Consider the following 112,470-nt stretch of genomic DNA (forward strand, 5'->3'; position numbering starts at 1 on the left):
AACGAGGGCCGCCTGGCCGTCGAAGAGGCGTTCGGCGACAAGGTCGAAACCGTGTTTCAGGAAAGCGTGCCCGAGGGCGCGGATGCCGAACGCGTGCTGACCCAGATGGCGCTGTCGGGGGCGGATCTGATCTTTACCACCTCGTTCGGGTACATGGATCCGACGATCAATGTGGCCGCCAAGTTCCCGGATGTGAAATTCGAACATGCCACCGGCTACAAGCGCGCCGACAATGTCAGCACCTATTCCGCCCGCTTCTACGAGGGGCGCGCGGTGCAGGGACACATCGCGGGCAAGATGACGGAATCGAACATCATCGGCTATATCGCGTCCTTCCCGATCCCCGAGGTCATTCGCGGCATCAACTCTGCCTATATCCACGCCAAGAAGGTCAACCCGGATGTCGAATTCAAGATCATCTGGGCCTATACCTGGTTCGACCCGGCGAAAGAGGCCGACGCCGCCAAGGCGCTGATCGAACAGGGCGCCGACGTGATCCTGCAGCACACCGATTCCACCGCGCCGCAGGCCGCCGCCGAACAGGCGGGCAACGTGATCACCTTCGGTCAGGCCTCTGATATGGGCGAATTCGCCCCGATGCCGCGCGTCAGCTCGATCATCGACAACTGGGCGCCCTATTACGTGGCCCGCACCCAGGCGGTGATGGATGGCAGCTGGGAAAGCGTCGACACCTGGGACGGCATCAGCACCGGCATGGTCAAGATCGGCGAGATCTCGGACGCCGTGCCCGCCGATGTAAAGGCCGAGGCGCTGGCCATGGTCGAGGCGATCGGCGCGGGCGAATACCACCCCTTCACCGGGCCGCTGAAAAAACAGGATGGCAGCGACTGGCTGGCCGAGGGCGAAGTGGCCGATGACGGCACGCTGGCGGGCATGAGCTTCTATGTCGAGGGGCTGACAGGCGAAATCCCGCAATAAGCGGTCCCAATCGCATTGAACGAGGGCCCGGGGCGTGAAAACCCCGGGCCTTTGGCCCGACTGGATTGTGCGGGCATCGCTAGAATATCAGCACTTGCCGGCCTCTTTGTTGCCGTATTCAGAATTCAGATTGCAGCAAACATTGATTGAGGCTGCAATGGATTTACTCAAGCAATTCTTTTTGTCCGTGCTCGACACCTTCACAGGGCTGGAGTCACGAATAGCTGTCGTCTATCTTTTGCTCACAGTACTAATCGTCGCTGTGCTGTGGAACATGCGCGGTCGCCCGACAGGCTTTCTAGCCTATCTGCTACCAAAGGAAGTCTATCTCCACAAATCAAACCTAGTGGACATAAAGATATTTCTTTTCAATGCCTTATTGTCAGCTTCAGGATTATTCGCAGCGGTGACAATGACGCCATTGATGACAGCCGCTGTGCTGAACGGTCTGTTAACCGCCACCGGGTCATCAGTCGCGCCGGTTGACCTGACCTTCGCCAAGCTGGCCTTTGCCACGGTCATCATTATCCTGACGTTGGATTTCTGCAAATATTGGGCGCATCGTTTACACCACGAAACCTCCATCTTGTGGCCATTCCATGCACTGCACCACTCTGCCGAGATCATGACGCCACTTACGGCTCATAGAAATCATCCGGTGTTTCTGATCCTGCGCGCGCTGCTCTATACTGTCGTGGTCGGGATCGTACAGGCGCTGATGCTTTTCCTGCTGATGGGAAAAATCGAGATCCTGACCATCGGCACGGTGAACGCCGGTTATTTCCTGTTCAACGCACTCGGATCGAACCTGCGCCACAGCCATGTCTGGCTCAGCTATGGGCCTGTCCTGGAACACGTGTTCATTTCTCCAGCGCAACACCACATTCACCATTCGGCCGAACGCAAACACTATAACAAGAACTATGGCGAGGTCTTCGCGATCTGGGATCTCATGTTCGGAACACTTTATGTGCCGCAGAGCTATGAGAAGATCACCTATGGTCTGTCGGACGAAGACGGCACGTTGATCGAACAGCCCTATCCCAACCTGCGGACTGCGCTCTTGCATCCGTTTGCGGACAGTTGGCGCGCCTTGCTGAAGGGGACGTCATTCGACCCAGACGCTGCGCCGGCCCATGAGGAACGGAAAACCTGATGACACGGGGGCTGTCGATCTGGCTGGACGCGTTGCGGGTCATGGCGACAATCGTCGTCGTGATTTCGCATATCTGCTATCCGCGTTTCACCCGTGGCGACTATATCGTCGTCCGTGAGCTGAACCTTGGAAGCGATGCGGTCATCGTCTTCTTTGTGATATCGGGGCTGGTCATCACCTTTGCCGCCGAACGCGACTGGCGCTTGTCCACCTACGCCTTCAATCGCCTGACGCGCCTGTTGTCCGTGCTGGCGCCCGCGCTGCTGCTAACTTTTGCATTCGACCAAATCGGCAAGAGCATCGGCCCAGAGGCCTATACAAGCTTCTACAACCCCGCGTCTTTTGCCGAACTGATGCTGCGCGGGCTGACCATGTCGAATGAATGGAGCATCCTGCCACGCCTTCGGCTGGGCTCCAACGGCCCCTTGTGGTCCCTCAGCTACGAGGCCGCGTATTACGTGCTTTTCGCCGTCGCCTTCTATCTGTCCGGGGCGCGCCGGGCTGCGCTGCTGATCCTGATGGTCGTGGTCGTGGGCCCACGCGTTCTGTTGCTGATGCCGTCATGGTTGATGGGCGTCTGGCTGTGGAAATGGTTGGCCGCGGGAGGGATTGACCGGCTGTCCAGGCGCATGGCGCATCTCGGCGCATGGGGCGGTCCGGCCCTGTATGTGATGTGCCTATGGGCAGGTGTGCCCGACATGCTCAAGACGCAAACGAGCGCGCTTTTCGATCCCCTAAGCTATCGTTCGATACTGGTCTTTTCGGATGAGTTCATCTGGAATGGTTTGATTGGCGCCATGACCGCGATCCACATCATGGGTATGGCGCGCCTGCTGAGCGCGTACAAACGCCCGCATCCGGGCATTCGCTGGTGGGCAGGCGCCAGTTTCTCGATCTATGTGACCCACTATCCTGCGCTGCATCTGATTGACGCCCTTTTCCCGGCAGAAACGCTGGCGCGCGATGTGCTGTTTCTGGTTGGGTCAATCACGGTCGGCCTGGTCTTTGCGCAGTTCTTCGAGCGCCCCGTCGCCGGCTTCCGCAAAGCGCTGTTGGCACTTCACGGCCGTTTGTTCGACCGATCCGGCGCAAACCCGATAGGCGATCCGGTGATTGATCCCAAAATTTGATGGTGTGATCGCGCCGCAATTGCGGCCGCTCTCGATATCGCAAAGCCGGTCCAGAAGGGGGCGGCCACTGACGCTGCTGTGACGGCCCACCCAAACTGACGCAACGTGACCCACCTCGTTTGGCGCGATCGGCAATAACAACGGCGCGATGGGGCCATGAAAGCGCCGGGATCGGTTGCTATCCTGCCCCACGAAAAGCAGGAGGACCGTCATGAAATTCACCGTGAACGGAACCGCGCGTCAGGTCGATGTCGAAGACGACATGCCGCTTTTGTGGATCCTGCGGGACGCGCTGGGGATCACCGGGCCGAAATACGGCTGCGGGATCGCGCAATGCGGGGCCTGTACGGTGTTGATGGATGGGGACGCCGTGCGGTCGTGTCAGATCACGTCCGACATGCTGGAGGGCGCGGACATCACCACGATCGAGGGGCTAGGAACCCCGCAGGCGCTGCATGCGGTTCAGGCGGCGTGGATCGAACATCAGGTCGCGCAATGCGGCTATTGCCAGTCGGGCCAGATCGTTCAGGCCGCCGCGCTGCTGGCACGTGATCCCGCGCCGTCGGACGCCGCGATTGACGACGAGATGTCGGGCAACCTGTGCCGTTGCGGCACCTATCCCCGCATCCGCGCCGCGATCCGCACCGCATCGCGCACACTGCAGGAGGGGTGATCATGTCCCGTGCCGGAACCATCGCCCGCCGTAGCTTCCTGATCGGTTCGGCCGCGCTGCTGGGCGGTGTGGCCTTTGGCGTTTATGCCGCGAAACGTCCCTTTGCCAATCCCAACCTGACCGGCGTGTCCGACGGGGCGGTCAGCTTCAACCCCTGGGTCATCGTCACGCCGGAAAAGGTCGTGCTGATCGCCCCGCATGGCGACAAGGGTCAGGGCATATTCTCGGCCCAGGCCGCGCTGATCGCCGAAGAGCTGGATATCGACCCCGCCCGGGCCGAGGTCAGCTTTGGCGTGCCGGATCGGGCCTATTACAACCGGGTGATCGCGGATGCGGCCGTGCCGATCAAGTCGATCGACACCGGCGCCACCGCCGAATTGCTGCGCGATGTGATGGGCGGGGTGGCCAAGCTGCTGCTGCCGATGCAGATCACCGGCGGATCGACCGCGATCCCCGACAGCTATGACAAGCTGCGCCGGGCGGGCGCTGTCGCGCGCGAGACGCTGAAACGCGCCGCTGCCAACCGCACGGGCGTCGCCGTCGGCGATCTGCGCTCTGAGAACGGCGCGGTGATCCTGCCCGATGGCAGCACGATACCCTATACCGATCTGGCGTCTGATGCGGCCAGGATCGAGCCGGTGACCGACGTGACCTTGCGCGACCCGTCCGAATGGCGGCTGCTGGGCAAGCCGATGCAACGGCTGGACATCGTGGCCAAATCCACCGGCACGCAGGCCTATGGCCTCGACCACGCGCTGGATGGCATGCTGCACGCCACGGTTCGGACCAACCCACGTCAGGGCGGTGAGCTGCTGGGTTTTGACGCCAGCGCGGCGAAGGCCATGCGCGGCGTGCACAAGGTGCTGGAAATTCCCGGCGGCATTGCGGTGGTCGCCGACAATACCTGGCGCGCGTTTCAAGCGGCCGAGGCCGTGAACTGCGACTGGGGCCTCGCCCCCTATCCCGCCGAGCAGGTCGACCATTGGGCCGAGATCGAACAGTCCTTCACCGATGACCGTCTGAACGCAAAACCGCGCGACGATGGCGATGTGGACACGGCTGAAGGGGCGGAATTGCGCGCCGAATACCGCGCGCCCTATGTCGCCCATGCGCCGCTGGAGCCGCTGAACGCCACGATCCTTGTGACAGACACACGCGCCGATATCTGGACCGGCCACCAGATCCCCGGCTTTGCCGCGCAGTTCGTGGCCGATATCACCGGGATCGACCGCGAAAACGTCCACCTGCACAACCAGTTCATGGGCGGCAGTTTCGGCCACCGGCTGGAATTCGACGTGATCCGGCAGGCCGCCGAGATCGGCCGCCAGATGCGCGGCACGCCCATCAAGCTGACCTATCGCCGGGAAGAGGATGTGGCCCATGACTATCCCCGCCACATCACCATGGGGCGCGGGCGCGGCAAGACCGCGAATGGCCGGGTCGTGGCGCTGGATCTGCAACTGGCGGCACCTTCGGTCATTGCCTCGCAAATGGGGCGGATGGGGCTTTCGGTGCCCGGCCCCGATGCGCAGCTGCACGAGGGCGCGTGGGACAACCCCTATGGCAATCTGGCGCATCAGCGCGTGCGGTCCTACCGCGTGCCGGAACTGGCGCCGGTGTCGTCCTGGCGATCCGTGGGGGCGGCGCCCAACGGGTTCATCTTCGACACGCTGCTGGACGAGCTTATCCACCAGGCAGGCGCCGATCCGCTGGAAGAACGGCTGCGGCTGATGGATCATGACGTATCGCGCAAGGTGCTGGAGGCGGTGGGCGAGATGTCGTCCTGGGGCAGCCCCCTGCCCGCCGGGTCGGGGCGCGGCGTGGCCTTTGTCATCTCGTTCGGGGTGCCCGTGGCCGAGGTGGTCGAGGTCACGCAGACGGAAAGCGGCATCCGCCTGGACAAGGCGTGGATCGCCGCCGATGTGGGCCGCGTGATCGACCCGGTGAACCTGCAGAACCTGGCACAGGGCGGGATGATCTTTGGGCTGGGCCACGCGATGAATTGCGAGATCACATATGCCGACGGGATGGCCGAACAGTCGAACTATGACAGCCACGCGGGGATGCGGCTGTATCAATGCCCGACGATCGAATTCCGCGCGCTGGAAAACGGCCCCAAGATCCGTGGCTTCGGCGAACCGCCCGTGCCGCCCGCCGCGCCCGCGCTGGGCAACGCGATCTTTGCCGCCACCGGCCAGCGCATTCGCGAACTGCCCTTCAACCGGCATATCGATTTCGTGTGACAGGTTTCGGTTGCCCCTGACGGCCAGTGTGCCATCTTCGGCCCAGGAAATCGGGCAAGAGGGCAAGGTGGTCGGCGATGCGGTATGATTTCATTGTGATCGGTGGCGGGATCGCCGGGCTGTCGGCGGGCGCGCGCCTGTCGGAACATGGCACGGTCCTGCTGCTCGAAAGCGAAAGCGCCCTGGGCTATCACGCCTCGGGCCGGTCGGCGGCGCTGTTCGAGGAAAGCTATGGCCTGCCCTCGACGCTGGCGCTGAACCAGGCCAGCCGCGCCTTCTTTCAGGCCGACCCCCACCTGACCGGGCCGCGCGGGCTGATGTTGATCGGCAAGACGGACGAGGATGCGGCGTTCGAAGCCGACCGCGACGCGATGGGTCTGGCCGAACTGACCCGGGACGAGGCGCGCGCCATGGTGCCGATCCTGAACGATGATGCCGCCCGCGCCGCCTGGCGCGAGGATGCGTGGGATATCGACACCGATCTGCTGATGCAGAACTTCGCCCGCGCGATCCGTGGCAATGGCGGCGCCGTCACCACCGGCGCAGCGGTCACCGCCATCAGCCGCGACGCCGGTGGGTGGCAGGTGACGGCGGGCGATGCGTATGAAGCCACCACTTTGGTCAATGCCGCCGGTCCCTGGGCCGACCGGGTGGCGCAGATGGCCGGGATCGCGCCGCTGGGCCTGCAAGCCTATCGCCGGTCGATGGCGCGCATCCCCGCGCCCGGCGGGCTGGATATCCGCAACTGGCCGATGATCTTTGGCACCGGCGAAAGCTGGTATGCCAAACCCGATGCGGGCAAGCTTCTGGTCTCGCCCGCCGAAGAGGACCCGGCCCAGCCGCATGATGCCTGGGCCGACGACATGGTGCTGGCCGAGGGGCTGGCGCGGTACGAGGCGATGGTGACCGAACCCGTCACCCGACTGGAAACCAGCTGGGCGGGGCTGCGCACCTTTGCCCCTGACCGGTCGCTGGTTCTGGGCCCCGACCCCACCGACCGCAGCTTCGTCTGGAGCGCGGGACAGGGCGGCTATGGGTTCCAGACCGCGCCCGCCGCCAGCCGGCTGGTGGCCGATCTGGTCACCGGACAGGCCCCCGAATTGCCGCCCGAGATCGTCGCCGCCCTGAGCCCCGAAAGGTTCCGCTGATGCCGCCGCGCAAGCTGACCCTGCCCGACACCCACGCGCTGGACGGCGCGCCCGATGTGCAGCGCTTCGCGCCGTCGGCGGGGCGCAATGCCGACCCGATCAGCGCGGTTCTGGCCCGGCTTGCCCCACCCCGGGGGCAGGCGCTGGAAATCGCCAGCGGCACCGGGCAGCATATCGCTCGCTGGGCCACGGAGCATCCCGGACTGAGCTGGCAGCCCAGCGATGTGAACCCCGACAATCTGGACAGCATCCGCGCCTGGGCGGCGCAAGCCGACCTGCCGAACCTGCGCGATCCGATCCTGCTGGATGCGGGCCAGCCCGGATGGGGGGCTGGACAGGCGCCCTTGGACCTGATCGTGCTGGTCAACCTGCTGCACCTGATCGCGACGCCCGAGGCCGAGACCGTGATTGCCGAGGCCGCATTGGCGTTGGCCCCGGACGGGGTTCTGGCGATCTATGGCCCGTTTTCGCGCGATGGCGCCTTTACCAGCGATGGCGATGCCGGGTTTCACCGCAGCCTGACCGCGCAGGATCCCGCCATCGGCTACAAGGACACACAGCAGGTGGCCGACTGGATGCAGGCCGCCGGGCTGGTCCCGCAGGCCCCGATCGAGATGCCCGCCAACAACCTGTTCCTGATCGCGCGTCACGCATTCAGCAAACCCGATATGACTTGACCCCGATCAAAGACCGCGTTCCGGCAACCTGATTTCTGTGCCCTGACAGAAACAGGAGACCACGATGAGCTGGAACGAGAAACGCGACGCCACCAAGGATCAATTGCGACGCCTGAACAAGGCCATCCCCGATGCCGCCAAGGCCTTTTCCGGGTTGGGTAAGGCGGTGAAGGAAGGCGGCGTGCTGGACTTCAAGACCAAGGAATTCGTGGCCCTTGGCATCGCCGTCGGCCTGCGCTGCGAGGCCTGCATCGTCCTGCATATGGAGGCGCTGATCCGCGCCGGGGCGACCCGGGACGAGGTCGGCGATGTGCTGGCCATGTCGATCCAGATGGGAGGCGGCCCCGCCATGATGTACGCGGCCAAGGCCATGGAATGCTTCGATGAATTGAGCGCGGACTGACCCCGGGCCCAGCAGGAGATTGATCATGCGAAAACGGATTGTCCTGATCTGCCTTGTGGCGCCGCCGCTTTGGGCGCAGCCGGGGCAGCAGTTCATCGACAACTGGGATCTGGACGGCGACGGCGCCGTGACCCTGACCGAGGCGCAGGAACGGCGCGGCGATGTCTTTGCCAGCTTCGATGCGGACGAGGACGGGTTCCTCAGCGCCGGGGAATATGTGGTTTTCGACGAGGCCCGCGCCAATGACATGGCCGCCAACGGCCCGGGGCCCGGACAAGCCGCGATGCAGCGCGCCGCCGACGGGCTGCGGTTGCAAGCCAACGATACCGATGGCGATGGCCGCGTCAGCCTGGCAGAGTTCATCGGCGCGACACCGGGTTGGATCGCGGCGATGGACCGTGACGGAAACGGGTTGATCACATCGCGGGATTTCGACGGCGGCAGCTGACCGCCGCCCGCCCCGCCCTAGACGTGATGCGGCAGGTATTCGATGCCCGACGCGATCTTGTACTGCGCCGGGGGATAGGATCCCGGCTCGCGCTTCAGCTGCGGATAGCGGCGCATCAGATCGTCGCGCATGTCGGGACCCAGCGTCGCCAGCGCCTCAGCCGTGGGCAGGAAGCTTTCGACCGGCAGGCCATTGGCGGCAAAGACCTGATGGCTGTCGAACACCATCTGATAATAGGCCACGCTGTCATGCGAACGGTCGATGAAGACCGCGTCGCTGGTTCCGGCCAGTTCGCGCGCCTCGGCCAGGACGCATTGGTTGTCGGGCATGCCCAGCACGCGGAAACCGGGGATCAGCAGGCGGTGATCGGGGGCGACCAGCAGATCCTGTTGCGGCATCATCGGCCCGATGGCCCGCCGGGCCAGCCGCACCGGCGCCTGATCGGGGTTCTGGCGCATCTGGTCCTGGGTGACGACCCGCTTCCACACCATGCGCACCGGCTGCAATCCGGCGGTGCGGGTGACGATCATGTCGCCGGGGCGCACCAGCTCGATCCGGCGCGCGCCGCACGGCGTTCGGATATTCGTGCCCGCGGCAAGACCCCCGGTAAAGCAGGTCAGTTGAAATTCCGTTGTATCAATTCGGCCCTGAAAACTCACGAAACCGATTCCCCATATAATCGCCCCTGTGGAAAACTCTTCCCGAACAATAAGGCGGAAATGGGGAAGACTGGTGCCACGAACCTGACAGTTCGATCGGGATTGATCGTCTATTGAAGGATCGGAAACCCTGCGCCGTCACGGGCGCAGGATGGCAAAGGCGATCCGCCGGGTCTGATCCGGGGCAAAGCGGTGGCCGATATCCAGCTGCCCCTGCTGCACGATGTCATGGGTTTCGGCCAGGCGCTGCAATTGCGGCTTCGCCAAAAGCGCCTGTACCTTGCCCGAGGCGATGAACACGACCTCGCGCCCGCCCGCCTGATCCATGGGCGACAGCGGCCAATAGGTCCAGTCGGGGCGGTGAAACCGCAGGTTACCGGCGTAATAGTAATCGGTAACGATCAGGGGTGCGCCGGTGGTGCGGGCGGCAATCTCGTCGGCAAGCTGGTCGACCCGAAGCGAGTCGCTGCCCGCGCCGCGCAGCCGGATATCGGCCATGGCGATCAGCGCCAGCGCGCCCAGAATCGCAACGCCCCCAGCCAGCATCCTGACCGCACGCGGCCCCGCGCGCTCCGCCCCCCACAGCATCAGCATCGGCGCCGCCAGCAGGAATTGCGGCAGCAGCCAGCGCACCTGAAGCGATGTGACACCCGCGGCCAGCACCGCCACCGCACCAATGATCGACGACAGGACAAAGGCCCGGCCCATCAGGCGGGTGAAGTCCCGCGCGACGGGATCCGACAGGGCCGGGCCCGCCTTCGCCCGGCGGCGCAGGATCAGCGCCACCACCACAATCACCAGCAGCCCCGCGACCAGCGACGCGGCATAAAGCTGCGCGCCCTGAACCCAGACCGGCAGCGCGCTGTCGCCGGGCAGATAGAATTTGCGGACCGATCCCAGCGTCTTGTCGGGGTTCTGCTGCATCCACCACAGCGGCAGCCCCGCGATGGCCACGGCGACCCCGCCCGCCAGGCCCATGCCACGGTTCAGGACCGCCGCCCGGAACCGCGGCAGCGACAGCGCCGCAACCAGCAGGCACAGCGCATAAAGCACAAAGGTGTATTTCGACAGCAGGCCAAAGCCGAACGCGGCGCCCAGAAACAGGTAATCCCGCCCCTGCCCCCGGCGGATCACCCGCGCCAGCGCCCACAGAAAGACCACCATCATCAGGCACATCGCCGTGGAATGGGTGTTGGCGCGCTGTGCCTCCCACAGGAAATTCGGCAGCAGCATCGGCGACAGCGCCCCGACCACCGCCAGCCGCACCGGATAGATCACCCGCAAACCCATGAACAGCGCCACATAGGTCGCGGCGATCATGACGTTCTTCGCCCCCGCCACCGCGAATGTATTGACGCCCGCCAGATGGAACCACAGCGCCTGCCACCAGTTGTAAAGCGGCGGCTGCGGGCCATAGCCCAGCCGGAAATCCTGTGCCAGCAGCACCATCTCGGCCTCGTCCATCTCGAACGTGCCGCCCAGAACGCTGCGCAACAGCCAATGTGCCGCGAAATAGAACCCGACCGCCGCCAGAAAGACCCGCGTCAGGCGCCGGTCGTCGGGCCAGAGCGTTTGCATCGCCTCACAGCATGCCCGGCAGAACCAGATCCGGCGGCCGGTGGCCGTCATCGAAGGTCTTGATGTTGATGATCACCTTCTCGCCCATCTCGATCCGGCCCTCGACCGTGGCCGAGCCCATATGCGGCAGCAGCACGACATTGGGCAGCTCGCGCAGGCGGGGGTTGATCTCGTGCCCGTGTTCGAACACGTCCAGGCCCGCGCCCGCGATCTCGCCCGCGCGCAGCATCCGGGTCAGGGCGTTTTCATCGATCACCTCGCCCCGGCTGGTGTTCACGATCACCGCGTCGGGCTTCATCAGTTTCAGCCGCCGTGCGTTCATCAGATGAAAGGTCGACGGGGTGTGCGGGCAGTTGATGGAAATCACATCCATCCGCCGCACCATCTGGTCCAGGCTTTCCCAATAGGTCGCGCCCAGTTCCTCCTCGATCTCGGGGTGCAGGCGGCGGCGGTTGTGGTAATGCACCTGCATGCCGAACACACTGGCCCGGCGCGCCACGGCCTGACCGATCCGGCCCATGCCCAGAATTCCCAGACGCCGCCCGCCGATCCGGCCACCCAGAAGCGCGGTCGGCGACCAGCCCTCCCACCGGCCCGATTGCATCACCGCCAGCCCCTCGGGGATGCGCCGCGTGACCGCCAGCATCAGGGCGATGGTCATGTCGGCGGTGTCATCGGTAACCACGCCGGGGGTGTTGGCCACCAGAATCCCGCGCTGGCGGGCGGTGTGGACATCGATATGGTCCACCCCCGCGCCGTAATTCGCGATCAGCTTCAGCCGATCCCCCGCCTGCGACAGCATCGACTGGTCGAGCGTGTCGGTCACCGTGGGCACCAGCACATCGGCCGATTTCATCGCCGCGACCAGCTCTTGCCGGGTCATCTTGCGGTCATCGGTCGACAGGGTGACATCGAACAGCTCGGCCAGCCGTTTCTCGACCGGCTCCGGCAAGCGTCGCGTGACGACAACACTCGTGCGTTCAGCAGACATTCATTCTCCCCCGGGCTTTCCAATGCCGTTCCATAATGGCAAACTGTCCGAGAACGGGGCAAGGTACAAGACCCCACAATACAGCGACAAAGCGACATATGGTTTGGGCAGTGAAACAAGCCGTTTTCGGAATTTTCATCGCGGTGCTGGCCTGGGCCGGTGCCGCTGCGCATGCGGGCGAGCGCGGGGCGGTGACGAACCTGCCCCTGCCGCGTTTCGTGTCGCTGAAGGCCGGCGAGGGCAATGTCCGGCGCGGACCGGGGCTGAGCCACCGGATCGACTGGGTCTATCAGCGCCGCAACCTCCCGCTGGAGGTGGTGGGCGAATTCGGCCATTGGCGCCGGGTGCGCGACCGTGACGGGATCGGCGGCTGGATCCACTATTCCCTGCTATCGGGCGCACGCACCGTGATCGTGGAAGAGGACATGCTGCCCATGCGCCGCGCCGCCGATCCCGATGCCGATATCGCCGCCCGCGCCGAAAGCGGGGTGATCGCGCGGCTGGGCCCGTGCAAGCAGGACTGGTGCCGGATCGGCGCCGGGGGCATCTGGGGCTGGGTGCCGAAAACCGCTCTGTGGGGCGTGAAACCGGACGAGCTGCGCGACTGATCCGGTCGCAGGGGGACCAAACCGATGTCTGCCGCACATAAGCTGAACCTGTCGGCTGGACTGGCCTCGGTCACCGTTGCGGTGCTGCTGGTGGGGGTCAAGCTGTGGGCGCTGGGGGAAACCCATGCGTTGTCCATCGCGGCCAGCCTGACGGATTCGGCGCTGGACATGATGATGTCGCTGGTCGCGCTGATGGCGATCTTCTATGCCGCCCGCCCCCCGGACGAGGATCACGCTTTTGGCCACAGCTCGGCCGAGGATCTGGCCGGGCTGGGTCAGGCGCTGTTCATCCTGACATCGGCGGGCGTCATCGCCTGGGCCGCGGTGCGGCGGCTTTTGTCCGATGCCCCGGTCGCGCTGGAATTTCAGGGGCGCGGCATGCTGGCAATGGCGGTGTCGATTGCCCTGACACTGGCGCTGGTGCTGTGGCAGCGCCGGGTCGCGGCGCGAACCGGCAACCGCGTGGTGCAGGCGGATTCGCTGCATTACCTGGGCGACCTTCTGCCCAGTGCCGGGGCGCTGGTGGCGCTGGTCGCATCGTCCTGGTGGGGGCTGCAACAGATCGACAGCGTCGTGGCGCTGGGTGCGGCGGCGATGCTGTTTTTCGGCGCGCTGAGCATCGGCAGACAATCCTGGGACGCGCTGATGGATCGCCGCGCCGACCCCGATGTGGTGGCAAAGATCGAATCCATCGTCGATGGCTGGCCCGGCATCCACGGCTATCACGACCTGCGCACGCGGCGCTCGGGCTCGACCATCTTCGTCAACCTGCATATCGAGCTGGATGGCGACCAGACCCTGACCGAGGCGCATGATATCGGCGCGGGCCTGAAACACGCGATCCTGAAAGCCTATCCCGAGGCCGACGTGATCATCCACAAGGACCCGGTGCGCTAGGTCCGGGAAAAGGCCCCCGGTGGCAAAGGAGTATTCATGGCCAAGATTGCCACCCATTTCGACGATCTGGCCACGATACCGGAATTGCTGTCCATGTCGGGGCTGGAATTCATGCAGGCCATGCTGGAGGGCCGCATCCCCGGCCCGCCCATCGCGCAGCAGCTGAACTATCACCTGCACAGCGTCGATCCCGGACGGGTGGCGTTTCGCGGCACGCCGCTCTTCGACCATTGCAACCCGATGGGCACCGTGCATGGCGGCTGGTACGGCACGTTGCTGGACAGTTGCCTGGCCTGCGCGGTCATGACCACGGTGCCCAAGGGGTCGATCTATACGACGATGGAGTACAAGGTGAACATCACCCGCGCGATCCCCTTGGGGACCGAGGTCGAAGCGGTCGGCACGATCCAGCATGCGGGCCGAAAATCCGGTGTCTCGAATGGCGAGATCCGGGGCATTGCCGATGGCAGGCTTTACGCCACCGGCTCGACCACCTGCATGATCATGACACCGGGCTGACCGTCGGCTCGGCGCTGTTTTCCTCGGGATCGGGCAACGGCATTTCGCGGGCGCGGGGATGATCGCGGGCGGTTTCGTGCAGCCGCTCGGAGGCGTCCCAGCCGATCCTGCGGCGGCGGCGATACAGGAACAGCTTCCCCCAGCCCCGCGTCGTGCCGACCGATGGCGCGGTCGCGTCGCAGGGGAACCGGTCACGCCACCCCGGCGGCAGGGACAAGCCGCACCCTTCGGCCTTGTCCAGCATCCAGACCAGCGGGATATTGGCCAGGGGCCGCGCCGGTTCATAGCCGCCCAGCTGCCCGCCCACATCGCCATGGGCGCCACGGAACCAGACCTGTTCGGCCCGGCCCGTCCAATCCGGCGGGCAGCGCCACAGCAGCGGTCGAAAGGCCGCCCGCGTCTCGTCCAGCGCCAGCGCGTGATAGCCATGGCGCACGACATCGGACAGGGCGTGGTTGTGAAAGGCGTGGCGCGGCTCTGTCAGCATCCAGAAAAGCGGCAGCCGGATGCCCAGCGCCTTGACCGTGTCCCAGACACCGACCATCTCGACCGTGACGCGGTCATGGCAGAACTGGCGCGCGAAAACCTCGGCGGTATCGCTGATCGGCGCGTTTTCGTAATGGCGATAGGCCAGCCGCACATTGCGTTCGATGGCGTGTTCCGCCGTCAGCAGGCCCACCCGGTCCATGACCCCCGCCAGCGACCGCACCGCAAAGGCGCCCCGCGAATAGCCGAACAGGAAAATCCGGTCACCCGGATGATAGCGCGACGCAAGATAGCCATAGGCGCGCCGGATCTGCCGGTTGATCCCGCGCCCGAAGGCCACGTCATGGGTGCGCCGCCAGTGCATCCACTGAATGCCCGCATCGTAATAGAGCGACATCTGCGCCGTCGCGGGCATCTCGCACAGCAGCTTGTAAAGCGTTCCGGCATGGGTTTCGGAACCGGGGTCGAGTGATGAATTCGTCCCGTCCAGGATGATCACATGCGTCACCGGCTGGCGCGAGATCCGCGAGGTGCGCGCCGCCACAAGACGGCGTTCGCGGATCCAGTTCCATATGCGCCGGGCGACGCTCATCCTAGCCCTCGTGCAGCAGTTTCCAGACCCGCATCGGGGTAAAGGGCATGTCGACCTGACGGATGCCACGGTCCCAGACCGCATCCTGCACCGCGTTGGCAATCGCCGCCAGCGCGCCGACCGTCCCGGCCTCGCCACAGCCTTTCATGCCCAGCGGGTTGCCGGTGGACGGCACCGGCTCTGTGTCGAACGAGATCATCGGCATATCCGCCGCGCGCGGCATGGCGTAATCCATGAAGCTGGCGGTCAGAAGCTGGCCATCGGCATCGTGAACCACATGTTCCGACAGCGCCTGGCCCAGCCCCTGTGCCACGCCGCCATGCACCTGTCCCGCGACCATTTGCGGGTTCATCAGCACGCCGAAATCATCGGTCACGGTATAGCGGTCGACGGTCACGGTGCCGGTTTCGGGGTCGATCTCGACCTCGGCCACATGGGCGCCATTGGGATAGGACCGGCCATCCAGCGTCGTCTTTTCGCGGTGCCGCAACAGGTCGGTGCGCCCGGCGGCGCGCGCCATCTCGGCGGCTTCCTGCAGGGTCGGGTGGCGGTTGCTGGCCTCGGCCCGGAACTGTCCGTCCTCGAACCGCAGATCGTCCTCGGCCACGCCCAGCTCCTCGGCCAGAAACGGGGTAAACGCGGCGATCATCGCGGTGACGGTCACCAGCGTGGCCGCCGATTGCACGGTCACCGACCGCGACCCGCCGGTGCCGCCGCCAATGGCGATCCGGTCGCTGTCGCCTTGGATGATGCGGATGTCCCCCTCGGGGATGCCGGTCCGTTCCGACAGAAAGCGGGTATAGACCGTCTCGTGCCCCTGCCCGTTCGATTGCGTGCCGACGTAAAGCGACACCGTGCCATCGTCGTTGAATTCGATCGCGGCGTGTTCTGTGGGCGAGCCCAGAATGGATTCCACGTAATAGCACAGCCCGATCCCGCGCAGCCGACCCCGGGCCGCGTCCGCATCGCGCCGCGCCGCGAAACCGGCCACGTCGGCCTGCGCGTCGGATTTGTCCAGCACGCGGGCGAATTCACCCACGTCATAGGTCTCGCCCGATTGCGTCTTGTAAGGGAAGGCCGCCGGCGGAATGAAATTGCGCCGCCGCAGCTCCCACGGGTCGATGCCCAACTCGCGTGCGGCGCGGTCCATGATACGTTCCAGCGCATAGATCGCCTCGGGCCGCCCCGCCCCGCGATAGGCATCGACCTGCGTGGTGTTGGTATAGATCCCGACCGTATTCAGATAGACGGTCTTGATGTCATACGGCCCGGTCAGAACCCGCGCGAACAGGTCCGATTGGATGAACTGGGCATAGCCAGAGTTATAGGCGCCCAGGTTCGACGTCACATTCACCCGATAGGCGGTGATGCGGTAATCGGCGTCGAAGCCGATCTCGGCCTCGGTCACCAGATCGCGGCCCGCGTTGTCGGTCAGCATCGCCTCGGTCCGGTCCGACATCCAGCGCACCGGGCGGCCCAAAGCGCGCGCGGCCTGGGACACGACGAAATATTCCGGGTATGTCATGCCCTTCATCCCGAAGCCGCCCCCCACATCGGGGTTGGTGACGCGCACCGCGTCCTCGGGCAGCGACAGCATCTGGGCCAGCTCGGCTTTCTGGTCCCAGACCCCCTGCCCGTTCACGCACAGATGCAGGCGGCTGTCGTTCCATTCGGCGAAACAGCCGCGCGGCTCCATCGAGTTGACGATGATGCGGTTGTCCTGCGCTGTCAGCGTCACCCGATGCGCCGATGCCGCCAGCGCGGCGTCGCAGGCCGCCGCATCGCCATGCGCCCAGTCAAAGGCGATGTTGTCGGGCGCCTCGGGGTGGATCAGGGTGCCGCCGGGCGCATTGTCGACATGGGCGGGCAGCTCGTCGAAATCGAAGAATATTGCCTCGGCCGCCATGCGCGCCTGATGCAGGGTGTCGGCCACGACCAGCGCCAGCGCCTCACCAACGAAGCGCACCCGGCCCTCGGCCAGCAAGGGGCGCATCGGGGCCGCGCCCTTGCTGCCGTCGCGGTTCCGGATCAGCGAGGCCGCCATGCCCTGGGTGATCCCGGCGGCGCGCAGATCCTGCGCGGTCAGCACCAGATGCACGCCCGGCATCGCGCGCGCGTCGTCAACGTCCAGTGCGGTGATGTCGGCATGCGCCACGGGCGAGCGAAAGACATAGGCCTGCAACGCACCGGCGGGCGCGATATCGTCGACATACCCGCCCGCCCCGGTCACGAACCGCCGATCCTCAAGGCGGCCGCGAGCCTGGCTTTGTCCGAATGTGCTCATACCCGTGCGCTCCTGTTTGCGATGCAGGTCAACTCTAGCGTCCTCAACGCCCCTGTCCAGTCGCGTCGGCGGGCAAGGCCGCACATGGCCCGAACGGCCAAACGGCATTTTAAATTGTTTACTTTCAGATGCTTAAAAGATTTCTCAAATTAATCCCGATGGCGGTCGAATATTTTCCGCCCCTCTTGCGTCTTCGAAATGTGCGGCACGACAAAACACGAAACACACAAGACACCCGAACGGAGACAGAGATGAAATCCTTTCTCAAGATCGCGGCAATTTCCGCCGCCCTGGGCACCGCCGCATGCACCGCTTACGCAGATGGCCATGTGCTGCCCATCAACGCCGCCGAGACCAAGGCCGGCACCGTGCTGATCGACGCCAAGGGCATGAGCCTTTACACCTTCGACAAGGACAGCAGCGGCGCGTCGAACTGCAACGGCGGCTGCGCCAAAAGCTGGCCCCCGGTTCTGGCCAGCGACAAGGCCCATGACGAAGGCGCGTTTTCCGTAATCACCCGTGCCGATGGCAGCCGCCAGTGGGCCTTCAACGGCGCCCCGCTTTATGGCTGGCAGGGCGACCGCAAACCCGGCGACGTGACCGGCGACGGCGTCGGCGGCACCTGGCACCTGGCGCGCCCCTGATCCCGACACCCCCGGACCTGGTTTGAGTGGCAGGTCCGGCGGGTCCACCCGGCAAGGCATTTCCTTATCCCATCGCCTTTCAGCACCGCGGCCCTGACATGCCCCGCGCATGTGGAATTCTTGCCGCTGCCTTGCCGGGTGATCCCAACACCATCGGACCCCATCGTCCCTCGGGGTCCGGCGGTTTCCCCCGGCGGGGTTGTTTCACACATCCCCATTTCCCGTATCCGCGGCGCGTATCTGGTAGCCCATTTTCCTTTTCGCCGTTGCCCCGCCGGGGGTTTTGCCAACCGGACACCCCCTTTCCCTTCCCGGCCCTATTGGGTAATGCATTTGCCAAACCGGGACCGGATGCAGGGCAGAACCCCAATGACGATGGACAAGACTTTCAACGCGGCCGAGGCCGAAGCGCGGATCTATAAGGCGTGGGAGGAATCCGGCGCCTTCAAGGCGGGCGCGAATGCCAGCCGGGACGAGACCTTCTGCATCATGATCCCGCCGCCGAACGTGACCGGCAGCCTGCATATGGGCCATGCGTTCAACAACACGTTGCAGGATATCCTGATCCGCTGGCACCGGATGCGCGGTTTCGACACGCTCTGGCAGCCCGGCACCGACCACGCGGGCATCGCCACCCAGATGGTGACCGAGCGTGAGATGGCCGCGAATGGCGAACCCAGCCGCGCGGAAATGGGGCGCGAGAAATTCATCGAACGCGTCTGGCAGCAAAAGGTCAAATCGCGCGGCACCATCATCGGTCAGCTGAAACGGCTTGGCGCGTCCTGTGACTGGTCGCGCGAGGCGTTCACCATGGGCGGCGCCGATGGCGACCCCGACAAGGGCACCGGCGCACCGGATTTCCACGATGCGGTGATCAAGGTCTTTGTCGACATGTACAACAAGGGCCTGATCTATCGCGGCAAGCGGCTGGTCAACTGGGACCCGCATTTCGAGACCGCGATTTCCGACCTGGAAGTCGAGAATATCGAGGTCGCCGGTCACATGTGGCACTTCAAATACCCGCTCGCCGGGGGCGCCACATATACCTATGTCGAAAAGGACGAAGACGGAAATGTCGTGTTCGAGGAAGAGCGCGACTATATCTCCATCGCCACGACGCGGCCCGAAACCATGCTGGGCGATGGCGCGGTGGCGGTGCACCCGTCCGATGAACGTTACGCGCCCATCGTGGGTCAACTGTGCGAAATCCCGGTGGGCCCCAAGGAACACCGCCGCCTGATCCCGATCATCACCGATGACTACCCCGATCCCACCTTCGGCTCGGGCGCGGTCAAGATCACCGGCGCGCATGATTTTAACGACTATCAGGTCGCCAAGCGCGGCGGCATCCCGATGTACCGTCTGATGGACACACGTGGGAACATGCGCGACGACGGCGAAGCATATGAACAGGCCGCCACCATCGCCATGGCCGTCGCCAAGGGCGAACAGACCCTGACCGAGGCCGAGACCGACGCGATCAACCTGGTCCCCGACCACCTGCGCGGTCTGGACCGGTTCGAGGCCCGCAAGAAGGTCGTGGACGAAATCACCGCCGAAGGGCTGGCCGTCATGACCCGCGCGGACAACCCCGTGCTGGGCAAGGCCGCGCTGAAACCCGATTCCGAGGGCGCCGATGCCCCCGTCCCGCTGGTCGAAAGCAAGCCGATCATGCAGCCCTTCGGCGACCGGTCCAAGGTCGTGATCGAACCGATGCTGACAGACCAGTGGTTCGTCGATGCCGAGAAGATCGTCGGCCCCGCGCTGGATGCGGTTCGCAACGGCGAGGTGAAAATCCTGCCCGAAAGCGGCGAGAAGACCTATTACCACTGGCTCGACAATATCGAACCCTGGTGCATCTCGCGCCAGCTGTGGTGGGGGCACCAGATCCCGGTTTGGTATGGGCCTACCCTTAAAGGCGATCCTGAACTCGATGAGCGTGAACCCGTTGATCGGGACGCTCCCAAGGCTTTTTGTGGCGCCACAGAGTCTGAAGCAATCGCGGAAGCGCAAGCCTATTATGGTGAACATTTCCATATTGAGATTAGTACGACGCGCCCCAAGGGATATGCGCGATCCAATATCTCCGGATTGCCAGAGCATTGGGTAAATCTTGAACGCGACCCCGATGTCCTCGACACCTGGTTCTCCTCGGGCCTCTGGCCCATCGGCACTTTGGGCTGGCCGGATGAGACGCCCGAGCTGGAAAAATACTTCCCCACCAGCGTTCTGGTGACGGGGCAGGACATCCTGTTCTTCTGGGTCGCCCGGATGATGATGATGCAGCTGGCCGTGGTGGACGAAATCCCGTTCCACGAGGTCTACCTGCACGGCCTTGTCCGCGACGCCAAGGGCAAGAAGATGTCGAAATCCGTCGGCAATGTCGTCGACCCGCTCGAGGTGATCGACGAATTCGGCGCCGATGCGCTGCGCTTCTCCTCGGCCGCGATGGCGGCTTTGGGCGGCGTGCTGAAACTGGATATGGAGCGCATCAAGGGCTATCGCAATTTCGGCACGAAACTGTGGAACGCGGCCTCTTACGGCGCGCTCAAGGGCGTCTTCGACGTGCCCCATTCCGATGCGGTGCCCGACACCACCCTGCCCATCAACCGCTGGATCAAGGGCGAGTTGGCCAAGACCCGCGAAACGGTGGACGCCGCGCTGGCGGGATACCGGTTCAACGACGCGGCCAATGCGCTTTACGCCTTTGTCTGGAACACGTTCTGCGACTGGTATCTGGAATTCACCAAACCGGTGTTCGACGGCGACAATCAGGCGGCGATTGCCGAGACCCGCGCCACCTATGCCTGGGCACTGGATCAATGCCTGATCCTGCTGCACCCGATCATGCCCTTCATCACCGAGGAGCTCTGGGGCCAGAAGGACCGCCCCAAGATGCTGGTCCACGCCGATTGGCCGACCTATACCGCCGCCGATCTGGTGGATACCGACGCCGACCGCGATATCAACTGGACCATCGGCCTGATCGACGGCATCCGCTCGGCCCGCGCCCAGGTGCATGTGCCCGCGGGCCTGCGCCTGCCGATGGTGGTGACGGGGATCGATGCGACGGCTCAGGGGGCGTGGGACGCCAATGAAAGCCTGATCAAGCGGCTGGCACGCGTTGACAGCCTGACCAAAGTCGACGCCATGCCCAAGGGCGCCATCACCGTCGCCGCCCCCGGCGCGACCTTCGGCCTGCCGCTTGATGGTGTGATCGACGTGGCCGAGGAAAAGGCGCGGCTGGAAAAGACGCTGGGCAAGCTGGAAAAGGAAATCGGCGGGCTGAATGGCCGGTTGAAGAACCCCAAATTCGCCGAAAGCGCCCCGGAAGAGGTCGTGGCCGAAGCGCGCGAAAACCTGGCCGCGCGTCAGGGCGAGGCCGACAAGCTGCGCGAAGCGCTGGAGCGTCTGGCCGAACTGGGCTGATCATCGACGCTCTTGCCCGGCGGCACCGCCGGGCAGCGCCCGAACCGCCCCCACTGGGCGGGCGCTTCTCGCCCACCCCTCGGTTCGGGGCTGCCCTCTGCTTTTCTGTCAGAGCGCGGTAGGCCAGAAGATTTTAACGCAACTGCCCGATCCGCCGGTCATACGAGGCCCGCAAACAGGGAAGATCCCATTTGCAGGCCTCGCGGTTCTTCAACCATTGCCGCTGGTCCCACTTCACCCGCTCCCACGCGGCAGAGGACACGGCCTTCTTCTTGGCGCTGAACAGCCGTGTCATCTGAATATCCTTCGCCGCCAGATCGGGCGTCTTGCACACCGTCTTCTCCGAAGGCGTCGCCGCGGCCTTGCACCAACCGGGCAGAGCCGCCTGCTTCACGGGCGCGGGTGCGGGTGCGGGTACAGGCTCCGGCACGACGGCTTTCTCGGTCTGCTCCGGCGCCGGCTTTGGCGCCGCTGCCGCACGCAACCCCGCCGCCCGCTCCAACGCCAGCGCGGCATAGGCCGTCCCGGCATGGCGCTTGGCAAACAGCTCCAGCACCTCAATCGAATTCGAATTGCGGAAATCCTGCCACTCGGCGGCGGCATCCAACTGCTGAGGAATGCTCGGCCGTGGCTCGGGCACCGGCTGCACCACCGGCACGGCCGCCGGATCGCACGCCCCGGTCAAACAGGCCGACCCGATCACCTCGTCATAATAGGCCGGGCGCTGCGCATGCCCCACGGTACGCGCCAGTTCATTGACCGATTGCTGCGTCGCCTTGAATGCGGTCTGCAAATCCTGCGGCTTGCCCAGCTCCTGCAGGAAACTGCGGGTAAAGACCGAATAGGGCACGCTGTCGGCGTCCGACAACCGGTCAAGCGCCGTCTGCCCGGCCCCTGCGGAAAACGCGATGAACGTGCCCACCGGGGCCTGCACCGGCACCAGCCCCCGCGCCAGCCCGACAGACCGCGTGCCATCGGCAGCCTGAAAAGGATTGTCACGACAGGCATCAATGATCGCCACCGTCAGCGCCGCACCCCGCCGCGTGATCTCGTCCAAAATCCCGTTCACCCCGTTTTTCAGGACGAAGCTTTCCTTTTCGATCAGCGTCTGCGAGCCGGTGATGCGAATATCCGTGGGCAACAGGAAATTCTCGGTCCCGTTGCTCCACCCATGGCCGGAATAGGCGAACACCACCGTATCCCCGGGCCGGATCGCATCCAGAAACGCCGCCAGCGCCACCACCATGTCGCGCTGCCCCAGATCGGCATGGGCAAAGACCTCGAACCCCTTGTCAGCGAAAAACGTGGCATAGCCGTAGGCATCGGAGCGCGCCTTCAACAGCGGCGCCACGTTCTTATAGCTGTCACTGCCCAGAACAAAGGCCAGATTGCGGGCCTGCGCAGGCAGCGCCAGCATGCACAGCAGACAAAGGGATTTAAGCCAAAACACCATATCGGAAAACCTGATCTTGCAAAATATGCGCCCAGTCTAACAGATCCCGCCGGTTGCCGGTATCCGTATGATGAACGCGCCAACAGCCCCGAATATTCACCGAATCGCCGCGCCCCCTTCTTCTTGGTCCAAATATCCCGGGGTCTGGGGCAGCGCCCCAGCCGGTTCGAATTCCGCGCCGACCGTTGACTTTGGCCGCGCCACCTGCCATGTCCCGTCCCCGAAACCATACCCGCAACCGGGCGTTCCGTGGGCGCCAAACCGACGAGGAGACAAGGCCATGAGCCTCGACCAGTCCCAGATTTCCCTGACCTTTCCCGATGGCAACGCGCGCGCCTATGCTGCGGGCATCACCCCTGCCGAAGTGGCCGCCGACATCTCGAACTCGCTGGCGAAAAAGGCCATTTCGGCCACCGTCAACGGCGCCCATTGGGACCTGCAATGGCCGATCCAGACCGATGCCAGCATCGCTATCCACACGCTCAAGGACGACGCCCAGGCGCTGGAACTGATCCGGCATGACTGCGCCCATATCATGGCCCGCGCGGTGCAAGAGCTGTGGCCCGATGTGAAGGTCACCATCGGCCCGGTGATCGACAATGGCTGGTATTACGATTTCGACCGCGCCGAGCCCTTCACCCCCGAGGATCTGGGCGCCATCGAGAAAAAGATGAAGGACATCATCAACCTGCGCGACGCGGTGCGGACAGAAGTCTGGGATCGCGACGTGGCGGTGAAATATTACGAGGACCGCAACGAGCCCTATAAGGTCGAGCTGATCGAGGCCATTCCGGGCGACGAGCCGCTGCGCATGTACTGGCACGGGCATTGGCAGGATCTGTGCCGTGGCCCGCATCTGCAACATACCGGTCAGGTGCCCGCCGACGCGTTCAAGCTGATGAGCGTCGCCGGTGCCTATTGGCGGGGCGACAGCAACCGCGCGATGCTGCAGCGGATCTATGGCGTGGCCTTCAAGAACAAGGAAGACCTGCGCAAATACCTCAACATGCTGGAAGAGGCCGCCAAGCGCGACCACCGCAAACTGGGCCGCGAGATGGACCTGTTCCACATGCAGGAGGAAGCCCCCGGCCAGGTGTTCTGGCACCCCAATGGCTGGACCATCTATACCACGCTGCAGGATTACATGCGCCGCCGCCAGCGCGCCTATGGCTATGTCGAGGTCAACACCCCCCAGGTCGTCGACCGCAAGCTGTGGGAAGCCTCGGGGCACTGGGACAAGTACCAGGAAAACATGTTCATCGTCGAAGTGGACGAGGAACATGCCCGCGAAAAGGCGATCAATGCGCTGAAGCCGATGAACTGCCCCTGTCACGTGCAAGTCTATAACCAGGGTCTGAAATCCTATCGCGATCTGCCGCTGCGCATGGCCGAGTTTGGCGCGTGCAACCGCTATGAACCGTCGGGCGCGCTGCACGGGCTGATGCGGGTGCGCGGGTTTACCCAGGACGACGCGCATATCTTCTGCACCGAAGACCAGATCGAGGCCGAGACCGCGAAATTCATCGAGATGCTGTCGGGCATCTACAAGGACCTTGGCTTCGAAAGCTTCGACATCAAATTCTCGACCCGCCCCGATGTGCGCGCGGGCTCGGACGAAGTTTGGGACAAGGCCGAGGCCGCGCTGGAGGCCGCGATCCGCACCGTCACGGACGATTTCGAACTCGATCCCGGCGAAGGCGCATTTTACGGCCCCAAGCTGGACTTCAAACTGACCGACGCCATTGGCCGCGAATGGCAGCTGGGCACGTTCCAGGCCGATTTCGTGCTGCCCGAACGGCTGGATGCGACCTATATCGGCGAAGACGGCGCCAAGCACCGGCCCGTCATGCTGCACCGGGCGATCCTGGGCTCGTTCGAACGGTTCCTGGGCATCCTGATCGAGAACTTCGCCGGCAAGCTGCCGTTCTGGCTGGCGCCGCGGCAGGTGGTCGTGGCCTCGATCATCTCGGACGCGGACCCGTTCGTGCACGAGGTCGTGGCCGCCCTGCAAAAGGCGGGCATCCGGGCCGAGGCCGACACCCGCAACGAAAAGATCAACTACAAGGTCCGCGAACACTCTGTCGGAAAGGTGCCGGTGATCCTGGCCATCGGCATGAAAGAGGTCGAAGACCGCACCGTGACCGTCCGGCGGCTGGGTGAAAAGCAGACGAAAATTGTAACATTGGAAGAAATCGTCGCCCAGCTTTCGGCCGAAGGCACACCGCCCGATCTGGCCTGAAATCGCTAAAAGCCTGAAAAAGCGCCGGTTTTCCGGCGCTTTTATATATTTCAAGACACGAATTCGATTTGAAAGATTGTTTCAAACCCTCACGCACGCGTGCAACACCTTCATGTGAATAGCAGTTTACGGACTATCGGGGTTACGTCTGTGGCGTCGCAATCGCGACCCTAACGTGTCAATCGAATTCAGTGGAGAACTCCGAATGTCGAACCAAGTCAAAGCCCTCGCCGTTGCTGGTGCCGTTGCTGCCGCCCTGACCGGTATTGCGTCCGCCCCCGCCCACGCACAGGAAAAAGAGAAGTGCTATGGCGTGTCGCTGGCCGGTGCCAATGACTGCGCCGCAGGCCCCGGCACCACCTGCGCAGGCACCTCGTCCGTCGATTACCAGGGCAACGCCTGGAAATTCGTCGACGCCGGCACCTGCGCCAGCATGGAACTGCCCGACGGCCGCATGGGCTCGCTGGAGCCGCTGGAGCGTGACCTGCCCGCATAAGGCATGTCCGTCCCCGGCGGTCGTCGCCGGGGACTCCCCCCTGTCCAGATCCTGTCCGAGGCTTCGTCATGCTTGATACCCGTCCGAATTACCTGCCCAACCGCCCCGGCGTGGGCTACAAGCCACAGCACTTTTCCGACATTCTGGACCATCCCGGCACCGTCGCATGGCTGGAAATCCATGCCGAAAACTACATGGGCGCCGGTGGCCGCCCCCTGGCGCAGTTGCGCGCGCTGGCCGAACGCTTTCCGATCTCGGTTCACGGCGTGGGCCTGTCGATCGGTGGCGAAGGGTCGCTGGACGACGAGCATCTGGCGCGGCTGAAACACCTGATCGGCTGGCTGGAACCCGCCAGCTTTTCCGAACACCTGGCCTGGTCCACCCATGGTAGCCATTTCCTGAACGACCTGCTGCCCCTGCCCTATACCGAGGAAACGCTGGCCCGCATCTGCGCGCATATCGATCAGGTGCAGGAAACCGTCGGGCGGCAGATGCTGCTGGAAAACCCCTCGACCTATCTGGCCTTCGCCGAAAGCCAGATCCCCGAGGCCGAATTCCTGACCGAGATTTCGACCCGCACCGGATGCGGGCTGCTGTTTGACGTGAACAATGTCTTCATCTCGGCCACCAACCAAAAGACCGACCCCTATTCCTATATCGACGCCTTCCCGCTGGACCGGGTGCAGGAGCTGCATCTGGGCGGCCATGACGAGGATCACGACGAACACGGCGCGCCGCTGCTGATCGACAGCCATGGGCGCGAGGTCGTGGACGCGGTCTGGAAGATGTACGAATACACCATCGCCAAGGGCGGGCCGAAGCCCAGCCTGATCGAATGGGACACCGACGTGCCCGATTGGCCGGTGCTGGAGGCCGAAGCCGCCCGCGCCCAATCCATCCTGCAACAGGTGCTGGTATGAGCGTCGGCCAGACCGATTTCCGCACCGCGATCCTGGATGCACGGGTCGCGGCGCCCGCCGGGCTGGTCGACCCCGAAGGCCGCCCCGCGGGCAAGCGGTTCGATGTTTATCGCAACAATGTCGCCGTCAGCCTGACCGAGGCGCTGAAAACCGCCTTTCCCGTCATTCGCAAGCTGCTGGGCGACGAGAATTTCGCCGGGATCGCCGGGCTTTTCCTGCGCCAGCATCCGCCCACCTCGCCGCTGCTGATGTTCTATGGCGCAGAGTTTCCCGATTTCCTGGCCGGGTTCGAACCGGTGCGGCATCTGGGGTATCTGGCCGATGTCGCGCGGCTGGAACTGGCGCTGCGCCACAGCTATCACGCCGCCGATGCGACCCCCGTCGCGCCGCAGGCGTTTCAGGACATGACGCCGCAAGCGCTGATGGCCGCGCGGCTGCGACTGGCCCCGGCGGTGCAACTGCTGCGCTCCCACTGGCCGATCCATGCGATCTGGCAGTTCAACCAGCCCCAGGGCGGGCCCAAGCCCGAAATGCGGCCTGAATCGATCCTGATCACGCGGCCAGATTACGACCCGGTGCCCCATCTGCTGCCCGCTGGCGGCGGGGCGCTGGTGGCCGCCTTGGGCGACGGCCAGCCGCTGGGCAACGCCGTCGCGACCGCCACGACCAAGGCTCCCGATTTCGACCTGGCCGCGACGCTGGGTCTGTTGATCGGCGGCGGTGCCATCACCGAGATATTGCAGGAGGAAACGCCGTGAACAGTCTGATTTCCCTATACAATACCGCGTTCACACGGATCGAGCACAGCACCGATAGCTGGCTGCTGCCGACGCTGGCGCGCTTTACCTTCGCGGCGACGCTGCTGCTTTATTTCTGGAACTCGGCGATGACCAAGATTGGCGACGGCTTTGCCGGGCTGTTCCAGCCGTCGATTGGCGCCTATGCCCAGATCTATCCCAAGGCGTTCGAGGCCGCAGGCTATGACGCCAGCCAGATGAGCCTGTTTCAATGGCTGGTGGTGATGGGCGGAACCTATGCCGAATTCATCCTGCCGGCGCTGATCGTGCTGGGGCTGCTGACCCGGCTGGCGGCTTTGGGCATGATCGGTTTTGTCGTTATCCAAAGCCTGACCGATATCTATGGCCATGGCGCGACGGAATATGGCGCACTGTTCGACCGGGTGTCGAACGGCACCATTCTGGATCAGCGGCTGTTCTGGGTGACCGTGCTGCTGATTTCGGTGATCAAGGGGGCCGGTCCGCTATCGCTGGACCGGCTGCTACTGGCGCGTCCTGCGGCCATGCCTCAGGCGGTGTCGGGCTGACGCGCGGCCAGCGCCAGGATACCCCCCAGAACGCACATCGCGATGGGGAACATGGTAAAGACACCGAAGCCGAAGCCCCAATACATCCCCAGCGCCGACAGAAGCAGCAAAACGCCCGCGGCGATGTTCTGCGACCGGGCCATGGCGCCACCGGCAATGGCCAGGATCGGCGCGATCAGCGACACCGCGCGGATCAGCCCGGCATTCTCGACCTGCTCGGCCAGATCGGGGAATTCGCCGAACCGGTCGATCGCGATGATATAGGCGCTGCTGAAAAACCCGATCACCAGGCCGATGACCCCCGCAATCACACCCAAGGTCAGCGCGGCATTGCGCATGATACTCTCCTCACTCTTTCCCTGCCCTATCTGGGGACGCGCGGCCCATCAGCCAAGAAGCGCGGCCTGTGTGTCCTTGCCCCAGCCCAGATAAAGCGCCTCGCCCGCCCGGATGACGGGGCGTTTCATCAGGGTCGGATGGCTTTCCAGCAATGCCTCGGGCGCGCGCGCGCGTTCATCCGCGTCCAGCCCGCGCCAGGTGGTCGAGCGCGTGTTGATCAGCGCCGCGCCGAAGGCCGACAGGAATTCCGCCCGCTCTGCGGCGGTGATCCCATCGGCACGCACATCGACGAAGGTGGCCGGTGTGCCTGCCTGCTCCAGCGCTTTCAACGCCTTGCGACAGGTATCGCATGTTTTCAGACCATAGAGTTTCATCTGCCCTCCAATTTGATGGCAGTATACCGCCACACGCACCAGAGGCGAGACTTGGCGCTTGATTTTATTCTGATTCGCCCACCATGATTTTGGCACGTGACGACAGAATTTCTTGGACGACCGCTCCTCTGACGGGGCAGCCGGAAGACTTGGAAGAGCTGGCTGTGACTAAACCCAGGTCCCCTTTAGGGGAAGACGACAGAGGAGAAACGGCATGCCGACCGGCACCGTGAAATGGTTCAATACCACCAAAGGCTATGGCTTCATCGCACCCGATGACGGTGGAAAAGATGTTTTCGTACATATTTCCGCAGTCGAGCGGGCTGGCATGACCGGCTTGGCCGACAACATGAAAATTGCCTATGAGATGATCGAAGGCCGCGACGGCCGCCAGTCTGCGGGCGACCTCAAGGCGCTGTAATCGCGCCCGAAATCGTCTTCGGATGCGCTGCCGGTTCGGCGGCGCATTTATGCACGCGCAGAAAAAGTTACGCTGCGTCGCAGCATTTTTACTTCATGTAAACCCGTTTTCCTGTTAATTTGATTCTGCAAGACAGGATCACATGGGAGGTGCGTATCGCTGAAGCGGGCCTTCCAACTCGGCGCCACGCACGTTCCGAAAGGAAACGGAGGCCGACATGCCGAATTTCTTTTTCATTCTGGACTATTACACGGCGCGTTCGCGTGCCGCGCTCAGCGGTGCGCTGGAAGAAGAGCTGAAGAATTTCAGTGGCAGCGAACTGGGCCGTGTCGCCGCGAATTTCCTGACCGAGGAAGAGCGTACGGCCCTGCCCCGGCTGGGCTTTTTTGACAGGGCGTCGCGGCTGCGCAAGGGCGAACAGCGCTTTCACCGCTGGGAAGAGGCGAACCCCGATATCGTCGATCTGCTGGAACGCCGCGCGCGGTCGAAGCTGGCCTGATCCGGCTTACGCGGGGGGATCGCCCGGCAGGGTTTCCCACCCCTCGCCCATGGCGACGATGCAGGAATTGCCGTCGGCATAGTTCATCACCAGCGTCCAGCGCCCCGAACGGTCGGATTGCCAGACCTCCATCACGCTTTCGGGGCTGCGCACGCCCATCCCGGCCATCCGTTCACCGAACTGGTGCGACAGCTTGTGCACCATCTCGGCCCGCGGGGCGCACACGACATCGGCAATCGGTGACTGCGCCAGAAGTGCGGGCGCGGTGGCCAGGGTGATCAGCGTGGAAACGATGCAGGTTCTGAACATACCCGCATCGTAACAGATTCATGACAGCCTGTGGATAGAGCCGTTCAACAATTTCGCGTGTCCCGCGTTCAGAGCCATTCCCAGGGCCGGGTGAATTCCCCCAGCAGGTGACGCACCGCGTCCTTGTCGACATCGCCCGTGGCCTCAACCCGCGCCACCAGGCCGCGTTTCTTGTCCTCGACCACCTCGGTCACATGGGCGGCCAGACCGGCGTCCTGCAACGCCTTGTCATAGACCCGCGCGATGGCCAGCTTGCGCAGTTCGGGCTTGAACACCTTGCCCACCGCCGTTTTCGGCAGCTCGTCCAGGATCTCGACATATTTGGGATGGGCGGCGCGTTCATGGACGTGACGCTTGGCATAATCCATCAGCTCTGCCTCGGTCACGGTCGCGCCGTCGACCAGTTCGACATAGACGCATGGCAGCTCGCCCGCGAAACTGTCGGGCTGGCCGATGGCCCCGGCAAAGGCGACCTCGGCATGGCCGGCCAGTGCCTCTTCGATCTCGGCCGGGTCGATATTGTGCCCGCCACGGATGATCAGATCCTTGGCCCGCCCGGTGATATACAGGTACCCCTCGGCGTCCTTGCGGCCCAGATCGCCGGTGCGCAGGTATTTGCCTTCGGCGAAAAGACCCAGGTTCTTGGCATCCTCGGTATAGGTGGAACCTTCGAACACGCCGGGGTTCGACACACAGATTTCGCCCACCTCGTCCACGCCGCATTCCCGGTCGATATCGCCATCGGCGTTGCAATGCAGGATCCGCACATCGGTGTAGGGAAGCGGGATCCCGACAGAGCCGATCTTCTTTTCCCCGTCGATCGGGTTGCAGGACACAAGGCAGGTGCATTCGGTCAGGCCATAGCCTTCGACGATGGTGACACCGGTGGCGGCCTCGAACCGGTTGTACAGCTCGACCGGCAAGGGGGCCGAGCCGGAGAACGCGGTTTTCAGGGTCGACACATCGGCATCGACCGGGCGCTGCATCAGCGCGGCAATCGCCGTGGGCACCGTGATCACAAAGGTGATCTGCCACCGCTCGATCAGCTTCCAGAAATTGTCGAACACCCCGTCCCCGCGATAGCCCGCAGGCGTCGGAAAGACCACATGCGCGCCCGATGCGATCATCGCCATCAGGATCACGTGACAGGCAAAGACATGGAACAGCGGCAGCGGGCAGATGATGTTGTGATCGGGATCGAACAGCAGCGTATCCCCGATCCACCCGTTATAGAGCATGCCGGAAAACTTGTGCTGCGCCACCTTGGGCATGCCGGTGGTGCCCCCGGTGTGGAAATAGGCCGCAACGCGGTCCTGGCCTGTTTCCTCGAAGGTCAGCGCATCGGCCGGGTATTTCGCCAGCTCGGCGTTGAAATTCAGCACATCGGCGTGGTGCACCGTCATCCCCCGGGGCCGGACCAGCGGCACGATCCAGCTTTTGGGCGGGGTCAGATAGTGTTTCAGGTCGACCTCCAGCACCGTTGTCACATGCGGGGCATGGTTCACGGCCTCGGCCACCTTCTGGGCGACATCGGTCTTGGGAAAGGATTTCAGCGTCACGACCACCTTGGCGTTGGTCTCGCGCAGGATGGCGGCGATCTGCTCGGGTTCCAGCAGCGGGTTGATCGGGTTCACGATCCCCGCCGTCATGCCCCCCACCAGCGTCACGGCGGTTTCCAGGCAGTTGGGCAGGATATAGGCGATCACGTCGGTTTCGCCCACGCCCAGCTTGCGGAACATGTTGGCCGCCTGGGTGACCTGGCGGTGGAATTGCGACCAGTTCAGGGTTTCGGCCTTGTCATCGGGGCCCGAGGTGATCTGGAACGAAATCGCGTTTCGCCCGCCATGGGTGTCGCGGGTGCGCGTCAGCGACTGATAGATCGTCGCCGGCAGGCCACGTTCCCCCCACGGCATTTCGTTTTCGATGGAATCTCGATCCTCGACACAGGCGAATTTGCCCATGATCTCTCCTCCCCTTGCCAGTTACGGCTTTGTATTCGTTCGACAATGAAAAGAAAAACACCGCCCTGCAAGGGGCAGCCATACCCGCAAACGCAACGTAAAAACGCAACAGGGGCGCGAAATGCGCCCCTGCCCCAAGGTCATTTCCGGACCTCAATCCTGCGGAATGCGCAGCACCTGACCGGGATAGATCTTGTCGGGATCCGACAGCATCGGGCGGTTGGCCTCGAAAATCTCTTTGTAGCGCGCGCCGTTGCCCAGCGCCTTTTCCGAGATGGCCCAGAGCGTGTCGCCCTTTTCCACGGTGTGGAACACCGGGTCGCCGCCGCTCACCTCGTCCTCGACCGCGGCGACGCCTTCGACGTTGCCCACCGCCAGGATGACCTTTTCCTTCATCTCCTGGCTGACCGCGTCGCCGGTCACCTTGACCTTGTCGCCCTCGACCGAGATCTCCAGCCCCGACGCATCCAGGCCCAGATCCGCGACCTCTTTCTGCAGGGTCGCCTCGTCAGGCGCCTCGGCGGCCTCGGCCCGGCCGGTCAGTTTCTTGCCTGCGTTCTTGACGAAATTCCAAAGACCCATAGCGGCCATCCTTCTGTTGCATTCGTGGGTGCAACCTTAACGTGGCCGCGCGCAACCGCTATGGGAAATTTTTGTGACCGATCCCCGTTGGCGGTTATTCAGCAGCGATCCCGTCGGTGAATTGCAGCCGCGCCAGCCGGGCGTAAAGCCCGTCCTGCGCCACCAGATCGTCATGCGTCCCCTCGGCCACGATGCGGCCCTCGTCGAAGACCACGATCCGGTCGGCCTTTTTCACGGTGGCCAGACGGTGCGCGACGATGATGGTGGTGCGGTCGGCGGCCATGGCATCCACGGCCTGCTGCACCGCGCGTTCGCTTTCGGCGTCCAGCGCGCTTGTCGCCTCGTCCAGAAGCAGCACCGGCGCGTCCCGCAGGATGGCGCGGGCAATCGCGATGCGCTGTTTCTGACCGCCCGACAGCATCACCCCCCGTTCGCCGACATAGGAGTCATAGCCATCGGGCAGCTTCATCAGGAAATCATGCGCGGCGGCGGCGCGGGCGGCGGCCTCGACCTCGGCATCGGTGGCGTCCAGCCGGCCGAAGCGGATGTTTTCGCGCGCGGTATCGGCAAAGATCACCGGATCCTGCGGCACCAGCGACATGTATTGGCGGAAATCGCTGCGGCGCATGGCGTTCAACGGCAGACCGTCCAGCGTGACCCGCCCCTGCACGGGATCATAGAACCGCAGCAAAAGCTGGATGACGGTCGATTTGCCCGCCCCCGACGGCCCGACCAGCGCCACGGTTTCACCCGGCTGCACGGTCAGCGTCACATCGTCCAGCGCGGCCTGACCGGGGCGCGTGGGGTAGTGGAAACGCACCCCTTCGAACCGCAGAGCGCCCTGGACCGGCGACGGCACAGGCAGCGGGTCCTCGGGGTCATGCACGCTGTCCGCGGCGCCCAGCAGCTCGACCAGGCGTTCGGTGGCCCCTGCGGCACGCTGCAGTTCGCCCCAGATTTCCGACAGCGCCCCCACGGCGCCCGCAACCATCACCGAATAGATCACGAACTGCACCAGCTCGCCCACGCTCATGCCGCCTGCGCGCACGTCGCGCGCGCCCACCCACAAGATGCCGACGACGCCCGAGAACACCAGGAAGATCACGATCACCGTCATGATCGCCCGCGTGGTGATCCGCTTGCGCGCCACATCAAAGGATTTCTCGGTCACCTCGGCGAAGCTGGCAGCGCTTTGCGCCTCGTGCGTGAAGGCCTGCACGGTCTGGACCGACAACAGCGCCTCGGACGCGTTCCCGGACGACGCCGCGATCCAGTCCTGGTTCTCGCGGCTCAGACCCCGCAGACGCCGCCCCAGCACGATGATCGGGACCACCACCGCCGGCACCAGCAGCACCACCAGACCCGAAAGCTTGCCCGATGTCAGCAGCATCAGGACGAAACCGCCAAGGAAAATCAACAGGTTGCGCAGCGCAATTGAGACAGAGGATCCAATCACCGACAGGATCAGCGTGGTGTCGGTGGTGATCCGGCTCAGCACCTCGCCGGTCATGATCTTTTCGTAGAACGCGGGGCTCATCCCGATCATGCGGTCGAACACCGCCTTGCGGATGTCGGCCACCACACGCTCGCCCAATCGCGTCACCAGGTAATAGCGCAGCCCGGTGCCGATCGCCAAAAGCCCGGCAATGATCAGCGCGGCGGTGAAATAGCTGTCCAGCAGGGTCGCGGCCTCGGTCTCGAACCCGTCGACGACGCGGCGCACCGCAATCGGCAGCACCAGCGACACCGTGGCCGTTAGCACCAGCGCGGCCAGCGCCGCCAGCACCATCAGCTTATAGGGGGCCAGGAAGGGCAACAGCCCACGCAGCGCACCGATGCGCTTCGATTTCTCGCGTTCCTGATCGGGCTGTGTCTTGCCGCGCGCCATCTGGTCCCTTCCCCCGGAAATTCGCCGCGTTTTACGCCGCAGAGCGCTTGGGAACAAGTCCGCAGGGGTCGCACCCGCGTTTTCGCGGTCAAAGCTGGGAAAACAGGCGCCTTGCGCCCCCGGCCCGGCGGGAAACCGGACCCGTTCGGATCAACGCGGCAGGGGTTGGAGCGGGCGGCGGGAATCGAACCCGCTTCATCAGCTTGGAAGGCTGAGGTAATAGCCAGTATACGACGCCCGCTCAGCAGGATATGACCTATGCCATGCCGCCAGCAGCGTCAAGCGCCAAGGCCACCCGCCCCTAGTGCGAGATCATCCAGGGCCGCGCGCTGGGAAAGCTTTTCGATCCGTCGGGCCGGTGCAGGGTGCGGCTGGGTCGCTGTTTCGACCCGCCCGAACAGCACGAACAGCCCGGCCCGTGCTTGCGGGTCGATTTGGGTTCATGGCTGGCACGTTCGTTTGTGGCGAATGCGGTGCGGCGTGTGCCGTCCATATTGGCCAGCAGCGGCGCGCGAAGCAGCGCCCGTTTCGCCGGCGCCGCGCAGGTCGGACAGGCGCAGGGCTTGTCGAAATCCGCCATCGTGGCGAATTCGGTGAACGGGCCGCAATCGTCGCACAGGTAATCGTAATAGGGCATGGAACCTCCGCTAAGGGTGGCGGGCCGCGCGGGCCCGCCTGTGTCGTTTACAGATCGGGCGCCAGAGGCACGTCGATGGACCCGTCCAGCATCTTGGTCGGACCGTCCGCACCGGGCATGATGTCGAACTCGAAAATCTCGTTCGGCAGCCACAGCGTGGCACAGGCGTTCGGGATATCGACCACGCCCGAGATATGCCCCTGCACCGGGGCGGTCCCCAGGATCGCGTAGGCCTGCGCGCCGGTATAGCCGAACTTCTTGAGATACTCGATCGCGTTCAAGCACGCCTGGCGATAGGCGATATGCACATCCAGGTAATGCTGGGTGCCCTCTTCATCGACGGAAATCCCCTCGAAGATCAGGTAATCGTCGTATTTCGGCGTGATGGGCGAGGGTTTGAAGATCGGGTTCTTGATCCCGTATTTCTCCATCCCGCCCTTGATCAGCTCGACCTGGATGTGCAGCCAGCCGGCCATTTCGATCGCGCCGCAGAAGGTGATCTCGCCATCGCCCTGGCTGAAATGCAGATCGCCCATCGAAAGCCCTGCGCCATCGACATAGACAGGGAAGTAACAGGTCGAGCCGCGGCTCAGATCCTTGATGTCACAGTTCCCGCCATGTTCGCGCGGCGGCACGGTGCGGGCGCCCTCCATCGCGGCCTTGTCACGTGCGTCGCCCGTCATCTGGCCCATATGCGCGCTTTGGGTGGTGGGCAGCGCGGCAAGCTGCGGCACGCGGTCGGGCTCGGTATCAAAGAGCGCCTTTTCCCGGGTGTTCCACATATCCAGCATCTTGCGATCCGGCAGGCAGCCGATCAGGCCCGGATGGATGAGCCCTGCGTATTTCACCCCCGGCACGTGGCGGGACGAGGTGAACATGCCATGAAAATCCCAGATGGATTTCTGCGCTTCGGGGAAGTGTTCGGTCAGGAAGCCGCCGCCGTTCTGCTTGGAAAAGAAGCCGTTGAAGCCCCAGTTCATCTCCTCCTTGGCGCCGATGTCCAGGATGTGCACCTTCAGCAAGTCACCCGGCTCGGCGCCTTTGACGCCGATGGGACCGGACAGATAGTGCACCTGTTCCAGCTCCACGTCGCGCACATCGGCCGCGTCGTCGTCATTCTTGATCTGGCCACCGGTCCAGTCATAGGTCTCGATCTTGAAATCGTCGCCCGGCTCGACCCAGACCGCGATGGGAATATCCGGATGCCAGCGGTTGTGCACCTTGTCATTGGTGTGCGGACTTTCGGAAAGATCCACCGAAATGAGCGTGTCAGCCATGTTCTGTCCTCTCTGGCTTGGGATTAAACGGATAGGAATTTCGAGACCCTGGCCTCGTCGATGCCGTCGCGCGGGCTGTCATGGACGAAATTGCCGTTCTCGATCACCACGACGCGGTCGGCGACATCGAGTGCAAAGCTGAGCACCTGTTCCGACACGACAATCGACAGCCCCTTTTCGTCGCGGATGCGGCGCAGGGTGCGGGCCATTTCGCGGATGATCGACGGCTGGATCCCCTCGGTCGGTTCATCCAGCAGCAGCACCTTGGGCTTCGAGGCCAGCGCGCGGGCAATCGCCAATTGCTGTTGCTGCCCACCCGACAGGTTGCCGCCGCGCCGGCCCTTCATCTCCAGCAGCACCGGGAAAAGTTCGTAGATGTCGGACGGCACCGATTTTTCGCCCGTCACGGTCAGGCCGGTTTCGACGTTTTCCTGCACCGTCATCGACGAAAAGATCATCCGCCCCTGCGGAACATAAGCGATGCCATTGGCCACGCGCTGGTACGGTTTCATCCCCGTCACATCGGCGCCTTCGACCGCGACCGCGCCCGACCGGGCAGGCACGATGCCCATCAGCGTCTTCATCAGGGTCGTCTTGCCCATGCCGTTGCGGCCCATGATCGCGATAATCTCGCCCGGCGCGACATTCAGGTCGAGCCCGTGCAGAACCTCGCTTTCGCCATAGGCCGCGCGGAGGTCGGAAATGTTCAACATGGCTCTCTCCTTCAGTGGCCCAGATAGACTTCGATGACCTTGGGATCGTTCTGCACCCGGTCCATCGACCCTTCGGACAGGACCTTGCCCTGGTGCAGGACGGTGACGCGGGTGGCGATGTCTTCGACAAAGCCCATGTCGTGTTCGATCACGATCACCGACCGGTCGGCGATGATGCGGTTCAGAAGCTCGGCGGTTTTCTTGCGCTCGGCCACCGACATGCCCGCCACGGGTTCGTCCAGCATCAAAAGCTCGGGGTCCTGGATCAGCAGCATCCCGATCTCCAACCACTGTTTCTGGCCATGGCTCAGGAACGCGGCCTTTTGCGCCAGGTGATCCTTCAGAAAGATCATCTCGGCGATTTCTTCGATCCGCTCACGCACCGCCTGATCACGGCGGAAGAACAACGCGCCAAAAACGCCGTGGCCCTTGGGATAGCTGAGTTCCAGATTGGCGAAGACGCTCAGATCCTCGTAAACACTGGGGGTCTGGAACTTGCGCCCCACCCCGGCATGTACGATCTGATCCTCGCGCATTTTCAGCAGGTCGTGCCCCTTGAACGCGACGGCCCCGGCGGTGGCCTTGGTCCGGCCACAGATCAGGTCCAGCACCGTGGTCTTGCCCGCCCCGTTCGGTCCGATGATCACGCGGCATTCGTTGGGCTCGACATAAAAGCTCAGGTCATTCACGGCCTTGAACCCGTCGAAGGACACGGTCAGCCCCTCGACCATCAGCACGAAATTCGGGTTGTTGTAATCCAGCATGATCCGTCACTCCGCAGGGGTGTTTTCGGGGGCGGCGGCGTTGCCGGGCCACAGCTTGCGCAGCCGTGGCGCCACCTGTTCGGCCCAGACCCCGGCCAGCCCGTTCGGAAAGGCCATGACAACAGCGATGAACAGCGCGCCCAGACCCAGCAACCAGAGTTCCGGGAAGCTTTCGGAGAATGTCGTCTTGGCCCAGTTCACCAGAAGCGTGCCGTAGACCGCGCCCAGGATCGACAGGCGCCCGCCGACGGCGGCGAAGATCACCATCTCGATCGACGGGACGATGCCGACGAAAGACGGCGACATGAACCCAACCTGAAGCGTGAACATCGCCCCCCCGATGGCCGCGAAGGCCGCGCCCAGGCAGAAGACGAAGATCTTGAAATTCGCCACGTCATAGCCAGAAAACCGCACGCGGTCTTCCTGATCGCGCATGGCGATCAGCAGCCGGCCCAGCTTTGACTTGCGCACGAATTGGGCGGCGAACAGCACCGCGAACAGCAGGACGCCATTGACGAAATAAAGCGTCGTCTTGGCCTCGTCCGTGCGGATGTCCCAGCCATGCAGGGTGCGCAGGTCGGTGATCCCGTTGACCCCGCCGGTAAACCCCTGTTGCCCGATGATCAGGATGGTCAGGATCGCGGCAATCGCCTGAGTGATGATCGCGAAATACACGCCCCCCACCCGGCGGCGGAACATCGCAACCCCGATGACAAAGGCAAAGACCACCGGCACCGCGACCACGGCGAAGATCGTGAAGGCGAAGCTGTTGAACGGCTCCCACCACCAGGGCAGCGCGGTCAGCTGGTTCCAGTCCATGAAATCGGGAATGCCCGGCGTCGACTGGATCGCGGTGTTTTCCGGCGACGAGGCTTCCAGCTTCAGGAACATCGCCATGCAATAGCCGCCCAGGCCAAAGAACACCCCCTGCCCCAGCGACAGGATGCCCCCCACGCCCCAGCACAGCACCAGCCCCACGGCGACGAAGGCATAGGTCAGGTATTTGCCGAACAGGTTCAGCCGGAACGGTTCCAGCACCAGCGGGAACAGGACGAAGATGATGGCGGCGAGGATGGCAAAGCCCAGCGCCTCGCGCCCGTTCATGTATTTATGTGTGAAGGGATTGATCATCGTCTGCTCCGGCTCACTTGCGCAGTTTCATGGCGAACAGGCCCTGGGGCCGCAGCATCAGGATGCCCACCACGGTCAGCAGGGTCAGAACCTTGGCCATCGAGCCCGACAGGAAGAATTCCAGGATCGACTGCGCCTGGCTGATCGAGAATGCGCTGGCGATGGTACCCAACAGGCTGCCCGCGCCGCCGAAGACGACCACAAGGAAGGTGTCGACGATGTAAAGCTGCCCCGCCGTCGGACCGGTCGAGCCGATCATGGTAAAGGCCGAGCCTGCAACGCCCGCGACACCGCAGCCGATGGCAAAGGTCATCCGGTCGGTCCAGGCGGTGTTGATGCCCACCGCATCGGCCATGACGCGGTTGTTGTTGATCGCGCGCACCTGCTGGCCCCAGCGCGAGCGGTACATCATCACGTAAACCGCCACCGAAATGCCCACGGCCAGCACCATGACGAAGATGCCGTTGATCGGGATCTCGATCATGTCGGTCAGCGGAAGCGAGCCGATCATCCAGTCGGGGATGGTCACGCCGACCTCGCGCGCGCCAAAGACCGACCGATAAACCTGTTGCAGGATCAGGCTAAGCCCCCAGGTCGCCAGAAGCGTGTCCAGCGGGCGCTTGTACAGATGCCGGATCATCGCCCATTCGACGAACATCCCCAAAGCGCCCGACACGACAAAGGCCAGCGCCATAGCAATGAAGAAATAGATGCTGAACAGCGCAGGCAGATATGCTTCGAAGAAATTCGACAGCAGATAGGTGACATAGGCCCCCAGGATCATGAACTCGCCATGGGCCATGTTGATCACGCCCATCTGGCCAAAGATGATGGCCAGCCCAAGCGCCATCAGGACGAAAACCGAAAACAGTATCAGACCGGCGAAGCCCTGCATCGCGAAGATCGCGGTCAGCTCGCTCATGGAATAGTCGGAGAACATGGCCACCTTTCCGTTAGCTGGAGAGACCCCATGCCGCACGGGGATGCGTGAACGGCATGGGGGAAAGGGTCGGCCGGGCCGTCTGGCACCGGACCGGCCGACGGGGAGTGCTTATTGGTAGCCTTCGGGGAAGGGATCGGGCTCGACCAGATCGGCGGTCTCGTACACCACTTCGTACTGGCCATCGGCCTGGGCGCGGCCCACGCGGGTCTTGGACCACAGGTGGTGGTTCTCATGCACCTTGACGTAGCCTTCGGGCGCGCTGGTCAGCTCGATCTCGGGGCTGGCGGCGCGCACCTTGTCGACATCGAAGGAACCGGCCTTTTCGACCGCCGCCTTCCACAGCCACGGGCCAAGATAGGCGGCCTGTGTCACGTCGCCGATCACCATGTCGTCGCCCCACATCTCCTTGAAGGCGGACACGAAGGCTTCGTTGTTGGGATTGTCCAGCGACTGGAAGTATTTCATGCAGGCATAGGCGCCCTCGATATTCTCGCCGCCGATGCCGCGGATCTCGTCCTCGGTCACGGAAATGGTCAGCAGGATCGGGCTTTCCTTGGTCATGTCGATGCCCGCGGCCTTGAGCTGCTTGTAGAAGGCCACGTTCGAGCCGCCCACGACGATGGCATAGATCACGTCGGGCTTCTTCAGGCGGATCTTGTTGATGACTGAGTTGAACTGGGTGTGGCCCAGCGGATAGTACTCCTCGCCCACGACCTTGCAGCCGTCCATGAAGTTTTCGATATGCTTGCGGGCGATCTTGTTCGACGTGCGCGGCCAGATGTAATCCGACCCCAGCAGATAGAAGGATTTCGCGCCCTTGGTCTGATTGACCCAGTCCAGGCCCGCAATGATCTGCTGCGTGGCTTCCTGGCCGGTATAGATGACGTTCGGGCTTTCCTCGAGCCCCTCGTAGAAGGTCGGATAATACAGGAACCCGTTATACTGCTCGAAAACCGGCAGAACCGCCTTGCGGCTGGCCGAGGTCCAGCAGCCCATGACCGACGCGACCTTGTCGTTCACCAGAAGCTTCTTGGCCTTCTCGGCGAAGGTCGGCCAGTCGGACGCGCCGTCTTCCTGGATGTATTCGATCTTGCGCCCCAGGATGCCGCCCTGCGCGTTGATCTGTTCGATGGCCAGCTTTTCGGCCTGAACCGAACCGGTTTCGGAAATCGCCATCGTGCCGGTCACCGAATGCAGAATGCCGATTGTCACGGTGTCATCGGTCACCGCCAGCCCGGTTGTGTTGATTTCGGCGGTCGGGAAATCTTGCGCCCGCAGAAACTTCGGCGTGAACAGCGACGCGCTCAGCGCCGCACCCCCGGCCAGCACGGCGCGGCGGCTCATACCTGCGTAATTCTTGGGTTTTTCGTTCTCGGACATCTCGTCTCCTAGTCAGTCAGGTGGGTTTCGGACGGCGTCTGATGCGCCACTGACAAGAAGGCTGGCAGCAATTTCTGCGCCGCAATATACGTAAGATGACGTATTTGGTTGCGCGTTTTTCCTCCTAAGAATGGGTGGAGCGGTTCGGGAAGGGACAGCTGCAACGGCGGGCGCGATCATATCGAACGCCATGGTTCCCTTCGCGGATGGCACTTGTCGGGACCTGTCGCGCGGGCGCGGGTCCGCGCGGCACGGGGAGCATAGTGGAGACCCATGGCTGTTACGTACAGAGCTACTGGGGGTCGCCGGAATTACAATCGGTGGGTCGCCAACGAAACGATGGAAGATTTCGCGCTGCGCTATACCGCGCGCCGGGCGCGACGGTGGAGCTATGGCCGGGTCGCCAATACCGCGCTCGGGTCGATCTCGTTCCTGGCGCTCGAGGCCATCGGCGGCGCGATCACCCTGACCTATGGGTTCGATGCCGCGATCATCGCGATCATGCTGGCGGGGCTGATCCTGTTCCTGACGGGGCTGCCGATCAGCTATTACGCGGCGCGCTATGGCGTCGATATCGACCTGCTGACGCGGGGCGCCGGCTTTGGCTATATCGGGTCGACCATCACGTCGCTGATCTATGCCAGCTTCACATTCATCTTCTTCGCGCTCGAGGCCGCGATCCTGGCCTTTGCCATCGATTTTTGTTTCGGCATCCCGGTCTTTCTGGGCTATCTGCTGTCGGCGCTGGTCGTCATTCCGCTGGTGGTGAACGGGTTTTCCAAGATCTCGTCATTTCAGGCCTGGACCCAGCCGCTGTGGATCGTGCTGCATATCCTGCCCTTCGCGCTGCTGGCCTATAGCGGGGTCGATGTGGCGATCTGGACCGAGTTCACCGGCGAACGCGGCGGCAACGGCCCCACGGTGATGATGATCGGTGCGGCAATGGGGGTGGTGCTGTCGCTGATCGCGCAGATCGGCGAACAGGTGGATTTCCTGCGCTTCCTGCGCGAGCCGAAAACCCCGCAGGAAAAGCGGCGCTGGTGGGTTGCCCTGCTGGCGGCGGGGCCGGGCTGGACCGTGCTGGGCGTGGCCAAGATGCTGGCGGGATCGTTCCTGCTGACCCTGGCGATCACCGCCCTTGTCCCGCCGCGCAACGCGACCGACCCGACACAGATGTATTTCACCGCCTTCGAACGCGCGCTGGCCTCGCCCATGGCCGCGCTGGCGCTGACCGGGGCCTTTGTGATCCTCAGCCAGTTGAAGATCAACGTGACCAACGCCTATGCGGGGTCGATCGCGTGGTCGAACTTCTTCTCGCGGCTGACCCATTCGCATCCGGGGCGGGTGATCTGGCTGGTCTTTAACGTGGCGATTGCCTTGCTGCTGATGGAACTGGGCGTCTTTCACGCCATCGAATCCATCCTGGGGCTTTATTCGCATGTGGCGCTGGCCTGGATCGGGGCGCTGACGGCGGATCTGGTGGTCAACAAGCCCCTGGGCCTGAGCCCCAAGGGCATCGAGTTTCGCCGCGCGCATCTTTACGACATCAACCCGGTCGGCACCGGCGCGATGCTGATGGCGGTGATCGTGTCCATCGTCGCGCTGCTGGGACTGATGGGCGACCTGGCACAGGCGTTCTCGTCGGTCATCGCGCTGGCGGCGGCCTTTGTCACCGCGCCGCTGATCGCCTGGCGCACCAATGGCCGCTATTACATCGCGCGCCCGGTCCCTGCGCCCGCCGCGCCGCAGGACGCGCAGACCGGCACCTGCTGTGTCTGCGAATACCGGTTCGACCCCGAGGACATGACCGATTGCCCGTTCTATGCCGGGCCGATCTGTTCGCTCTGCTGCACGTTGGATGCGTCCTGCCGGGACAGTTGCAAACCACAGGCCCGGCTGGGGGCGATGTTCGTGGCGGCGCTGCAACGCAACCTGCCGCCGCGCATCGCCGACGCGCTGATGTCGCGGCTGTCGGTCTTCTTCATCGCGACGGCCGTGCCCGCGTCGATCTTTGCCGCCGTGCTGCTGGTCATACGCGGCAAGGCGGGGACCGAACAGCTGGACGCGGTTCTGGCGATCATCTTTTCCAGCGTGCTGGTGGTGATCGGGATCATCGTCTGGACCCTGATCCTGACCACCGAAAGCCACCACAAGGCCCGCGACGAGGCCGATGTGCAGACCCAGCGCCTGCTGCGCGAGGTCCGCGCGCATGAACGCACCGATGCCGCGCTGCAGGCCGCCAAGGAAAAGGCCGAGGCCGCGAACTTGGCCAAGACCCGTTACATGGCCGGGATCAGCCATGAATTGCGCACGCCGCTGAACGCGATCTATGGCTATGCGCAGCTTCTGGAACAGGACCATGACCTGCAACCGGCGCAACGCGACGCGGTACTGACGATCCGCCGCAGCTCGGAGCATCTGGCCGGGCTGATCGAGAACCTGCTGGACATCTCGAAGATCGAAGCCGGCCGGCTGGAACTGCATCGCGACCGGATCAACCTGCCCGCCCTGCTGCACCAGATCACCGCGATCTTCGAACGGCAGGCCCGCGAAAAGGGCATCGCCTTCGACATCCAGACCAGCCCGAACCTGCCCGAATGGGTCGATTTCGACGAGAAGCGCCTGCGCCAGATCATCATCAACCTGCTATCGAATGCCATTTCCTATACCGACCGGGGGGCGGTCAGGCTGAAGATCAAGTACCGCAACGAGGTCGCGTTGATCGAGGTTTCGGACACCGGCATCGGCATCGACCCCGACCAGATCGACCGGATCTGGAAACCGTTCGAACGCTTTGCCCCGCATGCGGCGGGCGGCTCGGGCCTGGGGCTGACAATCACCCGGCTGCTGGTCGAGATCCTGGGCGGCGAGATCACCGTCGACAGCACCAAGGGCCAAGGCACGACCTTTGCGGTGCGGCTGATGCTGCCGTCGGTCGTTGGCGCCAATGCGCTGCGTGCGGGCTGGGCACGGCCGGAAAAGATCACCGCGACGGGCTATGCCGGGCCGCGCAAGACGGTGATGGTGGTCGATGACGATCTGGACCACCTGCGGCTGCTGGAAACCGTGCTGAAACCCATGGGGTTCCTGGTGCAATCGGCCCGGGACGCCGAAACCGCCCTGTCGATGCTGGGCGATTTCAGCCCCGACCTGTTCGTGCTGGATATCGACATGCCAGGCATCACCGGCTGGGAATTCGCCGAAACCCTGCGCGCCCAGCCACAGCACCGGTCGAGCCCCATCATCATGGTCACCGGTCACGCGCTCGAGGCGCGCCAGGCGACCCATCACGAGACCTTGTGCGATGCCTTTATCGTCAAACCCTATTCGCTGAACGATTTCGTGATGCGTGCGGCGGGGCTGATGCGGCTGCAACTGTTGTCCGAGGCTGACAGCCCCACCCCCGCCCCCGCCGCGCGCGCGATCCCGGACGAGGCGTTGGCGCGGCTGCTGACCCTGGCCGAGATCGGCCATGCCGCGGGCCTGAAACACGCGCTCGACACGCTGGAACAGGCCGGTCAGATCGCGCCCGACACGCTGGCCACGCTTCGCACGTTCCTTGCGGCCTTCGACCTGCCCGCCGTTGCCCGCCATCTGAGGGAGATGACACGGAATGCTGCCTGATCCGTTCGCAACGACCCGCCGCTCGATCGCCCTGGTCATAGATGACGCGCCCGAAACGCTGGGCCTTGTGTCCCGCGCGCTGGAGGAAAGCGGCATGACCGTGCTGGTCGCGCGCTCGGGGCAGGAAGGCATCGACCTGGCCCAAAGGGTTCAGCCCGACGTCATCCTGCTGGACGCGATCATGCCCGGGATGGATGGGTTCGAAACCTGCCGCCTGCTCAAGGCGCCGCCGGTATCGCAGCACGCGCCGGTGATCTTCATGACCGGCATGTCGGATTCCGAACACATCCTGCGCGGGCTCAAGGCGGGCGGGGTCGATTACATCACCAAGCCCGTCGTGCTGGACGAGCTGATCGCCCGCATCACCACCCATGTGCTGAACGCGCGCGCGATCAATTCGGCCCGTGTCGCACTGGAATATGCCGGACAGAACGTGCTGGCCTTTACCGCGCAGGGGCATCTGACCTGGGGCACCCCGACCGCGCTTGCGCTGCTGGACCGCCCGCAAAGCGCGGCGACGGTCAGCCAGTCGCGGGCGCAGGGGCCCACGCGCGATTGGCTTGCCTCGCTGTTTCTGAACCCGATGTCGGGCACGCTGCCGCATCTGGCCGGGGGGCTGACCATGATCTATCTGGGCCAGTCCGATGGCGAGGTCGTGATCCGCATCCGCGACATGACCGACAACAACGACACCCGGCGGCTTGCCCGGTCCTTTGGCCTGACCGACCGCGAGGCCGAGGTGCTGCTGTGGCTGTCACACGGCAAGACCAACCGCGACATCGCCGAGATCCTGACCCTGAGCGCGCGCACGGTGAACAAGCACCTAGAGCAGATCTTCCACAAGATGGGCGTCGACAACCGCACATCGGCCGCCGTCATGGCCGACCGCATTCTGCAAAACGCCTAGAGCCGGGCGGCGATCTCTTTCGCGACGCGGGCAAAGCTGGCGTCGCGCGACACCTGCGCCGCCACGATGGCGCCGTCGATCAGAACCGTCATCTGCCGCACCAGCGCGCCGGGGTCGCTGAACCCCATTTCCAATGCCTGCGCGTGCAGCCACAGGTTCAGATGCGACTTGTGCGATGCCACCGCCGCGCGCAGGCGGTCGTCCTCGGAATTGCTTTCGCTGATCGCGTTGATGAACGGGCAGCCATAGAATTCGGGATCGCTGAACCAAAGCTCCAGGATATCGAAGACGCTGGCGATCTTCTGCGCGGGCGTCCCGGCGGTCTTGTTCAACTGGCCGAAGAACCAGCTGCGCCAGGCCTGCCCCTCGCGCTCCAGCACCGCCTCGATCAGGTTGTCCTTGGATTTGAAATGCGCATACAGCGTCGATTTCGCGGTGCCCGCGTGATGGGCGATGGTGTCGACGCCGGTGGCGGCGAACCCGTTGTGACAGAACAGCTCGGTCGCCGCGCTGAGGATGCGGTCCCGCGGGGTATCTGCGGGCTGGCCGATACAGCTCCAGGCGGCGGGACTGCGGTTCGCGGGGATATCGGGATTGATGTTCATGTCGGGTGGCACGCAATCGTGGTGAGTCTGATTCTGTCCACACTACTAAATGAAGCACCGCAGTTCGAACAGACCTGTTCGATCTTTTTATCCACAGCCCGATCCGCGAGTCGACCGCCCAGACATTAATCAACGCCAGAAAAAATACGCGTATTGCTGCTTAAATTGCGCGCAAACCGTCCCGAAGCGCGATGGCGAATTGACTCGATTTGCGCGGGCCGCGTTCGATGAACAAGACAGATCTGTCCAATCGGGGGAATGGCGTGGGACGTGCAGGCGAGATTGAAATGGTGAAATCGGACAGCACCGATGCCCGCCTGCCGCGCCGCAGCGGGGCCACCACGGCCCGCACCGATGTCTCGATCCGCGGCGTGACGCATGCCTATGGCCATGCCGGGCCACCGGTCCTGAGCGGCGTCGACCTGGAGATCGCCAGCGGCGAAATCGTGGCCCTGATCGGGCGGTCGGGCAGCGGCAAGTCGACCTTGCTGCATATCGTGGCGGGGCTGCTGAAACCGAAGGATGGCGCGGTCTGGATCGGCGGCCAACGGGTGCAGAAACCATCCGCCGACTGGGTGATGATGTTCCAGTCACCTTCCTTGTTTCCTTGGATGAACGTGGCGCAAAACACTGGACTCGGGCTGCGCTATGCGGGCCAGCGCGCGGGTGCGGCCGCACGGATCGCCGAGGTGCTGGCGCTGGTCGATCTTGCGGCCCTGGCCGACCGCAATGTGCAGGACCTGTCGGGGGGCCAGCAACAGCGCGTGGCGCTGGCCCGGTCGATCGCCACCGAACCGGGGTTGCTGCTGTTGGACGAGCCGTTCTCGGCGCTCGACATCTTCACCCGGCGGGCGTTGCAGAACGATGTGCGCCGGATCGCGCAGACGCTTGGTCTGACACTGGTACTGGTGACGCATGACGTGGCCGAGGCGGTCCAGATGGCAGACAGATCTGTCTTGCTGGCCGAGGGCGGACGGATCACCGCAGACACACCGATCACGCTGACCGAGGCGGACCGGCACACACACTCACGCGATTTCCAGAAAGAGGTGACGCGCCTGCGCACGCTTTATTCGGAAGTCGCCGGAATGGGCTGACACAACAGGTTTTGGGGGCAAACATGACAGATCAAACACCGCAAACGTCATCGGACGCATGGGATGACGACGACTATTTCGCGCTGGATTTCACCCGGCGCCAGACGCTGGACATGCTGGCCAAGGGCGGGCTGTTCGCATCGCTGGGGGCGCTGATGGGCGGGTTGCCGCAGCGCGCCTTCGCGCAGGAGGACGAGGTGGTGCGCATCGGCTATCTGCCGATCACCGACGCCACCGCGCTGCTTGTGGCCCATGCCAAGGGCTATTTCGAGGACGAGGGCCTGGAGGCCGAGCGCCCGACCCTGATCCGCGGCTGGTCGCCGCTGATCGAAGGGTTCGTGTCCAACAAGTTCAACCTGGTGCATTTCCTGAAGCCGATCCCGGTCTGGATGCGCTATAACAACAACTTCCCGGTCAAGATTATGGCCTGGGCGCACACCAACGGCTCGGGCCTGGTCGTGGGCGGGCATACCGACATCACCGATTTCAGCCAGCTGGGCGGCAAGCAGGTCGCGGTGCCCTTCTGGTATTCGATGCACAATATCGTGCTGCAATATGCGCTGCGGCAATCGGGTGTGAAACCGGTGATCAAGGCGCAGGGCGAACCGCTGGCACCGGACGAATGCAATCTTCAGGTCATGCCGCCGCCCGAGATGCCGCCCGCTTTGGCCGCGCGCAAGCTGGACGCCTATATCGTGGCCGAGCCGTTCAATGCCCTGGGCGAGCTGATGGCGGGCGCGCGGATGCTGCGCTTTACCGGCGACATCTGGAAAAACCATCCCTGCTGCGTCGTCTGCATGCACGAAGAGGCCACCAGCGCCCGCGCCGAATGGACCCAGAAGGTCATGAATGCGGTGGTCAGGGGCGCGATCTATTCCTCGCAGAACAAGGCCGAGGTCGCGGGGCTTCTGTCGAAGGACGGCGAAGGCTACCTGCCCGCCCCGGCCAAGGTCGTCGAACGGGCGATGACCGTCTATCAGGACGAGTCGCTTTATCATGACGCGGGCGCGATCAAGCATCAGGCCGAATGGCAGAACGGGCGCATCGACTTTCAGCCCTGGCCCTATCCGTCGGCCACCAAGCTGATCGTCGAGGCGATGGGCGACACGGTTGTGTCGGGCGACAAGACCTTCCTGCAGGGGCTGGATCCCGAGTTCGTCGCCAACGACCTTGTCGCCTATGATTTCGTCCGCAACGCGCTGGATGCGAACCCGGAATGGAAGGACGACCCGTCGGTGAACCCGGGCGATCCGTTCAACCGCGAAGAGATCCTGCAACTGTGAGCGACGTGCCGGTCATAACGTCCTGGCGGCTGCCTGTGCCGGGCCGGGTGCGCGGGGTGCTGAACGCGGCCCTGGGCATCGCGGCGCTGCTGCTGGTGTGGTGGATCGGCGGCCGGCTGGTGGCCAACAGCCCCGGCATGTTCGCCTTTTCCAACTTCGCGCCCGAACCCGCCCTGTCGCGGCTGTGGCAGATGACCCTGTCCGGCGAGGTCTGGGCGATGAGCTGGCCGTCGCTGTACCGTGTCGGGCTGGGGCTGGTCTTTGCGATCCTGATCGGGGTGCCGGTGGGCATTGCCATCGGGCGGCTGACCTTCCTGCGCGAGGTCACGAACATCCCGTTCCAGTTCCTGCGCATGATCTCGCCCCTGTCATGGATGCCGATCGCGGTCATGGCCTTTGCCACCTGGGACGCGGCGATCGTCTTCCTGATCGCGGTCGCGGCGGTCTGGCCAGTGATGTTCTCCACCGCCGCGGGGCTGCGGCGGCTGGATCCGGCTTGGCTGAAGGTGGCGCGCAACCTGGGGGCATCGCCGCTGCATCAGCTGACCACCGTGATCCTGCCCGCGATTGCCACCGACATCCTGACCGGCATCCGGCTGGCGCTGGGTGTGGCCTGGGTCGTGCTGGTGCCGGCGGAATATCTGGGGGTCACCAGCGGGCTGGGCTACGCCATCAACGATGCGCGCGACACGCTCGACTATGACCGACTGGCGGCGACGGTCGTGGTGATCGGGATCATCGGCTTTGTCATCGACTTCATCTGTCTCAAGGCGGTCCAGCACGTGAACTGGGTCCGCGAAAGTTAACACAACGGAGAAGCAACCATGTCTCAACCAGTCACAGCGCTCACGGGATGTCTGGCGCCCATCGACAAGACCGGGCTGGAGGGCCTGATCGAAAAGGGCAAGGCCGACCCCAAGGCGGTCAAGACGCTGAAATGCAAGACCGTGGCCGAGGGCAAGTTCCGCCACGCCAACTATATCCGCGACCTGGAGCCCTATATCGTCGACGAGCCGCCCGGGCTGCTGGGCGACGACACCGCGCCGAACCCGTCCGAGGCATCGCTGGCCGCGCTGGGATCGTGCATCGCGGTGGGGCTGCATGCCAATGCGGTGCATCGCGGGATCACGGTCGAAAGCCTGGAGCTGGAGCTGGAGGGCGATCTGAACATCACCGCCGTCTGGGGCACGGGCGATACCAGCGACAAGCCCGTGGGCTTTACCGATGTGCGGATCAAGGTCGCGATGAAGGGCGATTGCCCCCAGGAAACCATCGACGAGCTGATCGCCCATGTCGTCCAGTGGTCGCCGGTGTTCAACACCTTCTCGCGCCCGGTCAACATGGTCGCCGAAAGCGTCTGATCCCAGCTGAAAGGACCAAGCCCATGCCGGCCACCGCCACATTGGACAGACTGCCGACCGAAACCATGCTGGACGATGTCGCGGCGATTGCCGCAGGTCAGCTGGCGCCGCGCGTCCGCGACATCGATGGCGGCGCCTATCCCGAGGATATCATGCGCGCGCTGGGGGCTGCCGGGGCCTATGGCGCGCATGTCGGGCCTGAGCCCCGTCTGGCCGACACGATCGAGGCGATCTCGACCGTGGCCGAACACTGTATCTCGACCGCGTTCTGCATGTGGTGCCAGAACGCGCTGGGGTGGTACATCGCGTCGTCCGACACGCCGCATCTGGCGGGGCTGGCCGGTCAGGTCGCCAGCGGCGCGGTTCTGGGCGGCACCGGCCTGTCGAACCCGATGAAGACCTTCTTCGGCATTGAAAAGATGCGCCTGCGGGGCACCCGCGTCGATGGCGGCTATACCGTCAAGGGCGCGCTGCCCTGGGTGTCGAACGTGGGCGAAGACGGCTATTTCGGCATCGTCTTCGACACCGGCACCGATGCGCCCCGGCCGGTGATGGCGGTGGCCGCCTGCGCCCAGGACGGCGTGAAAACCGTTCTGGACCACGCCTTTGTCGCCATGGGCGGCACCGCGACCCGCGCGGTGCAGTTCCGCGATGCCTTCATCCCCGACGAGATGGTCCTGGCCGATCCGATCGACGGCTATCTGCAACGGATCCGGCCTGGTTTCGTGCTGATGCAATGCGGCATGGCCATCGGGATGATCCGGTCGTCGATCGCGCTGATGCGACAGGTGCAGGGACCGCTGGGCCATGTGAACAAATACCTGGAAGAGCAGCCCGAAGAGTTCGAGGCCATCCTGACCCGGGCCGAGGCCGAACTGGCCGACCTGGCACGGACGCCCTACGACACCTCGATCCCCTATTTCCGCCGTGTGGTGTCGCTGCGTCTGGCGGGGGGCGAAGCCGCGATGAAGGCCGCCCATGCCGCGATGCTGCATCAGGGCGCGCGCGGCTATGTCAGCAGCGGCGCGGCACAGCGCCGCCTGCGCGAAGCGTATTTCATCGGCATCGTCACGCCGGCCACCAAACAGCTGCGCAAGATGCTTGCCGAGCTTCCCCAAACCTGAGGAGACCGTTTCATGACCTCTGTTCTGATTACGCCCGAAGAATTGCAAGCGATGCCGTCCGAGGACATCGTGATCATCGACACGCGCGATCCCGAAAGCTATGCCGCCGGGCATATCGCGGGGGCGGTCAACCTGCATGACATCTTCACCTATCTGGCGACCTCCGATCCGTCGGGCATGGCCGAACTGACCAGCAAATTCGCCGAAGCCTTTGGCGCCGCCGGGCTGGACGGCACCAAGACCGCGGTGATCTATGAACAGTCGATGAATACCGGGTTCGGGCAATCCTGCCGGGGCTATTACCTGCTGTCCTATCTGGGATATCCGTCGATCAAGGTGCTGCATGGCGGGCTGGCCGCGTGGCAGGCTGCGGGCCTGCCGCTCAGCACCGATCCCGCCACGCCTGTGGCCGCCGATTTCCCCATCGACCCGGCCGGGGCGTCGCTGATGCTGACGGCCGAGGATGTGATGGGCGTTCTGAACGACCCGTCGGTCGCGATCCTGGATGTGCGCGACGTGGACGAATGGGTTGCCGACAGCTCGTCCCCCTATGGCAAGGATTTCTGCCCGCGCAAGGGGCGCATTCCCGGCGCGGTCTGGATCGAATGGTACCGTATGATGAAGCCCACGCCCGACGGCCCGATGATCAAGTCCAAGCCCGAGGTTCTGGCCGAATGCGCGACCGTGGGGATCACCACCGCGACCCCGGTCTATATCTATTGCTTCAAGGGCGCGCGGGCGTCGAATTCGTTCCTGGCGCTGAAAGAGGCCGGGGTGAAAGACGTGCGGATCTATTTCGGCTCGTGGAACGAATGGTCGCGGGACGACAAGTATCCGATCGAAACCGGCCTGCCCTTCGCGGCGGAGTGACGGGCGATGCCGGGGGTGATCGACTATTACTTCGCGCCGATCTCGGGCTATGCCTATCTGGGGCACCCGGGGCTGATGGCGCTGGCGGCTGAAACCGGCGCGACGATCCGGTTCAAGCCGCTGCTGATCGCCAGGGTCTTTGCCGCCGCCGATACCACGCCCCCCTTTGCCCAGGCCGATGCGCGCAGATCCTATCGGATCGAGGATCAGGCACGCTGGGCCGCACAACATGGCCTGGCCATGAACGCGGTGCCCCGGCACTGGCCCACCGATCCCGCACCGGCCTGCAAAGCGATCCTGGCGGCGGGAGCCATTGGCGCCGATCAGGGCGCGGCCAGCTTTGCCTGTCTCAGGGCCGTCTGGGCCGAGGAACGCGATATCGCGCAACCCGACCAGTTACAGGCCGCGCTGGACGATGCCGGGCTGAACGGGGCCGACATTCTGGCCGCCGCCGACGCGCCACAGGTCGCGGCCGAGATGGAGGCGATCACCGACGCCGCCATCGCCGCGCAGGTCTTCGGATCGCCCACCTATGTCACCGGCGGCGCGCGGTTCTGGGGTCAGGACCGCCTGCCATTCCTGCGCGCGGCCCTGTTGGCGGAGGCCGCATGATGTTCCTGCAGCTCAAGGACCCCTGCCCGCTGTCGGCGGTGCTGATCGACCCGAACGAGGCACGGGCCGAGATGTTCGACCTGATGCTGGGTCATCGCGACATCGCGTTGAGCGACCGGGTGGCGACGGTGGACCGGGCGCTGGCCCTGTCCGCGCAGCCCGCGCTATTCCTGATCTATGTCGAGATGGTGGATCAGGCCGCGATTGCCGATCTGCGCCGCCTGCGCGGGGCGCGCGACACCGCGATCTTGGTGCTGCTGGAAAGCGCCGCCCGGCGCGACATCGAAACGCTGCTGGACAATGGCGCGCATCACGTGCTGCCGCTGGGGCTGGACGCGGACCGCTTTTCGCTGGCCACGATCACCGCCGTCGCGCAGGCCGGGCAACAGCGCCGTCTGGAACGAGACGCGGATGCGGCCCGGGCCGAGGTCGCGACCACCAAATCCATCGCGCGGGCCAAGATGATCCTGATCGCCCGTCACGCGATCGACGAGGACGAGGCGCATCGGCGCATTCAGAAACTGTCGATGCAACGCAACCTGCCACTGGCCGACATGGCCCGGCAGATCATCGATGCCGAGGAATTGCTGTGCTGAGCCGCAAGGCCCGACCGGCGGAATTGGCCCCTGCGCTGATGGCGGCGCGACACGGGGCAACCAGACTGAACAGCCTGCACGCGCTGATGGCGGCGTTGGCGGGCCGGGGCCAAAGACGGCCGAACCTTCGATTTGACAGAAGGATGAACAGCTCATGGGAGCTTTAAGCAACCTCTACGATCCCGACGAGATCCTGTGGACAGGATGCCCGTGCGGGTTGCACGCCACGATCTACGAACACAAGGCCGCGGTCGAGGGCGTCGATGCCCGGGGCCGGTTCTATGCCGCCGAAACCACCACTGGCGGCGCGCGGACGGGGGCGGCCCCCGGCCCGATGGACGCCCTGAGCGATCTGGAGCCCCCTGCCCGCGCCAGCCGCGACCTGGACTGGAAAGACCAGGAAAACGTGCTGGCCAATCTGGCGACCTCGGCGGTGATGAAGGGTCTTTTCGGCACCGACATGAACCGCCGGAACTTCCTGCGGGCCGTGGGTGGCACCACCGCTGCGGCGGCGATTGCCAGCATCCTGCCCATCGACAAGGCCATCGCCAATATCGTCGAGGCGACCGGCCCGCTGGAAAAGACCGCGCTGAACGTGGGTTTCGTGCCGATCACCTGTGCCACGCCCATCATCATGGCCGCCCCGATGGGGTTCTATGAGAAATACGGGCTGGATGTTTCGGTGATCAAGACCGCCGGATGGGCGGTGTCGCGCGACAAGTCGCTGTCGGGCGAATACGACGCGGCGCATATGCTGACGCCGATGCCGCTGGCGATCACCTCCGGGGCCGGATCGGCGGCCACGCCTTGGACCATGCCGGCTGTCGAAAACATCAATGGCCAGGCCATCACCCTGGCGATGAAGCATCTGGACAAGCAGGACCCGTCGAAATGGAAAGGCTTCACCTTTGGTGTGCCGTTCGAATATTCGATGCACAATTTCCTGCTGCGCTATTACGTGGCCGAGGCCGGGCTGGACCCCGACCAGGACATCCAGATCCGCGTCGTGCCCCCGCCCGAGATGGTGGCGAACCTCAGCGCGGGGAACCTGGATGGGTATCTCAGCCCCGATCCGTTCAACCAGCGCGCCGTCTATGACGGGGTCGGCTTCATCTATAAGCTGACCAAGGAAATCTGGCCCGGCCATCCCTGTTGCGCCTTTGCGGCCAGCCAGAAATTCATCGACGAGACACCCAACACGTTTCTGGCGCTCTTCAAGTCGATCCTTGAAGCCACGGCGTTCAGTTCCGATCCCGCCAACCGCGCGGACATCTCCGAGGCGATCAGCCCCAAGAACTATCTCAACCAGCCGACGACGGTGGTGCAGCAGGTTCTGACCGGGCGTTTCGCCGACGGGCTGGGCAATGTGCGCAACGAACCCGACCGGATCGATTTCGACCCCTTCCCCTATCATTCCTTTGCGGTCTGGATCCTGACCCAGATGAAACGCTGGGGCTATCTGGAAGGGGACGTGGCCTATAGCGATCTGGCCGAGCAGGTCTATCTGGCCACCGACGCGACGGCGGTGATGAAGGACATGGGCATGTCCCCGCCGACCTCCACCTATGCCAGCTACGAGATCATGGGCAAGACCTTCGATCCCATGGCGCCCGAAGCGTATGTGGACAGCTTCGCGATCAAGCGATGACCCAAGGCCCGAGCAAGGAGACCGGTTTCCCATGTCCGACGAGATGAAAGAACGGATCAAGGCCATCGCCGCGTCAGTGGCGTTCCTGGGCCTGTTCCTTTTGGCCTGGAACGTCTTTGTCACCGCGCAAAACGGACCGGCTGCGGATATGGACCCGGAACTGGCAGCCTTGCTCGGGCCGCAGGCCAAGGGCCAAAGCGCCCTGCCCACCCCCGGCGAGGTCGGGGCCGAAATCTGGAGCCATGTCACCAACCCGTTCTATGACGCCGGCCCCAATGACAAGGGGATCGGCATCCAGCTGGCCTATTCGATTGCGCGCGTGCTGACCGGCTTCGGGCTGGCGGCGCTGATCGCGATCCCGCTGGGGTTCCTGATCGGGATGAGCCGCCTGGCCGAACGCGCGCTAAACCCCTATATCCAGCTGCTCAAGCCGGTCTCGCCGCTGGCCTGGATGCCGCTGGCGCTTTACACGATCAAGGACAGCGAGATCTCGTCCATCTTCGTGATCTTCATCTGTTCGATCTGGCCGATGCTGCTGAACACGATCTTCGGCGTGGCCTCGGTCCGGCGCGATTACCTGAACGTCGCCCGCACGCTGGAGGTCACGCCGCTGCGCACCGCGTTCCGGGTGATCCTGCCCGCGGCGGCGCCCACGATCCTGACGGGCATGCGCATTTCCATCGGCATCGCGTGGCTGGTGATCGTGGCCGCCGAGATGCTGGTTGGGGGCACCGGCATCGGCTATTTCGTCTGGAACGAATGGAACAACCTGTCGATCACCGGCGTGATCTCGGCAATCTTCTTCATCGGCCTTGTCGGCATGGTGCTGGACCTGATCCTGGGCCAGGCCGCGCGGCTTGTGGCCTATGCGGAGTAGGCCGATGGACGCGCGCAAGAAGATCCTGAAGATCGAAGGCCTGGAGCGCCGCTTTCCCGCCCCCGACGGCAAGGGCGAAACCCAGGTGTTCGGCGATCTGTGGTTCGACGTGAAAGAGGGCGAATTCGTCTGCCTGATCGGCCATTCGGGCTGTGGCAAGACCACGCTTCTGAACATCATGGCCGGGTTGGACAAGGCATCGGGCGGGCATGTGCTGGCCGATGGGTTCAACGTGGAAAAACCCGCGCTGGACCGTGCAGTGATCTTTCAGGGCCACGCGCTGATGCCGTGGATGACGGCCCTGGGCAATATCGACTTCGCCGTCGCCTCGCGCTGGCCCGGCTGGTCGCGCGACGAACGCCGGGCCCAATGCCAGAAATTCATCGACCTGGTGCATCTGACCGGGTCCGAGGACAAGAAACCCGCGCAGCTTTCGGGCGGCATGAAACAGCGCGTCGGCATCGCGCGCGCGCTGGCGATCGAACCGAAGATCCTGTTGATGGACGAACCGTTCTCGGCGCTGGACGCGCTGACGCGCGGATCGCTTCAGGACGAACTGCTGGGCATCGTGGCGGCGCGCAACCAGACCTCGTTCATGATCACCCATGACATCGACGAGGCGATCCTGTTGGCCGACCGCATCGTGCTGATGACCAACGGCCCCGAGGCGCGGGTCTGCGAGATCGTCGAGAACACCCTGCCCAAGGGGCGCAACCGGTCCGACATGCACACGCATCCCAATTACTATCCGATGCGCAATCACCTGATCGAATTTCTGGTCAACCGCTCGAAGTCCTTCAAGCAGGAGCTGGCCGCGCGCAGCTATGACCCGAAATCGCCACCGACGGTCCGCCCCGGCGCGCCGTCGGACCGGCCCAACAAAGTCGCAAGCTGAGAGAGAGGATACCCAATGACCACCCGCGCCGAACTGACGGAAAAAATCGTTGCGCACAAGACGTTTAACGAAATCAAATGGGTCGATGTGGCCGCCGCCGTGGGCCAGTCCAAGGAATGGACGACCGCCGCGCTGATGGGGCAGATCTCGTTGACGAAGGACCAGATCGAAAAGGCCGGCAACGCGCTTGGGCTGAATTTCTCGGACGAGGAAATCGCGCTGCTGATGACCGTGCCCTATCGCGGCTCTTTGCCCACGGCGGTGCCGACCGATCCGCTGATCTATCGGCTGTACGAGGTGGTCAATGTCTATGGCACCACCATGAAGGCGCTGATCGAAGAGGAATTCGGCGACGGCATCATGTCGGCGATCGATTTCACCATGGACATCACGCGCGAGGAGAATCCGGCCGGCGACCGGGTCAAGATCGAGATGACGGGCAAATTCCTGCCCTACAAAACCTATTGAACCAACCTTGGGGGTAAACCGATGAAACATCTGCAAAAACTGTCTTTGGCCGCTGTCCTTTCCGCAATCGCGGGTCCCGCGCTGGCGCATCACCCGCTGGCGGGGGCACCGATGGAAACCCTGGCCCATGGGGTGCTGTCGGGCGTCGGCCACCCGATCCTGGGGTTCGATCACCTGGGCTTCGTGGTGCTGGCGGGTATCGCCGCGGCGCTCAGCGGGCGGGCGTTCCTGGCGCCGCTGGGCTATGTCGCGGGGATGCTGATCGGCTGTCTCGCGATGATGGCGGGGCTGGCGCTGCCGCTGGCCGAGGCGGTGATCGCGGCCTCGCTTCTGGTCATGGGCTATGTGGTGCTGAGCGGCCGGCAGATGCCGGTCAATACCGTGATGCTGGCCTTTGGCGCGTTCGGCCTGTTCCATGGCACGGCCTTCGGCGAAAGCATCGTGGGGCAAGAGGCTGGCTACGGTCTGGCCGTGGCGTTCGGCTATCTGCTGGGCCTGGGGGTCACGCAATACCTGATCGCCATCGCGGCGGGGTTCGTGATGACCCGCATCGTCAAGGCGACCGATGCCAGCGCGATCGAGGCCCGGCTGGCCGGTGCGGTGATCGCGGGCATCGGCCTGTTCCTGAGCCTGGAGACCGCCGAGGGCGCGCTGTTCGCCGCCCTGGGCCTGGCCGCCTGATCCAAACCCCGCAGGCCCGCTGACGAGGGCGGGCCTGTTCCTGCTGCCACCGCCATATACCGGAGGGATTTATGAAAGATCTCGCATCCACCACGCCCGTGACGTTGCTGACCGGCTATCTCGGGGCGGGCAAGACGACACTTCTGAACCGCATCCTGACCGAAGACCATGGCAAGACCTATGCCGTCGTGGTCAATGAATTCGGCGAGGAAGGCATCGACAACGATCTGGTGATCGGGGCCGACGAGGAAGTGTTCGAAATGAACAATGGCTGTATCTGCTGCACCGTGCGCGGCGATCTGATCCGCATTCTGTCGGGCCTGATGGACCGCGCCGAACAGTTCGACGGCATCCTGATCGAAACCACGGGGCTGGCCGATCCCGGCCCGGTGATCCAGACGTTTTTCGTCGATGACGACCTGCGCGGGCGCGTTGCGCTGGATCAGGTGGTGACGCTGGTGGATTGCCTGCATTTCCTGGACAAGGTCGCCGAAAGCCACGAGGCCGAAGAGCAGGTGGCCTTTGCCGATCTGGTGATCCTGAACAAGACCGATCTGGTCCCGCCCGCAACCCTTCAGGCGGTCCGCGACAAGGTGCAGGCGCTGAATGCGCAGGCCCGCATCGTGATGTCCGAACGGTCGAACGTGCCGCTGGATGCGGTGCTGGATCGCGGCGCCTTCGATCTGAACCGGATTCTGGAGATCGAGCCGGGCCTGCTGGACGAGGACCCCGAGGATCACACCCACGACGAAAGCGTCACCTCATTCTCGCTGACCGCCGACACCCCGCTGGAGGCCAAGGCGTTCTCGGCCTGGATGCGGCAGCTGGTCAAGGAACAGGGCACCGGGATTTTCCGGTCCAAGGGCATCCTGTGCTTTGCCGATGCCGAAAAGCGCTATGTCTTCCAGGGGGTTCACATGGTGATGGACAGCCAATGGGGCGCGCCCTGGGCACCGGCAGAGGACCGCACGAGCCGTCTGGTCTTTATCGGGCGCGGGCTGGACCGGGCCGCGATTGCCGCGGGTTTCGAAAGCTGCCTGGCGCGGGTGCCGGCATGACGCTGCTGGAGCATCCACAGGCCGATGGCGGCTTTGCCCGCACCGCCCCCGATATTGCCGCGCGCGAATGGGATGCGGGCGCAAACGTGACCTGTCTGGCGGCGGGGCGCACGCGTGTCCATGCCGGTCTGGGCGACGGCCGGGTTGTCGCGCTGTCACCCGATGGGCTGCGCGACATCGCCCGGCACAAGGGCGCGGTCACCGGGCTTTGTGCCACGCGGGACGCGGTTCTGTCCTGTGGCCAGGACGGCAGGCTGCTGTCCACACCGCCAGGGGCGATCCCGCAGATCCTGTACCAGGCCGATGCGGCCTGGATCACCGCGCTGGCCCATCAGGGTGGGCGCGTGGCCATCGCGACGGCCAAGCGTGTGCTGGTTTTCGAAGATGGCCAGATGATCGCCCGATTCGACGATCACCCCTCGACCGTATCGGGTTTGGCGTTCTTCGCCGACGGGCGGCGGCTGGCGGTCAGCCGCTATAATGGCGTGTCCATCTGGTCGGTCGACGCGCTGGCGCCGCCGCTGACGCTGGCATGGGCCGGGTCGGTCACGGCGGTCAGCGTGTCCCCCGACGGGCGCTATGTCGCCGGGGCAACGCAGGACCGCGAGATCCATGTCTGGGATCTGGTCACGGGTCGCGATTTCCGGCTGGGCGGGTATCAGCGCAAGGTCAAGGGGATCGGCTGGACCGCCGACACGTCCTATCTTTACACCACCGGGGCGGATGTTCTGGTGGCCTGGGGGCTGGCGGGCGATCCCGGTGCGATCCCCCCGCTGGAGATCGGCTACAGCTTTGCCCAGACCGTCAGCGCGGTCAGCCCGCTTGGCACGCCCGAGCGGCTGGCATCGGGCTATAGCAATGGCTGCATCCTGCTGGGAGAGGTCCGCAAGGGCGCGGCCCGGATCGCGCGTCAACCGGACGGCGCCGCGATCACCGCGCTTGGCACGGGCCTGGGCGACGGGCCGCTGGCATTCGGCACGGCGGGCGGTCGGCTGGGGCTGCTGCGCGGCTGAGCGGCCACGGGGCGCGCGCGCGACTCAGGCCAGAAGCCAAACGGCAATGGCCGCCCAGGCCAGCAGCCACAGCGACAGCCCCGACATCAGGGCAAAGATCGGGCCGCTGGCGCGCAACAGCTTGCGCGGGGCGCTGTTCAGCCCCAGCGCGGCCACCGCACAGATCAGCAGCACGGTCGACACCGTGCGGCTGGCATCCGTCACCGCCACGGGCACCGCGACGACCTGGTTCAGCGCCATCAGCGCCACAAAGGCCAGAACGAACCACGGCAGGGCGAACCGGCCCGCGCCGCGCCCGGCCCCCACCGGCACCAGCAGCAGGATCGCCGGCAACAACGCCACCCGCGTCATCTTGGCCAGGGTCGCGGTCTCGCCCGTGATATCGGACACCGAAAAGCCCGCCCCGATCACCTGGGCCACATCGTGAATCGACGCGCCCAGGATCACCCCCTCATCCGCCAGCGAAAAACCAAGCGCGCCCAGCAGGACGGGATAGAACACCATCGCGAAGGTCGACAGGGCTGTAGCGGTGATGATGACCAGAAGGGTGTGATCCTCCTTGCCGCGAAACTCCCGCGTGACCGAGGCCAGCGCCAGCGCGGCCGAGGCGCCACAGATCGCGACCGCCCCGGCGGCGATCAGCGATTGCGCCCGGCCAAAGCCCAGCGCGCGCCCCGCCAGCAGCCCCAGCAGAAGCGTCGCGGCGCTGCCGCCCACGATCACCGCGAACCGCGCCGCGCCCAGATCGAACACCAGGTCGAACGACACCCGCAGCCCCATCAGCGCCACGCCCAGCTTCAGCCCGGTCGCCGCGGCAAAGCGGATACCGGCGGACAGGCGATCATCTTCGCCCAGAAACGACATCGCCATGCCCAGCAGCAGCGCAAACAGCATCACCGGCGCGTCATAGCGCGCCGCGATGGCCGAGGCCGCCAGCGCAATCACCACGACCACCGCGCAGCCCGGCAGCAGGTCCTGCGCCCGGGCCCGCAGGTCGGGCAGGCGCGCGGTCGCCTCGGTGCGGCTCATTCCTCCAGACTTTCCAGGTTGCGAATGATGATCTCGGTCCGGGTGATTTCCAGCACGCCCGCGCCTTTCAGCTTGTCCAGCGACTGTGTCACCCATTGCCGTGTCGCGCCCACGATGGCCGCGATCTGTTCATAGGTCAGGGTGCGGTCGACGACAATGGTCTCGCCCTCTTCGCGGCCATGGGCATCGGCCAGGATCACCAGCAATTGCCGCAGCCGTTCGGACACGGTGCGGGTGCCCAGCATCTGGATCAGCGCCGAATAGCTTTTGCCCTTGGCCACCAGCCCGTCGATCACCGCAATCGCCACCTCGGGCACCTCGCGGACCAGCTTGCGCAGGCTGGTGCCCGACAGGAACAGCAGCTGGCTGTCCTCCAGCGCATCGGCCGACCACACATGCCGGCCACGCCCGAACACCTCTGGCCCACCAACGAAATGGCCCGGGGACCAATAGGCCAGCGTGATCTCGCGCCCCGATGGGCCGGTGTAAAAGGTGCGCACGCGCCCTTCCTCGATCACCCAGACGCCGGTATGCGCGTCGCCCTGGTGAAAGACGCTTTCGCCCTTGGATATCCGACAGCGCGTGCCGTGTTTGCGCACGGTCTTGCGGTCATCCTCGGACAGACCATTCAGGAACCCCGCACCCTCGTTCAGTTCCAGAAAATACTCGGACAGATAGATCGCGCCCGGTCCGGCATCGGGCATGTCGTCTTCGATCATGGGCGCGGGACCGACGCCAGATAGGCGGCAATCGCCGCGATGTCCGCATCGCTTTCGGGCATCATGGGCCCATGCGGCAGGCATCCCACATGCGTGCCACGGCGCCCGTCGCGGAAATCCTTCATCTGCTTTTCCAGGTATCCCGCGTGCTGCGAGGTCAGATGCGGCACCCCCATATAGCGCGCGGCGGCATCGTGGCAGGTGCCGCAATTCAGCGCGGCAAAGGCCGCCTGCCCCGCGGCGCTGCCGTCGCCCGATGGCGCGGGCGGGGCTTGCGTGGAAAACCATTCGACGACCACGGGGATCTCCTCGGGTTTCAGTTCGGTCACGATATCGACCATCTGGCCGCCGTCATTATGACGGTCCCCGTCCAGAAACGCACGTATCTGTGTGTCGATATAGACCGGCTCCTGCCCGCCCAGATTGGGAAAGCACGCATTGGCCGACACGCCGAACAGCCCATGACACAGCGCACAGCGTTCATAGGGCGGGAAAGCCTCGGCGTCGAAATCGGCGCGTGCCGGGGCTGCGCCGCAGAGCGCGACCAGTAAGAAAGCGGCCCTAAGAGCCATGTTTCAACCGCCGGACCGTGGCCGTCACCGGCAGCGCCTCGCCATTGGCGAATTGCAGCGTCAGGGTGACAGTGTCGCCTTCGGCCTGTGGCGCGGCGGGGTGCATCAGCATGACGTGCAACCCGCCCGGCGCGAAGGTCACGCTTTGGCCCGGCGCGATCGCGATCGCGTCGACCGCCGACATCGTGGCCACCCCGCCGCTGTCGTCCGAGCGGTGGATATGCGCCATCGCATAGCCATCCGCCGCCACCCCGACCAGTGTGCGCGGCACATCGCCCGCATTGGTCAGGGTCATATAGGCCGAATGCGCCATCAGCCCCGGCGGCGCCAGCGGCACGACCGGGTCGGACACGGTCAGATCCCCGGCCCATGCCAGCCCCGGACAGACCGCCAGCAGCGCGGCAAACAGCGTCCCCCTCATGATCTGGCCTTTCGGTACTTGATCTGAAGCTGCGCCAGGAATTCGGCCGTCAGCCCGGGATCGAAGGGCGGCTGCAGCTTTGCCCGCAGCGTGCCGTCGGGCGCGATGACCGAGACCGAGGCGCTGTGCTGCACCTCGTAATAGCCGGTCTGGTCGGGCGTCATCAGGCGATAGAAACTGTCCGTCGCCTCGATCAACGTATCGATCTGATCCCGCGCACCGGTGAAGCTGCGGAAATCGGGGTGGAAGAACTTGGCATAGTCACTGACATGTTCGGCGTCCCGCGCCGGATCGACCGAGATGAACACCACCTGCGGCACGTTGTCGGGCCGCACCCGCATGCCGGTTTCCGACACGGCGGCTTCAAGATTGCCCATGGTGAAGGGGCAGACATCGGGACAGGACAGAAAGCCGAACATGATCAGCGTCCAGCGCCCGTCCAGATCGGCTTGGGTAAAGCTTTCGCCCAGCTCGTTGGAAAAGGCGAAGTCGGGCAACGCGACGGGCTCGTCCAGCTCCACACCCTGCACCTGCGCCCACAGCGGCGCGGCCAGCAGGCAGAACATGAATGCCAGCACCCGGGTCATGAATTCTGGTTCTCGAACGCCTTGCGGCTTTCGGCCTTGATCGTGTCCAGGCAGAACTGGCGCGCCTGAACGTATTCCGCGCTGGAGGCCATGTCGGTCGACCGGGGGCGTGGCAGGTCGATCTGCACATCCTCGATGATCCGGCCGGGGGCGGCGCTCATGATCAGCACACGGTCGGCCAGGAACACGGCCTCGTCCACGTCATGGGTGACAAACACCACCGTGGTGCCGAACTTGCGCCAGATATCCAGCAGGCTTTCCTGCATCATCAGCCGGGTCTGCGCATCCAGCGCGCCAAAGGGTTCGTCCATCAGCAGGACCGAGGGGTAATTGGCCAGCGCACGCGCGATCCCCACCCGTTGCTGCATCCCGCCCGACAGTTCCGCCGGATAGCGGTTGCCGAATTTCTTCAGCCCTACCAGTTCCAGAAACGTGTTGGCGGTCGATCCGGCCTCGACCCGGCCATGCCCGGCCATTTTGGGCCCGAAGGCCACGTTTTCGTAAACCGTCTTCCACGGCAGCAGCGAATATTGCTGAAACACCATGCCCCGGTCCGGGCCCGGCTTTTCAACCCGTTTGCCGTCGACCAGAACCTCGCCCTCGGTCGGGTTCACATAGCCCGCAATCGCGTTCAGCAGCGTGGACTTCCCGCAGCCCGACGGGCCAAGGATACAGACGAACTGCCCGGCCTCGATCTGGACCTGCGTGGTTTCGACCGCGCGGTGCGCATCGGCGCCCTTGCCAAAGGTGATGGCGACATCGCGCACCTCGATCCGGCCCTTGCCCTGCGACGATCCCTTGTCGGGGGATTTGAATTTCAGCACATCAAGCATTGAACGGGGCTCCTTTCAGATCGATGCGTTGCCGCACACGGCGCCAGGCCAGGAAAAAGATCATCGCGACCAGCAGTGCGAAACCGGCAAGCGACATGACCGGGCCGATGCGTTCCAGCGCCAGCGAACTGGACACGCCCAGCCCCAGCATCGCCAGCCCCACGACCCAGGTGGGCGTGGCACAGCAGACGACCCAGCTCATGGTGGCGTTGGTCATGGCCACCAGGATCGCGCCGACCCCGGTCGTGGCCCGGACCGTGCCCGACAGGCTGGTCGAGCACCCCTCACGCCGCATCAGCGCCATGCACAGGGTCATCAGCGCCCCCAGCGCGGTCAGGATCACCAGACGCGAGGGGATGACGTTCAGGCTCCATTCCGAAATCCCGGTGCCATAGTCGTAATTCATGCGCCCGATCTCCAGCAGCCATTCCTCGCGGATGATCGGGGCCATGTCGCTGATCGATGGCGTGGACCGGATGATCAGCAGCACATTCGCGGGCCAGTTATAGCCGGTCATGTAATTCGGCAGGGCCTGAAACCGGACCATCAGCGCAACCAGCATCAAGACCTGGAACAACAGCGCAAACAGCAGCCCCTGCCCCAGCATCCGCCGCCAGTTGGCCCGGATCTCGGCCCCGATGATCGACAGCACCGCCATCACCGGGTCCTCTTCTGCCAGGCCAGCATCGGACGGGTGACCAGACGCACGGCGGCGGTCGAACCGGTGCCCAGAAAGCCGATCACCAGCATGCCGACGACAATGTCCTGATAGTTGATCAGGCTATAGGCATCCCAGGTGAAATAGCCGATCCCGTACTGGCCCGAGATGATCTCTCCGGCCAGAAGCGAGAACCAGCTGACCCCCATGCCGATGGCCAGCCCCGCCGCGATGGACGGTAATGCTGCCGGGATCACCACATGGCGGAACACCGCCGCGCGGGTGGCGCCCAGCGACTGTGCGGCGCGCACCATGACCTCGGGCGTCTGTTCGACCCCGTGCAGCGTGTTCAGCACGATAGGAAAGAGCGCGCCCAGAAAGGTGATATAGATGATCGAGCTTTCCTCGGTCGGCCACATCAGGATCGCCAGCGGGATCCAGGCCACGGCGGGGATCGGGCGGATGACCTCGATATACGGCATTATGAAAGCCCGCGCCAAACGTGACCGGCCCATGATCAGCCCGATACCGATCCCCAGAACCGTGGCCAGCGAAAAGCTGATCAGGATGCGCCGCATCGACACGCCGATATGGGTCCAGAAGATGCTGGTCTGGATATGGCCCATGAACGCCGTAAAGACCCGCGCGGGCGACGGCACGTTTTCGAAGTTGATGAAGAAATTCAGGTTGATGGCGGTCACGATATGCCACAGCAGCACACCCAGCGACAATGACGCCGCAACGATCCCCAGATGCCCCAGCTGCGCGCGGGTGACGCGCGGCAGCATCGGCGCGCGGTCCGCCTCGCGGGCGGGGGGCTGGCCCGGGCTGTGGCCCGCGTCCGGCGCGGTCACATCGGGTTCGGGTGTCTTCAGTGCTGTCCCCATGGCTCGCTTCCAATTGGCTTGCAAGGGCCGGGGCGCGATGTCATCGACGCGCGCCCCGGCAGTCGGTCCGGAGTGGTGTGCCCCTAGCCCTCGGTCACGAAGTCCGCGATGGCTTCGTCGAAGGTGACCACGGTGCCCTCATGCGCGGCGGCATAATCCTCGGCCTCGCCCTTGCGCAGGAAGGTGGCGTAATCGTCGCCCGCCCGCACCCAGAACGCGGTCTTGCCGAACAGTTTCAGGCCGGTTTCGCTGTCATAGACATAAGTGGCGTTCAGCTTGGCGCCGGTGCCCTGCATCTCGGCCACCGCGCGCAGGAACTCGGGCATGGTCGGATAGGACGACACGCCATCGCGCGCATGCCAGATCTCCATCGGCAGACCGGCATTGGCCTCTTTCGGGTCGACCATCGTCGCCTTGTCGGCGGCATAGTCCATGCCCATCTCGGAATAGGCGGCCTTGATATAGTCCTCGGTGATCCAGGCATCGAAATCGAGCGGCGGGATCGCCTTTTCCTTGACCAGAACCCCGTGGTCGAATTTCAGCGCATCGACCCAGGCATCCTTGATCGTCGGTTCCAGCGTCAGGTGACCGCCTTGCGAGAAGTAAAGGTACAGAACCTCTTTCTCGACCCCGGTCCAGCCTTCCATCTCGGTCACCGCGCGCATCGGGTCCTCTTTGATCCAGGCGCCCGCGTCGATCACCGCCTCAAGGAAGGCGATCACGACCTCGGGGTATTCAGTGGCCAGATCCTCGCGCACGACCACGCCGTGCAGGTATGGCACCCCGGCCTCGGACCCGTCATAGATCTTGCGACCCGTGCCGCGGAATTCCATGATTTCCGACCAGGGGCAGAAATCGGAATGCGCGTCGATCTTGCCCGCGGCGATATTGGCGGCGCCCACCGCCGGGCTCTGGTTCTTCAGCGCGTATTCGGCGGTCGGGATATTGTTGTCCTGCATCGCCTTCAGCAGCGTGCCCCAGGCGGCCGAGCCCACGGGCGTCGACACATCCTTGCCCTTGAGTTGGTCGATCGAATAGATGTCGCTGTCGACCGGCACCACGATGGCGTTGCCCGACCCCTTGAGGTTATAGCCGGTGCCCGCCACGTAAAGCGACCGCAGGCTGTCGGTTTCCTGGAACTTCGCGCCGTTCACGATCAGCGGGTAATCCCCCATCACGCCGATGTTCAGCTTGTTGGCCAGCATCTGGTTGGTGATCGGCCCGCCCGAGCTGTAATCGGCCCAGCTGATGTCATATTCGGCGTCGGCATATTTCCCATCGGTCGGCAGGTGCTTTTCCAGCAGACCCAGTTCCTTGATCACGATCCCGGCGGTATAGGTGTCGGTGCACATCGACTGATGGCCGATGGCGATCTTGATTTTCTCGGCAAAGGCGGTCGAGGCCAGCGGCACCAATGCGGTGGCGAGAATGGCACTCCTTACAAAATGTCTCATGGCTTCACTCCTGTCGGTTCGGGCGTATGGCTGTAAGTCCCGCCACCAGTATCCCGCATGCGCAGGGCCGGTTGAAAAGTTAACGCCGCACCGAAGCCGGGGATTTTCCAGATTGTACGTTTTTTGCGCAGAATCGGCTGCGCTTGGGTAAGCGCGCGCCATGATCTGGATCAATTTTCGCCCGAATCATTTGAAATATTATTATTTAATTTCAATGGCTTAAATTGAATTCAAGGGGCAAAAACCACCCCTTCGGAACCGATCCCGAAGAGGTGGTTTTTTAAGCAGCGGACGGCCCCGCGGGCCGGTCTCAGGCGGCGATACGGCCCAACGCCCAGCGCACGTTCTTGCGCACATCCGGGTCGGTGTCGTCGGCGTATTTCTCCAGGAACGGGACGGTTTCGACCACCGCCAGCTCGCCCAGGACCGCCGCGCATTCCTTGCGCAGGTTCGGCACCGGAATATCCATCATCGGCGCGATCTGAAGCGCCGCCTCGGCCGCGCCCAGCTTGCCCAGCGAACGCACCGCCTTCAGCCGGACCTGCCAGTATTCGTCCTCCAGCGCGTTGCGCAGGGCGGCGATGCAACTGGCGTCACCGGATTTGGCCAGGGTTTCGGCCGCGGCCTCGCGCACGATCCATTCTGGATCGGACAAGGCCGCTATCAGGGCCGTGCGCGCGGCCTGAGATTTCGAGAAGCCCAGCGCCGCGATGGCGGTGCGGCGCACCTGAACATCGGCATCGGCGGCCGCCCCTTGCAGGGCGGGCAAGGCGGCCTCGTCCTGAAGCCAGCCGATTACGCCCACGGCCTGGATACGCACCCCCGGCGCGGCATGCGCCAGCGCGGCAGTGGCGGGCGCCATCGCCTCGGGGCGGCGCAATTCCTTGATCCCGGCTAGGCACGCCGACAGCTTCGTTTCGTCCGTATCCCCCAGATGCGGCAGGATCGCATCGCCCGCGGCAGGGTCTTTCAATTCGGTCAGGCTGGTCGCGGCGGCGGCAATGACCGCCGGGTCGCTATCGGTCAGGGCCGATACCAGCGCGGCGGCCGTTTCCGGCCCGTCGAAATCGGTCAGCGCCTGTGCCGCCTGTTTGCGCACCCCGGCATCCGCGTCGGCAATCGCGCGCGCCAGATAGGGGATCGCGGCGGGATCGGCGCTGTCGGCCAGATCGATCACCGCCATGATCCGCGTGCCGGGATCGGCATCGTCCAGCCCCTCGGCCAGGTCGGCAATATCGTCGAATTCTTCGAACAAGGCGCTCATGGTCGGATCACTTCAGCAGATAGGGAAGGTTGACGGTGACCGCGCCCGTGGGGCAGTCGGCCTCGCACGGCATGCAGTACCAGCATTCGTCGTATTTCATATACGCGGTCTTGCTGCCGTCCTCGGATTCGGCGATGCGCAGCACGTCCAGCGGGCAGACATCCACGCAAACGGTGCAGCCCTTGTCGGCGATGCACAGATCGTCATTGACGGTCACCGGAACGGTCGTGGCGGTTTGGGCGAGAGGCATGCGTCTGCTCCTTGTTATTCCGCGGCGACCGAGGCGCCGACGCGTTGCTTGTAATAGGCGTCTTTCTCGTCCTCGGCGATTTCGACGACATAGGGCTTCACATCCTGCTTGCGATGGGCCGGTTTGCCATCTTCGCCCTTGGTCAGGATCGTGTGGCAGAACCAGTTTTCATCGTCGCGGTCGTATTCGACCCGGTTGTGATAGAGACCCCAGCGGCTTTCGGTGCGGTAAAGCGAGGCCGCCGCCGCCATGTCGGCGCAATCCAGGATGGTCGAGGCTTCGAGCGCGCGCATCAGTTCGTGCGCGTCGCGCACATACATGCCCTGCTCCATATCCTCGCGGACCTCTTCGAACCGCTTTTGCGCCAGCTCCATTTTCGCTGTAACTTTAGGGGGTTGCAGATAGTCGTTCACAAGACGGCGGGTCTTGTATTCGATCTGATTGGGCGGGATGCCATCGTCGCGTTTGGTGGGGGCCAGAACGCGGGTGCGCTCGGCCTCGACCTCGCCCGCGTCGAAACTGGCGTAATCCACATCGGCGATGAAATCAGCCGCATCCAGCCCGGCAAAGGCCCCATTGGTAAAGGCGCCCAGCATATAATTGTGCGGCACGTTCGCCATGTCGCCCGCCGCGTAAAGCCCGGGGATGGTGGTGCGCGCATGCTCGTCGACAAAGACGCCGCTGGCCGAATGGCCCGAGCAGAACCCGATTTCCGAGATATGCATCTCGATCATCTGCTTGCGGTAATCGGTGCCGCGCCCGGCGTGGAAATGGCCGCGCGTGGGGCGTTCCACGATGTGCAGAACGCGCTCGATCTCGCTGATGGTTTCCTCGGCCAGGTGGTTCAGCTTCAGGTAAACAGGCCCCTTGCCGCCCTGCAGCTCGTCAAAGAATTCCTGCATCATCTGGCCCGACCAATAGTCGCATTCGATGAAGCGTTCGCCCTTGGCGTTGGCGGTATAGCCGCCCATCGGCCCCGCGACATAGGCGCAGGCCGGACCGTTGTAATCCTTGATCAGCGGGTTGATCTGATAGCATTCCAGGTTCGCCAGCCCAGCCCCCGCGTGATAGGCCATCGCATACCCCTCGCCCGAGTTCGACGCGTTCTCATACGTGCCATAAAGATACCCGCTGGTCGGCAGGCCCAGACGCCCCGCCGCACCCAACCCCATGATCACCGCCTTGGCGCGCACCACCAGGAATTCCGCGCTGCGGGTGTTGACGCAGACGGCACCGGCCACCCGCCCCTCGCCCGTCAACATGCGCGTGGCCATGTAACGGTTGATGATGTTGATCCGCGCCTTGCGCAGCTGGCGATACAGCGCCTTTTTCACCGTGTCGCCATTGGGCATCGGCAGCACATAGGTGCCGATATGGTGCACCTTCTTGACGTCGTATTCGCCGTTCTGGTCCTTCTGGAACCGGATGCCGAAGCTGTCCAGTTCCTGAATGATGCCATAGCATTCCTGGGCATAGCGATAGACGGCCGCCTGATCGCAGATACCGTCATTGGCGATGGTGATTTCCTTGGTGTATTGCTCGGGCGTGGCATAGCCGGGAATGACAGAGTTGTTCAGCCCGTCCATCCCCATCGAAATCGCGCCCGAGCGTTTCACATTCGCCTTGTCCAGCAGGACGACATTGGCGTTCGGGTTCTTCTTCTTGGCTTTCAGCGCCGCCATCGGTCCGGCTGTCCCGCCGCCGATGACCAGGATGTCACAGTCGATCTGTGTCAGGCCATCCAAAATTTCGTCCATTGCTCGACTCTCCATCTGGCTGGGATCAGTCTGCGCCGCAGCGCAGCGACCCAATGTCAATTACTTGTCAATGTGCCGCGAAAGTTCGCGCAGATACGGAAACGGATAGATCGCCTTTTCGTGCCCGTCGGAAAAATGCACGTTCACGCCGAAGGCCCCGACCGGATAGACGCCGGTGATGCGGATACCGTCCTTTACCCGCACTTCGCCATGGTCGATCAGCTCGCGCCGGGTCCAGGCATCGCGCGCCGCGCGGCGCAGCATATCGGCGGGCAGCGCGCTGTGACCGCCCGCCTGCCAGGTGACATTCAGAAAGGCCGCGTCATCGCTTGGGGCCAGGGTGTCGATCATATGCACGCTCCGTCATTGGTTCCCCGCAGCGTCGCGCAAACCCCGGGGCGGCAATAGCAATTAGTTTGCGGACAGCGATTCTGCGTTGCGGCACATCTGCAGGGGAACAGGAACGGAGCGCTATCATGACCTATGTCGTCACCGACAACTGCATTGCCTGCAAATACACCGACTGTGTGGATGTCTGCCCGGTGGATTGTTTCTACGAGGGCGAGAACATGCTGGTGATCCATCCCGACGAATGCATCGATTGTGGGGTCTGTGAACCCGAATGCCCCGCCGACGCGATCCGCGCCGATACCGAGGACGGGATGGGCCCCTGGGTCGATTTCAACCGCAAATATTCCGAGGCCTGGCCGGTCATCCTGGAATCGAAAGAGCCGCTGCCCACGGCCGATGCCCTGGACGGTACGGCGGACAAGCTGGACAGCCATTTTTCCGAAAACCCCGCCCCCCAAGCCGCCTGAGGAACCCGCGATGAACATCCAGACCGCAAAAGCCAAGATCCTGCCCGACGCCCAGACCGTGACCGATGTCCGCCACTGGACCGACACGCTGTTTTCCTTTCGCGTCACGCGCCCGCAAACGCTGCGCTTCCGGTCGGGGGAATTCGTGATGATCGGGCTGCTGAAAGAGGACGGCAAGCCGCTCCTCAGGGCCTATTCCATCGCCTCGCCTTCGTGGGATGACACGCTGGAATTCTATTCGATCAAGGTGCCCGACGGCCCCCTGACCAGCCGGCTGCAAAAGATCGCGCCGGGCGACCAGATCATCCTGCGGCCCAAGCCGGTGGGCACGCTGGTTCTGGATGCCCTGCTGCCGGGAAAACGGTTGTGGATGATCTGCACCGGGACCGGGATTGCGCCCTTTGCCTCGCTTCTGCGTGATCCGGAAACCTGGGAAAACTACGATCAGGTGATTGTTGCCCATACCTGCCGGACGAACGGCGAACTGGCCTATGGCGCCGAAATCATCGACGCCCTGCCGCAGGACCCGCTGATCGGCGAGCTGGTGGGCGACAAGCTGAAATACTATCCCACAACGACCCGGGAACCTTCGGCCATCGAAGGCCGGATCAGCGACCATATCCGCGATGGCCGGGTGTTCCGGGCGCTGGACCTGCCCGCGTGGAATGCCGAGGACGACCGGGTGATGATCTGCGGCAACCTGGCGCTGAACAAGGACATCATGGCGCTGTGCGAGGCACATGGGCTGGAAGAAGGCGCGAATTCCGCGCCCCGTCATTTCGTGGTCGAAAAAGCGTTCATCGACTGAGCCACAGCGCGGCCAGATCGTCGATATCGGACTGGCCGAACCGCACCGATCCCGGCGTCACGAAGGCGGGCGTGCCCAGGATCTCCAGCGCGATGGCAACATCGCGGTTATGGGTGATCCGCGCGGTGATCGCGTCGCTGTCCATCTGTGCCGCGATGGCGTCGAAATCCAGCCCCTCGTCGGCGGCAATGCGGGCAAACCCCGCCGCGTTCATCGGCCCGCGCAGGGACCACAAGCGGTCATGCACCCGGTCATAGGCATCCGCCCCCGCCACCGCGCGGGTCGCCAGCGCAAAGCGCGCCGCGCGTTCGGATGCGGGCGACAGGATGGGCAGGTGTCGCATCTCGATCCGCAGATCGGGGTTGTCGGCCACCAGTTGCACCAGCTTGGGGTGCATCGCCTTGCAGGGCGCGCATTTGTAATCGAAGAACTCGATCACGCGAACCGGCGCATCGGGCGCGCCCAGCCCGTGACGGGGCGGGTCGGTGAACAGCCCGGGAAAACCCGCCAGCTTCTGTTCCAAAGCGGCTTGCGCCTCGCGCTTGGACAGAACCTCCAACGCTTCCAGGATCACTTCGGGATTGGCCAGAAGATAGGCCCGCACGCGCGCGTCGAACCCGTCGGTTTCGGCACGCGCACCCGGACCCGCCAGCAGCAGGGCAAGGGCCAGGCATGTCGATCTGATCATGGGTCTTCTCCCGTCAACTCTTCCGCCGCACGGGCGGGTCGGAATACGATCCCGCGTGCGGCGGCGATCAATGTCTCCATCCGTTCCGGCAACGCATAAAGCGTCACCCCCCAGGGCGTCCCACAAGGCGCCCGCCCCACGGGGGCCGAGATCGCGGCCAGCCCCAGCGGGTTGGCGAAATTGGTATAGTACCCATTGCCGAAATTCGGCCCCAGCGGGTCGTCAGCCACCATCTGGCGGGTCACGATCCGCCCCACGGTGGGCGTCAGCAACACGTCATGCGCGTCCCAGAACGGGGCCAGCGCGGCGCGGCAATCGGCCACCGCGTATTGCGCGCGATAGGCATCGGCGGCGGTGAACTTGCGGCTGGACAGCACCAGATCGCGCACCACCGGATCGCAGCCATCGGGATGCGCCGCGATGAATTCCCCCACCGCGACATCGCGCTCCGACAGGAACGGCCCGAAGAACATCAGATCGTTGATCGCGCGGAACCGGTCCAGATCGACCGTGCCCACATCGCCCAACGCCCCGCGCAGCCCGTCATACAGCGCCGCCACCCCGTCATCGCCGAAGGTCTCGATCCGCTCGGGCACGGCGATGCGCGGCGCGCGGGCCGGAGCGCGCGTGATGGTCTGGCTAAAGCCATCTGCGGGGTCGCGCCCGCGCACGACCGCATCGACGGCGCAGACATCGTCCAGCGTCGCGGCAAAGACCGTGGGCGTGTCGAAGCTGCGACAGGCATAGACCAGCCCGGCCCGGCTCCAATCCCCCGGCGCGGGCTTCAGGCCCCAGATGCCGTTATAGCTGGCCGGGATGCGCCCCGACCCGCCGGTATCGGTGCCGAAGGCTAAGCTGACGATGCCGGTCGACACCGACACCCCCGCGCCCGACGATGACCCGCCCGGGATGGCGGCGGGGTTGAACGGGTTGGTTGGGGTGCCATGGGGCGACCGGGTGCCGACCAGCCCGGTGGCGAACTGGTCCATGTTGGTCTTGCCCAGACAGATCGCCCCGGCCGCCCGCGCCCGCGCCACCACCGTGGCATCGCGCGGCGCGCGATAGGCGAAGGCCGGACAGGCGGCGGTGGTCGCCATAGCGCCCACATCGATATTGTCCTTGACCGAAAAGAGCGTGCCGTAAAGCGGCAGATCGGCCATCTGGCCGCGCCTGGCATCCAGCGCATCAGCCTCGGCCAGGATGCGCGCGCGGTCGGCGGTCGAGATCCAGACCGCGTCCTGATCGGCATCGCCCAATCGCGCCAAAGCCGCCTCGACCGTGGCCCGCACGGTCGTCGCGCCGCTGGCATAGGCGCGCCGCAACGCGCCCATGCCCATGTCCATCGTGCCTGTCATGTTATTTGACGACCGCTTCCAGGTATTCGGGATGCAGGAAGCTTTCGAAGGTTTCGCGGCTTGGTGCCTCGGGCAGGCGTTCCTGGCTGACCAGAAATTCCGAGGTCGCCACCAGCGTATCGACAAACCCGCCGCGGGCCTCGGACGTGCCGATATACTGGCCGGTCAGCTGCTTTTCGCACGGCACCATCTCGGTCCCGCGCATCATCCGCGTGGCGTCTTCCAGCGCCAGTTCCAGCTCTTCGGCGATGATCTTGGCGGTCTCGGCCGGGTTCGAGATCCAGTAATCGATCCCCTCGCATTCGGCGGCGATGAACTTCTCGACATAATCGGGATAGGCTTCGGCGAATTCGTTCATCACCACGCCCACATCCCAGGTCGGATAGCCGCGCTTTTCCATGACGTTATGCCAATCGGATCTCGATGAAGCTGCGCCCCGCGGTCGAGGCCGACAGCTATGTCCTGCTGCGCAACTTCGCCGCGCGCCGTCATACCATCGCGTTCGAGCTGGAAATCGGCGTCCCGCCGGAAGAGATGGAATCCTCGCTGGTCAGCCTGCCGGTCAGCGTGCCCAACCGGTATGACGGGTCGCTTTATGTCGTGCAACTGCGGGGGCGGACCCTGTCGGTTGCGGCGGCGCGCTTTGCCCAACAGATCACCGACAAGCTGGTCAGTCGGTTCGACGGCGCCCCGGGCTAGGGGGCGTCCGGCCCGGGCCATGCGCGGCCCGGACCGGTAACGGCTCGATGCCTCAGTCGCTGATCGCGCCCTCGGTGTCGCGGCGGGCATGCATCCGCGCCTTGACCCGTGCGCCCACGATCAGCGGCAGGACAAACCCCACCAGCGCGATGGCCCACAGCGCAATCGACAGCGGGCTGTCGACCAGCGTCCACCAGTTGCCATTGTCGATGGTCACCGCACGGCGCAGGTTGTTTTCCATCGAATTGCCCAACAGCGTGCCCAGGATGATCGGCACCAGCGGCACGTCCAGCTTACGCAGGACCCAGCCCATCACGCCAAAGCCGATCATCACCAGCAGATCGAAGCTGGAGCCAGAGATGCCATAGATCCCCACGAAGCTGACCATCGCCACGATGGGCATCAGGATCCGCGACGGCACCATCAGCACCCGCGTGAACAGCCCCACCATCGGGATGTTCATCGCCAGCAGCATGAAATTTGCGATGAACAGCGCCGCGATCAGGCCCCAGACCACATCGGGGTTCTGCGTGAACAGCAGCGGCCCCGGCGTGATGTTCAGCGCCAGCAGCACCGCCAGCAGCACCGCCGTGGTGCCCGACCCCGGCACGCCCAGCGCCAGCATCGGCACCAGCGCACCGCCGGCAGCGGCGTTGTTGCCTGCCTCGGGCGCGGCCACGCCACGCGGATCGCCGGTGCCAAAGGTGCCGTCCTTGTCGACCAGCCGCTTTTCCATCGAATAGCTGATGAACGACCCCAGCGAGGCGCCCGCGCCGGGCAGCACCCCCGCGATGAATCCCAGGACCGAGGTCCGCAGCATGGTGGGCGTGCAGGCCTTGATCATCGACATCGGCGGGTAAAGCTTGCCGATCTTCAGCTTGTGGCCCTCGGCATCCGATCCGCCATGGCGGGTTTCCAGAAAGATGAACACCTCGGACAGGGCAAAGAGGCCGACAATCGCCACCAGGAAATCCAGCCCGTCATACAGATGCACCTCGCCAAAGGTGAAGCGCGGCACGCCGGTCTGGGTATCGACCCCGATCGTCGCCAGCCCCAGGCCAAGCGCCGCGGCAAAGGCCGATTTCGCCTGGTTGGTCGAACTGACCCCGCCCAGCGTCATGAAGGCCAGCGCGAACAGCGCGAAATACTCTGCCGGGCCGAAGAGCAGCGCGATCTTGACCAGCTGCGGCGCCAGCAGGATCAGGCCCCATGTGGCCAGAAAGGCGCCGACGAAGGACGCGATGCCCGACAGGCTCAATGCCTCGCCCGCGAAGCCCTTCTTGGCCATCGGATAGCCGTCCAGACAGGTCATCATCGCCGGTTCGTCACCGGGGATGTTCAACAGGATCGACGAGATCCGCCCGCCATACATCGCGCCATAATAGACCGAGGTCAGCAGGATCAGCGACGGTGTCGCCCCCAGCCCCATGGTAAAGGCCAGCGGGATCAGGATCGCCACGCCGTTCGACGGACCAAGCCCCGGCAGCGCGCCCATGATCGTGCCCAGGAAACAGCCCAGCAGCGCCAGCAGGATGTTCTGCCATGTCAGCGCGATGGCAAAGCCGTCGCCCAGTGATGCGAAAAGCTCCATATCGCCCCCCTGCCCCTAGAACCCGAACGGGCCGCGCGCCAGCGACAGACCCAGTATCAGGTGAAAGATCACGTAAATCCCGACCGATGTGCCCAGTCCCACCAGCACGGATTCGACCGGGCCCGAGCCCAGCCGCCAGGCCAGATAGGCGGCGGCGAAGAAGGTCGCGATGACAAAGCCCGCGACGGGCAGCATCTGGGCATACAGCACCATCACCACCACGGCGGCGGCGATCTCGGCCAGCCGCCCCAGCGGTGGCCAGACCGGCTCGACATCGGGCCTGAACGCGATCACCGCGGATGACAGGCCCAGGATGGCGGCAATGATCAGGGGGAAGGCTTTCGGGCCAACGGCATCGGACAGGAAGCTCTCCTCGATCGCGAGGGCTGCAACCGCAAAGCCGATGGCGAGGAGAATACCGAAGACCCCGAAGATACGATCGCTCATGGCGGATCTCCTTGTCGGGTGTCGGGTCAGCGTCGGCCGCCACGTATCGGGTGCAGCGACCGACAGGTCCCGTGAGTGGGATGGGTTATTTGATGATGCCGATCTCGCGCGAGATCGACTGGATCTGCGCGACCGACTCCGCGACGAAGCTTTGGAATGCCGCGCCCTGCAGGTCCAGCGGCGCCAGACCGTTGGCGGCCATCACCTCTTTCCACGCATCGCTGGCATAAAGATCGCCGACCTTCTGGACCCAGGCGTCATAGGCCGCGTCCGACATGCCGCCCGGCGCATAGAAGCCGCGCCAGTTGGCGCCGATGGCATCCACGCCCTGTTCGCGGGCGGTCGGGAAATCGGCGAACTCACCGGGCAGGCGCTCGGGCGACAGGACCGCGATGACCTTGATATCGCCGCTATCGACAAAGCCCTTAGCCTCGGAAATATCGCCGGTGAAGGCCTGAACCGAGCCGGCCAGAAGCTGGGTCACCGCCTCGCCACCGCCGTCAAAGGCGATGTATTTGACCGACCGGACATCGTCGATGCCATAGGCATTGGCGGCGATCAGCACCTTCAGGTGGTCCCAGCCGCCCACGGCCGAGCCGCCCGCGACGGAAACCGATGTCGGGTCAGATTTGATCGCGTCCAGCAGCTCGGGCAGCGTGTTCACGGCGCTGTCGGCCGCCACGGCAATCACGCCATAATCGGCGCCGATGCTGGCCAGCCAGCGCACCTGTTCCATCGTATTGCCCGGATAGGCACCCTGCGCCAACCGCGTCGCGGTGGCCGAGCTGGCCGCAACGATCAGGTCGTTGTCATCGCCGCGCTTGTTCACGACCTCGGCGAAGGCCACGCCGCCGCCGCCGCCGGCCAGGTTCACGACCTGCATGGTCTTGTCGATCAGCCCCAGATCCTGCAGCGACTTGCCGACCTGACGACAGGTGAAATCCCAGCCACCGCCCGGGTTTGCGGGCGCGATGCATTCGGGGTTTTCCTGGGCATGGGCCGCGACAGCGGACAGGCCCAGAACGGCAGCGGCAATCAGGCCGCGGGTTGCAGTGAATTTCATGGTTTCCTCCTCATTTCCGGCCGGGCGCGTGGTGCGGCGCCCGTGACCAACCCGGCCATCGAACGGCACTGTCTTTGCAGCGCGCGCCCTTGCGGGTTAGATGGGTGTAACCGGTTTACCTGTCACGAACCTGTCAGGACCCATGGGGAGGGGGCAAATCATGCGGGTATTGATGGTCGAGGATGCGCTGGACCTGGCCGAAGGCGTGGTGGCGCGGTTTTCGCGGTCGGGCGTGACCTGCGACCTGGCCCCCAGTATCGAGGCCGCGCGCGATTTCCGCGCGGTTCAGGGCTATGACGCGATCCTGCTGGACATCAACCTGCCCGATGGCTCGGGGCTGAGTTTCCTGCGCGAGATGCGGGCCGATGGCGACCGCACACCGGTGCTGATGCTGACCGCCCTTGCCTCGGTCGATGACCGGGTCGAGGCGCTGGATCAGGGCGCCGACGATTACCTTGGCAAGCCGTTCGATCAGCGCGAGCTCGAGGCGCGGCTGCGCGCGCTGGTCCGTCGCGAGGCCGACCGCAAGGCGCCCCAGATCACCCTGGGCGCGCTGACCTATGCGCCCAAGGAACGCAGCGCGCTGCTGGGCGGCAAGCGGCTGGATCTGACCCGGCGCGAGGCGATGCTGCTGGATGTGCTGATCCGGCAGCAGGGGCAATTCGTGTCCAAGGCGCGGCTTTACGATTCACTTTACGGTTTCGACGATGCCGATGTCGGCGTGAACGCGATCGAGCTGTATATCGCCCGGCTGCGCAAGAAATTCGCCGGCAGCGGCGTGTCGATCACCACCCAGCGCGGCGTGGGCTATCGGATTGGGCTGGATGGCTGAGCCGCGCGCGCCCCAAAGCCTGACCGCGCGGGTGTTGCTGGCGGTGCTGCTGATCCTGATGCTGGGTGGGCTGCTGGTTGCGGGCTCGACCTGGTGGAACGGGCGGCTGGCGGCGCGGCAATCCTATGACCGGCTGCTCCTGGGTGCGGCCAGCGACATCGCGGAATCGATCCGCATTCAGGCCGGTCAGCCGCTTGTGGATTTGCCGGTGTCGGCCTTTCAGCTTCTGGCACAGGCGCCCGATGACCGCATCTTCTATCAGGTGCGCGATGCAACCGGGCGGTTCATCACCGGGCTGGACGAAACCACCGCCATCGACGCCCCGCGCGGCGCCGACAGCGCCTATTTCGAGGCCGCGCTGAACGGCGAACCCGCGCGGTTCGTGCGGGTCACCCGGCGGTTCGCCGAGCGCGACTATTCCGGCCAGATCGTCGTGCTGGTGGGCCAGACCCTGCACGCCCGCCGCGCGATGACGCGGACGCTGATGGCCGATGCGCTGCTGCCGATGGCCATTGCCGGGCTGGCGCTGGTGCTGATGTCGGGCTTTGTCGTCCGCTCGGCCCTGCGCCCGCTCGAGGCGCTGTCGCGCAACCTGATGCAGCGCGATCCCTATGACCTGACGCCCATGCGGACCGACCGTCTGCCGCGCGAATTGCAGGGGACCATTGCCGCGATGAACCGGTTCATGGCCCGGCTTGATCGCCAGGTGGACGCGATGCGCAACCTGATTTCCGACACCGCGCATCAGCTGCGCACCCCGGTCGCGGCGATCCGGGTACAGGCCGAAACCGCGCTGGACGATCGCGAGACGCGCGCCCGGTCGCTGGAGCGGCTGCTGGCGCGGACCCGGTCGCTGGGCACGCTGCTGGATCAGCTTCTGTCGCGGGCGATGGTCATCCACCGCACCGACAGCGCGCCGCGCCTGCCTGTCGACCTGCGCGAGGTTGCGTTGGAGATCGTCGAGCGCCGCGATCACGAGGTTCTGGCACCGGGCGTCGAGGTCCGGCTGAAGATCGGCGATCTGCCGGTCATGGTCACGGCGGACCCGTTTTCGTTGCAAGAGGCCGCCAGGAACCTGTTGGGCAACGCGCTGAGACATGGGCAAGCCCCGGTCAGCATCGGCGCGGAACGGCGCGGCGACCGCGCGGTCCTGTGGGTGCGCGATGGCGGTCCGGGCCCCGACAAGGCGGTAGCCGAACGGCTGGGCAGCCGGTTCAACCGCGATGCCAGCTCGGCCGAGGGGAATGTGGGTCTGGGCCTGTCGATCGTGCATTCGGTCGCCGCGGCCTTTGGCGGCCATGTCGAGATGACGCGCCACAACGACGGGTTCGAGGCCGCGCTGATCCTGCCCGCCAGCCCGACGGAGGGGCCGGAATGACACGTCTGCTGACACTCCTGCTGGCGGCGGTGCTGCTGTTCCCGGTATCGGCGCGCGCGCAAGAGGCGGTGGCCGAATTCGGCACCGGGGCCACGCGGCTGAACGTGCGGTCCACCACCGATATCGGCATTGTCCGTCCGGTGATCGACCGGTTCATCGACCTGAACCCCGACCTGTCGATCCGGTACGAACAATGGGGGTCGAACGCGCTTTTCGCCAACAGCCGCGCAGCCTGTGCTGGCGATGGCCCGGTGGCCGATGTGGTGCTGTCCTCGGCCGTGCAGCAGATGGTCTGGCTGGTGAATGCCGCCTGTGCGCATCGCTATCGCTCGGCCCTGACCGCCGCGCTGCCCGGCCCGCGGATCTGGCGTGACGAGCTGTGGGGGATCACGGCGGAACCGGCGGTCATCGTCTATAACAAGCGCCTGCTGGACAGCGCACAGGTGCCGCGCAGCCGCTTTGCGCTGCTGGATGCGATGCGCAACCGGCCCGACATGCTGCGCAACCGCATCGCCACCTATGACATCGCGGAATCCGGTCTGGGGTATCTGTTCGCCTTCAGCGACAGTCTGGAGGCGACGACCTTCGGCGCGATGCTGGAAGGGTTCGCGCGCGTCGATGCCATCGCCACCTGCTGCTCGGCCGAGATCATCCAGGGCGTCGCCAGGGGCCGGTTCCTGATCGCCTATAACGTGCTGGGGTCCTATGTCGCGACCGCCCGCGCGCCCGAGATTGGCGTGATCCTGCCCGAGGATTACACCCTGATCCTGTCCCGCGCCTTCATGATCCCGCGCGGGGCGCGCCACAGCGCGGGCGCCGAGCGGTTCCTGGATTACCTGCTGTCGCCCGAGGCCCGCCCGACCCTGATCCAGAGCGGGCTGGTCACGGTGCTGGACCCGCTGGAAACCGGGCTGCTGCCCAGCGCGCGGCGGGCGATTTCCCTGTCGCCCGCGCTGTTGGTGGCGCTGGACAAGCACCGCCGGCAGGGGCTGTTCGCGCTGTGGGACGATGCGTTCCGCCCCGTGGGCGGCCCCTAGCCGGCGAACCGGTCCTTGTAGCGGTCGCGCAGGATGTTCTTCTGCACCTTGCCCATCGTGTTGCGCGGCAGCTCGTCGATGACGATCAATTCGCGCGGATGCTTGAACCGCGCCAGGCTGCCCTGCACCGCATGCTGGATACCGTCCAGATCCGGCGCCGCGCCCGGGGCTGCGACCAGCACGCCCAGAACGGTCTCGCCGAAATCGGCATGGGGCACGCCGATCACCGCGCTTTCCAGCACGCCGGGCTGTTCATCCAGCACCAGCTCGATTTCCTTGGGATAGATGTTGTAGCCGCCCGATATGATCAGGTCCTTGTTCCGGCCCACGATATGGACATAGCCATCGGCATCGACCTGCCCCAGATCGCCGGTGATGAAGAACCCATCCTCGCGCAGCTCGGCCGCCGTCTTTTCCGGCATCTGCCAATAGCCCTTGAAGACGTTCGGGCCGCGCACCTCGATCAACCCGATCTCGCCCCGGGGCAGATCGCTGCCATCGTCGGGATTGGTGATCTTCAGCTCGACCCCCGGCAGCGGAAAGCCCACCGTGCCCGCGCGGCGTTCGCCGTCATAGGGGTTCGAGGTGTTCATGTTGGTTTCCGTCATGCCATAGCGTTCCAGGATGCGGTGGCCGGTGCGGGTTTCGAACTGCACATGGGTTTCGGCCAAAAGCGGGGCCGAGCCGGAGACGAAGAGCCGCATATGCGCCGTCAGGTCCCTGGTGAAGCGCGTGTCCCCCAGCAGCCGGGTATAGAATGTGGGCACCCCCATCATCGCGGTCGCCTTGGGCAGCCAGTCGATCACCGTATCCAGATCGAATTTCGGCAACAGGATCATGCTGCACCCGGCCATCAGCGCCACATTGGTCGCCACGAACAGCCCGTGGGTGTGAAAGATCGGCAGCGCATGCAGCAGCACATCCGCCTTGGTAAAGCGCCATTCGCTGACCAGGGTTTCGGCGTTCGACAACAGGTTGTCCTGCGTCAGCATCGCGCCCTTGGACCGCCCCGTGGTGCCCGAGGTATAAAGCAACGCCGCCAGATCGCCGCTTTCACGCTCGGCGGTGTTGAACTCCGTGGGCATCCCGCGCGCCTGATCCATCAGCGTGCCGCTGCCATCGGCATTCAGCGTCTCCAGCCGCGCGCCCAGCTTTTCGGCGACCGGCGCCAGCGTCGTCTGGCTGCTGCCATCGCAGACCACCAGCGACGCCCCGCTGTTTTCGATGAAATAGGTCAGCTCATCGACGGTATAGGCCGTGTTGAGCGGCAAAAAGACCAGCCCCGCCTGCGCGCAGGCGGCATAAAGCGCCAGCGCCTGTGGCGATTTCTGCACCTGTGCCGCGACGCGGTCGCCGGGCTTCAACCCGATTGCGGCGGTGACATGGGCGATCTGCGCGGCCAGGGCCAGGAACTCCCGGTGGCTGATCACCGTGCCATCCGGCAGATACAGAAACGGCGTCCCTTGCCCGGCATGGGCCCCGAACAGGCGGTCGTAAAGGGGGTTGGCCATGGGGTTACCTTTCTCGTTTCGGTGTCGGGTCTGCGGTTTCGGCAAAGGCGCGGACATCGGCGCTGGCAACGACATCCCGGGTGGTGGCGAAATTTTCGTGGTTCTGTGCGACCTTTGACAGGTCGTAAAGGTAATTCACCATCGCACCGCCGGATTGGGCGCGGCCCTTTTCGGACGTGTCGGCATCGGCATGGACGGCATGGACGATGGCGCCATTGCCCAGATGGAACCGCGCCACCGGGTCATAGGGCAGCCCGCCCCGCGATTTCGCGCGCAGCAGGTAATGCGCGGCCAGCGCCCGCATCTGCTGCGGCTGGTCCGCGTCCCATTCCAGCCCCTCTGCCTGCAGCCACCGGGTCAGGCCGGGGATCGGCGACAGGGTGACGAAGGTTTTCAGGTTCGGCAATTCGGCGGCCAGATCCGAGGCCACCTGTTTGATCAGCGAATTGCCGAAGGAAATGCTGGCCAGCCCCGCCTGACAATTCGAGATCGAATAGAACGCGGCGGTGTCGGCCTGATCGGCGGCGATGGCCTGGCGGTTCTCGGCCAGCAGCGCCTGGATCGAACCGGGCGTGCCGCGGGTCAGCGCGACCTCGACGAAAATCAGCGGCTCGTCGGGCATCGAGGGGTGAAAGAACGCGAAACAGCGGCGATCGGCAGGCTCCAGCCGACGGCGCAGGTCGTCCCAGCTGTCGATCGCGTGCACGGCCTCGTAGGCGATGATCTTTTCCAGGATATGCGCGGGGCTTTCCCAGCTGATCGGGCGCAGCACCAGAAAGCCGCGATTGAACCAGCTGGCAAAAAGGTGCCGGAAATCCAGATCCAGCGCCTGTAACTCCGGGTCGTCGCCGCCCAGCTTCAGCAGATCGGCGCGCATCTTGACCAGATTTTCGGTGGCGCCTGGCACGTGGTTCAGGCGGCGGATGAATTCCTGCCGCGCGGGCTCCACCGCGGCGGCAAAGGCGCGATAGCTGGCCTTGGACGGGGCGCGCTCATATTCATCCAGCGTCGTGCGCACGGTTTCGGGGTCGATATCCAGCGCCTGTGCGATATAGCGGAAAAACGCCAGCTTTTCGTCATCGCCCAGCGTGACGAAACGCGACAGGATCTCCTCGGCCAGCGCCAGGCCCGATGTTTCACCGGCCGAGCCCACCAGCGCCTCGGCCAGTTCGGTCAGCGGGCGGCCATCCTCGGGGGCGCCCGGCGCACGGCGGCGATAGCGCCGCTCGAACACCGTCGACAGCAGATCGGCAAGCAGGGTCATATCGCGGCTCCCATGACCAGATCGGGCAGCCATGTCGCCAGCCCGGGAAACAGGCACAGCAGAACGATGGCCAGAAACATGCAGGCCACGAAAGGCAGCGACCCCACAAGGATGGTTTTCAACGAGATATCCGGCGCGATGCCGTTGATCACATAAAGGTTCAGCCCGACAGGGGGCGAAATCAGACCGATTTCCATGTTGATCGTCAGCACGACGGCAAACCAGATCGGATCGAACCCGGCGGTGGTGATGATCGGCAGCAGGATGGGGGCCGCCATCAGGATCACCGCCACGGGCGGCAGGAAGAACCCCGCGATCAGCAGGAACACGTTCACCGCCCCCATTAGCACCCAGCGGTTCACGTCCAGCGTGCCGATCCATTCGGCAATGGACTGGGTGATGAACAGGCTCGACAGCATATAGGAAAACACCCCCGCCGCCGCGATGATGAACAGGATCATCACCGACTCCTTGGTGCTGTCCCGCAGCACCACCCACAGCGCGCGGGGATGCCACAGCTTATAGATCACCATCGCGATCAACAGGCACAGAAGCGCGCCCACCGCAGCGGTTTCCGATGGCGTCGCGATCCCGCCATACATCGCGTAAAGCACGCCCACGATGATCGCCAGGAACGGCAGGACACGCGGCAGGATCTCAAACCGTTCGGCCCAGGTATAGCTGCCCGATCCCAGCCGCGTGGCATCCCCCGACCGCCAGGTGGAATAAAGCGACCAGGCCATGAACAGCCCCACCAGCAGCAGCCCCGGGATGACGCCCGCCAGAAAAAGCCGCCCGATCGAGGTTTCCGTCGCGATGCCATAGACGATCATCGTGACCGAGGGCGGGATCAGGATGCCCAGCGTGCCGCCCGCCGCGATGGAGCCCGCCGCCACCCCGTCGGGATAGCCGCGCTTGCGCATTTCCGGAATGCCCATCTTGCCGATGGCCGCGCAGGTGGCGGGGCTGGACCCCGACATCGCCGCAAAGAGCGCACAGGCGCCCAGGTTCGACACGACCAGCCCACCGGGGATGCGGGTCAGCCAGCGCTCCAACGCCTCGTACAGATCCGCCCCCGCCCGGGTCGAGGCGATGGAGGCCCCCATGATGATGAACATCGGGATCGACAGCAGCGCGAAATTGTCGAGCTTCCCGAACAGGATTTCCGGCATCAGCTCCAACGAGCGCGGCCCGTCGAACACGATCAGAAAGCCCGCCGACACGATCAGCAGCCCGATGGCGACCGACACGCCCGAAAACAGCACAAGGATGGTGGCAATCGCCACGATGCCACCCAGCAGCAAAGGATCCATCAGGGTTGCTCCAGTCCAAAGGGTTTGTCGATGCCCAGCAGGACGGCGACCAGATCGGCGATCAGTTGCAGCAGCAACAGGCCAAAGCCCACCGGGATCGCCAGGTACGGGATCCACAGCCGCACGCCCCAGACCGTGTCCGAGCGCCAGCCGCGCTCCCACGCGAAATGCCAGTATTCATAGCCATAGAACAGCATCACACCGATGATCGCGATCGACAGGGCCGAGGTGAAGACCGCCAGCACCAGACGTGGCCGGTCGGGGATCAAAAGCGGCACCAGATCGACATTCACATGCCCACGCAGCCGCTGGACGTAAGGAAGCCCGATCAGCGTTGCCGCGATGACCAGATAGATCACCGCCTCGGTCTGCCAGACGGTCGAGCCGTTCAGCACGAAGCGCACCACGATCATCTGACAGGTGATCGCCACGGCGGCGACGATCATCGCGGCCGAGCACCACCCGGCCAGGGTCGACAGGGCGGCAACGGCGCGCAGGAACGGGTTGCCCCCCGTCCGTGACGCAAGAACAGAGCTGTGGCCAGCCATCTGCGGCTCCTTCCAAAGGGGTTTCACTGGGTCGCGGGGGCGGCGCCGTGCCGCCCCGCGCGGGGATCACTCGACGGCCAGCGCCATGTCCAGAAGCGCCTGTCCGTCCGGCACATCCTCGACGAATTTGGCATAGGACGTTTCCTGGGCAATCGCGCGCCAGGCGTCGAAATCCTCGGGCGACATCTGGGCGATCTCGACCCCCGCCTGCTTGAAGACCTCGACCGATTCAGCGTCCTGCTTCTTGGCCTCTTCCAGATAGAAGGCCTGCGCCTTTTCCGATGCCGCCAGCAGCGCGGCCTGTTGTTCCGCGCTGAGCCCGTCAAAGGTCGATTTGTTCATCAGCAGCGGCTGATACATGAACCACAGCGCGACATCGCCCGCGGGCGTATAGCACGCGACCTGTTCATAGACGCGATAGGACACGAAGGACGAGGACGAGGTATTGGCCGCCTGCAACACGCCGGTCTGCAGCGCGTTATAGATCTCGGACGAGGCCATCGACGCGATGGACGCCCCCGCCCCGGCCAGCATCTGTTCGAACGCCTTGCCCGCCGCGCGGGTCTGAAGCCCCGCGACATCCTCGGGCTTGGTGATGCACTTGTCCTTGCCGGCGAAGCCACCGGCCAGATAGCCGTGGACCAGCACGATCACGTCATCCTCGGCCATCTTGGCTTTCAGCGCGTCCATGAAGGGTGAGGCCGACAGCCGCGCGGCGTGATCGTGGTTCTTCACCAGCCCCGGCATCAGCGTCAGGTTATAGGCGGGCTGCTGCCCCCCGGCATAGCTGAGCGGCAGCACGGTCATGTCCAGCTGGCCCCGGCTCAGCGGCTTGTACTGCTCGCGCGCCTTGAACAGCGATTGCGAGCCGAAGATCTTGATGTCCAGATCGACACCGGCGGCGGCAACCTCGTCGGCGACGATCTGCGCAACCTGATGGCGGACATCCTGGTTCGACCACTGGTGCGACAGGCGCAGCTCCGTGGCCTGAGCGGCGTGACCCACAGCGGCAAACGCCGCCGCGGCCAGCGCGGCTTTGAACGTGGTTTTCATGTTTTCCTCCCAAAGTCTCCAAAACGGCACAGGCCGTGGATGGCGGAACGTTAGCAGTTGTGTTTTTCAAGTCAATCATCTTGTATACAAAAACCCATTCCTTGAATTTCCCACGGAAGGCGGTATGACAGAAATCATGGAACAACGCCGCGCCGATACCATTGCCGCCGAGCTGGAAGAGCTGATCTTCAACGGCACGTTCTGCGATGGCGACCGGCTGGACGAGGTGCGGCTGGCGGAACGGTTCAATGTCTCGCGCACACCGCTGCGCGAAGCGTTGCAGCGGCTGGCCCGGTCGGGCCTGGTCGAGCTGATCCCGCGGCGGGGCGCCTTCGTGCGTCAGCCCGGCCCGGTCGAGCTGATGGAGATGTTCGAGGTCATGGCCGAGCTGGAAGCCGCCTGTGGCCGCTTCGCCGCGCGGCGCATCACCGACAGCGCGCTGGCCGAGCTGCGCGCCGCCAATGTCAACTGCCGCGCCGCGGTCGAGGCGCAGGACACAGACGCCTATTACGCCGAGAACGAGCGGTTCCATCACATCATCTATGCCCAGTCCGGCAACCGCTTCCTGGCCACCGAAACCGGCGCGCTGCACCGGCGGCTGAAACCCTTTCGCCGCCAGCAGCTGAAGCTGCGCGGGCGGATGGCGCAATCGCTGACCGAGCACGAGGCGATCCTGGACGCGCTGGAGCGGGGCGACACCGCGCTTTGCGCCGACACGCTGCGCGATCACGTCGCGATTCAGGGCGAGAAGTTTCACAACCTGATGGCCACGCTGAAGAACGCCGCCGAGTGAGCCGCAGGGAAACGCCATGAAACGATCGCGCATCAACCAGATCATGGCCGAGGCCGACGCGATGATCCGCGCGTATGGCTTCACCCTGCCGCCCTTCGCCTATTGGTCGCCGGATGAGTTCAAGCGCCGCGCGGCACAGGCTGCGCATGTGATCACCGCGCGCTGCGGCTGGGACATCACCGATTACGGCGCGGGCGATTTCGACCGGATGGGCCTGTTCCTGTTCACGCTGCGCAACGGGCATCTGTCCGATCTGCGGCGTGGCGGCGGGATGTGTTATGCTGAAAAGCTGCTGATCTCGCGCCAGGATCAGTTCAGCCCGATGCACACCCATGTGATCAAGGCCGAGGATATCATCAACCGCGGCGGCGCGACGCTGGTGGTCGAGCTTTACGGCTCGGAACCCGACGGGCGGTTCGACGATACGCGCGGCGGCACGGTCTTCTGCGATGGCATCCGCCGCGACTTTGCCCCCGGCGACAAGCTGCGACTGGCCCCGGGCGAAAGCGTCACCCTGCGGCCCGGCGACTGGCACGCCTTCTGGGGTGAGGGCGGCGATGTTCTGGTGGGCGAGGTGTCGACCGTCAACGACGACGAGACCGACAATATCTTTCGCGATCCCATCGGCCGCTTTGCCGAGATCGACGAGGATACGGACCCGACGCACCTGCTGGTCAGCGACTATCGCCGCTGGCTGGGTACCTGAGCCGCCGTCACAACAGATCGCGCGGCGCCTCGCCCCGGAAAAACGCATCCAGATTGTCCAGCGCGCGGAACCCCATCGCGTCACGCGTGGCCACCGTGGCGCTGCCGACATGGGGCATCATCACGATATTCTCATGCGCGGCGAAATCCGGATTGCCACCCGGTTCGGTCACAAAGCAATCCAGCCCCGCGCCGGCCAGATGGCCGCTTTCGATGGCGGCCAGCAGCGCCCCCTCGTCCACCAGCGCGCCGCGCGCGGCATTGACCAGAATGCTGCCCCGGGGCATCAGCGCGATCCGTTCGGCGTTCATCAGCCCCAGCGTGTCTGGCGTGGCCGGGCAATGCAGCGACACGAAATCCACCGCCGCCAACAGATCCTCGACCCGCTGGTGGTAAATCGCGGCACCCTCCTGCGCGGGCGGCAGGCGGTTGCGGTTGTGGTAATGCACCTGCATGTCGAAGCCGCGCGCCTTGCGCGCCATCGCCCGCCCCACCCCGCCCATACCGACAATGCCCAGCCGCGCGCCGGTGACCTGCTTGCCGACCAGAAAGGCGGGCGACCAACTGTCCCACGCGCCGCTGCGCACGATCCGGTCGCCCTCGACCGCGCGGCGGGCGGCGCCCAGCATCAGCATGAAGGCCAGTTCCGCCGTGGCATCGGCCAGGACATCGGGCGTGTTCGTCACCGCGATCCCCCGCGCCCGCAGCGCGGGCAGGTCGCAATGATCGGTGCCCACGGAATGGTTGGCCACGATCCGCAATCGCGGGTCCAGCTGTGCGACGACATCGGCGCTGAACTGTTCGGAATGACACGGGATCATGCCATCGACCCGCGCGCTCATGTCGATGATCTCCGCCGCCGTGCCGGGGGTGTCATCGGGTTTCACGATCACCTCGTAATCGCGCCGCGCGCGGTCCAGCGTGGCGGGCGACAGGCGACGGGGGATCCAGATGACCGGTTTCGACATCGCCCGCTAGCCTTTCGGTTTGCCGTTGGAGGTCAGGAAGTCCCAAGCCGCCAGCCCCAGCGTCAGCACGATGACCAGCACAAGGTCGATGCTGGGCACCGAGAATGCGAGGATGGCAAGAAACCCGGCGAAGACGGCAAAGGCGATCAGCGCGGTAAGCCGGTTCATGGCGTGTCCTTTCGTGAAATGTCGTTTGTGTCGCTGGCCCAGCGGTCCAGCCAGTGGGCGCTGCGCAGCAACCGGGCATCGCCGCCCACCGGGCCGACCAGTTGCACCCCCATCGGCAGCCCGTTTTCGGCCGTCAGCAGCGGTAGCGTGACGGCGGGCGTGCCGCAGAGCGTCCACAGTCCGTTGAAGATCGCATCGCCCGTCCAGCCCAGCCCCTTGGGCGCGGGACCCGGCGCGGCGGGGCACAAGATGGCGTCGCAACGCGCGAAGACCTCGGACAACGCCGCGTTCAGCACCCCGCGCCAGTCCAGCGCGGCGATATAATCGCGCGCCAGGATCGCGTTGCCCTTGGCCAGCGCCTCTTGCGTCTCGGGCCCCAACAGGTGCAGCCCGTCGCGGGCGTAACGGTGATAGCAGCGCGCCATCTCGGCGAAATTGATCCGCGCGCGGATATCGGCCGCCTCGTCGAACAGCGCGGGCAGATCGACCGGGAACACCTGATCGCCCAGGGCCTCGACCAGCTCGGCAAAACCCGCGTGGGTTTCGGGATCTGCGCTGTCCCAGCCCGGCGGGCGGACAAAGGCAAAGACCGGCGCCAGGGGCGGTGCGGACCGTGCGGTGTCCAGCAGCCGGGGGAACGGGGCCAGTTCGGTGGCGCTGTCGGCGGCATCATGGCCGAACAGAATCTCGGCCAGCAGCGCGGCCCCCGTGGGATCGGCGGCAAAGACGCCGACCGTATCCAGCGTGGGCGATTGCATCAGCACACCCCGGCGCGGGATCGCGCCGAAGCTGGGCTTGAACCCGGTGATCCCGCAAAACGATGCGGGCCGGATGACCGAACCGCCGGTTTGCGTGCCCACCGCCAGCGGCACCATCCCGTCAGCCACCGCCGCGGCAGAGCCCTGGGACGAGCCGCCGGGCGTGTGGTCGGGATTGTGCGGGTTGCGCGTCGGGCCGGGATGCATGAAAGCCAGCTCGGTCGTGACCGTCTTGCCCAGGATCACCGCGCCCGCGGATTTGAGCCGTTCCACCACGAAGGCATCGCGCGCGGGCGTGCGCCCCTTGTCCAGCGCGCAGCCGTTTTCGGTCGGCATCCGCACCGTGTCGATGATGTCCTTCAGCGCCACGGGCAGCCCGTGCAGCGCCCCCAGCGGCAGACCGGCGGCGCGTTGCGCATCCCGCTGGCGGGCCTGTTCCAGCGCGTAGTCGCCATCCAGCCAGGCCCAGGCCTGCACCTGCCCCTCGCGCACGGCGATGCGGTTCAGGCACAGGGTCACAAGCTCTTCGGCCTTCAGCGCGCCGGTGGCCAGCCGGTCGCGCAGTTCGACCGCGCCCAGGGTGATCGGTGCCGCCTCAGCCGCCATAGAACAGGTCCGGCAAATAGAACACGATCTGCGGGAACAGGTACATCAGCACCATCGACAGGATCACGCAGAACAGGAACGGCATGACACCGGAAAAGATCTGCGTCAGCCGGATTTCTGGCGGGGCGATCCCCTTGAGGTAATAGGCCGACATCGCCATCGGTGGCGTCAGGAACGAGGTCTGCAGGTTCAGCGCCACCAGGATGCCGAAGAACAGCGGGTCGATCTCGAAAAACGCCAGCAGCGGCAGAAAGATCGGCACGAAGATGATGATGATCTCGGACCATTCCAGCGGCCAGCCCAGCAGGAAGATGATGATCTGCGCCAGGATCAGGAACATGATCGGCGACAGGTTCAGCGACTGCACGAATTCCGAGATCACATGCTCGCCCCCCAGATACGAGAACACGGCCGAGAACGTATAGGACCCCACGAACAGCCAGCACACCATCGCCGTGGTGCGCACCGTCAGGTAGACGCTTTCGCGCAGCCGCTGCCAGGTCATCGCGCGATAGGCGAAGGCCAGCAGGATGCCACCCAGCGCGCCGATCGAGGCGGCCTCGGTCGGGGTGGCCAGCCCGAACAGGATCGAACCCAGCACCGCCAGGATCAGGAAGGCCAGCGGAAAGAACGAGGTCAGGATCATCATCACCAGCTTGCCCATGGGCACATCGGGGACCTCTTCGGCGGTGGGGCGCGGTGCGACCGACGGTTGCAGGATCGACCGCCCCGTGACGTAGATCAGGTAAAGCCCCACCAGCGTCAGCCCCGGCAGAAGCGCCCCGGCGTAAAGCCGCACGATCGACACGTTCGACGCCGCCGCATAGACGATCAGCATGATCGACGGCGGGATCAGGATGCCCAGCGTGCCGCCGGCGCAGATGATTCCGCTGGCGAATGACGGCTCATAGCGCGCCTTCAGCATCGCGGGCAGCGCCAGCAGCCCCATCAGCGTGACCACGGCCCCCACGATCCCCGTGGCGGTGGCAAAGAGCGCGCAGGTGATCAGCGCCGCCACCCCCATCGAGCCCGGAATGCGTTTGGACGCGATGTTCAGCGTGCTGAACAGCCGGTCGACGATATTGGCCCGTTCCACGACATAGCCCATGAACAGGAACAGCGGCACGGCGGTCAGAACCTCGTTCGACATCACCGTGAAGGTCTGGTTCACAAACAGGTCGAATATTCGGTTATTGGTGAACCCGTCCAGCCAGGTGGACCATTGGTCCCAGGTGCTGGCGGTTTCGGGATCCAGCCGCAGGTGGTCGCGCCACATCCGACGCGCGTCGTAATAGGCGTAATAGCCAAAGCCGATGCCCATGGCCATCAGCGTGAAGGCGATGGGAAAGCCCAGAAAGACGAAGACGATGAACAGCCCCAGCATCATCAGGGCGATCTGTGGATCGGTCATATGTGGGCATCCGTTTCTGCTTTGTCGGCTTCGCGCATCAGAAGGTCCTCGGTCTCGACCACGTCCTCCTGCGCCTCGATCCAGTGATTGGTGCGGATGGCGATAAGGCAGCGCAGCACCTGCGCGATCCCCTGGACGAACAGCAAAAGCCCCGCCGCGACGATCACCGTCTTGAACTGATAGATCGGCACGCCCGCCGGGCTGTTCACCGACACCTCGCCATATTGCCAGGACCGGGCGGCATATTTCCAACCGGCGAAGATCAGCGCCAGCACCCCCGGAAAGAAGAACAGGGTGTACAGGATCAGGTCCACCTTGGCCTGCGTTCTGGGCTGCCACAGCCGATACAGGAAGTCGCCCCGCACATGCCCCCCGCGCGACAGGGTATAGGCCCCGCCCATCATGAAAAGCGTCCCGTACATGATGAACGACACATCAAGCGCCCAGGCGGTGGGATTGTTCAGCACATAGCGCACGAACACCTCGTAGCCCGTCCCAACCGCCATCAGCACGATCAGCCAGGCGAAAGCCTTGCCGAACCATGCCGACAGATTGTCCGCAAAGCGTATGAACCCGATCATGGAGCCCCCGGTTTATTGTCTGTTGTCCTGCCTGTTTCGGCCGATGACGGACCGCCCCGGTGACGGGACGGTCCAGCACATTCCGGCCCGGTCAAAGCTGCAGCTTGCCCGGGAAATAGTGGTTATAGGCCAGCGCATAATCGGGCGCGTTCATCAGCTCGTAATAGGCCACGCGGTCGACCCAGGCGCGCTGGCTGTCCAGGCATTTCTTCATGAACGGGTCTTCTTCCAGCTCGACGATCAGCTCGTCCCAGGCCTTGATCTGGGCATCCAGGATCTCTTTCGAGGTCCGGTGAACGGTCACGCCGGCTTCGTTCTGAAGCCATTGCAGGTCGGCGGAATAGCGGTCCATCGCCTTGGCCGTGTTGGCGGTCGACGCGGCCTCGACCCCGTATTTCAGGATCGCCTGCAGGTCGGGGTCCAGATCCTCGACAAAGGTGCGCGAGAACAGGAACTCGAAGCTTTCCGACGCCTGGTGATAGGACGACAGGTAATAGTTCTTGGCCACGTCCTGGGCGCCGAAATCCTTATCCGACGAGGGGTTGTTGAACTCGAACGCGTCGATCACGCCGCGTTCCATCGCCGGAACGATCTCGCCCCCCGGAAGCTGCGCAACCGACATGCCCAGCTTGGCCATCAGGTCGGCGGCAAGGCCCACGGTGCGGTATTTGAACCCTTGCAGATCCTCGACCGTGCTGACCTCGCCCTTGAACCAGCCAAAGGGCTGGGCGAACATCGGAAAGCCCATATAGCCGATGATATCCAGACCCATGATGTCCTGGGTCAGTTCGCGATACAGCTCGTCCCCGCCCCCGGCATAGAACCAGCTGAGCATCGTGGTGGCCGAGCCGCCCAGAACCGGACCGGTCCCGAAAAGCGACGCCGCCTTGTGCTTGCCGTACCAATAGACGGGCACCGAATGCGCCGCATCCAGAACGCCGTCATTGACCGCATCCAGCACCTGGAACGCGGCGACGACCGCGCCAGCGGGCAGCACATCGACCTTGAGCCGACCACCGGACATTGCCTCGACCCGGGTGGCGTAATCCTTGGCGAATTCGTCCCAGATGTTGGACGCCCCCCAGGATGTTTGCATCTTGATGACGATCGGGGCCTGCGCCAGCACGGCGGGCGCGGCAAGGGTGCTGCCCGCCGCGGCGGTCCCCACCATTGCGGATTTCTTCAGAAACGACCGGCGGCCGATCTTTGGTGAATGTGTCATTGTCTTCCTCCCAATGTGCCCGGTGCGGGCGGTCTTCGATATGCCGGGGGTTCCTCCCACCCGTGTCCTTGCGCAGACCACCCCGCGCGGGTGCCGGTCTGCCGGTGCCTGATGTCTGGCCGAAACCGCGTTTCGGCATGGCGCGGGTCAGGCGGCCCCGCGCGCAATTCCATGGGCGCGGCCTCAATCCGGTGCCGGGCCGACCTCCAGCTTGATCGCGGCGTACCAGTCGGCGGCGGCGCGGATATCGGCGTCGGACAATTGCGACGCGATTTCGCTCATGATCTCATGATGGCGTTTGCCGGTACGGAACGCCTTGAGCTGGGTGTCGATATAGATCGTGGTTTCCCCCGCCAGGTTCGGCGCATCCTCGAACAGCGCAATGCCGTCCGCACCGTGACAATCAGCACAGACCTGCGGTGCCCCCGCCGGATCGGCACCGGCGGGCAAGGATGCCACCGTCTGATGCGACGCATACCAGGCCGCGACATCGGCGATCTGTTGATCGTTCAAACCAGCGGCCACCACGCTCATCATCTCGTGCTGGCGCGTGCCGGACCGGAACGCCGCAAGCTGCGCCGCGATATAGCTTTCGGGTTCGCCGCCGATATGCGGCGCGATGGGGATTTTGGCGTAGCCATCGATCCCGTGACAGGTGCGGCACATGCCGGCCACCTTTTGCCCGGCGGCCGGATCGCCGCCCCCCTGCCCCGTGGCGGCCCCGGCGGGCAACAGCCCGCCAAGAACAAGGGTCATGACCCACTTCATCCGTCGTAGCTGATCCGATAGATGGCGCCCGCCAGATCATCGGACACCAGCAACGAGCCATCGCGCAGCTCGACCACATCCACCGGACGGCCCAGATATTCGCCGTTCTCGTCGATCCAGCCCTCGGCAAAGGGTTCCGATGTGGCATTGCCCTCGGCGTCGATGAAGGTCACCATCACCCGCGCGCCGACCGGCGTGGTGCGGTTCCACGACCCGTGCTGGGCCGAGAAGATGGCGTTCTTGTACCTGGCCGGAAACATGTTGCCTTCATAGAAATGCATGCCCAGATCGGCGGCATGGGCCACCATCTCGACCGCGGGATGCACGACCTCGACCGGGACTTCCTCGCCCTTGTATTCGTTGGTGCGCACCGTGCCGCCGCCGAACCAGGGGTGGCCGAAATGTTGCCCGGCCTCGGTCTGGCGGTTCAGCTCGCCCGGCGGGATGTCATCGCCCATGCCGTCGACCTGATTGTCGGTGAACCACAGCTCGCCCGTGACCGGATGGTGGTCATGCCCGACCGAGTTGCGCACGCCATAGGTATAGACCTCGCGCTCGGTCCCATCGATGTTCATGCGGATGATCCCGCCGATACCCACCTGGTTGTACAGGTCCAGCTTGTCGGCGGGCGCCACGTTGAACGGCTGCCCGAGCGAGATGTAAAGCTTGCCGTCCGGACCGATATCGCAGACCCGCGCGGTGTGGTTATAGCTTTCCTCGTCCGCCGGGATCAGCTCTCCGCCCGGCACGATCGGCACCGCGACCACATCGGGGCTTTCATAAAAGAACTCCGCCGCCGGATAGAGCAGCACGCGGTTCTGTTCGGCGATGATCAGGAACCCGTCATCGGTGAAGCACGGGCCGTTCGGAATGGCCTTGGTCAGCGAGGGCGCGAAATTCTTGACCTCGTCCGCGACGCGGTCCTTGTTGCGGTCGGTGACCGCCCAGACTTCGGTCTTGCGGGTGCCGACAAAGGTAACGATCCCCTGCGGGCCGACGGCCATGTGGCGGGCATCGGGCACGACGGCGTAAAGCTCGATCTTGAAGCCCTCGGGCATCGTGATCCGCTCCAGGTTGGCCCTGATGCCATCCGCGAAATCGCCCCCTTGATCGACAATGGTGAAATCGGTCACGCCCGTGGTCTTGAACGCGCCCAGCTTGGCAAGATTGTCCGGCAATGCACCCTGGGCCAACGCCTGGCCCGCAAAAAACGCCGAAAACGCAACACGCATCAGAAAGGTCTTCATGGTCTTCCTCCCTTGTGTTTGCAAACGCCCTGTCATCAGGCGCCGACCGCTCTTGCCCCCGCTGTCCCGTTTCGGCTTCTGATGGCCGACAGCGTTCGTGTGGATCTGTGTCCCTCGGGTCCTCTTCAGTGAAAAAACAAGGGCGCGACTTGGCAATTCGTCCATTGGTCTTAACGCCGCCGCCCGGATGCGACCCGCCTGGGGCGCAAGCCGCGCGCGGGTCACCCCCGCGGCGCGGGCACCCTTGCACGGCGCGCGAAACCGCGCCGTCGATCCGTCGTGAAAGCCTGCTGCATGCTGTCCACTCCCCCTTGAACAAGCATCTTGCGTCCGTGAGTGTATCGGCCGGACCTGTCTTTCGTATACGAAATTCGGATGCTCTTGTCTATGTCCCCGCAACGGCGCTAGGAAGGGCGGCAAAGAGGGGCGCCATGGAACCGGTCAAGGCACAGAAAACGCTGGTCGAACAGACCTATGACATCCTGCTCGACGCGATCTGTAGCGGCGAGATCCAGCCCGGCGAACGGCTGAACCAGGACGATCTGGCGGTGCGGCTGAACGTGTCGCGCCAGCCGGTGAACAGCGCGATTTCCATCCTGCGGGCGCAGCGCCTGGTGGCCGATACCGGCCGGCGCGGCGTGGTGGTGGCACCGATCGATATGGCGATGTTCCAGTCGATCCACGAGATGCGCCAGAAGCTGGACCCGTTCGCGGCCGAACTGGCCTGTCTGCGCAAACCCGACACCGCCCCGGACGAGGCCGCCGCGATCCTGGACCGGGGCGCGCGGGCCTTGGCGCAACAGGATGCGCGGGCGCTGTTGCAGGCCGATGTGGATTTCCACGCCATGCTGTATCGCTGGAGCGGGAACACCTTCCTGGAAGGCGCCATGGCGCTTGGCTGGAACCACACAAGGCGGTTCATGGCGGTGGCCCTGCGCACCCCCAGCGCACCACAGATCGTCTGGACCGAACACCGCGCGATCCTGGAACGGGTGATGGCGCGCGACACCGATGCCGCCGCCGCCCTGATGCGCGACCACCTGGAAAACGCCATCGACCGGCTGGGCTTTCGCGACGAAACCGGCGCGCCGCGTTGAGACACCAAATTTCCGCCCCGCGCCGGTTTCTGGTGGTTCACCCCGCCGCCAAAAGGCTTTAACCTGCCGCAACCCTTGGCGACACGAGCAGACATGTCAGACAGCACCGACACCGGCTATCAAGTCCTGGCCCGCAAGTACCGACCGGAAACCTTCGCCGATCTGGTCGGGCAGGATGCGATGGTGCGCACGCTGAAAAACGCCTTCGACGCCGACCGCATCGCGCAGGCCTTTGTCATGACGGGCATTCGCGGCACCGGGAAAACCACCACCGCGCGGATCATCTCCAAGGGCATGAACTGCATCGGGCCCGATGGCAATGGCGGCCCCACGACCGAACCCTGCGGCGTGTGCGAACATTGCGTGGCAATCTCCGAAGGTCGCCATGTCGACGTGATGGAAATGGACGCCGCCAGCCGGACCGGCGTGAACGACATCCGCGAGATCATCGATTCTGTGCATTACCGGGCGGCATCGGCGCGCTACAAGATTTATATCATCGACGAGGTGCACATGCTGTCGACCAGCGCGTTCAACGCGCTGCTGAAGACGCTGGAAGAGCCGCCCGAACATGTGAAGTTCATCTTTGCCACGACCGAGATCCGCAAGGTCCCCGTCACCGTGCTGAGCCGGTGTCAGCGGTTCGACCTGCGCCGGATCGAACCCGAGGTGATGATCGCCATGCTGCGCCGGATCGCCGATGCCGAGGGCGCGCAGATCGCCGAGGACGCGCTGGCGCTGATCACCCGCGCCGCCGAAGGTTCCGCCCGCGATGCCACCAGCCTGCTGGATCAGGCGATTTCACATGGCGCGGGCGAGACCACCGCCATTCAGGTGCGCGCGATGCTTGGCTTGGCCGACCGGGGCCGGGTGCTGGACCTGTTCGACCTGATCATGAAGGGCGACGCGGCGGGTGCGTTGACCGAGCTGGGCGCGCAATACGCCGACGGGGCCGACCCGATGGCGGTGCTGCGAGATCTGGCCGAGATCACCCACTGGATCAGCGTCATCCAGATCACGCCCGAAGCAGCCGAGGACCCGACCGTTTCGCCGGACGAACGCGCGCGGGGTCAGGCGATGGCCGGTGCCCTGCCGATGCGGGCGCTGACGCGGATGTGGCAGATGCTGCTGAAAGCGATCGAAGAGGTCGGACAGGCGCCCAACGCAATGATGGCCGCCGAAATGGCGGTGATCCGGCTGACCCATGTGTCGACCCTGCCCAGCCCGGAAGAGCTGGTGAAGAAGCTGCAGGATACGCCCCCGCCCCCCGCCCCGAATGGCGGCGGGGGTGGAGGCCGCCCCGGCTTCGCCGGAACGTCCGCGCCTGCGGCGGGCGGGGGGGCCTCGGCTGGCGCCTCGGCCCCCGCGGCCAGCGGCCCGCGCGCCCATGGCACAAGCGGGGCGCTGGCGGTGGCGGCGGTGGCCGAGGATGCGCTGGCCCGCTATGGCACGTTTGAAAGCATCGTGGCGCTGATCCGCGCCAACCGCGACGTGAAGCTGCTGGTCGAGGTCGAAACCACCCTGCGGCTGGTCAGCTATGCCCCCGGGCGGATCGAGTTCGAACCGACCGAAACTGCACCCTCCGACCTGGCCGCGCGCTTGGGCAGCCGGTTGCAAAGCTGGACCGACGTTCGCTGGGCGATCTCGGTCGTGGGATCGGGCGGCGGCAGCACCATCGCCGAGGACCGCGACGCCGACCGGCTGGCGCTGGAGACCGAGGCCAAGGCCCATCCGCTGGTCCAGGCGGTGTTCGAGGCCTTTCCCACCGCGAAAATCACCGATATCAGAACCCCCGAAGCGCTCGCCGCCGAGGCAGAGGCCGATGCCCTGCCCGAGGTCGAGGACGAGTGGGACCCTTTCGAAGAAGATTAGGAGAACGAGATGTTCAAAGGTTTGGGCAGCATGGGCGACATGGCCAAGATGATGAAGGCCGCCAAGGACATGCAGACCAAGATGGCCGAGATGCAGGAAAACCTGAACACCATCACCGTGACCGGCGAAAGCGGCGCGGGGCTGGTACAGGCCACCGCCACGGCCAAGGGCGAGTTGACGGGTCTGAGCATCGACCCGTCGATCTTCGTTCCGTCGGAAAAGGAAGTGGCCGAGGATTTGATCTTGGCCGCCATCAAGGACGCCCAGGCCAAGGCCGCCGAGCGCAGCCAGGAAGAGATGCGCAAGATCACCGAGGAACTGGGCCTGCCCGCCGACATGAACCTGCCGTTCTGATCCGGTGAGCGACGCACCGCGCGACATCGAGGCCCTGATCGAGATGATGGCCAAGCTGCCGGGCCTTGGCCCCCGGTCGGCACGGCGCGCGGTGTTGCACCTGATCAAGAAGCGCGAACTGCTGCTGATGCCGCTGGCCGATGCGCTGCACCGGGTGGCGGTGACGGCGCGCGAATGCACGATCTGCGGCAATATCGGCACCGACGAGGTCTGCGGCATCTGCGCCAGCGCCAAACGCGCCACTGGCGAGATCTGTGTGGTCGAGGACGTGGCCGACCTGTGGGCGATGGAGCGCGGGCAATCGTTCAAGGGCCGCTATCACGTGCTGGGCGGCACCCTGTCGGCGCTGGATGCGATCGGCCCCGAAGACCTGCGCATCCCGCAGCTGGTGGCCCGCGTGCAGGCCGAGCAGACGCAAGAGGTCATCCTGGCGCTGAACGCAACGGTCGATGGCCAGACGACCGCCCATTACATCGCCGACCAGCTGGAGCCACTGGGCGTGCAGGTGACATCGCTGGCACAGGGCGTGCCCATCGGCGGCGAGCTGGATTATCTGGACGACGGCACGATCTCGGCCGCGCTGCGGGCACGCAAATCGCTCTGACACCCGCGACCTCTGTCGGATGGACAGACCCGGTTCGGGCCGTATAGTCTGCCCCCATTCATCACCGGCGAAAGGGCTCATGGCTTCGCTTCCCGCCACCATCGAAGACACCGTCGATCTGCTGGCCACGCAGGATTACGTGCTGGGCCGCGATCTGGCGACGGTCGTCTTCTTGGCGCTGAAGCTGGGCAAGCCGCTGTTCCTGGAAGGGGAGGCCGGGGTCGGCAAGACTCAGATCGCCAAGGCGCTGGCGGGCGCATTGGGGCGCGACCTGATCCGGCTGCAATGTTTCGAGGGGCTGGATGCGTCCTCGGCCATTTACGAATGGAATTTCTCGGCCCAGATGATCGCGATCCGCACCGCCGAGGCTGCGGGACAGGTTGACCGCAGCGGTCTGCAATCCGAGCTGTTTTCAGAAGATTACCTGATCCGGCGGCCCTTGCTCGAAGCCCTCTCGCCCCATCCCGAAGGCCCACCCGTCCTGCTGATCGACGAGATCGACCGCACCGACGAGCCGTTCGAGGCGTTCCTGCTCGAGGCGCTGTCGGATTTTCAGATCACCATCCCCGAACTGGGCGTGATCCGCGCCGAAACGCCGCCCATCGTGATCCTGACCTCGAACCGCACGCGCGAGGTGCATGACGCGCTGAAGCGCCGCTGCCTGTACCATTGGGTCGAATTCCCTTCGGTCGAGCGCGAGTTGGAGATCCTGCGCACCCACCTGCCCGACGTGTCCGAGACCCTGTCGCAACAGGTCGTGGCCTTTGTCCACCAGCTGCGGCAGGAGGATGTATTCAAGAAACCCGGCGTGGCCGAAACCATCGACTGGGCGAAATGCCTGATCGCGCTGGACGCGGTTGCGCTGACGCCCGAGGTCGTGGCAGGCACGCTGGGCGCGCTGCTGAAATACCAGGACGATATCGCCCGCATGTCGGGGTCCGAGGTCACGCGGCTGGTGACCGAGATGCGCGCGCAGCTGGCGCTGGCGTCCTGAGCCGTGGCGGACGCGGCGCGCCCCGATGGCAAGCTGGTCGACAATATCGTGCTGTTCACCCATGCGCTGCGCAAGGCCGGGGTGCGGGTGGGCACGGCGCAGGTCCAGAATGCGTTGCAGGCCGTCATCGCCACCGGCTTCACCCGGCGGGCGGATTTCTATCACGCGCTGCGCGCCACGCTGATCTGCCGGCAAAAGCATCTGGAAACCTTCCACCAGGTCTTCACCCTGTTCTGGCGCGACCCGGAATTTCTGGACCGGCTGCTGCAGACCATGCTGCCGCTGATGCAGGTCGCCGCGCCGCCACCACCGAAACCCGATGCCGCCCAACGCCGCGCGGCGCAGGCGCTGTGGGACGCGGCCCCGGCGAAATCCGACCCGCCCATGCGGGAAGAGCTGGACATGGACATGCGCTTCAGCTGGTCGGAGAACGAGGTGCTGCGCGCGCAGGATTTCGAACAGATGACCGCCGCCGAGCTGGTGCAGGCCGAACAGGCGATCTGTCAGATGACCCTGCCCGCCCCGCCGGTCCGGTCCCGGCGCTTCGTCGCCCGCCCCACAGGCAGCCGCCCCGATCTGCGCCGGATGATGCGCCGGGCCGTGCGGCGTCAGGGGGAAATCGACCGGCTGGCGCTCAAGGCGCCCCTGCCCCGCCCGCCGGATCTGGTGGCGATCTGCGATATCTCGGGCTCGATGACCGTCTATGCGCGGATGATGATGCATTTCCTGCACGCGCTGACATGGTCGCCGAACAAGAACTGGGGCAAGGTGCATGGCTTCACCTTCGGCACGCGGCTGACCAACATTTCGCGCGGGCTGGCGCAGCGCGATATCGACGCGGCGCTTGAGGTGCTGGGACGGGACGCGCCGGACTGGCAGGGCGGCACAAGGATCGGCGACGCGCTGCGGGCGTTCAACCGCGACTGGTCGCGGCGTGTGCTGGGGCGCGGCGCGGTCGTGCTGCTGATCACCGACGGGCTGGAGCGCGGCGATATCAACACCCTGCGGGCCGAGGCCGAGCGCCTGTCGCTGTCCTGTCGCCGGCTGATCTGGCTGAACCCGCTGCTGCGCTGGGACCGGTTCGAACCCAAGGCCGAAGGCATCCGTACCCTGCTGCCGCTGGTCGATTCCTTTCACGCCTGTCATTCGCTGGACAGCCTGGCCGGGATCGCCGCGGCGCTGCAGGGCGGGTCGGAAAAGCAGCGCCTGCTGGCGGCGTGTTAGAACTAAAGCCCAGTTGACACGAAAAACAGTTGCGCCGAATCTGGCCGCTTTTACACTCGACCCCAGTTTCTTTGCGAATGTCCCTGTTTCCAAACGGAATTCGGCGGCCTTGCAATTTCCAAGGCCGGGCAGGATGCGGCCTGACACCGCCGCGAAAATGCCGACACCCGCACCGCGATCGCGACAGCGCCGCTGTGCGATCGCCCATTGCCAAAGGCCCCGCCGGACATGCCCATCGCCCGGCGGCCATCACGATGCAGGCGGCAAGACCTGCCATTCTGGGAGGAATACATGACCAACATCACACTGACCGTTAACGGCAAAAGCGTCAGCCGGGACATCCCCGATGAAACGCTGCTGTCGGAGTTTCTGCGCGAACATCTGCGCCTGACCGGGACCCATGTGGGCTGCGACACCAGCCAATGCGGCGCCTGTGTCGTGCATGTGGACGGCAAGGCGGCGAAATCCTGCACCACGCTGGCCGTCGCGCTGGACGGCGCCCAGGTCACCACGATCGAGGGGCTGGCCAATGGCGACCTGCACCCGATGCAGGAAGCGTTCACCGAACATCATGGCCTGCAATGCGGGTTCTGCACGCCGGGCATGATCATGGCCTCGGTCGACATCGTGAACCGCTACAAGGCCGAGGGCCGGACGCTGACCGAAAAGGCGATCCGCCACGAGCTGGAGGGCAATATCTGCCGCTGCACCGGCTATCACAACATCGTCAAGGCGGTGGAATCCGCCGCGGCAAAGATGTGACCGCATCAGGGAGGATCGGATCATGAGTACAGGAATCGGCGCCCGTGTCCCGCGCAAGGAGGACAAGCGTTTCATCACCGGCAAGGGCCGGTATACCGACGACATCCGCACCGACAATCAGGCCTATGCCGCCTTTGTCCGCAGCCCGCACGCCCATGCCCGGATCGCGAGCATCGACACCAGCGACGCGCTGGCGATGGACGGTGTGATCGACGTTCTGAACGGAAAGCAGCTGACCGGCGACGGGATCGGCAACATCATCTGCGGCTGGGCCGTCACCTCGAAAGACGGCAGCCCGATGAACATGGGCGCCTGGTCGGCGCTGGCCACCGAAAAGGTCCGCTATGTCGGCGACGCGGTGGCCGTCGTCATCGCCGAAACCCAGGCCCAGGCCCGGATCGCAGCCGAGGCGGTGGTGGTCGATTACGACATGCTGCCTGCCGTGGCCACCGCCGACAAGGCGCTGGCGGATGGCGCGCCGCAAATCCACGACAACGCGCCCGGCAACCTGATCTATGACTGGGAAATCGGCGATGCGGCGGCAACCGATGCCGCCCTTGCCGGGGCCGCCCATGTGACCGAAATGGCGCTGACCAACAACCGCCTGTCGCCCAACCCGATGGAGCCGCGCTCCGCCGTTGCGACCTATGACACGGCTGAGGATCACTATACGCTCTATACCACCAGCCAGAACCCGCATGTGGCCCGCCTGGTGCTGTCGGCCTTCTATAACGTCGCGCCGGAACACAAGCTGCGGGTGATCGCGCCCGATGTGGGCGGCGGCTTTGGCGCCAAGATCTATATCTACCCCGAAGAGATCACCTGTCTTTGGGCGTCGATGAAAACGCAACGGTCGGTAAAATGGACCTCGGACCGGTCCGAGGCGTTCCTGACCGACGCGCACGGGCGCGACCATATCTCGACCGCGAAGATGGGCTTTGACGCGGATGGCAAGGTGGTGGGCCTCAAGGTCGACACGATTGCCAATTTCGGCGCCTATATGTCGCTCTTTTCCAGCGCGGTGCCGACATACCTGTACGCAACCCTGCTGTCGGGCCAGTACGATATCGCCAACATCCATTGCAACGTGCGCGGGGTCTATACCAACACCGTGCCGGTCGATGCCTATCGCGGCGCGGGCCGCCCCGAGGCGTGTTACCTGATCGAGCGGATGATGGAGACCGCCGCGCGGGAAATGGGCAAGGACCCGGCCGAGCTGCGCCGCGCGAATTTCGTGCGCAGCTTCCCGCATGAAACGCCGGTCATCATGACCTATGACTCCGGCGATTTCGGCGCCAACCTGGATCAGGCGATGCAGGCCGCCGATGTGGCGGGCTTCGCCACCCGCAAGGCCGAGGCCGCGAGCCGCGGCAAGCTGCGCGGGATCGGCTATTCATCCTATATCGAGGCTTGCGGCATTGCGCCGTCGGCGGCGGTCGGATCATTGGGCGCCGGTGTGGGCCTTTGGGAGTCGGCCGAGGTGCGGGTCAACCCCGTGGGCACGATCGAGGTGCTGACCGGCAGCCACAGCCACGGCCAGGGGCACGAGACAACCTTTGCCCAGATCGTCGCCGAACGCTTCGGCATCCCGATCGAGAACGTGTCGATCGTGCATGGCGACACCGACAAGGTACAGTTCGGCATGGGCACCTATGGCTCGCGTTCCGGCGCGGTCGGCATGTCGGCCATCGTCAAGGCGATGGACAAGGTCGAGGCCAAGGTGAAAAAGATCGCCGCCCATGTACTGGAAGCGTCCGAGGCCGACATCGTGATCGAAGGCGGCGAGGTCAAGGTCGCAGGCACCGACAAGGCGATGGCCTGGCACGAGGTGGGCCTGTCGGCCTATACCGCGCACAACCTGCCGCCCGACATGGAACCCGGCCTGAAAGAGGGCGCGTTCTATGACCCGTCCAACTTCACCTTCCCCGCCGGTACTTACATCTGCGAGGTCGAGGTCGACCCCGAAACCGGCGTGACCGAGATCGTGCAGTTCACAGCCTCGGACGATTTCGGCACCATCATCAACCCGATGATCGTCGAGGGCCAGGTCCATGGCGGCATCGCCCAGGGCGTGGGTCAGGCGATGCTGGAACAGGTCGTCTATGACGACGAGGGGCAGCTGATCACCGGCTCCTACATGGATTATGCGATGCCCCGGGCGGCGGATTTGCCGTCCTATGGCGTGCACCATGCCTCGACCGTCTGTCCGGGCAACCCGCTGGGGATCAAGGGCTGCGGCGAGGCCGGGGCCATCGGCACACCGCCGGCCGTGATCAACGCCATCACCGACGCCATCGGCAACAACAACCTGGCCATGCCCGCCACACCGCAAGCCGTGTGGAAAGCGTTGCAAGCGGCCAACTGAGACAGGGGAAAACCATGTATCCGACGAAATATCACAAGGCCGCTTCGGTCGACGACGCAATCGCCGCGCTGGCGGGGGGCGAGGATGGCAAGTTCCTGGCGGGCGGCATGACGCTGATCGCGACGATGAAACAGCACCTGGCCGCGCCGGACGTTCTGGTCGACATCCGCGCCATCGACGGGATGAAGGGCGTCACGGCCGATGGCGACACTCTGGTCATCGGCGCCGCCACCACCCATGCCGAGGTCGCCGCGAGCGACACCGTGCTTGGCCTGTGCCCCGCGCTGGCCTGTCTGGCGGCCGGAATCGGCGATCCGATGGTCCGTCAGGCGGGCACCATCGGCGGGTCGATCGCCAATAACGACCCGGCGGCGGATTACCCCGCCGCCCTGCTGGCCTTGGGCGCCACCATCGTCACCAACGCGCGCGAGATCGCGGCAGATGAGTTCTTCGAGGGGCTCTTCACCACGGCGCTTGAGGAAAACGAGATCATCACCGCCGTGCGCATCCCCAAACCCGCCGCAGCAGGCTATGCCAAGTTCCGGCAGCCCGCGTCGCTCTTTGCGCTGGTGGGGGTCTTCGTGGCTCAGACCGCCGACGGCGCACGCGTGGCCATAACCGGCGCGGGCGAGGACGGCGTTTTCCGCCACGATGGGCTGGAGGCCGCGCTGTCGGCCAACTGGTCGGCGGATGCGGTGGACGGGGTCGAGGTCTCCTCCGACGGGCTTATGACCGACATCCACGCCGACCCCGCCTATCGCGCGAACCTGATTAAGGTGATGGCAAAGCGCGCGGTTGCGGGGTAGCCGCGCGACGGTAGAGACGGGTGAAGATTGCGGCACCCTCGCTGGATTGGCGGGGGCGCTTTTTCATGTGACAGTATTAAGCGGCGGGAATGCCGTTCAATTGGAAGGCCCGGATGTCTTCTTCCGTCTCTGATACGATCACGCTATGTGAAGTTACAAATCTCTGATTGGCTGGACTGGGTTCTTATGAAGAAGCGTGAAGCTGGAGTTTGCAGGCTCACAAAAAAATCCGGGATATTCGTCAAATCTCATATTCTCCCAAAGGCCTTGACACCAAAAGAGGTTTCGGGAGGCGCGATGGTTCAAACGGACGGACAAGAACGTCCCATAAAGCGCTTTGACAGTTGGTACGACCAGCGGCTCGTAATTCGAAAAGGCGAAGACATCCTCGCGTCTATAGACGATGACGCAATAAAAGAAATTAGACGCCTGAAACTTGCTTGGAAGTATTGGGCAGATGCTGATGAACTTGAAATGCAGCCGTTGAAGGCTGGGGGAGCAATTGGGCTAAGAACCCTTAGCGATGTCAATCACGCGGCGCTGGCTAAATTCGCAACCAGCATCCTCTGGCGTGCGGGCGCTTCTCAAATGGCGGATATGCAAAGCTTTCAGGTTCCTGAGACACTTCTCGAACAAGCTAGGCAAGTAATTCTGGGGCACAACGAGTTTGATCCTACGATTTTTCCGATCAGAGTTATTCAGTTTGCGTCAAAAGGTGCATTGCACAATCTTACGCCAGTGACCCATGAAATGGCTTTTCCAAATGGAAACATCGAGAAAATTTTTCGAATTTTTGCAAATGGATTAATCTTTCACATCACCAACACGGCATCTTCTCAGCCCTATGATCTGGGAGAAGCAACGTGGTATCTTGATAATTCTGGAAGACTCGATGTGATCTGTTTTGACTTCGAAAAATCCGCGCAACGGGAACTTGTTTTTTCGGCTTTTGATCACTTCGCTTCGCTGCAAAAACAGAGGTAGTGAAACCGAATAGGATAGTAGGGCAGCGCCCCCTACCCCGGCAGCGCCCCCGTCAGCACATAGCGCAGCATCTGCACCACCTGTTCAGGCGTTTCGGCCACGGCCAGGGCGGCGGCGTCGACCTCTTTCAGCGCGTGTTGATGGTCGGGGCCATGTAGCACAATCAGCGATTTGCCCAGGGCGGCGGCATAGCCTGCGTCGAAGGCCGCGTTCCATTGCTTGTACTTGTCGCCGAAGCGCACCACGACCACATCGGCGTCCTCGATCCCCTTGCGGGTGCGGATCGCGTTCAGCTTGGCGCCCTTGTGGTCGTGCCAGAACTTGTCCGGCTCGGCGCCCAGGATCGCCACGCCGCAATCGTCGCTGGCCGCGTGATCGGTGACCGGCGCGCTGAAGCTGACATCCGGCCCCTGCGCGCCGGCGATGATCTGTTCGCGCCAGTCGGTGTGGATCTCGCCCGAGAGATAGACCTTCAGCATCGCCCTAGCCTCGCAATGTGCCGCCGGTGGCCTTGGCCACCTTGTCGACGATCTTGGCGCCGACGGCTTCGATCTGTTCTTCGGTCAGGGTCTTGTCGGTGGGTTGCAGGCGCACGGTGATGGCCAGCGATTTCTTGCCCTCGCCCAGCGACCCGCCGATGAACTCGTCGAAGACGCGCACATCCTCGACCAGCGCCTTGTCGGCCCCGGCGGCGGCGTTGACCAGCGTCAGCGCCTCGACATCCGCATCGACGACAAAGGCGAAATCGCGTTCCACCGCCTGCAGGTCGCGCAGTTCCAGCGCGGGGCGGGTGGCGGATTTCTTTTTCGGGAAGGGCGGCTCTTCCAGCAGCAGGGTGAAGCCCACCGCCGGGCCCTTGACGTCCAGCGCGGCCAGCACCTTTGGGTGCAGCTCGCCAAAGACGCCCAGCACCTTTTTCGGGCCCAGGCAGATGCGCCCGTGGCGGCCCGGATGCCACCAGCCTTCGGCCCCGCGCAGGATCTGCACCTTGGCGGGGGCGCCGATGGCGGCCAGCGCGGCCTCGGCATCGGCCTTGGCGTCATAGACATCGACCGCCCGGCGCGCGCCATGCACGTCCTTGGGCCCGGTATGGCCGATCAGGATGCCGCTGGCCTGCAAATGCTGCTCGCCCGGTTCGCCGCCGTGGAAGGCCGGGCCAACCTCGAACAGCGCCAGGTCCATGAAGCCGCGCGCCTGGTTTCGTGCGGCGGCCTGCAGCAGGCCGGGCAGCAGCGAGGGGCGCATATGGCTCATCTCGGACGAGATCGGGTTTTCCAGCATCGTGGCGTCATCGCCGCCATCGAACAGCGCCGCGGCGGCCTGGTCGATGAAGGAATAGGTCACGCATTCATTGTAGCCCAGCGCCGCGATGGTGCGCCGCGCGATCCCCTCGCGTTTCTGCATCGGCGTCAGGATCGGGCGCGGCACGCCCACCTGTGCCCGCGCCATGGGCTTGCCTTCCAGCTTGGTCAGGGACGCGATGCGCGCGACTTCCTCGACCAGATCGGCCTCGCCCAGCACATCGGGGCGCCAGCTGGGCGGGGTCACCATGTCGCCATCCAGCGTGAAGCCCAGGGCGGTCAGCGTGGCGCGCTGTTCGGCGGCCGGGATTTCCATCCCCACCAGCGACTGCACCCGGTCGGTATCCAGCTTGTAGGCACGGTCCACCACCGGCGCGGCGCCAGCGGTGATCACCTCGGACGCCTCACCCCCGCACAGATCCAGGATCATCCGCGTGGCATCCTCGATCGCTTGCGCGTTATAGGCCGGGTCGATCCCGCGTTCGTTGCGATACCGCGCGTCAGAGTTGATCTTCAGCGCCCGGCCCGCCGCAGCGATATCCAACGTGTTCCAGACAGCGGCCTCGAGGTAGACATCCGTGGTGTCGCCCGTTACGCCGGTTTCCAGCCCGCCCATGATGCCAGCGATGCTTTCCACCTTACCATCGGCCGAGATCACCATCGCGCCTTCGGGCAGGGCATAGGTCTTGTCATCCAGCGCCACCAGTTCCTCGCCGCCCTTGGCGCGGTGCACGGTCAGGCCGCTTTCCACCTTGGCCGCGTCGAAGACGTGCAGCGGGCGGTTGCGGTCATAGGTGAAGAAGTTCGTCACATCGACCAGCGCCGAGATCGGGCGCAGGCCGATGGCGCGCAACCGGTCCTGCAGCCACGCGGGGCTGGGGCCGTTTTTCACGCCCTTGATCAGGCGCCCGGCAAAGACATGGCAGCCATCCGCATCGGCAATCGTCACCGGGATCGGGTTGGCGAAGCTGCCCGGCACCTGTTCGGCCTTCAGCGGTTTCAGCGTGCCCAGACCCCGCGCGGCCAGATCGCGCGCGACGCCATGAACCCCCAGCGCATCGGGGCGGTTGGGGGTGATCGCGATCTCGATCACCGGGTCAACCTTGGCCGGATCGTTTTCCGCCAGCCAGTCGGCGAATTTCTGGCCGACCGTGCCCGAAGGCAGCTCGATGATGCCGTCGTGATCGTCGCCCAGCTCCAGCTCGCGCATGGAGGCCATCATGCCATGGCTTTCCACGCCCCGGATCTTGCCCACGCTCAGCGTCACGTCGATGCCCGGCACATAATCGCCCGGCTTGGCCAGAACCACGGTGATGCCCTCGCGCGCATTGGGGGCGCCGCAGACGATCTGCTTTTCGCCCTCGTCCGTGTCGACAACGCAGACGCGCAGGCGGTCGGCATCGGGGTGCTGGGTGGCCGATTTGACCTTGGCGAGGGTGAAGGTCGACAGCGCCTCGGCCGGGTTTTCCACGCCTTCGACCTCCAGCCCCAGATCGGTCAGGGCATAGAGGATCTCGTCAAGCGAGGCCTCGGTTTCCAGGTGGTCTTTCAGCCAGGAGAGGGTGAATTTCATAGATCGAATCCTGTATGCTGATGAATCTTCTTTTTCATGAAGCCAGTGGCGAGCGCTTTCACGATTTCGAGCGCCGCGCTACCTCCCGTTTCGGCTATAGCTTCCTTTGTGCTTTTCCAAATGCCTTGGTCGCGGACAGCATCAAGGTATTCATGGCCGACACCAGTAATTCGAAAACAGCCAAAGTTTGCATCTTCACCTTCTATCCAGCCAGCATCTCGCATCTGGACCAACTGATACCCATCTCCAGGCATGAGCTCTGTCTGAAAATCGACGTAGCCGGTTTCATCCTCGTCCCACGACTGAATTTCGGTAGCCTCTGCCAAAAGCAGAAGTTCTCTCATTCGATCCAAATCTCGCTTTGGCATTACCTACTCAGCCCCCCGCGCAGGGTCGGCTGGTCCAGGCTCGCGAACCCGTAATGGCGCAGCCAGCGCAGGTCGCTGTCGAAGAACGCGCGCAGGTCGGGGATGCCGTATTTCAGCATGGCGATCCGGTCGATCCCCAGGCCAAAGGCAAAGCCCTGCCACTGGTCCGGGTCGATGCCACCGGCGGCCAACACCTTGGGGTGGACCATGCCGGAACCGAGGATTTCCATCCAATCGTCGCCCTCGCCCACTTTCAGCGTGCCGTCCTGCCACGAACAGCGCAGGTCGACCTCGGCCGACGGCTCAGTAAAGGGGAAGTGCGACGCGCGGAAGCGCAGCTCGACCTTGTCGACCTCGAAATAGGCGCGGCAGAATTCCTCAAGCACCCATTTCAGGTTTGCCATCGAGATATCGCGGTCGATGGCCAGCCCCTCGACCTGGTGGAACATCGGCGTGTGGGTCTGGTCATAGTCGCAGCGATAGACGCGACCGGGTGCGATCACTCGGATGGGCGCGCCCTGGGCCTGAAGCGCGCGGATCTGCACCGGGCTGGTATGGGTGCGCAGCACATGCGGCGGGCGGTTGTCGCCATCGGCACGGTGCATGAAGAACGTATCGTGTTCCTGTCGCGCGGGGTGTTCGGGCGGGATGTTCAGCGCATCGAAATTGTGCCAGTCATCCTCGATCTGCGGGCCCTCGGCCACGGCAAAGCCCATATCGGCAAAGATCGCGGTGACCTCTTCGGTGACCTGGCTGACCGGGTGGATGGTGCCCTGACGCGCCGGACGGCCGGGCAGCGTGACATCCAGCCATTCGCCGCGCAGCCGTTCATCAAGTGCTGCATCGGCCAGCGCGGATTTCTTGGCGGACAGCGCGCTGTTGATCTCGTCCTTCAGCGCGTTCAGCTTCGGCCCCATGACCTGGCGTTCCTCGGGCGACATCTTGCCCAGCTCGCGCATCTTCAGGCTGACCTCGCCCTTCTTGCCGACGGCCTGCACGCGCAGATCCTCCAGCGCGGCCTCGTCACCGGCATCAGCGATCAGGCCCAGATATTTCGATTTCAGATCGTCCATGGCGCGGACCTCCAACAAGTTCAGGCTTCACCTAAAGCGATGGGCGGGAACGTGCAAGCAATGCTGCCGCCAAAGCCCGGGTTTTCAGGGGCGCGGTCCTAGAACGCGCGCCAGAAACGGGGCAGGAACAGCACGAAGACAGTGAACATCTCAAGCCGTCCGGCGAACATGCCAAAGGCCAGCATCACCTTGGATTCGTCCGATAGCGTGGCGAAGTTGCCCGCCGGGCCGATGATGCCCCCCACCCCCGGCCCCACATTGGCCACCGCCGTCAGCGCCCCCGACAGGGCGGTGGAAAAATCCAGCCCGTCGAAATCCAGCGCCACCGCCAGCACCGATACGGTCACCACATAGATGACGAAAAACGCCATGACCCCGGACAGGACCTCTTCGGACACGGCACGCCCCTCGTACCGGACGACGAAGATGCCGTGGGGATGGCGGATGCGGCGTATCCAGGTCTTGATCACGCGGGCCAGGATGACCCAGCGCATCGCCTTGGCCCCGCCCGCCGTGGACCCGGTGCAGCCGCCCACCGCCGTCAGCAGAAAGAACGCCGCCACCGCGACCGGCCCCCAGGTCAGGTAATCGGTCGTGGCATAGCCCGTGGTCGTGACGACCGACACCACGTTGAAGGCGACCAGGCGCAGCGCCTCGGCAAACGGGCGGTGGTCGGCCAGCACCAGCCACAGGGTGAGCAGCCCGATCACCACGCCCAGGCTGCGCAGCATCATCAGCACCTGTTCCGAGCGCCAGATCCCCCGCATCACGGCGCGGATATACCAGGCAAAGGGCAGCCCAGCCCCCAGCATGAAGACCGTGGCCACCCATTGCAGATAGCCACTGTCGAAATGCCCGAACGAGCTGTCATAGTTCGAATACCCGCCCGAGGACATGGTGGTCATCGCATGGGTGACCGCGTCAAAGGGCGACATGCCCCCCAACGCATAAAGCGCGCCACAAAGCAGCATCAGCCCCAGATAGACCACCAGCGTGGCCATGGCGAAGGCCGCCGCATTGCGCAGCTGCTTTTCGCCTCGTTCCGAGCTTTCGGTCTGATACAGTTGCATCCCGCCAACCTGCAGGATCGGCAGCAGCGCCATGCCGGTCACGACAAAGCCGACCCCGCCAAGCGCCTGCAGAATCGCCCGCCACAG

The 112,470-nt window shown here is 64.5% G+C and carries 113 protein-coding genes and 1 tRNA gene (2 of these 114 running past the window's edge); 56 read left to right on the forward strand and 58 right to left on the reverse strand.

The window, feature by feature from the left end:
- The 9 genes from CLM60_RS16270 to CLM60_RS16310 all read left to right on the forward strand — a co-directional run.
- Positions 1–939, forward strand: partial view of a BMP family ABC transporter substrate-binding protein gene (locus tag CLM60_RS16270; protein ID WP_095590156.1) — the 3' portion only. 135 nt of this gene lie to the left of the window's left edge; only the last 939 of its 1,074 coding nucleotides appear in the window; the start codon falls outside the window, past its left edge; the stop codon is at positions 937–939.
- Between the two features lie 34 nt (positions 940–973).
- Complete coding sequence (locus tag CLM60_RS16275) at positions 974–2,095, forward strand: sterol desaturase family protein (protein ID WP_141246545.1); 1,122 nt, start codon at positions 974–976, stop codon at positions 2,093–2,095.
- Positions 2,095–3,225, forward strand: a complete 1,131-nt coding sequence (locus CLM60_RS16280; RefSeq protein WP_095590158.1) for an acyltransferase family protein — start codon at positions 2,095–2,097, stop codon at positions 3,223–3,225. Before CLM60_RS16275 ends, CLM60_RS16280 begins: the two co-directional genes overlap by 1 nt.
- Positions 3,226–3,436: 211 nt before the next feature.
- Positions 3,437–3,898 carry a (2Fe-2S)-binding protein gene (locus CLM60_RS16285; RefSeq protein WP_095590159.1) on the forward strand — a complete coding sequence of 154 codons (462 nt, stop codon included), beginning with the start codon at positions 3,437–3,439 and terminating at the stop codon, positions 3,896–3,898.
- A 2-nt stretch (positions 3,899–3,900) separates the two neighbouring features.
- The gene (locus tag CLM60_RS16290) at positions 3,901–6,141 is read left to right on the forward strand and encodes a xanthine dehydrogenase family protein molybdopterin-binding subunit (RefSeq protein WP_095590160.1); all 2,241 of its coding nucleotides are present in this window, start codon (positions 3,901–3,903) and stop codon (positions 6,139–6,141) included.
- Between the two features lie 77 nt (positions 6,142–6,218).
- Positions 6,219–7,289 carry an NAD(P)/FAD-dependent oxidoreductase gene (locus CLM60_RS16295; RefSeq protein ID WP_095590161.1) on the forward strand — a complete coding sequence of 357 codons (1,071 nt, stop codon included), beginning with the start codon at positions 6,219–6,221 and terminating at the stop codon, positions 7,287–7,289.
- Positions 7,289–7,966, forward strand: coding sequence for a DUF938 domain-containing protein (locus CLM60_RS16300; protein ID WP_095590162.1), 678 nt, complete (start codon positions 7,289–7,291; stop codon positions 7,964–7,966). The genes CLM60_RS16295 and CLM60_RS16300 overlap by 1 nt, the downstream gene beginning before the upstream one ends.
- Before the next feature lie 64 nt (positions 7,967–8,030).
- Positions 8,031–8,369, forward strand: a complete 339-nt coding sequence (locus CLM60_RS16305; RefSeq protein WP_095590163.1) for a carboxymuconolactone decarboxylase family protein — start codon at positions 8,031–8,033, stop codon at positions 8,367–8,369.
- 25 nt (positions 8,370–8,394) lie between these two features.
- Complete coding sequence (locus tag CLM60_RS16310) at positions 8,395–8,817, forward strand: EF-hand domain-containing protein (RefSeq protein ID WP_141246546.1); 423 nt, start codon at positions 8,395–8,397, stop codon at positions 8,815–8,817.
- Between the two features lie 17 nt (positions 8,818–8,834).
- On the opposite strand, the gene CLM60_RS16315 is transcribed toward CLM60_RS16310, so the two are convergent.
- The 3 genes from CLM60_RS16315 to CLM60_RS16325 all read right to left on the reverse strand — a co-directional run bounded on the left by CLM60_RS16315 (position 8,835) and on the right by CLM60_RS16325 (position 12,045).
- On the reverse strand, positions 8,835–9,476 hold the full coding sequence (locus tag CLM60_RS16315) for a Hint domain-containing protein (RefSeq protein WP_176473908.1): 642 nt from the start codon (positions 9,474–9,476) through the stop codon (positions 8,835–8,837).
- 138 nt (positions 9,477–9,614) lie between these two features.
- A complete protein-coding gene (locus CLM60_RS16320; RefSeq protein ID WP_095590165.1) occupies positions 9,615–11,105 on the reverse strand; it encodes a glycosyltransferase family 39 protein in 1,491 nt (496 codons plus the stop codon).
- The gene (locus tag CLM60_RS16325; protein WP_095590166.1) at positions 11,059–12,045 is read right to left on the reverse strand and encodes a 2-hydroxyacid dehydrogenase; all 987 of its coding nucleotides are present in this window, start codon (positions 12,043–12,045) and stop codon (positions 11,059–11,061) included. Before CLM60_RS16325 ends, CLM60_RS16320 begins: the two co-directional genes overlap by 47 nt.
- Before the next feature lie 98 nt (positions 12,046–12,143).
- On the opposite strand from CLM60_RS16325, the gene CLM60_RS16330 reads away from it, so the two are divergent.
- From CLM60_RS16330 to CLM60_RS16340, 3 genes are read left to right on the forward strand one after another with little or no spacing between them, the layout of a single operon-like run.
- Complete coding sequence (locus CLM60_RS16330; protein WP_095590167.1) at positions 12,144–12,653, forward strand: SH3 domain-containing protein; 510 nt, start codon at positions 12,144–12,146, stop codon at positions 12,651–12,653.
- Between the two features lie 24 nt (positions 12,654–12,677).
- Positions 12,678–13,550, forward strand: coding sequence for a cation diffusion facilitator family transporter (locus CLM60_RS16335; protein ID WP_095590168.1), 873 nt, complete (start codon positions 12,678–12,680; stop codon positions 13,548–13,550).
- Positions 13,551–13,586: 36 nt separating this feature from the next.
- Positions 13,587–14,069 (forward strand): PaaI family thioesterase, encoded by a 483-nt coding sequence (locus CLM60_RS16340; protein ID WP_095590169.1) that lies wholly within the window; start codon positions 13,587–13,589, stop codon positions 14,067–14,069.
- On the opposite strand, the gene CLM60_RS16345 is transcribed toward CLM60_RS16340, so the two are convergent.
- Both CLM60_RS16345 and CLM60_RS16350 read right to left on the reverse strand, forming a co-directional pair.
- Positions 14,053–15,147 (reverse strand): DUF2235 domain-containing protein, encoded by a 1,095-nt coding sequence (locus tag CLM60_RS16345; RefSeq protein WP_095590170.1) that lies wholly within the window; start codon positions 15,145–15,147, stop codon positions 14,053–14,055. The two genes, CLM60_RS16340 and CLM60_RS16345, sit on opposite strands and share 17 nt — an antisense overlap.
- A gap of 1 nt (position 15,148) precedes the next feature.
- On the reverse strand, positions 15,149–17,431 hold the full coding sequence (locus CLM60_RS16350; protein ID WP_095590171.1) for a xanthine dehydrogenase family protein molybdopterin-binding subunit: 2,283 nt from the start codon (positions 17,429–17,431) through the stop codon (positions 15,149–15,151).
- Positions 17,432–17,682: 251 nt separating this feature from the next.
- Here CLM60_RS16350 and CLM60_RS16355 point away from each other — a divergent pair, with 251 nt between their 5' ends.
- Positions 17,683–18,075, forward strand: coding sequence for a COG4315 family predicted lipoprotein (locus CLM60_RS16355; protein ID WP_095590172.1), 393 nt, complete (start codon positions 17,683–17,685; stop codon positions 18,073–18,075).
- A 369-nt stretch (positions 18,076–18,444) separates the two neighbouring features.
- Positions 18,445–21,504 (forward strand): valine--tRNA ligase, encoded by a 3,060-nt coding sequence (locus CLM60_RS16360; protein WP_095590173.1) that lies wholly within the window; start codon positions 18,445–18,447, stop codon positions 21,502–21,504.
- 133 nt (positions 21,505–21,637) lie between these two features.
- Here CLM60_RS16360 and CLM60_RS16365 read toward each other — a convergent pair whose 3' ends face one another.
- Positions 21,638–22,957, reverse strand: a complete 1,320-nt coding sequence (locus CLM60_RS16365) for a caspase family protein (protein WP_095590174.1) — start codon at positions 22,955–22,957, stop codon at positions 21,638–21,640.
- Between the two features lie 280 nt (positions 22,958–23,237).
- On the opposite strand from CLM60_RS16365, the gene thrS reads away from it, so the two are divergent.
- The 5 genes from thrS to CLM60_RS16390 all read left to right on the forward strand — a co-directional run bounded on the left by thrS (position 23,238) and on the right by CLM60_RS16390 (position 27,936).
- Positions 23,238–25,196 carry a threonine--tRNA ligase gene (gene thrS, locus CLM60_RS16370; protein ID WP_095590175.1) on the forward strand — a complete coding sequence of 653 codons (1,959 nt, stop codon included), beginning with the start codon at positions 23,238–23,240 and terminating at the stop codon, positions 25,194–25,196.
- A 205-nt stretch (positions 25,197–25,401) separates the two neighbouring features.
- Positions 25,402–25,692, forward strand: coding sequence for a BufA1 family periplasmic bufferin-type metallophore (locus CLM60_RS16375; RefSeq protein ID WP_095590176.1), 291 nt, complete (start codon positions 25,402–25,404; stop codon positions 25,690–25,692).
- A 68-nt stretch (positions 25,693–25,760) separates the two neighbouring features.
- Positions 25,761–26,612, forward strand: coding sequence for an MNIO family bufferin maturase (bufB, locus tag CLM60_RS16380; RefSeq protein WP_095590177.1), 852 nt, complete (start codon positions 25,761–25,763; stop codon positions 26,610–26,612).
- Entirely contained in the window at positions 26,609–27,370 is a 762-nt protein-coding gene (locus CLM60_RS16385; RefSeq protein WP_095590178.1) for an HvfC/BufC N-terminal domain-containing protein, read from the forward strand. Before bufB ends, CLM60_RS16385 begins: the two co-directional genes overlap by 4 nt.
- Positions 27,367–27,936, forward strand: coding sequence for a DoxX family protein (locus CLM60_RS16390; RefSeq protein ID WP_095590179.1), 570 nt, complete (start codon positions 27,367–27,369; stop codon positions 27,934–27,936). The genes CLM60_RS16385 and CLM60_RS16390 overlap by 4 nt, the downstream gene beginning before the upstream one ends.
- Here the strand turns inward: CLM60_RS16390 and CLM60_RS16395 are convergent.
- Together CLM60_RS16395 and CLM60_RS16400 are read right to left on the reverse strand one after the other, a co-directional pair.
- Positions 27,918–28,274, reverse strand: a complete 357-nt coding sequence (locus tag CLM60_RS16395) for a hypothetical protein (protein ID WP_095590180.1) — start codon at positions 28,272–28,274, stop codon at positions 27,918–27,920. The genes CLM60_RS16390 and CLM60_RS16395 overlap by 19 nt on opposite strands.
- 48 nt (positions 28,275–28,322) lie before the next feature.
- Positions 28,323–28,649 (reverse strand): arsenate reductase family protein, encoded by a 327-nt coding sequence (locus CLM60_RS16400; protein WP_095590181.1) that lies wholly within the window; start codon positions 28,647–28,649, stop codon positions 28,323–28,325.
- A gap of 214 nt (positions 28,650–28,863) precedes the next feature.
- Between CLM60_RS16400 and CLM60_RS16405 the strand changes: the two genes are divergently transcribed.
- Together CLM60_RS16405 and CLM60_RS16410 are read left to right on the forward strand one after the other, a co-directional pair.
- The gene (locus CLM60_RS16405) at positions 28,864–29,070 is read left to right on the forward strand and encodes a cold-shock protein (protein ID WP_095590182.1); all 207 of its coding nucleotides are present in this window, start codon (positions 28,864–28,866) and stop codon (positions 29,068–29,070) included.
- Between the two features lie 217 nt (positions 29,071–29,287).
- Positions 29,288–29,569 carry a hypothetical protein gene (locus tag CLM60_RS16410; RefSeq protein ID WP_095590183.1) on the forward strand — a complete coding sequence of 94 codons (282 nt, stop codon included), beginning with the start codon at positions 29,288–29,290 and terminating at the stop codon, positions 29,567–29,569.
- Between the two features lie 6 nt (positions 29,570–29,575).
- Here CLM60_RS16410 and CLM60_RS16415 read toward each other — a convergent pair whose 3' ends face one another.
- The 12 genes from CLM60_RS16415 to urtA all read right to left on the reverse strand — a co-directional run bounded on the left by CLM60_RS16415 (position 29,576) and on the right by urtA (position 41,154).
- Positions 29,576–29,878: a hypothetical protein gene (locus CLM60_RS16415; RefSeq protein WP_095590184.1), complete on the reverse strand. Its 303-nt coding sequence runs from the start codon at positions 29,876–29,878 to the stop codon at positions 29,576–29,578.
- Between the two features lie 68 nt (positions 29,879–29,946).
- Positions 29,947–31,839 (reverse strand): acyl-CoA synthetase, encoded by a 1,893-nt coding sequence (locus CLM60_RS16420; RefSeq protein ID WP_095590185.1) that lies wholly within the window; start codon positions 31,837–31,839, stop codon positions 29,947–29,949.
- 153 nt (positions 31,840–31,992) lie between these two features.
- Complete coding sequence (gene lysM / locus CLM60_RS16425) at positions 31,993–32,421, reverse strand: peptidoglycan-binding protein LysM (RefSeq protein WP_095590186.1); 429 nt, start codon at positions 32,419–32,421, stop codon at positions 31,993–31,995.
- Between the two features lie 94 nt (positions 32,422–32,515).
- A complete protein-coding gene (locus tag CLM60_RS16430) occupies positions 32,516–34,309 on the reverse strand; it encodes an ABC transporter transmembrane domain-containing protein (protein WP_095590187.1) in 1,794 nt (597 codons plus the stop codon).
- Between the two features lie 166 nt (positions 34,310–34,475).
- Positions 34,476–34,550, reverse strand: a tRNA-Gly gene (locus tag CLM60_RS16435).
- 60 nt (positions 34,551–34,610) lie between these two features.
- On the reverse strand, positions 34,611–34,946 hold the full coding sequence (locus CLM60_RS16440) for an FmdB family zinc ribbon protein (RefSeq protein ID WP_095590188.1): 336 nt from the start codon (positions 34,944–34,946) through the stop codon (positions 34,611–34,613).
- Between the two features lie 47 nt (positions 34,947–34,993).
- Complete coding sequence (gene fmdA / locus CLM60_RS16445) at positions 34,994–36,223, reverse strand: formamidase (protein ID WP_095590189.1); 1,230 nt, start codon at positions 36,221–36,223, stop codon at positions 34,994–34,996.
- Between the two features lie 23 nt (positions 36,224–36,246).
- Positions 36,247–36,936 carry an urea ABC transporter ATP-binding subunit UrtE gene (gene urtE, locus CLM60_RS16450; protein ID WP_095590190.1) on the reverse strand — a complete coding sequence of 230 codons (690 nt, stop codon included), beginning with the start codon at positions 36,934–36,936 and terminating at the stop codon, positions 36,247–36,249.
- Positions 36,937–36,947: 11 nt separating this feature from the next.
- The gene (gene urtD / locus CLM60_RS16455; protein ID WP_095590191.1) at positions 36,948–37,700 is read right to left on the reverse strand and encodes an urea ABC transporter ATP-binding protein UrtD; all 753 of its coding nucleotides are present in this window, start codon (positions 37,698–37,700) and stop codon (positions 36,948–36,950) included.
- A 6-nt stretch (positions 37,701–37,706) separates the two neighbouring features.
- The gene (gene urtC, locus CLM60_RS16460; protein ID WP_095590192.1) at positions 37,707–38,831 is read right to left on the reverse strand and encodes an urea ABC transporter permease subunit UrtC; all 1,125 of its coding nucleotides are present in this window, start codon (positions 38,829–38,831) and stop codon (positions 37,707–37,709) included.
- Positions 38,832–38,844: 13 nt separating this feature from the next.
- On the reverse strand, positions 38,845–39,771 hold the full coding sequence (urtB, locus tag CLM60_RS16465; protein ID WP_095590193.1) for an urea ABC transporter permease subunit UrtB: 927 nt from the start codon (positions 39,769–39,771) through the stop codon (positions 38,845–38,847).
- A 111-nt stretch (positions 39,772–39,882) separates the two neighbouring features.
- Positions 39,883–41,154 carry an urea ABC transporter substrate-binding protein gene (gene urtA, locus CLM60_RS16470; RefSeq protein WP_095590194.1) on the reverse strand — a complete coding sequence of 424 codons (1,272 nt, stop codon included), beginning with the start codon at positions 41,152–41,154 and terminating at the stop codon, positions 39,883–39,885.
- 339 nt (positions 41,155–41,493) lie between these two features.
- Here urtA and CLM60_RS16475 point away from each other — a divergent pair, with 339 nt between their 5' ends.
- Positions 41,494–44,778, forward strand: a complete 3,285-nt coding sequence (locus CLM60_RS16475) for a hybrid sensor histidine kinase/response regulator (RefSeq protein WP_245848447.1) — start codon at positions 41,494–41,496, stop codon at positions 44,776–44,778.
- Entirely contained in the window at positions 44,768–45,685 is a 918-nt protein-coding gene (locus CLM60_RS16480; RefSeq protein ID WP_095590196.1) for a response regulator transcription factor, read from the forward strand. The genes CLM60_RS16475 and CLM60_RS16480 overlap by 11 nt, the downstream gene beginning before the upstream one ends.
- Here CLM60_RS16480 and CLM60_RS16485 read toward each other — a convergent pair.
- Positions 45,682–46,290 (reverse strand): TetR/AcrR family transcriptional regulator, encoded by a 609-nt coding sequence (locus CLM60_RS16485; RefSeq protein ID WP_095590197.1) that lies wholly within the window; start codon positions 46,288–46,290, stop codon positions 45,682–45,684. The two genes, CLM60_RS16480 and CLM60_RS16485, sit on opposite strands and share 4 nt — an antisense overlap.
- Positions 46,291–46,577: 287 nt before the next feature.
- On the opposite strand from CLM60_RS16485, the gene CLM60_RS16490 reads away from it, so the two are divergent.
- The 15 genes from CLM60_RS16490 (at position 46,578) to CLM60_RS16560 (ending at position 59,873) form a co-directional block, all read left to right on the forward strand.
- Positions 46,578–47,387, forward strand: coding sequence for an ABC transporter ATP-binding protein (locus CLM60_RS16490; protein WP_095590198.1), 810 nt, complete (start codon positions 46,578–46,580; stop codon positions 47,385–47,387).
- Between the two features lie 23 nt (positions 47,388–47,410).
- The gene (locus CLM60_RS16495) at positions 47,411–48,670 is read left to right on the forward strand and encodes an ABC transporter substrate-binding protein (RefSeq protein ID WP_141246547.1); all 1,260 of its coding nucleotides are present in this window, start codon (positions 47,411–47,413) and stop codon (positions 48,668–48,670) included.
- Positions 48,667–49,476: an ABC transporter permease gene (locus tag CLM60_RS16500; protein ID WP_245848448.1), complete on the forward strand. Its 810-nt coding sequence runs from the start codon at positions 48,667–48,669 to the stop codon at positions 49,474–49,476. Before CLM60_RS16495 ends, CLM60_RS16500 begins: the two co-directional genes overlap by 4 nt.
- A gap of 18 nt (positions 49,477–49,494) precedes the next feature.
- Positions 49,495–50,031 (forward strand): OsmC family protein, encoded by a 537-nt coding sequence (locus CLM60_RS16505; protein ID WP_095590199.1) that lies wholly within the window; start codon positions 49,495–49,497, stop codon positions 50,029–50,031.
- A gap of 23 nt (positions 50,032–50,054) precedes the next feature.
- Positions 50,055–51,155 carry an acyl-CoA dehydrogenase family protein gene (locus CLM60_RS16510; RefSeq protein WP_095590200.1) on the forward strand — a complete coding sequence of 367 codons (1,101 nt, stop codon included), beginning with the start codon at positions 50,055–50,057 and terminating at the stop codon, positions 51,153–51,155.
- A gap of 12 nt (positions 51,156–51,167) precedes the next feature.
- A complete protein-coding gene (locus CLM60_RS16515) occupies positions 51,168–52,025 on the forward strand; it encodes a sulfurtransferase (protein WP_095590201.1) in 858 nt (285 codons plus the stop codon).
- Positions 52,026–52,031: 6 nt separating this feature from the next.
- Entirely contained in the window at positions 52,032–52,637 is a 606-nt protein-coding gene (locus CLM60_RS16520) for a 2-hydroxychromene-2-carboxylate isomerase (protein ID WP_095590202.1), read from the forward strand.
- Positions 52,634–53,233, forward strand: a complete 600-nt coding sequence (locus CLM60_RS16525) for an ANTAR domain-containing response regulator (protein WP_095590203.1) — start codon at positions 52,634–52,636, stop codon at positions 53,231–53,233. Before CLM60_RS16520 ends, CLM60_RS16525 begins: the two co-directional genes overlap by 4 nt.
- Positions 53,234–53,387: 154 nt before the next feature.
- The gene (locus tag CLM60_RS16530; protein WP_245848449.1) at positions 53,388–54,881 is read left to right on the forward strand and encodes a CmpA/NrtA family ABC transporter substrate-binding protein; all 1,494 of its coding nucleotides are present in this window, start codon (positions 53,388–53,390) and stop codon (positions 54,879–54,881) included.
- Between the two features lie 31 nt (positions 54,882–54,912).
- Entirely contained in the window at positions 54,913–55,758 is an 846-nt protein-coding gene (ntrB, locus tag CLM60_RS16535; RefSeq protein ID WP_245848450.1) for a nitrate ABC transporter permease, read from the forward strand.
- A 4-nt stretch (positions 55,759–55,762) separates the two neighbouring features.
- Positions 55,763–56,653, forward strand: coding sequence for an ABC transporter ATP-binding protein (locus CLM60_RS16540; protein WP_095590205.1), 891 nt, complete (start codon positions 55,763–55,765; stop codon positions 56,651–56,653).
- A gap of 15 nt (positions 56,654–56,668) precedes the next feature.
- Entirely contained in the window at positions 56,669–57,121 is a 453-nt protein-coding gene (gene cynS, locus CLM60_RS16545; RefSeq protein WP_095590206.1) for a cyanase, read from the forward strand.
- A 21-nt stretch (positions 57,122–57,142) separates the two neighbouring features.
- Positions 57,143–57,802: a HupE/UreJ family protein gene (locus tag CLM60_RS16550; RefSeq protein WP_245848451.1), complete on the forward strand. Its 660-nt coding sequence runs from the start codon at positions 57,143–57,145 to the stop codon at positions 57,800–57,802.
- 71 nt (positions 57,803–57,873) lie between these two features.
- Positions 57,874–58,860 (forward strand): CobW family GTP-binding protein, encoded by a 987-nt coding sequence (locus CLM60_RS16555; RefSeq protein ID WP_095590207.1) that lies wholly within the window; start codon positions 57,874–57,876, stop codon positions 58,858–58,860.
- Positions 58,857–59,873, forward strand: coding sequence for a WD40 repeat domain-containing protein (locus CLM60_RS16560; RefSeq protein WP_176473909.1), 1,017 nt, complete (start codon positions 58,857–58,859; stop codon positions 59,871–59,873). The genes CLM60_RS16555 and CLM60_RS16560 overlap by 4 nt, the downstream gene beginning before the upstream one ends.
- A gap of 24 nt (positions 59,874–59,897) precedes the next feature.
- Here CLM60_RS16560 and CLM60_RS16565 read toward each other — a convergent pair whose 3' ends face one another.
- The 13 genes from CLM60_RS16565 to CLM60_RS16625 form a co-directional block, all read right to left on the reverse strand.
- On the reverse strand, positions 59,898–60,902 hold the full coding sequence (locus CLM60_RS16565; protein WP_176473910.1) for a YeiH family protein: 1,005 nt from the start codon (positions 60,900–60,902) through the stop codon (positions 59,898–59,900).
- Positions 60,899–61,621, reverse strand: a complete 723-nt coding sequence (locus tag CLM60_RS16570) for a Crp/Fnr family transcriptional regulator (protein WP_095590210.1) — start codon at positions 61,619–61,621, stop codon at positions 60,899–60,901. The genes CLM60_RS16565 and CLM60_RS16570 overlap by 4 nt, the downstream gene beginning before the upstream one ends.
- Positions 61,618–62,193 carry a c-type cytochrome gene (locus CLM60_RS16575; RefSeq protein WP_095590211.1) on the reverse strand — a complete coding sequence of 192 codons (576 nt, stop codon included), beginning with the start codon at positions 62,191–62,193 and terminating at the stop codon, positions 61,618–61,620. Before CLM60_RS16575 ends, CLM60_RS16570 begins: the two co-directional genes overlap by 4 nt.
- Positions 62,183–62,614, reverse strand: a complete 432-nt coding sequence (locus tag CLM60_RS16580) for a copper chaperone PCu(A)C (protein ID WP_095590212.1) — start codon at positions 62,612–62,614, stop codon at positions 62,183–62,185. Before CLM60_RS16580 ends, CLM60_RS16575 begins: the two co-directional genes overlap by 11 nt.
- Positions 62,611–63,201, reverse strand: a complete 591-nt coding sequence (locus tag CLM60_RS16585; protein WP_095590213.1) for an SCO family protein — start codon at positions 63,199–63,201, stop codon at positions 62,611–62,613. The genes CLM60_RS16580 and CLM60_RS16585 overlap by 4 nt, the downstream gene beginning before the upstream one ends.
- Positions 63,198–64,034 (reverse strand): ABC transporter ATP-binding protein, encoded by an 837-nt coding sequence (locus tag CLM60_RS16590; RefSeq protein ID WP_095590214.1) that lies wholly within the window; start codon positions 64,032–64,034, stop codon positions 63,198–63,200. The genes CLM60_RS16585 and CLM60_RS16590 overlap by 4 nt, the downstream gene beginning before the upstream one ends.
- Entirely contained in the window at positions 64,027–64,692 is a 666-nt protein-coding gene (locus CLM60_RS16595) for a hypothetical protein (protein WP_095590215.1), read from the reverse strand. The genes CLM60_RS16590 and CLM60_RS16595 overlap by 8 nt, the downstream gene beginning before the upstream one ends.
- Positions 64,692–65,579: an ABC transporter permease gene (locus tag CLM60_RS16600; RefSeq protein WP_176473911.1), complete on the reverse strand. Its 888-nt coding sequence runs from the start codon at positions 65,577–65,579 to the stop codon at positions 64,692–64,694. Before CLM60_RS16600 ends, CLM60_RS16595 begins: the two co-directional genes overlap by 1 nt.
- A gap of 83 nt (positions 65,580–65,662) precedes the next feature.
- Positions 65,663–67,033, reverse strand: a complete 1,371-nt coding sequence (locus tag CLM60_RS16605; protein ID WP_095590216.1) for an ABC transporter substrate-binding protein — start codon at positions 67,031–67,033, stop codon at positions 65,663–65,665.
- 310 nt (positions 67,034–67,343) lie between these two features.
- Positions 67,344–68,297, reverse strand: a complete 954-nt coding sequence (locus CLM60_RS16610; protein ID WP_095590217.1) for a HEAT repeat domain-containing protein — start codon at positions 68,295–68,297, stop codon at positions 67,344–67,346.
- A gap of 7 nt (positions 68,298–68,304) precedes the next feature.
- Positions 68,305–68,547 carry a 4Fe-4S dicluster domain-containing protein gene (locus CLM60_RS16615; RefSeq protein ID WP_095590218.1) on the reverse strand — a complete coding sequence of 81 codons (243 nt, stop codon included), beginning with the start codon at positions 68,545–68,547 and terminating at the stop codon, positions 68,305–68,307.
- A gap of 14 nt (positions 68,548–68,561) precedes the next feature.
- On the reverse strand, positions 68,562–70,304 hold the full coding sequence (locus CLM60_RS16620) for a fumarate reductase/succinate dehydrogenase flavoprotein subunit (RefSeq protein WP_095590219.1): 1,743 nt from the start codon (positions 70,302–70,304) through the stop codon (positions 68,562–68,564).
- A gap of 60 nt (positions 70,305–70,364) precedes the next feature.
- Positions 70,365–70,655, reverse strand: coding sequence for a DUF971 domain-containing protein (locus CLM60_RS16625; protein ID WP_095590220.1), 291 nt, complete (start codon positions 70,653–70,655; stop codon positions 70,365–70,367).
- A gap of 125 nt (positions 70,656–70,780) precedes the next feature.
- Here CLM60_RS16625 and fdxA point away from each other — a divergent pair, with 125 nt between their 5' ends.
- Both fdxA and CLM60_RS16635 read left to right on the forward strand, forming a co-directional pair.
- Positions 70,781–71,122, forward strand: a complete 342-nt coding sequence (gene fdxA, locus CLM60_RS16630) for a ferredoxin FdxA (protein WP_095590221.1) — start codon at positions 70,781–70,783, stop codon at positions 71,120–71,122.
- Between the two features lie 10 nt (positions 71,123–71,132).
- The gene (locus CLM60_RS16635; RefSeq protein ID WP_095590222.1) at positions 71,133–71,930 is read left to right on the forward strand and encodes a ferredoxin--NADP reductase; all 798 of its coding nucleotides are present in this window, start codon (positions 71,133–71,135) and stop codon (positions 71,928–71,930) included.
- On the opposite strand, the gene CLM60_RS16640 is transcribed toward CLM60_RS16635, so the two are convergent.
- From CLM60_RS16640 to CLM60_RS16650, 3 genes are read right to left on the reverse strand one after another with little or no spacing between them, the layout of a single operon-like run.
- Entirely contained in the window at positions 71,920–72,618 is a 699-nt protein-coding gene (locus tag CLM60_RS16640; protein WP_095590223.1) for a DsbA family protein, read from the reverse strand. The two genes, CLM60_RS16635 and CLM60_RS16640, sit on opposite strands and share 11 nt — an antisense overlap.
- On the reverse strand, positions 72,615–73,973 hold the full coding sequence (locus tag CLM60_RS16645; protein ID WP_095590224.1) for an amidase family protein: 1,359 nt from the start codon (positions 73,971–73,973) through the stop codon (positions 72,615–72,617). The genes CLM60_RS16640 and CLM60_RS16645 overlap by 4 nt, the downstream gene beginning before the upstream one ends.
- A 1-nt stretch (position 73,974) precedes the next feature.
- Positions 73,975–74,373 (reverse strand): hypothetical protein, encoded by a 399-nt coding sequence (locus CLM60_RS16650; RefSeq protein ID WP_176473912.1) that lies wholly within the window; start codon positions 74,371–74,373, stop codon positions 73,975–73,977.
- A 23-nt stretch (positions 74,374–74,396) separates the two neighbouring features.
- Between CLM60_RS16650 and CLM60_RS16655 the strand changes: the two genes are divergently transcribed.
- Positions 74,397–74,672, forward strand: coding sequence for a type 2 periplasmic-binding domain-containing protein (locus CLM60_RS16655; protein ID WP_095590225.1), 276 nt, complete (start codon positions 74,397–74,399; stop codon positions 74,670–74,672).
- Positions 74,673–74,724: 52 nt separating this feature from the next.
- Here the strand turns inward: CLM60_RS16655 and CLM60_RS16660 are convergent, their stop codons facing one another.
- The 3 genes from CLM60_RS16660 to CLM60_RS16670 all read right to left on the reverse strand — a co-directional run bounded on the left by CLM60_RS16660 (position 74,725) and on the right by CLM60_RS16670 (position 77,773).
- Positions 74,725–76,263 (reverse strand): tripartite tricarboxylate transporter permease, encoded by a 1,539-nt coding sequence (locus CLM60_RS16660; protein ID WP_095590226.1) that lies wholly within the window; start codon positions 76,261–76,263, stop codon positions 74,725–74,727.
- 15 nt (positions 76,264–76,278) lie between these two features.
- Positions 76,279–76,710: a tripartite tricarboxylate transporter TctB family protein gene (locus CLM60_RS16665; protein ID WP_095590227.1), complete on the reverse strand. Its 432-nt coding sequence runs from the start codon at positions 76,708–76,710 to the stop codon at positions 76,279–76,281.
- Positions 76,711–76,795: 85 nt separating this feature from the next.
- A complete protein-coding gene (locus CLM60_RS16670; protein ID WP_095590752.1) occupies positions 76,796–77,773 on the reverse strand; it encodes a Bug family tripartite tricarboxylate transporter substrate binding protein in 978 nt (325 codons plus the stop codon).
- 160 nt (positions 77,774–77,933) lie between these two features.
- On the opposite strand from CLM60_RS16670, the gene CLM60_RS16675 reads away from it, so the two are divergent.
- From CLM60_RS16675 to CLM60_RS16685, 3 genes are read left to right on the forward strand one after another with little or no spacing between them, the layout of a single operon-like run.
- Entirely contained in the window at positions 77,934–78,605 is a 672-nt protein-coding gene (locus CLM60_RS16675) for a response regulator transcription factor (protein WP_095590228.1), read from the forward strand.
- On the forward strand, positions 78,598–79,983 hold the full coding sequence (locus CLM60_RS16680) for a sensor histidine kinase (RefSeq protein ID WP_095590229.1): 1,386 nt from the start codon (positions 78,598–78,600) through the stop codon (positions 79,981–79,983). The genes CLM60_RS16675 and CLM60_RS16680 overlap by 8 nt, the downstream gene beginning before the upstream one ends.
- The gene (locus CLM60_RS16685; protein ID WP_095590230.1) at positions 79,980–81,020 is read left to right on the forward strand and encodes an ABC transporter substrate-binding protein; all 1,041 of its coding nucleotides are present in this window, start codon (positions 79,980–79,982) and stop codon (positions 81,018–81,020) included. The genes CLM60_RS16680 and CLM60_RS16685 overlap by 4 nt, the downstream gene beginning before the upstream one ends.
- Here the strand turns inward: CLM60_RS16685 and CLM60_RS16690 are convergent.
- From CLM60_RS16690 to dctP, 5 genes are all read right to left on the reverse strand, one after another.
- Entirely contained in the window at positions 81,017–82,531 is a 1,515-nt protein-coding gene (locus CLM60_RS16690) for a malonate--CoA ligase (protein ID WP_095590231.1), read from the reverse strand. The two genes, CLM60_RS16685 and CLM60_RS16690, sit on opposite strands and share 4 nt — an antisense overlap.
- A gap of 4 nt (positions 82,532–82,535) precedes the next feature.
- Entirely contained in the window at positions 82,536–83,795 is a 1,260-nt protein-coding gene (locus CLM60_RS16695; protein WP_095590232.1) for a malonyl-CoA decarboxylase, read from the reverse strand.
- Positions 83,792–85,108 (reverse strand): TRAP transporter large permease, encoded by a 1,317-nt coding sequence (locus tag CLM60_RS16700; RefSeq protein ID WP_095590233.1) that lies wholly within the window; start codon positions 85,106–85,108, stop codon positions 83,792–83,794. The genes CLM60_RS16695 and CLM60_RS16700 overlap by 4 nt, the downstream gene beginning before the upstream one ends.
- Positions 85,108–85,656: a TRAP transporter small permease gene (locus tag CLM60_RS16705; RefSeq protein WP_095590234.1), complete on the reverse strand. Its 549-nt coding sequence runs from the start codon at positions 85,654–85,656 to the stop codon at positions 85,108–85,110. Before CLM60_RS16705 ends, CLM60_RS16700 begins: the two co-directional genes overlap by 1 nt.
- A 66-nt stretch (positions 85,657–85,722) precedes the next feature.
- Positions 85,723–86,709, reverse strand: coding sequence for a TRAP transporter substrate-binding protein DctP (gene dctP / locus CLM60_RS16710; RefSeq protein ID WP_095590235.1), 987 nt, complete (start codon positions 86,707–86,709; stop codon positions 85,723–85,725).
- Positions 86,710–86,845: 136 nt separating this feature from the next.
- Between dctP and CLM60_RS16715 the strand changes: the two genes are divergently transcribed.
- Both CLM60_RS16715 and CLM60_RS16720 read left to right on the forward strand, forming a co-directional pair.
- Positions 86,846–87,502 (forward strand): GntR family transcriptional regulator, encoded by a 657-nt coding sequence (locus CLM60_RS16715; protein ID WP_095590753.1) that lies wholly within the window; start codon positions 86,846–86,848, stop codon positions 87,500–87,502.
- A gap of 16 nt (positions 87,503–87,518) precedes the next feature.
- On the forward strand, positions 87,519–88,208 hold the full coding sequence (locus CLM60_RS16720) for a D-lyxose/D-mannose family sugar isomerase (protein WP_095590236.1): 690 nt from the start codon (positions 87,519–87,521) through the stop codon (positions 88,206–88,208).
- A gap of 7 nt (positions 88,209–88,215) precedes the next feature.
- Here CLM60_RS16720 and CLM60_RS16725 read toward each other — a convergent pair whose 3' ends face one another.
- From CLM60_RS16725 to CLM60_RS16755, 8 genes are all read right to left on the reverse strand, one after another.
- A complete protein-coding gene (locus CLM60_RS16725) occupies positions 88,216–89,175 on the reverse strand; it encodes a 2-hydroxyacid dehydrogenase (protein ID WP_095590237.1) in 960 nt (319 codons plus the stop codon).
- A gap of 6 nt (positions 89,176–89,181) precedes the next feature.
- Positions 89,182–89,343 (reverse strand): hypothetical protein, encoded by a 162-nt coding sequence (locus tag CLM60_RS21005; protein WP_176473913.1) that lies wholly within the window; start codon positions 89,341–89,343, stop codon positions 89,182–89,184.
- Positions 89,340–90,707 (reverse strand): amidase, encoded by a 1,368-nt coding sequence (locus CLM60_RS16730; RefSeq protein WP_095590238.1) that lies wholly within the window; start codon positions 90,705–90,707, stop codon positions 89,340–89,342. Before CLM60_RS16730 ends, CLM60_RS21005 begins: the two co-directional genes overlap by 4 nt.
- The gene (locus CLM60_RS16735; RefSeq protein WP_095590239.1) at positions 90,697–92,118 is read right to left on the reverse strand and encodes a TRAP transporter large permease; all 1,422 of its coding nucleotides are present in this window, start codon (positions 92,116–92,118) and stop codon (positions 90,697–90,699) included. The genes CLM60_RS16730 and CLM60_RS16735 overlap by 11 nt, the downstream gene beginning before the upstream one ends.
- On the reverse strand, positions 92,115–92,699 hold the full coding sequence (locus CLM60_RS16740) for a TRAP transporter small permease subunit (RefSeq protein ID WP_095590240.1): 585 nt from the start codon (positions 92,697–92,699) through the stop codon (positions 92,115–92,117). Before CLM60_RS16740 ends, CLM60_RS16735 begins: the two co-directional genes overlap by 4 nt.
- A gap of 91 nt (positions 92,700–92,790) precedes the next feature.
- Entirely contained in the window at positions 92,791–93,921 is a 1,131-nt protein-coding gene (locus CLM60_RS16745) for a TRAP transporter substrate-binding protein (protein WP_095590241.1), read from the reverse strand.
- Between the two features lie 183 nt (positions 93,922–94,104).
- Positions 94,105–94,677 (reverse strand): c-type cytochrome, encoded by a 573-nt coding sequence (locus CLM60_RS16750; RefSeq protein WP_245848453.1) that lies wholly within the window; start codon positions 94,675–94,677, stop codon positions 94,105–94,107.
- A gap of 8 nt (positions 94,678–94,685) precedes the next feature.
- Positions 94,686–95,936, reverse strand: coding sequence for a PQQ-dependent sugar dehydrogenase (locus CLM60_RS16755; RefSeq protein ID WP_095590243.1), 1,251 nt, complete (start codon positions 95,934–95,936; stop codon positions 94,686–94,688).
- 431 nt (positions 95,937–96,367) lie between these two features.
- Here CLM60_RS16755 and CLM60_RS16760 point away from each other — a divergent pair, with 431 nt between their 5' ends.
- From CLM60_RS16760 to CLM60_RS16805, 10 genes are all read left to right on the forward strand, one after another.
- Entirely contained in the window at positions 96,368–97,033 is a 666-nt protein-coding gene (locus CLM60_RS16760; protein WP_095590244.1) for a GntR family transcriptional regulator, read from the forward strand.
- A gap of 93 nt (positions 97,034–97,126) precedes the next feature.
- Positions 97,127–98,905, forward strand: a complete 1,779-nt coding sequence (locus CLM60_RS16765; protein WP_095590245.1) for a DNA polymerase III subunit gamma/tau — start codon at positions 97,127–97,129, stop codon at positions 98,903–98,905.
- A 9-nt stretch (positions 98,906–98,914) separates the two neighbouring features.
- The gene (locus CLM60_RS16770) at positions 98,915–99,259 is read left to right on the forward strand and encodes a YbaB/EbfC family nucleoid-associated protein (protein WP_095590246.1); all 345 of its coding nucleotides are present in this window, start codon (positions 98,915–98,917) and stop codon (positions 99,257–99,259) included.
- Positions 99,260–99,263: 4 nt separating this feature from the next.
- Complete coding sequence (gene recR / locus CLM60_RS16775; protein ID WP_095590247.1) at positions 99,264–99,863, forward strand: recombination mediator RecR; 600 nt, start codon at positions 99,264–99,266, stop codon at positions 99,861–99,863.
- Positions 99,864–99,942: 79 nt separating this feature from the next.
- Positions 99,943–100,857: an AAA family ATPase gene (locus CLM60_RS16780; RefSeq protein ID WP_217983302.1), complete on the forward strand. Its 915-nt coding sequence runs from the start codon at positions 99,943–99,945 to the stop codon at positions 100,855–100,857.
- Between the two features lie 3 nt (positions 100,858–100,860).
- Entirely contained in the window at positions 100,861–102,081 is a 1,221-nt protein-coding gene (locus CLM60_RS16785) for a vWA domain-containing protein (protein WP_095590249.1), read from the forward strand.
- 291 nt (positions 102,082–102,372) lie between these two features.
- Positions 102,373–102,843 (forward strand): (2Fe-2S)-binding protein, encoded by a 471-nt coding sequence (locus CLM60_RS16790; protein WP_095590250.1) that lies wholly within the window; start codon positions 102,373–102,375, stop codon positions 102,841–102,843.
- 22 nt (positions 102,844–102,865) lie between these two features.
- Positions 102,866–105,208, forward strand: coding sequence for a xanthine dehydrogenase family protein molybdopterin-binding subunit (locus CLM60_RS16795; RefSeq protein ID WP_217983303.1), 2,343 nt, complete (start codon positions 102,866–102,868; stop codon positions 105,206–105,208).
- A 14-nt stretch (positions 105,209–105,222) separates the two neighbouring features.
- Positions 105,223–106,014: an FAD binding domain-containing protein gene (locus tag CLM60_RS16800; RefSeq protein WP_095590252.1), complete on the forward strand. Its 792-nt coding sequence runs from the start codon at positions 105,223–105,225 to the stop codon at positions 106,012–106,014.
- A 186-nt stretch (positions 106,015–106,200) separates the two neighbouring features.
- Complete coding sequence (locus tag CLM60_RS16805) at positions 106,201–106,998, forward strand: hypothetical protein (RefSeq protein ID WP_141246548.1); 798 nt, start codon at positions 106,201–106,203, stop codon at positions 106,996–106,998.
- A gap of 32 nt (positions 106,999–107,030) precedes the next feature.
- Here CLM60_RS16805 and CLM60_RS16810 read toward each other — a convergent pair whose 3' ends face one another.
- The 5 genes from CLM60_RS16810 to CLM60_RS16830 form a co-directional block, all read right to left on the reverse strand.
- The gene (locus tag CLM60_RS16810; protein WP_095590254.1) at positions 107,031–107,477 is read right to left on the reverse strand and encodes a YtoQ family protein; all 447 of its coding nucleotides are present in this window, start codon (positions 107,475–107,477) and stop codon (positions 107,031–107,033) included.
- Positions 107,478–107,481: 4 nt separating this feature from the next.
- Entirely contained in the window at positions 107,482–109,872 is a 2,391-nt protein-coding gene (gene pheT / locus CLM60_RS16815) for a phenylalanine--tRNA ligase subunit beta (protein WP_095590255.1), read from the reverse strand.
- The gene (locus CLM60_RS16820) at positions 109,869–110,240 is read right to left on the reverse strand and encodes a DUF2513 domain-containing protein (RefSeq protein ID WP_095590256.1); all 372 of its coding nucleotides are present in this window, start codon (positions 110,238–110,240) and stop codon (positions 109,869–109,871) included. The genes pheT and CLM60_RS16820 overlap by 4 nt, the downstream gene beginning before the upstream one ends.
- The gene (gene pheS / locus CLM60_RS16825) at positions 110,240–111,313 is read right to left on the reverse strand and encodes a phenylalanine--tRNA ligase subunit alpha (protein ID WP_095590257.1); all 1,074 of its coding nucleotides are present in this window, start codon (positions 111,311–111,313) and stop codon (positions 110,240–110,242) included. Before pheS ends, CLM60_RS16820 begins: the two co-directional genes overlap by 1 nt.
- A gap of 98 nt (positions 111,314–111,411) precedes the next feature.
- Positions 111,412–112,470 carry the 3' portion of a TrkH family potassium uptake protein gene (locus CLM60_RS16830; RefSeq protein ID WP_095590258.1) on the reverse strand. The gene runs 357 nt beyond the window's last position, so the window shows 1,059 of its 1,416 coding nt (coding positions 358–1,416); its start codon lies beyond the right edge, outside the window — the gene reads right to left on this strand; its stop codon occupies positions 111,412–111,414.

Source organism: Actibacterium ureilyticum, assembly GCF_002285435.1.
In the GTDB taxonomy this organism is placed as follows: Bacteria; Pseudomonadota; Alphaproteobacteria; order Rhodobacterales; family Rhodobacteraceae; genus Actibacterium_C; species Actibacterium_C ureilyticum.

Bases quoted from the DNA above. Each gene is read 5' to 3' on its own strand.
- CLM60_RS16700 (WP_095590233.1), bottom strand. From the start codon at position 85,108: ATGGATCCTTTGCTGCTGGGTGGCATCGTGGCGATTGCCACCATCCTT.
- CLM60_RS16590 (WP_095590214.1), bottom strand. From the start codon at position 64,034: ATGCTTGATGTGCTGAAATTCAAATCCCCCGACAAGGGATCGTCGCAG.
- CLM60_RS16525 (WP_095590203.1), top strand. From the start codon at position 52,634: ATGATGTTCCTGCAGCTCAAGGACCCCTGCCCGCTGTCGGCGGTGCTG.
- CLM60_RS16820 (WP_095590256.1), bottom strand. From the start codon at position 110,240: ATGCCAAAGCGAGATTTGGATCGAATGAGAGAACTTCTGCTTTTGGCA.
- CLM60_RS16515 (WP_095590201.1), top strand. From the start codon at position 51,168: ATGACCTCTGTTCTGATTACGCCCGAAGAATTGCAAGCGATGCCGTCC.
- CLM60_RS16760 (WP_095590244.1), top strand. From the start codon at position 96,368: ATGGAACCGGTCAAGGCACAGAAAACGCTGGTCGAACAGACCTATGAC.
- CLM60_RS16715 (WP_095590753.1), top strand. From the start codon at position 86,846: ATGGAACAACGCCGCGCCGATACCATTGCCGCCGAGCTGGAAGAGCTG.
- CLM60_RS16530 (WP_245848449.1), top strand. From the start codon at position 53,388: ATGGGAGCTTTAAGCAACCTCTACGATCCCGACGAGATCCTGTGGACA.
- fdxA (WP_095590221.1), top strand. From the start codon at position 70,781: ATGACCTATGTCGTCACCGACAACTGCATTGCCTGCAAATACACCGAC.
- CLM60_RS16345 (WP_095590170.1), bottom strand. From the start codon at position 15,147: ATGAGCGTCGCCCGGCGCATATGGAACTGGATCCGCGAACGCCGTCTT.
- CLM60_RS16670 (WP_095590752.1), bottom strand. From the start codon at position 77,773: ATGAAATTCACTGCAACCCGCGGCCTGATTGCCGCTGCCGTTCTGGGC.
- CLM60_RS16330 (WP_095590167.1), top strand. From the start codon at position 12,144: ATGGTTTGGGCAGTGAAACAAGCCGTTTTCGGAATTTTCATCGCGGTG.
- CLM60_RS16615 (WP_095590218.1), bottom strand. From the start codon at position 68,547: ATGCCTCTCGCCCAAACCGCCACGACCGTTCCGGTGACCGTCAATGAC.
- CLM60_RS16585 (WP_095590213.1), bottom strand. From the start codon at position 63,201: ATGACCCGGGTGCTGGCATTCATGTTCTGCCTGCTGGCCGCGCCGCTG.
- CLM60_RS16645 (WP_095590224.1), bottom strand. From the start codon at position 73,973: ATGACAGGCACGATGGACATGGGCATGGGCGCGTTGCGGCGCGCCTAT.
- CLM60_RS16655 (WP_095590225.1), top strand. From the start codon at position 74,397: ATGAAGCTGCGCCCCGCGGTCGAGGCCGACAGCTATGTCCTGCTGCGC.
- CLM60_RS16480 (WP_095590196.1), top strand. From the start codon at position 44,768: ATGCTGCCTGATCCGTTCGCAACGACCCGCCGCTCGATCGCCCTGGTC.
- cynS (WP_095590206.1), top strand. From the start codon at position 56,669: ATGACCACCCGCGCCGAACTGACGGAAAAAATCGTTGCGCACAAGACG.
- pheT (WP_095590255.1), bottom strand. From the start codon at position 109,872: ATGAAATTCACCCTCTCCTGGCTGAAAGACCACCTGGAAACCGAGGCC.
- CLM60_RS16360 (WP_095590173.1), top strand. From the start codon at position 18,445: ATGACGATGGACAAGACTTTCAACGCGGCCGAGGCCGAAGCGCGGATC.
- CLM60_RS16295 (WP_095590161.1), top strand. From the start codon at position 6,219: ATGCGGTATGATTTCATTGTGATCGGTGGCGGGATCGCCGGGCTGTCG.
- CLM60_RS16680 (WP_095590229.1), top strand. From the start codon at position 78,598: ATGGCTGAGCCGCGCGCGCCCCAAAGCCTGACCGCGCGGGTGTTGCTG.
- CLM60_RS16490 (WP_095590198.1), top strand. From the start codon at position 46,578: ATGGTGAAATCGGACAGCACCGATGCCCGCCTGCCGCGCCGCAGCGGG.
- lysM (WP_095590186.1), bottom strand. From the start codon at position 32,421: ATGGGTCTTTGGAATTTCGTCAAGAACGCAGGCAAGAAACTGACCGGC.
- CLM60_RS16555 (WP_095590207.1), top strand. From the start codon at position 57,874: ATGAAAGATCTCGCATCCACCACGCCCGTGACGTTGCTGACCGGCTAT.
- CLM60_RS16605 (WP_095590216.1), bottom strand. From the start codon at position 67,033: ATGAGACATTTTGTAAGGAGTGCCATTCTCGCCACCGCATTGGTGCCG.
- CLM60_RS16505 (WP_095590199.1), top strand. From the start codon at position 49,495: ATGTCTCAACCAGTCACAGCGCTCACGGGATGTCTGGCGCCCATCGAC.
- CLM60_RS16625 (WP_095590220.1), bottom strand. From the start codon at position 70,655: ATGATCGACACCCTGGCCCCAAGCGATGACGCGGCCTTTCTGAATGTC.
- CLM60_RS16440 (WP_095590188.1), bottom strand. From the start codon at position 34,946: ATGCCCTATTACGATTACCTGTGCGACGATTGCGGCCCGTTCACCGAA.
- dctP (WP_095590235.1), bottom strand. From the start codon at position 86,709: ATGAAAACCACGTTCAAAGCCGCGCTGGCCGCGGCGGCGTTTGCCGCT.
- CLM60_RS16520 (WP_095590202.1), top strand. From the start codon at position 52,032: ATGCCGGGGGTGATCGACTATTACTTCGCGCCGATCTCGGGCTATGCC.
- CLM60_RS16405 (WP_095590182.1), top strand. From the start codon at position 28,864: ATGCCGACCGGCACCGTGAAATGGTTCAATACCACCAAAGGCTATGGC.
- CLM60_RS16675 (WP_095590228.1), top strand. From the start codon at position 77,934: ATGCGGGTATTGATGGTCGAGGATGCGCTGGACCTGGCCGAAGGCGTG.
- CLM60_RS16340 (WP_095590169.1), top strand. From the start codon at position 13,587: ATGGCCAAGATTGCCACCCATTTCGACGATCTGGCCACGATACCGGAA.
- CLM60_RS16685 (WP_095590230.1), top strand. From the start codon at position 79,980: ATGACACGTCTGCTGACACTCCTGCTGGCGGCGGTGCTGCTGTTCCCG.
- CLM60_RS16705 (WP_095590234.1), bottom strand. From the start codon at position 85,656: ATGGCTGGCCACAGCTCTGTTCTTGCGTCACGGACGGGGGGCAACCCG.
- CLM60_RS16750 (WP_245848453.1), bottom strand. From the start codon at position 94,677: ATGACCCTTGTTCTTGGCGGGCTGTTGCCCGCCGGGGCCGCCACGGGG.
- urtA (WP_095590194.1), bottom strand. From the start codon at position 41,154: ATGTCCGAGAACGAAAAACCCAAGAATTACGCAGGTATGAGCCGCCGC.
- urtB (WP_095590193.1), bottom strand. From the start codon at position 39,771: ATGTTCTCCGACTATTCCATGAGCGAGCTGACCGCGATCTTCGCGATG.
- ntrB (WP_245848450.1), top strand. From the start codon at position 54,913: ATGTCCGACGAGATGAAAGAACGGATCAAGGCCATCGCCGCGTCAGTG.
- CLM60_RS16280 (WP_095590158.1), top strand. From the start codon at position 2,095: ATGACACGGGGGCTGTCGATCTGGCTGGACGCGTTGCGGGTCATGGCG.
- CLM60_RS16550 (WP_245848451.1), top strand. From the start codon at position 57,143: ATGAAACATCTGCAAAAACTGTCTTTGGCCGCTGTCCTTTCCGCAATC.
- CLM60_RS16400 (WP_095590181.1), bottom strand. From the start codon at position 28,649: ATGAAACTCTATGGTCTGAAAACATGCGATACCTGTCGCAAGGCGTTG.
- CLM60_RS16375 (WP_095590176.1), top strand. From the start codon at position 25,402: ATGTCGAACCAAGTCAAAGCCCTCGCCGTTGCTGGTGCCGTTGCTGCC.
- CLM60_RS16420 (WP_095590185.1), bottom strand. From the start codon at position 31,839: ATGGGCAAATTCGCCTGTGTCGAGGATCGAGATTCCATCGAAAACGAA.
- CLM60_RS16395 (WP_095590180.1), bottom strand. From the start codon at position 28,274: ATGCGCAATGCCGCGCTGACCTTGGGTGTGATTGCGGGGGTCATCGGC.
- CLM60_RS16665 (WP_095590227.1), bottom strand. From the start codon at position 76,710: ATGAGCGATCGTATCTTCGGGGTCTTCGGTATTCTCCTCGCCATCGGC.
- CLM60_RS16410 (WP_095590183.1), top strand. From the start codon at position 29,288: ATGCCGAATTTCTTTTTCATTCTGGACTATTACACGGCGCGTTCGCGT.
- CLM60_RS16495 (WP_141246547.1), top strand. From the start codon at position 47,411: ATGACAGATCAAACACCGCAAACGTCATCGGACGCATGGGATGACGAC.
- CLM60_RS16560 (WP_176473909.1), top strand. From the start codon at position 58,857: ATGACGCTGCTGGAGCATCCACAGGCCGATGGCGGCTTTGCCCGCACC.
- CLM60_RS16600 (WP_176473911.1), bottom strand. From the start codon at position 65,579: ATGGGGACAGCACTGAAGACACCCGAACCCGATGTGACCGCGCCGGAC.
- CLM60_RS16795 (WP_217983303.1), top strand. From the start codon at position 102,866: ATGAGTACAGGAATCGGCGCCCGTGTCCCGCGCAAGGAGGACAAGCGT.
- CLM60_RS16725 (WP_095590237.1), bottom strand. From the start codon at position 89,175: ATGTCGAAACCGGTCATCTGGATCCCCCGTCGCCTGTCGCCCGCCACG.
- CLM60_RS16485 (WP_095590197.1), bottom strand. From the start codon at position 46,290: ATGAACATCAATCCCGATATCCCCGCGAACCGCAGTCCCGCCGCCTGG.
- CLM60_RS16565 (WP_176473910.1), bottom strand. From the start codon at position 60,902: ATGAGCCGCACCGAGGCGACCGCGCGCCTGCCCGACCTGCGGGCCCGG.
- CLM60_RS16695 (WP_095590232.1), bottom strand. From the start codon at position 83,795: ATGACCCTGCTTGCCGATCTGCTGTCGACGGTGTTCGAGCGGCGCTAT.
- CLM60_RS16660 (WP_095590226.1), bottom strand. From the start codon at position 76,263: ATGGAGCTTTTCGCATCACTGGGCGACGGCTTTGCCATCGCGCTGACA.
- CLM60_RS16765 (WP_095590245.1), top strand. From the start codon at position 97,127: ATGTCAGACAGCACCGACACCGGCTATCAAGTCCTGGCCCGCAAGTAC.
- CLM60_RS16300 (WP_095590162.1), top strand. From the start codon at position 7,289: ATGCCGCCGCGCAAGCTGACCCTGCCCGACACCCACGCGCTGGACGGC.
- CLM60_RS16305 (WP_095590163.1), top strand. From the start codon at position 8,031: ATGAGCTGGAACGAGAAACGCGACGCCACCAAGGATCAATTGCGACGC.
- CLM60_RS16610 (WP_095590217.1), bottom strand. From the start codon at position 68,297: ATGAGCGCCTTGTTCGAAGAATTCGACGATATTGCCGACCTGGCCGAG.
- CLM60_RS16640 (WP_095590223.1), bottom strand. From the start codon at position 72,618: ATGATCAGATCGACATGCCTGGCCCTTGCCCTGCTGCTGGCGGGTCCG.
- thrS (WP_095590175.1), top strand. From the start codon at position 23,238: ATGAGCCTCGACCAGTCCCAGATTTCCCTGACCTTTCCCGATGGCAAC.
- CLM60_RS16475 (WP_245848447.1), top strand. From the start codon at position 41,494: ATGGAAGATTTCGCGCTGCGCTATACCGCGCGCCGGGCGCGACGGTGG.
- CLM60_RS16570 (WP_095590210.1), bottom strand. From the start codon at position 61,621: ATGATCGAAGACGACATGCCCGATGCCGGACCGGGCGCGATCTATCTG.
- CLM60_RS16510 (WP_095590200.1), top strand. From the start codon at position 50,055: ATGCCGGCCACCGCCACATTGGACAGACTGCCGACCGAAACCATGCTG.
- CLM60_RS16415 (WP_095590184.1), bottom strand. From the start codon at position 29,878: ATGTTCAGAACCTGCATCGTTTCCACGCTGATCACCCTGGCCACCGCG.
- CLM60_RS16650 (WP_176473912.1), bottom strand. From the start codon at position 74,373: ATGGAAAAGCGCGGCTATCCGACCTGGGATGTGGGCGTGGTGATGAAC.
- CLM60_RS16355 (WP_095590172.1), top strand. From the start codon at position 17,683: ATGAAATCCTTTCTCAAGATCGCGGCAATTTCCGCCGCCCTGGGCACC.
- CLM60_RS16580 (WP_095590212.1), bottom strand. From the start codon at position 62,614: ATGAGGGGGACGCTGTTTGCCGCGCTGCTGGCGGTCTGTCCGGGGCTG.
- bufB (WP_095590177.1), top strand. From the start codon at position 25,761: ATGCTTGATACCCGTCCGAATTACCTGCCCAACCGCCCCGGCGTGGGC.
- CLM60_RS16285 (WP_095590159.1), top strand. From the start codon at position 3,437: ATGAAATTCACCGTGAACGGAACCGCGCGTCAGGTCGATGTCGAAGAC.
- CLM60_RS16385 (WP_095590178.1), top strand. From the start codon at position 26,609: ATGAGCGTCGGCCAGACCGATTTCCGCACCGCGATCCTGGATGCACGG.
- CLM60_RS16740 (WP_095590240.1), bottom strand. From the start codon at position 92,699: ATGATCGGGTTCATACGCTTTGCGGACAATCTGTCGGCATGGTTCGGC.
- urtE (WP_095590190.1), bottom strand. From the start codon at position 36,936: ATGTTGAACATTTCCGACCTCCGCGCGGCCTATGGCGAAAGCGAGGTT.
- pheS (WP_095590257.1), bottom strand. From the start codon at position 111,313: ATGGACGATCTGAAATCGAAATATCTGGGCCTGATCGCTGATGCCGGT.
- CLM60_RS16720 (WP_095590236.1), top strand. From the start codon at position 87,519: ATGAAACGATCGCGCATCAACCAGATCATGGCCGAGGCCGACGCGATG.
- CLM60_RS16780 (WP_217983302.1), top strand. From the start codon at position 99,943: ATGGCTTCGCTTCCCGCCACCATCGAAGACACCGTCGATCTGCTGGCC.
- CLM60_RS16745 (WP_095590241.1), bottom strand. From the start codon at position 93,921: ATGACACATTCACCAAAGATCGGCCGCCGGTCGTTTCTGAAGAAATCC.
- CLM60_RS16335 (WP_095590168.1), top strand. From the start codon at position 12,678: ATGTCTGCCGCACATAAGCTGAACCTGTCGGCTGGACTGGCCTCGGTC.
- CLM60_RS16290 (WP_095590160.1), top strand. From the start codon at position 3,901: ATGTCCCGTGCCGGAACCATCGCCCGCCGTAGCTTCCTGATCGGTTCG.
- CLM60_RS16800 (WP_095590252.1), top strand. From the start codon at position 105,223: ATGTATCCGACGAAATATCACAAGGCCGCTTCGGTCGACGACGCAATC.
- CLM60_RS16310 (WP_141246546.1), top strand. From the start codon at position 8,395: ATGCGAAAACGGATTGTCCTGATCTGCCTTGTGGCGCCGCCGCTTTGG.
- CLM60_RS16735 (WP_095590239.1), bottom strand. From the start codon at position 92,118: ATGACCGATCCACAGATCGCCCTGATGATGCTGGGGCTGTTCATCGTC.
- CLM60_RS16805 (WP_141246548.1), top strand. From the start codon at position 106,201: ATGAAGAAGCGTGAAGCTGGAGTTTGCAGGCTCACAAAAAAATCCGGG.
- CLM60_RS16540 (WP_095590205.1), top strand. From the start codon at position 55,763: ATGGACGCGCGCAAGAAGATCCTGAAGATCGAAGGCCTGGAGCGCCGC.
- CLM60_RS16730 (WP_095590238.1), bottom strand. From the start codon at position 90,707: ATGGCGGCTGAGGCGGCACCGATCACCCTGGGCGCGGTCGAACTGCGC.
- fmdA (WP_095590189.1), bottom strand. From the start codon at position 36,223: ATGGCTGACACGCTCATTTCGGTGGATCTTTCCGAAAGTCCGCACACC.
- CLM60_RS16755 (WP_095590243.1), bottom strand. From the start codon at position 95,936: ATGAAGACCTTTCTGATGCGTGTTGCGTTTTCGGCGTTTTTTGCGGGC.
- CLM60_RS16620 (WP_095590219.1), bottom strand. From the start codon at position 70,304: ATGGACGAAATTTTGGATGGCCTGACACAGATCGACTGTGACATCCTG.
- CLM60_RS16635 (WP_095590222.1), top strand. From the start codon at position 71,133: ATGAACATCCAGACCGCAAAAGCCAAGATCCTGCCCGACGCCCAGACC.
- CLM60_RS21005 (WP_176473913.1), bottom strand. From the start codon at position 89,343: ATGAACCGGCTTACCGCGCTGATCGCCTTTGCCGTCTTCGCCGGGTTT.
- CLM60_RS16595 (WP_095590215.1), bottom strand. From the start codon at position 64,692: ATGGCGGTGCTGTCGATCATCGGGGCCGAGATCCGGGCCAACTGGCGG.
- CLM60_RS16690 (WP_095590231.1), bottom strand. From the start codon at position 82,531: ATGGCCAACCCCCTTTACGACCGCCTGTTCGGGGCCCATGCCGGGCAA.
- CLM60_RS16350 (WP_095590171.1), bottom strand. From the start codon at position 17,431: ATGAGCACATTCGGACAAAGCCAGGCTCGCGGCCGCCTTGAGGATCGG.
- CLM60_RS16810 (WP_095590254.1), bottom strand. From the start codon at position 107,477: ATGCTGAAGGTCTATCTCTCGGGCGAGATCCACACCGACTGGCGCGAA.
- CLM60_RS16575 (WP_095590211.1), bottom strand. From the start codon at position 62,193: ATGGCTCTTAGGGCCGCTTTCTTACTGGTCGCGCTCTGCGGCGCAGCC.
- urtC (WP_095590192.1), bottom strand. From the start codon at position 38,831: ATGATCAATCCCTTCACACATAAATACATGAACGGGCGCGAGGCGCTG.
- CLM60_RS16325 (WP_095590166.1), bottom strand. From the start codon at position 12,045: ATGTCTGCTGAACGCACGAGTGTTGTCGTCACGCGACGCTTGCCGGAG.
- CLM60_RS16365 (WP_095590174.1), bottom strand. From the start codon at position 22,957: ATGGTGTTTTGGCTTAAATCCCTTTGTCTGCTGTGCATGCTGGCGCTG.
- CLM60_RS16790 (WP_095590250.1), top strand. From the start codon at position 102,373: ATGACCAACATCACACTGACCGTTAACGGCAAAAGCGTCAGCCGGGAC.
- CLM60_RS16430 (WP_095590187.1), bottom strand. From the start codon at position 34,309: ATGGCGCGCGGCAAGACACAGCCCGATCAGGAACGCGAGAAATCGAAG.
- CLM60_RS16320 (WP_095590165.1), bottom strand. From the start codon at position 11,105: ATGACGGCCACCGGCCGCCGGATCTGGTTCTGCCGGGCATGCTGTGAG.
- urtD (WP_095590191.1), bottom strand. From the start codon at position 37,700: ATGCTGGATTACAACAACCCGAATTTCGTGCTGATGGTCGAGGGGCTG.
- CLM60_RS16770 (WP_095590246.1), top strand. From the start codon at position 98,915: ATGTTCAAAGGTTTGGGCAGCATGGGCGACATGGCCAAGATGATGAAG.